The 115343-nt window shown below is 31.2% G+C and carries 106 protein-coding genes and 3 pseudogenes (1 of these 109 running past the window's edge); 19 read left to right on the forward strand and 90 right to left on the reverse strand.

Annotation, left to right across the window (positions count from 1 at the left end; genetic code table 11):
* Positions 1-158: 158 nt before the first annotated feature.
* The 5 genes from AB9Q04_RS00005 to AB9Q04_RS00025 all read right to left on the reverse strand — a co-directional run bounded on the left by AB9Q04_RS00005 (position 159) and on the right by AB9Q04_RS00025 (position 3331).
* Positions 159-404, reverse strand: coding sequence for a hypothetical protein (locus AB9Q04_RS00005; protein ID WP_410023357.1), 246 nt, complete (start codon positions 402-404; stop codon positions 159-161).
* Between the two features lie 77 nt (positions 405-481).
* A complete protein-coding gene (gene pcp, locus AB9Q04_RS00010; RefSeq protein ID WP_410023358.1) occupies positions 482-1126 on the reverse strand; it encodes a pyroglutamyl-peptidase I in 645 nt (214 codons plus the stop codon).
* A 9-nt stretch (positions 1127-1135) separates the two neighbouring features.
* Positions 1136-2083 (reverse strand): 5-oxoproline transporter, DUF979 family subunit, encoded by a 948-nt coding sequence (locus tag AB9Q04_RS00015; protein ID WP_410023359.1) that lies wholly within the window; start codon positions 2081-2083, stop codon positions 1136-1138.
* Positions 2083-2748 (reverse strand): DUF969 domain-containing protein, encoded by a 666-nt coding sequence (locus tag AB9Q04_RS00020; protein ID WP_410023360.1) that lies wholly within the window; start codon positions 2746-2748, stop codon positions 2083-2085. Before AB9Q04_RS00020 ends, AB9Q04_RS00015 begins: the two co-directional genes overlap by 1 nt.
* A gap of 118 nt (positions 2749-2866) precedes the next feature.
* Positions 2867-3331 (reverse strand): hemerythrin domain-containing protein, encoded by a 465-nt coding sequence (locus AB9Q04_RS00025; protein WP_410023361.1) that lies wholly within the window; start codon positions 3329-3331, stop codon positions 2867-2869.
* A gap of 124 nt (positions 3332-3455) precedes the next feature.
* Here AB9Q04_RS00025 and AB9Q04_RS00030 point away from each other — a divergent pair, with 124 nt between their 5' ends.
* A complete protein-coding gene (locus AB9Q04_RS00030; protein ID WP_410023362.1) occupies positions 3456-3599 on the forward strand; it encodes a rhodanese-like domain-containing protein in 144 nt (47 codons plus the stop codon).
* A gap of 150 nt (positions 3600-3749) precedes the next feature.
* Here AB9Q04_RS00030 and AB9Q04_RS00035 read toward each other — a convergent pair whose 3' ends face one another.
* The 7 genes from AB9Q04_RS00035 to AB9Q04_RS00065 form a co-directional block, all read right to left on the reverse strand.
* Complete coding sequence (locus tag AB9Q04_RS00035; protein WP_410023363.1) at positions 3750-4754, reverse strand: alpha/beta fold hydrolase; 1005 nt, start codon at positions 4752-4754, stop codon at positions 3750-3752.
* 2 nt (positions 4755-4756) lie between these two features.
* Positions 4757-4963, reverse strand: a complete 207-nt coding sequence (locus tag AB9Q04_RS00040) for a cold-shock protein (protein ID WP_410023364.1) — start codon at positions 4961-4963, stop codon at positions 4757-4759.
* A complete protein-coding gene (locus AB9Q04_RS00045; RefSeq protein WP_410023365.1) occupies positions 4963-5694 on the reverse strand; it encodes a class I SAM-dependent DNA methyltransferase in 732 nt (243 codons plus the stop codon). Before AB9Q04_RS00045 ends, AB9Q04_RS00040 begins: the two co-directional genes overlap by 1 nt.
* A gap of 11 nt (positions 5695-5705) precedes the next feature.
* Positions 5706-7301, reverse strand: coding sequence for a PhnE/PtxC family ABC transporter permease (locus AB9Q04_RS00050; RefSeq protein WP_410023366.1), 1596 nt, complete (start codon positions 7299-7301; stop codon positions 5706-5708).
* On the reverse strand, positions 7298-8050 hold the full coding sequence (locus AB9Q04_RS00055) for a phosphonate ABC transporter ATP-binding protein (protein WP_410023367.1): 753 nt from the start codon (positions 8048-8050) through the stop codon (positions 7298-7300). The genes AB9Q04_RS00050 and AB9Q04_RS00055 overlap by 4 nt, the downstream gene beginning before the upstream one ends.
* A 3-nt stretch (positions 8051-8053) precedes the next feature.
* Positions 8054-8974, reverse strand: a complete 921-nt coding sequence (locus AB9Q04_RS00060) for a putative selenate ABC transporter substrate-binding protein (RefSeq protein ID WP_410023368.1) — start codon at positions 8972-8974, stop codon at positions 8054-8056.
* 108 nt (positions 8975-9082) lie between these two features.
* Complete coding sequence (locus AB9Q04_RS00065; RefSeq protein ID WP_410023369.1) at positions 9083-11722, reverse strand: valine--tRNA ligase; 2640 nt, start codon at positions 11720-11722, stop codon at positions 9083-9085.
* A 376-nt stretch (positions 11723-12098) separates the two neighbouring features.
* Here AB9Q04_RS00065 and AB9Q04_RS00070 point away from each other — a divergent pair, with 376 nt between their 5' ends.
* Positions 12099-12905 carry a pyruvate, water dikinase regulatory protein gene (locus AB9Q04_RS00070; protein ID WP_410023370.1) on the forward strand — a complete coding sequence of 269 codons (807 nt, stop codon included), beginning with the start codon at positions 12099-12101 and terminating at the stop codon, positions 12903-12905.
* A 13-nt stretch (positions 12906-12918) separates the two neighbouring features.
* Positions 12919-15546, forward strand: a complete 2628-nt coding sequence (gene ppdK, locus AB9Q04_RS00075) for a pyruvate, phosphate dikinase (RefSeq protein ID WP_410023371.1) — start codon at positions 12919-12921, stop codon at positions 15544-15546.
* A 376-nt stretch (positions 15547-15922) separates the two neighbouring features.
* On the opposite strand, the gene AB9Q04_RS00080 is transcribed toward ppdK, so the two are convergent.
* The 7 genes from AB9Q04_RS00080 to AB9Q04_RS00110 all read right to left on the reverse strand — a co-directional run bounded on the left by AB9Q04_RS00080 (position 15923) and on the right by AB9Q04_RS00110 (position 21470).
* Positions 15923-17719, reverse strand: coding sequence for an oleate hydratase (locus AB9Q04_RS00080; protein WP_410023372.1), 1797 nt, complete (start codon positions 17717-17719; stop codon positions 15923-15925).
* 295 nt (positions 17720-18014) lie between these two features.
* Positions 18015-18293 (reverse strand): hypothetical protein, encoded by a 279-nt coding sequence (locus tag AB9Q04_RS00085; protein ID WP_410023373.1) that lies wholly within the window; start codon positions 18291-18293, stop codon positions 18015-18017.
* A complete protein-coding gene (locus AB9Q04_RS00090) occupies positions 18286-18579 on the reverse strand; it encodes a DUF1576 domain-containing protein (RefSeq protein WP_410023560.1) in 294 nt (97 codons plus the stop codon). The genes AB9Q04_RS00085 and AB9Q04_RS00090 overlap by 8 nt, the downstream gene beginning before the upstream one ends.
* Positions 18477-19040 (reverse strand): DUF1576 domain-containing protein, encoded by a 564-nt coding sequence (locus AB9Q04_RS00095; RefSeq protein ID WP_410023374.1) that lies wholly within the window; start codon positions 19038-19040, stop codon positions 18477-18479. The genes AB9Q04_RS00090 and AB9Q04_RS00095 overlap by 103 nt, the downstream gene beginning before the upstream one ends.
* A 1-nt stretch (position 19041) precedes the next feature.
* Positions 19042-19554, reverse strand: coding sequence for a pyridoxamine 5'-phosphate oxidase family protein (locus AB9Q04_RS00100; protein ID WP_410023375.1), 513 nt, complete (start codon positions 19552-19554; stop codon positions 19042-19044).
* A gap of 526 nt (positions 19555-20080) precedes the next feature.
* Positions 20081-20980 carry a DegV family protein gene (locus tag AB9Q04_RS00105; protein ID WP_410023376.1) on the reverse strand — a complete coding sequence of 300 codons (900 nt, stop codon included), beginning with the start codon at positions 20978-20980 and terminating at the stop codon, positions 20081-20083.
* A 97-nt stretch (positions 20981-21077) separates the two neighbouring features.
* Positions 21078-21470, reverse strand: a complete 393-nt coding sequence (locus AB9Q04_RS00110) for a hypothetical protein (RefSeq protein ID WP_410023377.1) — start codon at positions 21468-21470, stop codon at positions 21078-21080.
* Positions 21471-21588: 118 nt separating this feature from the next.
* Here AB9Q04_RS00110 and AB9Q04_RS00115 point away from each other — a divergent pair, with 118 nt between their 5' ends.
* From AB9Q04_RS00115 to AB9Q04_RS00135, 5 genes are all read left to right on the forward strand, one after another.
* Positions 21589-22662 (forward strand): phosphate/phosphite/phosphonate ABC transporter substrate-binding protein, encoded by a 1074-nt coding sequence (locus tag AB9Q04_RS00115; protein WP_410023378.1) that lies wholly within the window; start codon positions 21589-21591, stop codon positions 22660-22662.
* Between the two features lie 78 nt (positions 22663-22740).
* Entirely contained in the window at positions 22741-23499 is a 759-nt protein-coding gene (phnC, locus tag AB9Q04_RS00120) for a phosphonate ABC transporter ATP-binding protein (protein ID WP_410023379.1), read from the forward strand.
* 3 nt (positions 23500-23502) lie between these two features.
* A complete protein-coding gene (gene phnE / locus AB9Q04_RS00125) occupies positions 23503-24315 on the forward strand; it encodes a phosphonate ABC transporter, permease protein PhnE (protein WP_410023380.1) in 813 nt (270 codons plus the stop codon).
* Between the two features lie 9 nt (positions 24316-24324).
* A complete protein-coding gene (gene phnE, locus AB9Q04_RS00130; RefSeq protein ID WP_410023381.1) occupies positions 24325-25137 on the forward strand; it encodes a phosphonate ABC transporter, permease protein PhnE in 813 nt (270 codons plus the stop codon).
* An 8-nt stretch (positions 25138-25145) separates the two neighbouring features.
* The gene (locus AB9Q04_RS00135) at positions 25146-26690 is read left to right on the forward strand and encodes a bifunctional metallophosphatase/5'-nucleotidase (protein WP_410023382.1); all 1545 of its coding nucleotides are present in this window, start codon (positions 25146-25148) and stop codon (positions 26688-26690) included.
* A 38-nt stretch (positions 26691-26728) separates the two neighbouring features.
* Here AB9Q04_RS00135 and aac(6') read toward each other — a convergent pair whose 3' ends face one another.
* The 8 genes from aac(6') to AB9Q04_RS00175 form a co-directional block, all read right to left on the reverse strand.
* A complete protein-coding gene (aac(6'), locus tag AB9Q04_RS00140; protein ID WP_410023383.1) occupies positions 26729-27172 on the reverse strand; it encodes an aminoglycoside 6'-N-acetyltransferase in 444 nt (147 codons plus the stop codon).
* A gap of 22 nt (positions 27173-27194) precedes the next feature.
* Positions 27195-27968 carry a nucleoside phosphorylase gene (locus tag AB9Q04_RS00145; RefSeq protein WP_410023384.1) on the reverse strand — a complete coding sequence of 258 codons (774 nt, stop codon included), beginning with the start codon at positions 27966-27968 and terminating at the stop codon, positions 27195-27197.
* Between the two features lie 122 nt (positions 27969-28090).
* Entirely contained in the window at positions 28091-29128 is a 1038-nt protein-coding gene (locus tag AB9Q04_RS00150) for an enoyl-CoA hydratase/isomerase family protein (RefSeq protein WP_410023385.1), read from the reverse strand.
* Between the two features lie 161 nt (positions 29129-29289).
* Complete coding sequence (locus AB9Q04_RS00155) at positions 29290-30819, reverse strand: ABC transporter permease/substrate-binding protein (RefSeq protein WP_410023386.1); 1530 nt, start codon at positions 30817-30819, stop codon at positions 29290-29292.
* On the reverse strand, positions 30812-31552 hold the full coding sequence (locus AB9Q04_RS00160; RefSeq protein ID WP_410023387.1) for an ABC transporter ATP-binding protein: 741 nt from the start codon (positions 31550-31552) through the stop codon (positions 30812-30814). The genes AB9Q04_RS00155 and AB9Q04_RS00160 overlap by 8 nt, the downstream gene beginning before the upstream one ends.
* 78 nt (positions 31553-31630) lie before the next feature.
* The gene (locus AB9Q04_RS00165; RefSeq protein ID WP_410023388.1) at positions 31631-31945 is read right to left on the reverse strand and encodes a hypothetical protein; all 315 of its coding nucleotides are present in this window, start codon (positions 31943-31945) and stop codon (positions 31631-31633) included.
* Between the two features lie 9 nt (positions 31946-31954).
* Entirely contained in the window at positions 31955-32371 is a 417-nt protein-coding gene (locus AB9Q04_RS00170; RefSeq protein ID WP_410023389.1) for a 2-thiouracil desulfurase family protein, read from the reverse strand.
* Between the two features lie 153 nt (positions 32372-32524).
* Positions 32525-33616 carry a cation diffusion facilitator family transporter gene (locus AB9Q04_RS00175; RefSeq protein ID WP_410023561.1) on the reverse strand — a complete coding sequence of 364 codons (1092 nt, stop codon included), beginning with the start codon at positions 33614-33616 and terminating at the stop codon, positions 32525-32527.
* A 302-nt stretch (positions 33617-33918) separates the two neighbouring features.
* Here AB9Q04_RS00175 and AB9Q04_RS00180 point away from each other — a divergent pair, with 302 nt between their 5' ends.
* Positions 33919-34857 carry an alpha/beta hydrolase gene (locus AB9Q04_RS00180; RefSeq protein WP_410023390.1) on the forward strand — a complete coding sequence of 313 codons (939 nt, stop codon included), beginning with the start codon at positions 33919-33921 and terminating at the stop codon, positions 34855-34857.
* Positions 34858-34929: 72 nt separating this feature from the next.
* On the opposite strand, the gene AB9Q04_RS00185 is transcribed toward AB9Q04_RS00180, so the two are convergent.
* The 19 genes and pseudogenes from AB9Q04_RS00185 to AB9Q04_RS00275 form a co-directional block, all read right to left on the reverse strand.
* A complete protein-coding gene (locus tag AB9Q04_RS00185) occupies positions 34930-35610 on the reverse strand; it encodes a phosphoribosylaminoimidazolesuccinocarboxamide synthase (RefSeq protein WP_410023391.1) in 681 nt (226 codons plus the stop codon).
* Positions 35611-35620: 10 nt separating this feature from the next.
* Positions 35621-36640: a phosphoribosylformylglycinamidine cyclo-ligase gene (purM, locus tag AB9Q04_RS00190; protein ID WP_410023392.1), complete on the reverse strand. Its 1020-nt coding sequence runs from the start codon at positions 36638-36640 to the stop codon at positions 35621-35623.
* Positions 36640-37116, reverse strand: coding sequence for a 5-(carboxyamino)imidazole ribonucleotide mutase (gene purE / locus AB9Q04_RS00195; protein WP_410023393.1), 477 nt, complete (start codon positions 37114-37116; stop codon positions 36640-36642). The genes purM and purE overlap by 1 nt, the downstream gene beginning before the upstream one ends.
* Positions 37117-37124: 8 nt before the next feature.
* A complete protein-coding gene (guaB, locus tag AB9Q04_RS00200) occupies positions 37125-38576 on the reverse strand; it encodes an IMP dehydrogenase (protein WP_410023394.1) in 1452 nt (483 codons plus the stop codon).
* Positions 38576-43468, reverse strand: coding sequence for a phosphoribosylformylglycinamidine synthase (locus AB9Q04_RS00205; RefSeq protein WP_410023395.1), 4893 nt, complete (start codon positions 43466-43468; stop codon positions 38576-38578). The genes guaB and AB9Q04_RS00205 overlap by 1 nt, the downstream gene beginning before the upstream one ends.
* 11 nt (positions 43469-43479) lie before the next feature.
* Positions 43480-44985, reverse strand: a complete 1506-nt coding sequence (gene purH, locus AB9Q04_RS00210; RefSeq protein WP_410023396.1) for a bifunctional phosphoribosylaminoimidazolecarboxamide formyltransferase/IMP cyclohydrolase — start codon at positions 44983-44985, stop codon at positions 43480-43482.
* Positions 44973-45527, reverse strand: a complete 555-nt coding sequence (purN, locus tag AB9Q04_RS00215) for a phosphoribosylglycinamide formyltransferase (RefSeq protein ID WP_410023397.1) — start codon at positions 45525-45527, stop codon at positions 44973-44975. The genes purH and purN overlap by 13 nt, the downstream gene beginning before the upstream one ends.
* Entirely contained in the window at positions 45524-46867 is a 1344-nt protein-coding gene (gene purF / locus AB9Q04_RS00220) for an amidophosphoribosyltransferase (protein WP_410023398.1), read from the reverse strand. The genes purN and purF overlap by 4 nt, the downstream gene beginning before the upstream one ends.
* Before the next feature lie 73 nt (positions 46868-46940).
* Positions 46941-47066 (reverse strand): hypothetical protein, encoded by a 126-nt coding sequence (locus AB9Q04_RS00225; protein ID WP_410023399.1) that lies wholly within the window; start codon positions 47064-47066, stop codon positions 46941-46943.
* A gap of 96 nt (positions 47067-47162) precedes the next feature.
* Positions 47163-48818 (reverse strand): formate--tetrahydrofolate ligase, encoded by a 1656-nt coding sequence (locus AB9Q04_RS00230; RefSeq protein WP_410023400.1) that lies wholly within the window; start codon positions 48816-48818, stop codon positions 47163-47165.
* A gap of 177 nt (positions 48819-48995) precedes the next feature.
* Positions 48996-50291, reverse strand: coding sequence for a phosphomethylpyrimidine synthase ThiC (gene thiC / locus AB9Q04_RS00235; protein WP_410023401.1), 1296 nt, complete (start codon positions 50289-50291; stop codon positions 48996-48998).
* A 327-nt stretch (positions 50292-50618) separates the two neighbouring features.
* Positions 50619-51194, reverse strand: a complete 576-nt coding sequence (locus AB9Q04_RS00240) for a nuclease-related domain-containing protein (RefSeq protein ID WP_410023402.1) — start codon at positions 51192-51194, stop codon at positions 50619-50621.
* A 171-nt stretch (positions 51195-51365) separates the two neighbouring features.
* A complete protein-coding gene (locus tag AB9Q04_RS00245; protein WP_410023403.1) occupies positions 51366-51608 on the reverse strand; it encodes an MgtC/SapB family protein in 243 nt (80 codons plus the stop codon).
* The gene (locus AB9Q04_RS00250; RefSeq protein WP_410023404.1) at positions 51568-51783 is read right to left on the reverse strand and encodes an MgtC/SapB family protein; all 216 of its coding nucleotides are present in this window, start codon (positions 51781-51783) and stop codon (positions 51568-51570) included. The genes AB9Q04_RS00245 and AB9Q04_RS00250 overlap by 41 nt, the downstream gene beginning before the upstream one ends.
* 216 nt (positions 51784-51999) lie before the next feature.
* A complete protein-coding gene (locus AB9Q04_RS00255) occupies positions 52000-52311 on the reverse strand; it encodes a PadR family transcriptional regulator (RefSeq protein ID WP_410023405.1) in 312 nt (103 codons plus the stop codon).
* Between the two features lie 2 nt (positions 52312-52313).
* Positions 52314-53534, reverse strand: coding sequence for a DUF2812 domain-containing protein (locus tag AB9Q04_RS00260; protein WP_410023406.1), 1221 nt, complete (start codon positions 53532-53534; stop codon positions 52314-52316).
* 59 nt (positions 53535-53593) lie between these two features.
* Positions 53594-54838 carry an MFS transporter gene (locus AB9Q04_RS00265; RefSeq protein ID WP_410023407.1) on the reverse strand — a complete coding sequence of 415 codons (1245 nt, stop codon included), beginning with the start codon at positions 54836-54838 and terminating at the stop codon, positions 53594-53596.
* 73 nt (positions 54839-54911) lie between these two features.
* Entirely contained in the window at positions 54912-55340 is a 429-nt protein-coding gene (locus tag AB9Q04_RS00270) for an ArsR/SmtB family transcription factor (protein ID WP_410023408.1), read from the reverse strand.
* A gap of 233 nt (positions 55341-55573) precedes the next feature.
* A pseudogene (locus tag AB9Q04_RS00275) lies at positions 55574-55882 on the reverse strand (PLP-dependent transferase); the annotation flags it as partial.
* A 216-nt stretch (positions 55883-56098) separates the two neighbouring features.
* On the opposite strand from AB9Q04_RS00275, the gene AB9Q04_RS00280 reads away from it, so the two are divergent.
* Entirely contained in the window at positions 56099-57097 is a 999-nt protein-coding gene (locus AB9Q04_RS00280; RefSeq protein ID WP_410023409.1) for a potassium channel family protein, read from the forward strand.
* Positions 57098-57186: 89 nt separating this feature from the next.
* Here AB9Q04_RS00280 and AB9Q04_RS00285 read toward each other — a convergent pair whose 3' ends face one another.
* Complete coding sequence (locus AB9Q04_RS00285) at positions 57187-58479, reverse strand: O-acetylhomoserine aminocarboxypropyltransferase/cysteine synthase family protein (protein WP_410023410.1); 1293 nt, start codon at positions 58477-58479, stop codon at positions 57187-57189.
* Between the two features lie 614 nt (positions 58480-59093).
* Between AB9Q04_RS00285 and AB9Q04_RS00290 the strand changes: the two genes are divergently transcribed.
* The 3 genes from AB9Q04_RS00290 (at position 59094) to larD (ending at position 62733) form a co-directional block, all read left to right on the forward strand.
* On the forward strand, positions 59094-59957 hold the full coding sequence (locus AB9Q04_RS00290; protein WP_410023411.1) for a homoserine O-acetyltransferase/O-succinyltransferase family protein: 864 nt from the start codon (positions 59094-59096) through the stop codon (positions 59955-59957).
* 773 nt (positions 59958-60730) lie between these two features.
* Complete coding sequence (gene larA, locus AB9Q04_RS00295) at positions 60731-62008, forward strand: nickel-dependent lactate racemase (RefSeq protein WP_394011764.1); 1278 nt, start codon at positions 60731-60733, stop codon at positions 62006-62008.
* Positions 62009-62025: 17 nt separating this feature from the next.
* A complete protein-coding gene (gene larD, locus AB9Q04_RS00300) occupies positions 62026-62733 on the forward strand; it encodes a D/L-lactic acid transporter LarD (RefSeq protein ID WP_394011765.1) in 708 nt (235 codons plus the stop codon).
* Between the two features lie 224 nt (positions 62734-62957).
* On the opposite strand, the gene AB9Q04_RS00305 is transcribed toward larD, so the two are convergent.
* The 7 genes from AB9Q04_RS00305 to AB9Q04_RS00335 all read right to left on the reverse strand — a co-directional run bounded on the left by AB9Q04_RS00305 (position 62958) and on the right by AB9Q04_RS00335 (position 69741).
* Complete coding sequence (locus tag AB9Q04_RS00305) at positions 62958-63218, reverse strand: STM3941 family protein (RefSeq protein WP_410023412.1); 261 nt, start codon at positions 63216-63218, stop codon at positions 62958-62960.
* Positions 63219-63711: 493 nt separating this feature from the next.
* On the reverse strand, positions 63712-64317 hold the full coding sequence (locus AB9Q04_RS00310) for a CadD family cadmium resistance transporter (protein WP_410023413.1): 606 nt from the start codon (positions 64315-64317) through the stop codon (positions 63712-63714).
* A 661-nt stretch (positions 64318-64978) separates the two neighbouring features.
* Positions 64979-66007, reverse strand: coding sequence for a S66 family peptidase (locus AB9Q04_RS00315; RefSeq protein ID WP_410023414.1), 1029 nt, complete (start codon positions 66005-66007; stop codon positions 64979-64981).
* Between the two features lie 47 nt (positions 66008-66054).
* Positions 66055-67809, reverse strand: a complete 1755-nt coding sequence (locus AB9Q04_RS00320; protein ID WP_410023415.1) for a recombinase family protein — start codon at positions 67807-67809, stop codon at positions 66055-66057.
* Between the two features lie 55 nt (positions 67810-67864).
* Entirely contained in the window at positions 67865-68002 is a 138-nt protein-coding gene (locus AB9Q04_RS00325; protein WP_162832783.1) for a hypothetical protein, read from the reverse strand.
* Between the two features lie 537 nt (positions 68003-68539).
* A complete protein-coding gene (locus AB9Q04_RS00330; protein ID WP_410023416.1) occupies positions 68540-68950 on the reverse strand; it encodes a sigma factor-like helix-turn-helix DNA-binding protein in 411 nt (136 codons plus the stop codon).
* Positions 68951-69219: 269 nt separating this feature from the next.
* Positions 69220-69741 carry a hypothetical protein gene (locus tag AB9Q04_RS00335; protein ID WP_410023562.1) on the reverse strand — a complete coding sequence of 174 codons (522 nt, stop codon included), beginning with the start codon at positions 69739-69741 and terminating at the stop codon, positions 69220-69222.
* Between the two features lie 188 nt (positions 69742-69929).
* Between AB9Q04_RS00335 and AB9Q04_RS00340 the strand changes: the two genes are divergently transcribed.
* From AB9Q04_RS00340 to AB9Q04_RS00365, 6 genes are all read left to right on the forward strand, one after another.
* Positions 69930-70331: a helix-turn-helix domain-containing protein gene (locus AB9Q04_RS00340; RefSeq protein ID WP_000852880.1), complete on the forward strand. Its 402-nt coding sequence runs from the start codon at positions 69930-69932 to the stop codon at positions 70329-70331.
* Positions 70332-70339: 8 nt separating this feature from the next.
* On the forward strand, positions 70340-70888 hold the full coding sequence (locus AB9Q04_RS00345; RefSeq protein WP_019138702.1) for an ImmA/IrrE family metallo-endopeptidase: 549 nt from the start codon (positions 70340-70342) through the stop codon (positions 70886-70888).
* An 8-nt stretch (positions 70889-70896) separates the two neighbouring features.
* The gene (locus tag AB9Q04_RS00350; RefSeq protein ID WP_410023417.1) at positions 70897-71379 is read left to right on the forward strand and encodes a ligand-gated ion channel; all 483 of its coding nucleotides are present in this window, start codon (positions 70897-70899) and stop codon (positions 71377-71379) included.
* On the forward strand, positions 71372-72454 hold the full coding sequence (locus tag AB9Q04_RS00355) for a virulence RhuM family protein (protein ID WP_410023418.1): 1083 nt from the start codon (positions 71372-71374) through the stop codon (positions 72452-72454). The genes AB9Q04_RS00350 and AB9Q04_RS00355 overlap by 8 nt, the downstream gene beginning before the upstream one ends.
* 168 nt (positions 72455-72622) lie before the next feature.
* Positions 72623-72979 carry a plasmid mobilization protein gene (locus tag AB9Q04_RS00360; RefSeq protein WP_410023419.1) on the forward strand — a complete coding sequence of 119 codons (357 nt, stop codon included), beginning with the start codon at positions 72623-72625 and terminating at the stop codon, positions 72977-72979.
* 1 nt (position 72980) lies between these two features.
* Positions 72981-74312 (forward strand): relaxase/mobilization nuclease domain-containing protein, encoded by a 1332-nt coding sequence (locus AB9Q04_RS00365; protein ID WP_410023420.1) that lies wholly within the window; start codon positions 72981-72983, stop codon positions 74310-74312.
* Positions 74313-74748: 436 nt separating this feature from the next.
* Here AB9Q04_RS00365 and AB9Q04_RS00370 read toward each other — a convergent pair whose 3' ends face one another.
* The 36 genes and pseudogenes from AB9Q04_RS00370 to pyk form a co-directional block, all read right to left on the reverse strand.
* Positions 74749-75372 (reverse strand): ABC-2 transporter permease, encoded by a 624-nt coding sequence (locus tag AB9Q04_RS00370; RefSeq protein WP_410023421.1) that lies wholly within the window; start codon positions 75370-75372, stop codon positions 74749-74751.
* Positions 75373-75385: 13 nt separating this feature from the next.
* Complete coding sequence (locus AB9Q04_RS00375; protein ID WP_410023422.1) at positions 75386-76036, reverse strand: ABC-2 transporter permease; 651 nt, start codon at positions 76034-76036, stop codon at positions 75386-75388.
* On the reverse strand, positions 76033-76899 hold the full coding sequence (locus tag AB9Q04_RS00380; protein WP_410023423.1) for an ABC transporter ATP-binding protein: 867 nt from the start codon (positions 76897-76899) through the stop codon (positions 76033-76035). The genes AB9Q04_RS00375 and AB9Q04_RS00380 overlap by 4 nt, the downstream gene beginning before the upstream one ends.
* Positions 76899-77294: a GntR family transcriptional regulator gene (locus tag AB9Q04_RS00385; RefSeq protein WP_410023424.1), complete on the reverse strand. Its 396-nt coding sequence runs from the start codon at positions 77292-77294 to the stop codon at positions 76899-76901. Before AB9Q04_RS00385 ends, AB9Q04_RS00380 begins: the two co-directional genes overlap by 1 nt.
* 631 nt (positions 77295-77925) lie before the next feature.
* A complete protein-coding gene (locus tag AB9Q04_RS00390) occupies positions 77926-78288 on the reverse strand; it encodes a hypothetical protein (protein WP_410023425.1) in 363 nt (120 codons plus the stop codon).
* Positions 78278-79387 carry a C47 family peptidase gene (locus tag AB9Q04_RS00395; protein ID WP_410023426.1) on the reverse strand — a complete coding sequence of 370 codons (1110 nt, stop codon included), beginning with the start codon at positions 79385-79387 and terminating at the stop codon, positions 78278-78280. Before AB9Q04_RS00395 ends, AB9Q04_RS00390 begins: the two co-directional genes overlap by 11 nt.
* Positions 79388-79590: 203 nt before the next feature.
* A complete protein-coding gene (locus tag AB9Q04_RS00400; protein WP_410023427.1) occupies positions 79591-79824 on the reverse strand; it encodes a helix-turn-helix transcriptional regulator in 234 nt (77 codons plus the stop codon).
* An 88-nt stretch (positions 79825-79912) separates the two neighbouring features.
* A complete protein-coding gene (locus AB9Q04_RS00405; protein ID WP_410023428.1) occupies positions 79913-80077 on the reverse strand; it encodes a hypothetical protein in 165 nt (54 codons plus the stop codon).
* A gap of 356 nt (positions 80078-80433) precedes the next feature.
* Positions 80434-80829 (reverse strand): annotated as a pseudogene (locus AB9Q04_RS00410) (hypothetical protein); the annotation flags it as partial.
* Positions 80830-81732: 903 nt separating this feature from the next.
* Positions 81733-82053 carry a mediterrocin family bacteriocin gene (locus AB9Q04_RS00415; RefSeq protein ID WP_410023429.1) on the reverse strand — a complete coding sequence of 107 codons (321 nt, stop codon included), beginning with the start codon at positions 82051-82053 and terminating at the stop codon, positions 81733-81735.
* Positions 82054-82120: 67 nt separating this feature from the next.
* The gene (locus AB9Q04_RS00420; RefSeq protein ID WP_019191915.1) at positions 82121-82597 is read right to left on the reverse strand and encodes a hypothetical protein; all 477 of its coding nucleotides are present in this window, start codon (positions 82595-82597) and stop codon (positions 82121-82123) included.
* Positions 82587-83204, reverse strand: coding sequence for an ABC transporter ATP-binding protein (locus AB9Q04_RS00425; protein ID WP_463049193.1), 618 nt, complete (start codon positions 83202-83204; stop codon positions 82587-82589). Before AB9Q04_RS00425 ends, AB9Q04_RS00420 begins: the two co-directional genes overlap by 11 nt.
* 2 nt (positions 83205-83206) lie before the next feature.
* A complete protein-coding gene (locus AB9Q04_RS00430; protein WP_410023430.1) occupies positions 83207-85153 on the reverse strand; it encodes a hypothetical protein in 1947 nt (648 codons plus the stop codon).
* Positions 85154-85402: 249 nt separating this feature from the next.
* Positions 85403-86059, reverse strand: coding sequence for a DNA-binding protein (locus AB9Q04_RS00435; protein WP_410023431.1), 657 nt, complete (start codon positions 86057-86059; stop codon positions 85403-85405).
* Positions 86060-86102: 43 nt separating this feature from the next.
* Positions 86103-91940, reverse strand: a pseudogene (locus AB9Q04_RS00440) (helicase-related protein); the annotation flags it as partial.
* 1792 nt (positions 91941-93732) lie between these two features.
* Complete coding sequence (locus AB9Q04_RS00445) at positions 93733-94698, reverse strand: DNA cytosine methyltransferase (RefSeq protein ID WP_410023433.1); 966 nt, start codon at positions 94696-94698, stop codon at positions 93733-93735.
* Positions 94691-96412, reverse strand: a complete 1722-nt coding sequence (locus AB9Q04_RS00450) for a DNA topoisomerase 3 (RefSeq protein WP_410023434.1) — start codon at positions 96410-96412, stop codon at positions 94691-94693. Before AB9Q04_RS00450 ends, AB9Q04_RS00445 begins: the two co-directional genes overlap by 8 nt.
* A 106-nt stretch (positions 96413-96518) precedes the next feature.
* Positions 96519-97949, reverse strand: coding sequence for an ATP-binding protein (locus AB9Q04_RS00455; RefSeq protein ID WP_410023435.1), 1431 nt, complete (start codon positions 97947-97949; stop codon positions 96519-96521).
* 80 nt (positions 97950-98029) lie between these two features.
* On the reverse strand, positions 98030-98899 hold the full coding sequence (locus AB9Q04_RS00460; protein WP_410023436.1) for a CD1107 family mobile element protein: 870 nt from the start codon (positions 98897-98899) through the stop codon (positions 98030-98032).
* Between the two features lie 14 nt (positions 98900-98913).
* Positions 98914-100497 (reverse strand): stalk domain-containing protein, encoded by a 1584-nt coding sequence (locus AB9Q04_RS00465; RefSeq protein ID WP_394020296.1) that lies wholly within the window; start codon positions 100495-100497, stop codon positions 98914-98916.
* On the reverse strand, positions 100484-100723 hold the full coding sequence (locus AB9Q04_RS00470) for a hypothetical protein (RefSeq protein WP_001080402.1): 240 nt from the start codon (positions 100721-100723) through the stop codon (positions 100484-100486). Before AB9Q04_RS00470 ends, AB9Q04_RS00465 begins: the two co-directional genes overlap by 14 nt.
* Positions 100724-100737: 14 nt before the next feature.
* On the reverse strand, positions 100738-103317 hold the full coding sequence (locus tag AB9Q04_RS00475) for a C40 family peptidase (RefSeq protein WP_410023437.1): 2580 nt from the start codon (positions 103315-103317) through the stop codon (positions 100738-100740).
* A gap of 7 nt (positions 103318-103324) precedes the next feature.
* Complete coding sequence (locus AB9Q04_RS00480) at positions 103325-105748, reverse strand: VirB4-like conjugal transfer ATPase, CD1110 family (RefSeq protein WP_410023438.1); 2424 nt, start codon at positions 105746-105748, stop codon at positions 103325-103327.
* A complete protein-coding gene (locus AB9Q04_RS00485) occupies positions 105639-106049 on the reverse strand; it encodes a PrgI family protein (protein WP_410023439.1) in 411 nt (136 codons plus the stop codon). Before AB9Q04_RS00485 ends, AB9Q04_RS00480 begins: the two co-directional genes overlap by 110 nt.
* 1 nt (position 106050) lies before the next feature.
* Entirely contained in the window at positions 106051-106341 is a 291-nt protein-coding gene (locus AB9Q04_RS00490) for a hypothetical protein (protein ID WP_410023440.1), read from the reverse strand.
* Positions 106342-106350: 9 nt separating this feature from the next.
* A complete protein-coding gene (locus AB9Q04_RS00495; protein ID WP_410023441.1) occupies positions 106351-107214 on the reverse strand; it encodes a VirB6/TrbL-like conjugal transfer protein, CD1112 family in 864 nt (287 codons plus the stop codon).
* Between the two features lie 10 nt (positions 107215-107224).
* Positions 107225-107440, reverse strand: coding sequence for a Maff2 family mobile element protein (locus AB9Q04_RS00500; RefSeq protein ID WP_012797151.1), 216 nt, complete (start codon positions 107438-107440; stop codon positions 107225-107227).
* Position 107441: 1 nt separating this feature from the next.
* Positions 107442-107756, reverse strand: coding sequence for a single-stranded DNA-binding protein (locus AB9Q04_RS00505; protein WP_410023442.1), 315 nt, complete (start codon positions 107754-107756; stop codon positions 107442-107444).
* Positions 107757-107946: 190 nt separating this feature from the next.
* Positions 107947-108222: a hypothetical protein gene (locus AB9Q04_RS00510; protein ID WP_410023443.1), complete on the reverse strand. Its 276-nt coding sequence runs from the start codon at positions 108220-108222 to the stop codon at positions 107947-107949.
* Positions 108223-108240: 18 nt separating this feature from the next.
* Positions 108241-110037 (reverse strand): VirD4-like conjugal transfer protein, CD1115 family, encoded by a 1797-nt coding sequence (locus AB9Q04_RS00515; protein WP_410023444.1) that lies wholly within the window; start codon positions 110035-110037, stop codon positions 108241-108243.
* Positions 110030-110764, reverse strand: a complete 735-nt coding sequence (locus AB9Q04_RS00520; protein WP_410023445.1) for a BRO family protein — start codon at positions 110762-110764, stop codon at positions 110030-110032. Before AB9Q04_RS00520 ends, AB9Q04_RS00515 begins: the two co-directional genes overlap by 8 nt.
* Positions 110761-111246 carry a PcfB family protein gene (locus AB9Q04_RS00525; protein WP_410023446.1) on the reverse strand — a complete coding sequence of 162 codons (486 nt, stop codon included), beginning with the start codon at positions 111244-111246 and terminating at the stop codon, positions 110761-110763. The genes AB9Q04_RS00520 and AB9Q04_RS00525 overlap by 4 nt, the downstream gene beginning before the upstream one ends.
* The gene (locus AB9Q04_RS00530; protein ID WP_410023447.1) at positions 111239-112066 is read right to left on the reverse strand and encodes an ATP-binding protein; all 828 of its coding nucleotides are present in this window, start codon (positions 112064-112066) and stop codon (positions 111239-111241) included. The genes AB9Q04_RS00525 and AB9Q04_RS00530 overlap by 8 nt, the downstream gene beginning before the upstream one ends.
* Positions 112063-112836 (reverse strand): replication initiator protein A, encoded by a 774-nt coding sequence (locus AB9Q04_RS00535; RefSeq protein WP_410023448.1) that lies wholly within the window; start codon positions 112834-112836, stop codon positions 112063-112065. Before AB9Q04_RS00535 ends, AB9Q04_RS00530 begins: the two co-directional genes overlap by 4 nt.
* A gap of 229 nt (positions 112837-113065) precedes the next feature.
* Entirely contained in the window at positions 113066-114316 is a 1251-nt protein-coding gene (gene rlmD / locus AB9Q04_RS00540; RefSeq protein ID WP_410023449.1) for a 23S rRNA (uracil(1939)-C(5))-methyltransferase RlmD, read from the reverse strand.
* Positions 114316-115343 carry the 3' portion of a pyruvate kinase gene (pyk, locus tag AB9Q04_RS00545; RefSeq protein ID WP_410023450.1) on the reverse strand. The gene runs 751 nt beyond the window's last position, so 1028 of the gene's 1779 nt are visible here — the last part of the coding sequence; its start codon lies off the right edge, out of view; the stop codon is at positions 114316-114318. The genes rlmD and pyk overlap by 1 nt, the downstream gene beginning before the upstream one ends.

Consider the following 115343-nt stretch of genomic DNA (forward strand, 5'->3'; position numbering starts at 1 on the left):
CGTTCGTTCAACTCACTTAAGTGAACAACTAAAAAAGGCAGGACTTACGTCCTGTCTTTTTATATGTCGTTTTTTTATTTTTCGTAATCAATAGGATAATTTTTATCTTCTCTTTTTTAATTGCCATCCTATAATCATTTGCCAGGCGTAACGCGCTCCTAACGGTTGTCTGGATTTTCGTATCCTTTTTTAACTATTTTTTCACCTTTACAGGTATTGATTCTTTGGCCTTCAAATTCTACGATTCCGCAATTTGCTCCATTACTCATTGGTACATCTTCTACTATTGATTCTTGGTATTGTTTAATTTTTTCTATTTCTTCGTTTGTTTTTTCGTATCCAAATTTATCTTCTTGTTCAAGATCATCTGCTTCATATACTTGTTTTTCTTTATTACTTTCCATAGTATTCTCTCCTTTATCTCTTTAATAGAGTATACCCATTTTTTCGCAATTTAAAAGACCCCTGCGGGTCTTTTATTTTAATGGGTTGCTCCACCTGTTACGCTTAAATCTTCCTTATTATCGTATTTTACAATTGCTCTAATAGCTGCATTTAATCCTTTTACAATATCTTCAAGGCTCATTGAAGCTGTATCTTTTTTATCTACTACTTGTTCTGTTAAATATGGTACGTGGATAAATCCTGCTTTGATGTTTCCATATTTTTCAGCTAAGTATAGGTCTTGGTACATTATGTGGTTACATACAAAGGTACCTGCAGTGTTTGATACGCTTGCTGGTAGATTTTCTTTTTTGATTTCTTCTACCATAGCTTTGATTGGTAGAGTTGAAAAATATGCTGGTGCTCCGTCTTCTCTAATAACTACATCAATTGGTTGGTTGCCCTCGTTATCTTCTATACGAGCGTCATCTTCATTGATTGCAACTCTTTCTACAGTGATACCATATCTACCACCTGCTTGGCCAATTGATAAAACTACATCTGGATTTACTTCTTTGATTTTTTCTTCAACTACATCAGCTGCTTTGTGAAATACTGTTGGTATTTCTAGTTTAATTATTTCAGCACCTTCTATGTTATCATCTATTCTTTTTACTGACTCAATAGCTGGGTTTGTTGGTTCTCCACCAAATGGGTCAAATCCTGTTACTAAAATTTTCATATATTCCTCCTAAAACGCCCAAAATCTCATTAAAAGTATGTGGGCAATTATCATTAATATTGAGAATGGGGCTTGTTCTTTTATTACCCCATTTCTATCCTTCATTTCTAATAATCCTACTGGAAGTACGTTAAAGTTACCAGCCATAGGTGTCATTAATGTACCACAATATCCTGCTGTCATAGCAAGGGCTGCTGCTATTGCAGGATCTGCTCCTTGGGCAATTACAAATGGAACACCAATTCCTGCTGTAATTACAGTAAAGGCTGCAAAAGCATTACCCATAATTGCAGTAAATATTACCATGCCTAGGACATAAGCAATAGATCCTGTCCAAGGGTTTACTGTTGGAATCATACCACCTATAATAGATGCAATAACATCACCAACACCAGCTGCAGCAAAGATTGCTCCTAAAGCTGCTAAAAGTTGTGGCAAGATTGCTACTGCTCCTACCTGTTGGACCATCCTATCAGATTGTTTCATCATAGTACCAAAGCCTGATCTTGTCATAATCATAACTACTATAATTGCAACAATTGCTGTAAAGCCTAGGATAGATGAAGATGAATCTGGGATAAGCTTTGCAAGAATAATTGCAAGAACTGCCATTACTATAACTGGAATAAATATTTTATTACCTAGTCTAGCTGAACCTTCTACTTCTAATCTTTCATCATTTATAATAGCACCCTTTACCATGATACCATTCATAAGTGAAATAAGACCTATGATTACTACAAGGATTCCTGATACCATAGATGGAATTAATTTTCCAAAGGCAAAAAGTGTACCTAAAATTAACCAAAATACTACGGTGGTAAATTTCTTTTCATTATCTTTTGATCTTGCTACTCTAAAGGCTGTATAGAAAAATTGTAGACCTATTAATACATATATAAATTCTAAGAATTTTGGAAAAAAGTCTGCTGTTGGCATTCCAAATATTGTTTGCATTATTTAGCCTCCCTTAATTTTCTATCATCAATGATATTTTTAATAACTCCTAGGGCTAAACAAATTAGAGCTATCGGTAGAGATTTTGCTGCAATATCAGCGTTTGTTACAGGATAACCTAATGATTCCATTTGTCCTGTAATTAAAAGCACCCCACCTGCCCCAATAAAAGTGTTTTGAGCAAAAAAGTTACCGAAGTTTTCCATAGCTGTAGCACGAGCTTTTAACTTTTCGCTTTGTTCTGGTGTGATGTTACCATTTTGTTTTTCGACAGCTGCTTCTGCCATTGGGAATATAATAGGTCTAACAAATTGTACTAGACCATAAATTCTCATGGATAGGAAACCAGCTAATTCTCTAAATAACAAATAAACATTAAATAATGCACCTGGTGATAAGTTTTCACGTTTTTTAACTAATTTTTCTGCTGATTGTTTTAATCCATATTGCTCAGATAAACCTATAACTGGCAAGGTAATGATAAATAGGGTTACTATTCTTTGGTTTACAAAGTTTTCGCCAAGGATGGTTAGAAATTCTGGTATTGAAATACCTGCAACCATGGCTGTTACGAATCCTGATAATATAACTGTAAATACAATATTTAATTTAAAAATAAATCCTAAAACAATTATCAGAATACCTATAAGTTTTAAATATTCCATATAAATCCTCCTTTGAATATTTTTCTAATCGTAAATTAATATCAGGAGAAAGTCAATAAGTATTTTTGAAAGATATTGCCTATAAAATAACAAATAAAAAAGGCTATCATTAGCCTTTTTATTTTTTAAGTTTCTCAAGCCATTCTTTTTGTATAGCTTCCATTTCTTCTTCTAATTTACTACCTAAATCTTCTAGCTCATCATCTGTAAATAATTTTTTAGCTACTTTTGCAAACTCATCTTCTTCCTCATCCATATGATGGGTTCCGATTTCTTCAAACACACTAAATTTTGCATCCCAAGTTTCATTATCCAAAGGAGTGTTATTTAAAACTCCTAGCTGAAACATGATTAATGAGTGTTCTTCTGGCATTTCTAAAATAGTAGCCTTATCCTCTTCGCTCTCACATTTTTCTAAGGCTTTTGGAAATACTATATTTTCCTCTGCCTCATGGTGGCCAGCAAGTTTTGCATAAACTTTATAGAAGGTATTTTCTTTGGTTTTTCCCTTTGATGATTTAACCTTTTCTATTAAATCTTTTACTTCACTGTGGGCTTGTTCATTTAGTTTTAAATAGTTCATAGGCTGTCTCCTTAATTTTATTTACTCCTATATTATATTAAATTAATGAATGTATAGCAATGGTTTAAAAATGGTATTATATAAGAGAGGTTACTATAGAGTATAAGTAATTAGCTGAAAAGATTTGGAAGATAATTTAGAAAATTATTATATAATCGATGCTAGAACAAAAGAAGAATACGATGAAGGCCATGTACCTGGATCTATTAATATTCCTCATGAAGAAGTTTTAAACCATATCAGTAAAATAAAAACTATAAGCCCCTAGTTATTATATTGTAGTTCTACTAGAAGAAGCGAATATGCAGCAGATATTTTAACTCTTGCAGGCTTTAATGAAATAACTATCGCCCCTGGTAATAGATTATATAATTATAAAATGACAAAATAAAAGTTCCTAGTATTTACTAGGAACTTTTTATTTATTTAAAAATTCTAATACATCATCATAGGCTATTTTATTGTCTTTTTCATTTAAGATTTCATGCTGCATATGGTCGTATTCTTTATAAGTGATATTTTTATAGCCTGCTTTTGCTAGAGTATCGATAGAGTTTTTTAATCCATTAGTTGATCCTGTAACTATATCATCAGCACCTGTTGCTGAGTGAATTCTTAGATTTGGATTTTGCAATTTATAGTTGTTTACTTTAGCCATCTTATTGTTTAAATCTATAATCACTACAACAGCTCTTTCTAAAAATTGAAAGACTCTAAAACTATCATTTCTCTTTTCTATAATATTATCCATGTTATAAGATATCCAAGTATCATACCCATCTCCTGGTAAGAGTGGGGTTAAAACTGCTGGTTGATATTCTCCAAAATAAAAGCTAATGATATTTCCTATAAATACTCCAAATGGAGCTATTTTGCTGTGCTCTACTGTACCTATTAAAACTAATTTTTCGATTGTATCATCGTAATTTTGTAAGTACATACGAGCAACCATTGACCCCATAGAGTGGCCTATCATATAAATTGGTAGATCAGGATATTTATCATGGATAAAGGAGTTTATCACATAAGCATCATCAACTAATTCTTCTGAAAGTCTCATATATCCATTAGGATATTTTTCTGAAATACTTTTACCATGACCTCTGTGATCGTGGGCTATTACTATATATCCATCATTAACTAAATAATTAATAAAATCTACATAGTTATAGGAATGTTCTGCCATGCCATGGACTAGTTGGACAATCCCTTTTGGGTTTTCATTTTCATGAAGTCTTACAAATATATCATGACCGTCCGTATTGGTAATATACATTTCTGTATGATCGTCAAAACTTTGTTTTTGTTTTACAAACCACTTTTTCCCAATATTCATCTTTTTGTAATCACTAGTTTTCTTTAGGTAGTGAATTTGAGGCAAGATTAACAAAACAATTATGATAGGAAGTAACCAAGAATCCATAACTAATCCTCCAATTTAATTACATTAATCGCGGAAGGCCCACGTGGTTGGTCTATTATTTCAAAGGAGACTTCATCTCCTTCTGATAATTTTTTATAAGTTTCATCAGAGATTATACTTGAAAAATGCACAAAATAATCTTTATTTTCAGAATTTATAAATCCATATCCCTTTTTATTATCAAAAAATTTTACAATACCCTTTGCCATTACATGCCCTTTACTGCACTAAATAATATCCTTTGGCTATCATCTTTTACCCTGCCAAAGTCATCTTCATCATAAGTTTTTACATCCTTAAAACCTGCTTGTTCAACCATTTTAGTAACTTCATTAGTCCTATAAATTCTTTCTTGCTGGTACTCATAGATTCTATCATAGGATCCATCTTCATTTTCCACAAAGAAATTAAGGTGCATATCTACCAAATCATCTTCATAGAAATTGTCCCAAGTATAGAAAATATCTTCATATTCGTAAACATAGCAATTTGAACCAAAAACTTGCGTCATTTTGTACTCTGAATTGATATCAAAAACCAAAAGACCTTCATCTTTTAAATTTTTATAACAATTATCAAAAAGTTTTTGTAGGTCTTTTGGATCTGTCACATAGTTTATAGAATCAAGCAGGATGACTATTAAGTCGTATTTACCAGGATTCTCAAACTCCACCATGTCATAGTAAATAAGATTGATATTATCATTATCGTATTTATTTGCAAATACATTAAGCATATCTGGTGATATATCTAAGGCATCAATATTTTCAAATTCATCAAAAAAATATTTTGTAAGCATCCCAGATCCTGCGGCAAGTTCTAGCATATTTTCTTTTTTAATTTTATATTCTTTTGCAAGCTTTAAGATATTGTCTGCGTAGCCCTCATAGTCTAAATCAAAACTTAATTTATCATATATATAAGAAAAATCTTCATACATTTTATATACCCCTACTTTCTAATATAGTCCTTGCACTTTTTAGAAATAAAATCTGCAAGGTATACTAATATTAAATAGCATAACATATACAAGGTAATTTCTGAATACTTAAAGAAACTCATAGCAAGCTTAAAGGCCATACCTAGGCCACCTGCTCCTACAAAACCAACAACTATTGTCGTTCTAATAGTAACTTCCCACCTGTATAAAATATAATTTATAAACTTTATACTGGTTTCTGGAAAAATTCCATAGAGTAAAGCTTGAGAGGTGCTAGCTCCGTTTAAACTTAGATTTTTTATAGGTCTTGGATCCATTTCTTCTATAACCTCTGAACAAAGTTTTGCTAAAACACCAAAGTTATGGAGGCCAAGTGCCAAGGCTCCTGCTGGTAAACCTGGTTTAAATATAAATACTAAAATCATAGCCCACATTAGCTCAGGAATAGCTCTTGTTACTAAAAATAAGAATCTTGCAATATAAAACATTATTTTTCCAAAAATATTATTTGATATTAGGCTTTCATTTCTTACATTTCTGGCAGAAAATACTACAAATATAAACATTAATATACTAGCAACACCCATGGCAATTATACTTAAAATGAGGGTATCAAAGCTTAATTTTAGGGCTTCTTTCCACTTAGACGGATCTTTAAAAGCTGGTAATTCTTCGCCTCTTCCTAGCAAACCATTCATAAAGTTTGTAAAATATTCTTTGTTTTTATCACTAAAAAGTTCGCTTATATTTGTATTATTATTTCTAAATAAGCTTATATAGGATAAGATAATCAATACTAAAAGAATGATAGCAGTAAATTTGACCCTATCCTTACTAGAGGAAGTCTTTCTTAAACTATTATTCCAAGCACTTATAATTAAAACTAGGGCTATTAGAAAGTAAATATATATCCAGACCCTAGTAAAATTCATATCTTGGAGGGCAAGTTGAATTTGAAAACCTAATCCACCAAGACCTACGAAACTTAAAACGGATGAGCTTCTTACAGCACATTCTAATCTATAGAGGGTGTAGCTTAGCATTTCTTTAAAAGCTAGGGGGAAATAAACATAAAAAAGCGCCTGCATATTGCTAGCCCCGCTTAGTTTGGCAGCTTCTACTGGTTTTAAATCTACTTCCATTATTAAGTCAGCATAAACTTTACCAAGGGCCCCCGCATACGGGATAGCAATGGCTATTACTGCTCCAAGTGGATTTAAACCAATTGCTGCAACAAATATCCATGCCCAGACTAATTCATGGATGGCTCTTAAAAATCCTAATATACCTCTAGCAATTTTCATCACTATTTTGTTTTTAAAAATAACTCCAGCAGCCAATACTCCTAGGATAAGGCCAAGAATAATTGCAAGAGAAATAGAAATTAAAGCATAGGATAAAGTTAGCCAAGTAGCATCTAAGGCTTTTATCAAAATCGGTCCAGATATATCAGGATGGACCATAGCCTTAAGCATGGATTTTAAAATTGGTATGCCTCCTGCATGGATAATACCTGCCGACCAATCTATGTAGGTTAATGATAATATAAAAATAATTAGTAATATAAATAATAACCTTAAGGGTCTGTTAGTAGATTTACTTCTCATACTAAGTCCTTTTTTATTTGGTAAAGATTTTTATAATCTACTTCCTTAATCTCGCTTACCTTTTTGTCAAAGACTATTTGCCCATCTCTTAAAGCAATAGCCCTATCAAAATATTCTTTTACAAGTTCTACTGAGTGAACACTAGCTAGCAAAGATTGGTTATTATCTTTGGCAAGATTAGTTAAAAGTTCTAATATTTCTTTACTACGGGCTGGGTCTAGGGATGAAACTGGCTCATCTGCTAAAATTAGTTTTGGATTTTGTACCATAAGTCTTGCTATGGCAACTCTTTGTTTTTCTCCACCTGATAGTAAAGAAACTTTTTGATTGGCTTTATCTTTTAAGCCTACCTTGGCTAAAGTTTCTAAAGCAAGGTCTTTTTCTTTTGTGTGAATTAAATTTACAAATGATTTACCAAATCCCCACTCGTTAAACCTACCTATCAAAACATTATTAATTACTGATAAAGAATCCACTAGGTCAAAGCTTTGGCGGATGATACCAACTTTTTTCGCCCTTAGTTTATTATTTTTTATTTGGTTGATATTTGTATTATCAACGATAATTTCACCATTATCTGGGCTTAATACATTAGTAATTAAATTTAAAATAGTAGACTTACCAGCCCCAGAAGGGCCAATAAGTGCTACTATTTCATTTGTTTTTATATTTAAATTTACATTACTAAGAATGACCTGTTCATCAAAACTTTTATTCAAATTTTTTATAGTAAGAATTGAGTTTTCCATTGATTAATTTAACATTCCTAATTGTTCTGCAACTTCTTTAATTAAGTCGTAGTTTTCGTTTTTAGTTTCGATAAATTCTTCTGTTGAAAGTAAGTCCATGATTTTGCTATCTTCTTTTTTCATATTTAAGATAGTATCTTTTACTTTTTGTGATGTTCCTTCACCAAATTTTTGGTCAATATCTTTATTTAAAGTCCAGTTGTAATCATAGAAGTCTGGAGTTCTATAAAACTCTTCTACTTTTGTTTCATCTACTAGACCTTCTTCTAAGGCTTTTTCCCAGTATTGAACATTTACTGCCCCTGTTTGGAAAGCTCCTGATTCTACAAGTTTATAAGTTTTATCATGAGAACCAGAATAATTTGGAGCACCATCAAAATCTTCATCAGGATTGATTCCAGCTTCTGTTAAGAAATATCTTGGCATTAGATGTCCTGATGTTGAGCTTTCTGATCCAAAGGTAAATGTTTTGCCCTTTAAATCTTCAAGACCATTTAGACCTAATCCTTTTTGTTCAATGAATACTGATTTAAATTCTTGGTCAGATGGTCTTTGAGCGAAGGCTTCTGCTTCTGGAACTTTATTTAAGGCTTGAGTTACAGTAAGTCCTCCAAACCAAGCTAGGTCGATCTCTCCCCTATCAAAAGCAGTAACTAATGATGCATAGTCTACTGTTGGAACAAATTCTACTGGTGTACCAATTTCATTTGATAAATACTGAGCAAAATCATCAAAAGCTTCTTCCATTTCAGCTTGGTCAAAGTCAGGAATGGCACCTATTTTAAAAACTTCACCATCAGTTGCTACTGTTTGTTCAGTAGTATCTTCTTCTACTTTAGCTTGCTCATCTGTATTTGCATTGTTTGAACAAGCTGTAAATATTAGAATAAAGCTAGCTAATAAGGGTAACAAATATTTTTTCATAAATATATCCTCCTCCATAATATTTATAATTTAATAATATATTAGGAAGAGGATTTAGTCAAATAAATATCAGTTTATTTTTATAGTTTAATTACTTTAAAAAAAGATTTATTTATCTTTTATTTCGTCTAGAGAAACTTTTGTTTTTCCTAGTAAATCTTCGTAGTTAGTAAGTTTCTCACGTTCTTCATTTACAACTGCTTCTGGAGCCTTGTTTACAAAATTTTCGTTATTTAACTTACCACTTGCTCTTTTGATTTCGCCTTCTAGTCTTTTTATCTCATCTTTTAGACGAGCACGTTCTTTTTCATAGTCCATTAGGTCATCTAAGCTCATTAGAACTGAAAACTCGTTAAATACTAGGTTTACTAAGTTTTCTTTTTCACCTTCAAATTCTTCTTTTAGGTAGATATCTACTTCATTTGAATTTGCTAGGTTTTTAAATTGTCCTTTTAAATTCTCTAATAGATTTTTGTACTCTTCATTTTCCGCAAGGATTATTAGATCTTGTTTGGTTTTTGCACCAACATTTAAGGTAGCTCTTTGGTTTCTAATAGCTGTAATCGCTTCTATTGCTGAGTTTACTGTAGCTTCTTCGCTTATAAATTCAAAGTCCTCATTAAATGTTGGCCATTCTTCTACTATAAGCATATCATCTTTATTTGGTAGAGCTGAATAAATTTCTTCTGTTATAAATGGCATAAATGGATGAAGTAAAGCTATCATTTTGTTTAGTACATAAAGTAGAACTTTTTTAACATCTGCTTTTGCTGCTTCATCATCACTATTTAATCTTAGTTTAGCAAATTCTATATACCAGTCACAGTATTCTTCCCAGATAAAGTCTTCTATTCTACTAGCAGCAAGACCGATTTCATATTTTTCAAGGTTTTTTGTTACTTCTTCTATAACATTATTTAGACGTTTTAAAATCCACTTATCTTCTAGGGCAAGATTTTCTACTTTAGAGAAGTCTAGGTCATCTCCTTGATCGATATTCATTAATACAAAACGAGTTGCATTCCATAATTTATTGGCAAAATTACGGCTAGCTATGATTCTTTTTTCATCATAACGCATATCATTGCCCGGACTATTTCCAGTAATAAGGGTAAATCTTAGAGCATCTGCTCCGTATTCGTTTACAACATCTATTGGATCAACACCATTTCCTAGAGACTTACTCATTTTTCTACCTTGTGGGTCACGGATAAGACCTGTAAATAATACATGATCAAATGGAACTTCTCCTGTTGTATATAAAGAAGCAAATACCATTCTAATAACCCAGAAGAATATAATGTCATATCCTGTTACTAAAATATCTGTTGGGAAGAAGTAATCTAATCTATCATTTTCTATAGGCCAACCAAGTGTTGCAAATGGCCAAAGAGCTGATGAGAACCATGTATCAAGGGTATCTTCTTCTTGGGTAACATGAACTCCATTTAGCATACCATTTTCATCTGGTTCTTCTTCTGAAACTATGATTTCTCCATCATCAGTGTAGAATACTGGGAGTCTATGTCCCCACCAAAGCTGACGGGAAATTGTCCAGTCTCTAATATTATTTAGCCAGTTCATGTAAGTTTTACCTAGAGAATCTGGTATCAATTTTAATTCTCCATTTTCATAAACTTCAGCTGCCATTTTTGCAAGCTCATCCATTTTAACAAACCATTGCTTAGAAACAAGTGGCTCTATAACAACTTTTGTTCTTTCACTGTAGCCTACTGCATGGGTTAAAATTTCAGTTTTTACTAGGTAGCCTTCATCTTCTAATTGTTTAACTAAAAGTTTGCGAGCTTCGTATCTATCAAGGCCAGAATACTTTCCATAATCATCTGTAATATGTCCTTTTGTATCAATTACAATACATTGACCAAGATCGTGGCGTTCTCCAACTTCAAAGTCATTTGGGTCATGGCTTGGTGTTATTTTTACACAACCTGTACCATATTCCATATCTACATAGCTATCTTCAATTAGTGGGATCTTTCTACCTACTATTGGTAAAATTAAATTTTTTCCAATTTTATCTTTAAATCTAGGATCTTCTGGATTTACTGCAACTGCAAGGTCACCAAACATGGTTTCTGGACGGGTTGTTGCTATTGTGATGTACTCGTCACTATCTTCAAAGAAATATTTGATATACCAAAGATTGCCCTCTTTTTCTACGTGGTAAACCTCTGCATCTGAGATTGCTGTTTCAGCTTCTGGATCCCAGTTTACGATTCTATTTCCTTGGTAGATTAAGCCATCATCATACATTTTCTTGAAAACTTTTTTTACTGCACGAGTTAGGTTTTCATCCATAGTAAAGCTATCATAGTCCCAATCGCAAGAAACACCAATAGTTCTTAATTGTCTTTTGATAGTACCGCCGTATTCTTCTGTCCATGCCCAAGCTTCTTCTAAAAACTTTTCGCGGCCTAATTCTTTTTTTGTATGGCCTTCGCTGCGGATTTTGCCAACTACTTTTGCTTCTGTAGAAATAGATGCATGGTCTGTTCCTGGTATCCAGAGCGCTTCAAAACCAGCCATTCTTTTATAACGAATTACTATATCTTGGATAGTGTTATTTAGGGCATGACCTAAGTGTAGTTGTCCAGTAACATTTGGAGGTGGCATCACTATTGTAAATGGTTTTTTATCTTTATTTACATCAGCTTTAAAGTATCCGCCATCTTCCCATTTTTTATAGATTTCTTTTTCAAATCCACTCGGATTATATTTTGTTTCCATTATTTCTCCTTTAAAATTCATTAAAAAAGGTGGCAAGGCCATAGCTCTAGGACGAGTTATCGCGTTACCACCTAAATTCCTTTTGTAATTAAAAGACTCTTATCGTACTTATGCGTACCACATTGAAATATACATAAAAGCAACCTTCAAAAGCTTGTGACTAAAGATTTACACCAACCATCTTCTCTCTTAAAGTACTCACAGTTTACTCCTCTTTTATTATTTCATATTTAATTCTTTTATTATTATATTACCATAAATAATTTTGTCAAAAACATACTTTATAACTAAATTTTGATAAAATTCTTTTGTGAAAATATTTTCATATTTACAATTTAGTGTTATAATATCTTTAGGGTTAAAGGAGGATAATTATATGGATTTATTTGTGTACATTATATCGGATACAGACGGAGTAGGTATGGCAAGGTTGGCTTATAATACTATGGAAAAATTTGAAGTTGAATATAAAGAGAAAACCTTTACCAATGTGAAAACAAAAGATAACCTATCCTCTATATTTGATGTAGTAAAAGAAGATATAGGTTCAAAGATAATTTTCAATTCTCTAAATGACCCAGAGCACAATAAGTTTCTTAATGAACTTAGCAAAAACGAAGATATCTTAACTATCGATTATACCAGCTATTCCTTAAATAAAATTAGTAAATTTTTGGGATTGGAGCCTATGAATGGCTTAGCTGATGATGATTATAAGATAGTTCATCATTATAAGAGACTGGATGCTTTGGATTTTGCTATAAAATATGATGATGGCAGAGATTTTAAGGGACTAAAATATTGTGATATATGTATTATAGGAGTTTCAAGATCTTCCAAAACCCCACTATCAGTGTATCTAGCCAGCATAGGCTATAAGGTTATAAATGTACCAATTTTACTAGAATCTAGAGTTCCACGTGAACTTTTTGAAATTGATTCTAAAAAAATATTTGGTCTCACTTTAGATAAATATAGACTGCAAAAAATTAGGCAAGAGCGACTTAAGTCTATAAATCTGTCATCTGACTCAAATTATTCTGATTTAGACCGTATTGAAAAAGAAATTGCCTATGCCAACGAGCTAATGGAAGACCTAGATTGTCAAATCATAGATGTTACTTATAAATCTATTGAGGAAATATCAGAATACATAATCAGTAGCATTGAAAATGTAAATTAGGAAGGGGAAAAACATGAGCGAAAAATATGTTTATGGTTTTAATGAAGGCAACAAAGAAATGAAAGCCCTTTTAGGTGGTAAAGGTGCAAACCTTGCAGAAATGACAACTATGGGAATTTCTGTTCCTTATGGTTTTACTGTAACCACCGAGGCATGTACAAGATTTTATAAAGAAGACCAAAAGCTATGGGATGATTTAAATAAAGAAGTTTCTGAACATATCAAAGGCCTTGAAGAAGCCAGCGGAAAGACATTTGGTTCTACAGAAGATCCGCTGTTAGTATCAGTTAGATCTGGTGCACCTATATCCATGCCAGGTATGATGGATACTATTTTAAACCTAGGTTTAAATGATGATGCAGTTATAGGTTTAGCTAAAAAAACAGAAAATGAAAGATTTGCCTATGACTCTTACAGAAGATTTATCCAAATGTTTGCAGATGTGGCTATGGGTCTTGATAAAAATAATTTTGAAAGATTACTAACTGCTAAAAAAAATGATAAAGGCGTAGATCTTGATACCGAGCTTAATGCAGAAGACTTAAAAGAATTAGTAGATGAATATAAGGAAAAATACAAAGAATTAAAGGGCGAAGACTTCCCACAAGATCCTCGTGAACAACTTGACCTTGCTATTTCTGCAGTATTTAAATCATGGGGCAATGACCGTGCTATCCTTTATAGAAGGCTAAATGATATTGACGATGCTATGGGAACAGCAGTAAATGTTCAGTCCATGGTTTTTGGTAACATGGGAGATAATTCAGGAACAGGTGTAGCATTTTCAAGAAACCCAGCTACTGGTGAAAATAAACTATTTGGAGAATATCTAATCAATGCTCAAGGTGAAGACGTAGTAGCAGGTGTTAGAACTCCACAAGAAATAGCTACCTTAAAAGAAGCTATGCCAGAAGTTTATGAAGAATTTGCAAGTACAGCAAAAAAATTAGAAGAGCATTACCAAGACATGCAAGATATGGAGTTTACTATCCAAGAAGGAAAATTATTCCTCCTTCAAACAAGAAATGGTAAAAGAACTGCTCATGCTGCCGTAAAAGCTGCAGTAGATATGGTAGAAGAAGGCCTAATTGATAAAAAACAAGCAGTACTTAGAGTAAATCCAAAAGACTTAGACGGCTTACTCCACCCTACCTTTACAGAGAAAGCTAAAAAAGAAAATGAAGCAGTTGCCAAAGGACTTGCAGCTTCTCCAGGAGCAGCTGTTGGTAAAATTGCCTTTACTGCCAAAGATGCAGCACTAAGAGCAACAAATGGTGAAGATATAATCTTAGTTCGTGAAGAGACTTCTCCAGAAGATTTAGAAGGAATGGTAAAAGCAAATGGTATCCTAACTGCCCGTGGTGGAATGACAAGCCATGCTGCAGTAGTTGCTCGTGGTATGGGTAAATGCTGTGTATCTGGTGCAAGCGAAGTCCATGTAGATGAAGATGAAGGAACCATGAGAATTGGCGATAAAGTTTATACAAAAGATGATACAATTTCTTTAAATGGATCTACTGGTGAAATATTTATAGGAACTCTTGAAACTCAATCCCCACAACTAGAAGGAAACTTCGGAACCTTTATGCAATGGGTTGATGAGTTTAGAGATATGAAAATAAGAACAAATGCTGATACACCAAGAGATGTAGAGCAAGCTCTAGAATTTGGTGCAGAAGGAATCGGCCTTTGCCGTACAGAACACATGTTCTTTAAAGAAGATAGAATCTTCCAAGTGCGTAAGATGATTTTAGCAAATGACCTTGAAACAAGAAAATCTGCCCTAGATAAAATCTTACCTATGCAAGAAGATGACTTCTATCAAATCTACTCACTTATGGGTGATAGACCAGTAACTGTTAGACTTCTCGATCCACCACTTCACGAATTTTTACCAAGAGGTGAAGCAGAAATTAAAGATTTAGCTGTGGATCTTGGCATAGAACCAGCAAGAGTAAGAGAAAGAATTACAGAACTAGAAGAAGTAAACCCAATGCTTGGTTTTAGAGGGTTAAGACTTGGTGTAAAATATCCAGAAATTTCTCGCATGCAAGCTAGAGCAATTATCCAAGCTGCTATCCACTGCCATGAAGAAGGCAATGAAGTGGTGCCAGAAATAATGATTCCTTTATCAAGTGATGTAAAAGAATTAAAATATGTAATAGATGAAGTTAATGACGAAATCAAACAAGTATTTAAAGAAAAAGGAAAAGAAATCAAATACTTAGTTGGCACAATGATTGAAATTCCAAGAGCTGCTATTACAGCTGATGAAATTGCTGAAATTACAGATTTCTTTAGCTTTGGTACAAATGACCTTACACAAATGACCTTTGGTTTATCAAGAGATGATGCTGGTAAGTTCTTACCACTCTATCTAGAAAAAGATATATTTGCCAAAGATCCTTTCCAAGTATTAGACCAAAAAGGTGTAGGATTTTTAGTTGAAACAGCTGTAGAAAAAGGAAAATCAGCTAATAATGACTTACACCTAGGTATATGTGGTGAACACGGTGGAGAACCATCAACTGTAAAATACTTATACAATGTAGGTTTAGACTATGCTTCATGCTCACCATTTAGAGTTCCAATTGCAAAACTAGCTGCTGCCCAAGCTGCTATAGAAAAACAAGATAAATAATACAAATTAAAAAGACCTAGGTTTATATCTCTCCTAGGTCTTTTTTGTATTATTTAGATCCCTGTAACTCTTCTTTTGCATGGACTAATTGGGTTATAAAATCATTGTAAGGGGTTAATATATTATGATTTTTCTCTTTTTAACTACAGCTGGTTGTTTCATGACAGTTAATCCAAAATTATTTGCAACTAAAAATTCGGTCATAAGTGGAGTAAAAAATTGAAACACTTGAACAATTCTTAAAAACTCAATTGCAAATGTAGAATCTGAAAATATTTTTAAAATAACTGCTAAAAAAGCGTTTGGTATAAGAGCAATTACTATAATTTGAAAAATTAAAAATAATCCCTAGAATTGCAGTTCTAGGGATTAATTGTTAGATTAAATTATTTTCTTCTAACCAAATTTCTACATCTGTTCCTTTTGCTTTATCTTTTATACCTTTAGCTACTAGTTTTGGAACTGGTAGATTTGGTTTTTCATAATCATTTAAAGCACTTATAGCATTCATTATATATCTAATATCGTATCTTGAAGCGTATACTTCTGGTATTCCTTTTTCTACTCCACATAAGGCATAGACAGCTTCCATAGCAGTTCTACCTGAGTATTCTGTGGTAAAGACTGTATCTCTACCTGGTCTGTCTAAAGTTTCTGCAAATTGTCCTAAGAAGGCAAAGTTTTTAGCTCCTTTTGGAACTACATATGGTCTATCACCAAACTCACGTGGTTCAAAGTGACTTGTGATGTATGGCATCATTACTGGAATTGCAGAACAATCTTGAGCTAGTCTGTCAATTTCTGATATAGGTACCCCTATATGGTATAACCATTCTTTTGTTATTTCTTTACCTGTACAATCTCTCATAGGTTTGTCTATATAGTTACCTTTTTTATCTGAGAATAGTCCATATACCCAAACACATACATCCTCTTCTGGTTGACCTACGTATTGAGGTTGTCTATTTATTGTCCAACTCATTAACCAATTTGAGTCATGAACGGTTACTATACCCCCTGTTACAGTTTTACCTGTATATGGACTTCTTTGGGTAATTTTTTCTATATAATCAATTACTTCTCCACCATGGACTGTGACTGTACATGATTCCCAATTTGTTCTTTCTACATCTGAACAGAATTTATCTGGATGACCAAATTCGTCAGATTTTAAAGCTATATTTCTCCATAATTCCCAACTACCACCAAGATCAGCAGTTAGAGTTGCTGGTGTATTATCATCTCCATAGCTTGTGGATTCTGTCATAGAACCATTAGTAATAAATACTAAATCATTTTCGGATAAATCAATAGATTTATCTTCGCCCTTACTGTTTTCCATTACTAATTTAGTAGCAACTTTTTTCTCATCTGTTATATCAAAATCAACATCTTTTACAGTTACACCATATTCGAATTTTGCACCTTGGTCTTTTAACCATTTTACAATTGGTTTTACTATTGATTCGTATTGGTCATATTGTGTAAATTGTAGAGCTGATAAATCTGGTAGACCTCCAACGTGGTGGATAAATCTGTTTAAGTATAATTTCATTTCTAAAGCAGAGTTCCAGTTTTGGAAGGCAAACATAGATCTCCATAAGGTCCAGAAGTCACTTTTTAAGGTTTCTTCGCTAAATACTTCATCAATTTGTTTATTTACTAATTGATCATCAGCTGTAATAGTTAAATCTATTATTTCTTTTAAAGCTTTATCACTAAGATTGAATTTACCATTGTCATATCTTTGACCATTTTTATGAATGATACGACATTTACTGTAGTTAGGGTCATCTAAGTTTGTATAAAAGAAATGGTCTAGTATTGATTGATCAGGGTCTTCAGCTGATGGAACTGCACTATATAAGTCCCAAAGAATCTCAAAATGGTGACCCATTTCTCTACCACCACGCGCTACATAGCCATGGTACTCATCTTTATAATCACCATCTAAACTACCACCTGGCAGTTCAAGTTGTTCTAAAAATGTAATATTTTCTGGGTTCATATGAGCATCTTTTACTAGAAATCCACCAGCAGATAAGGCAGCAAGGCCTGTTCCTATTATATATGCCTTTTTATCGTCTATATCTTTAGGTTTTCTAGCATTGACAAGAGAATGGTAGTTACCATTTACAAAATGAACTCTATCATCATAACTTTTTTTATTCATTATTACTCTCCTTTATGATAAGACAAATTTTTTAGCTGGTATATTATATCAGTTAAAATATCTAAAATATCTTATATTTTTATATTACCCCCAAAACTATTTACTAATCATTTATATTTTTTTAGCATTATAATAATTTTATAAAAAAATATTTACATAAGTTCATTTATAATTTAATTAATGTTAATTATAATTGATTTTCAGTCAAAAAAACCAGCAGTAACTGCTGGTAATTTTAAATATGCTTTCTTATTAAATTTATAGTTAGCTCATCCTCTACTAGTTTGATATCTGCTTAATCTATTAGATATCCGATTACCTTAAGCTCATCCTCACTATCAGAGTCGAGTAAGTCATCATAATAATCATCGTAGGCAAATATTCTAGGATAATCTAGGTCTTCTTTTAATTTGTTTATATTTATAGATTCAGCATCTACCTTGCCTCTTATGCTTATACTAGTAGCCTTATCGTCAATATTTATACTTGCATTTATATTTTTAAATGTATGGATTACAAAGTACTCTATTAGAACATTTAAAATTTTTCTAGCCTTATCTCTTTCTCTAAACACGTTTTCGCCTTTCCATAAAATCCTTATATAGGGGTACCAAAACTGCAGCTACTATACCACCCGCTAGGCCGTTGTTATATAAATTGATTCCACCATGGATCAAGCCTGTATTTGTAGCTACTGCTTTGTGGGAAAAACCTGCAAAAACACCTGCTAAAAATCCAAATTCACCTGCTATGGGAGCTAGGGTAGTAGAAAATAACCATCGTGAAATTTTACAAAAGATGAAGACACAGGGATAATTGCTAATCCAATTATAATACCAGCTATAAATCCAAGCAATAATCCCACTGGTAAAGAAAAGTCTAAACCAAAGACTAATAAACTAATTAAGGGACTTATACCAGTTACAAAACACATGATATGCATAAAATTTGATATAGGATATTTTTTTATTTTTGTATATAAATAAACCCCTATCATTAAAGGTAAAGAGTTTAAAATATTTTTACCAAAAAAACTAAAACCTATTATGTTAAAAATACCAGCAACCAAGGCCCCGGTCATTAATGCACTACTTTTTTCAGCTAAAAAAAGAGAAATTAAAAGCATAAAGCCAGCATTTACAAAGCTAGCTCCTAGTCCCCCTATTTCCATATAATCTGATACTAGAATACTAGGAGATGTAACTATATTAATAATTCCTCGGTAGATATCAGTTACAGAATCTAGACTTAGGCCAAATATAATGAGGATTAGGCTAAAAATATAAAAGTCTCTATACTTAATCTGACTTAATTTCTTCATTTTATACTTTTACCGCTTTACTTCTTAATTTAAAGTCATCTAGAGATATCTTATATATACTTGTCATATCTAAGCTTCTTTCAATAGGTATATTAAAGTAATCCATCTTATCTGGTGTATATTTTTGGCAGATAGCTCGCATGGCCTCGACCTTTTCTTCATTTTCTAAAACTAATTCAGCATGACCATTTACAATTACAGACTCAAAGCTTGTTGTAAAAACTGTATTTACAAACTTACCGTGTTTATCTGGGTCTGCCACCATTTCTTTTATTTGATCTTTATTATATAAGTCTGGTACCTCTACTTTTCCGACCACGCTGATACTAACCCTAGGATTAGCATTTAAAAATTCAATCTTTTTGCCATTTTTACCTGTATGAAAGTAAAGGTTATTATCTACCCTTGCTATTGACATAGGTATGCCGTAAGCTTCATTGTTTTTTGCCATAGAAACTACACCATATTGGGCCTTGTCAAGTATTTCATAAGCCCTTTCCTTTTTATTTATCATATACTCTCCTAAAAATCTTTGTATACTACAATTATTTATCTAATTATAAATTATAAATAATTTATTGACAATGAAAACGTATTTTTATATTAGCTATTTTACTTGTGGCTTATATTAAATTTTTGTAAAAATACATGAACGGATCGAAAAAATACTGATATGTTTACTGTAGACATAATACTAGTTCTAATTAGTTTAATATTTACCAAAAAGGAGCTGATATGGATAAGGGTGATTTATGTACTTGTCTTGGAGAATGTTTATTTGTTCTATCATCATTTTTGGAAAATAATGTTAATTTTGAAGAAATGAATACTTATAAGTTAGGGTTGCCGTAAGGTAAGATGGAATGGTCGAATATATTCCTTGGACTCCTAAATATAGTAATTATAAAGTAAATGAAAATGATATTAACAAACCTTGTGAGCCTTAGGCTTTATGGAATTATCCTGAGGCTGACTTTATTTATTTTTGCTGGTTATGTAAAATGTTTTTCTTCTAAATAAAAAATAAGTCTACAATAGACTTATTTTTTATTTCCCGCCATTCTCTCTTTACCCCAGTAGAATAAAGCAATAGTTCCTGGTCCTATATGGCTACCAACGGTAGGTCCGATATTAAATATTTCTACTTCCCCATCTATATTTGGGAAGGCTTCTTCTATCATTTCTTTAGCCTCATTGGATAAATCCATATTATCAGCTGTAGAAATAAATACTTTGTCGTTATAGTCTGATCCTCCAATAGCATTTGCCTGCATTTTTTCTAAAATAGTTTTAAGAAGCTTTTTGCGAGTTCTAATCTTACCTGTAACTATCATGTGACCATCATCATTGACTTCTATTAATGGGCAAATGTGAAGTACTCCACCAATACTTGCAGCAGTTTTTGATATCCTACCTCCACGAGCTACATATTCTAGATTTTCGTTACTAGTGTAGTTTATAACGTGAAGTTTATTCTCCTCTGCCCACGTGTAAAGCTCTTCTATACCCATGCCATCTTTTTTAAGGTTAGCAAGTTTTGTGACTAAAAGCCCTACACCCGCTGATGCCATTTTGGAATCTACCGGGTAAATTTTTCTATCTGGATAATCTTCTTTTAAAATATTTATAGCTTCTAATAGTGATTCATACTGACTAGACATACCTGTTGATAGGCAAATGTGTACTACATCATTGCCTTTATCTAGTAATGGTTTTAAATATTCTAAATATTCTCCAGTGTTTATTCTGGAAGTTGAAGGTGCTGCTCCCTGTCTCATATTGTCATAGAAAGTTTTCATATCTAGTGATTGGCCAAAATCATCTAAATAATTTTCACCATTTAATTCATAATTTGCATTTATCACACTAACATCAAGTTGCTTTACGTATTCTACTGATAAGTCCATAGTGGATTCACAGCTTAATATGTAATCAGTCATACATCCCCCTTTTAGGAATTTTTTAATAATATTTATTTTAACATAAATGTATTATAAGTCTATATACATCTCTACCTAATTAGGCTTATACCCTTATTTATAAATTGTTAATAATTTCTGCGCTTACTATATTTTTATTAAATGAAACATTATATAAATCTAATATGAAGTATGGCTCATCAATAGTTACATTAGGATAAAACTTTCCTTTAGAAATAGAGACTCCATCCAAATAAATCGAAAAATCGTCCTTACATTCACCTATTACCACGTATTGAACTATAGGGTAAATAATATTACCCTTATCATTTATATAAGGATATCCTAAATCAAAGGGTTTTTGAATATTAATATTTCTTTCATTAAGATAGTTATAAAGATCCGGATAATTGTTTATTACATTTTGATAATAAAACAAGCACATTTCACAATCGCATAAGTCATTATAGTTTTTATAAAATTCTTTGGTTTTTAAATAATCTATATTCATAATTCTTCCTTAATAATATTAGTCTTATCATCGGTTATATTATCATTTTTATTTAAGCTATTCAATTTTTAAAATAATTAATGTATAATTAATTTATAAGAAACTTTTAGGAGGAATTATGAAATTAAACAAAGTTTTTTCGTTAGGAATGACTCTAGCAACTGCTTTTGCATTTACTGCATGTGGAAACAATGGTGCTGAAGATACAGCTAGCACAAATGATACTGCAAGTACTGAAACTACAGATGCAAATACTTCATTTGATAAACTAACTGTACAGTTTGTACCATCTCGTGACCCAGATGAAATTATTACAGTTACTGAACCTTTAAAAGCTATGTTAAAAGATGAACTAGCAAAAGAAGGTTACGATGTAGAGGATGTAGATATATCTGTGGGTACATCTTATGAAGCCACAGGAGAGGCAATGAGCGCTGGCACTGTTGATGTAGGATTTATCCCTGGTGGAACTTATGTAACTTATGATGATGGTGTAGACGTTATCTTAACAGCTACTCGTGATGGACTTTCTGTAGACTCAGATGATCCTAAAGAATGGAATGATAAAGCTCCAATTGAAAATATAGATGAACAAGTAACATTTTATAGAGCCTTAGTACTAGCTGGCCCTTCTGAAAAAGGAAAAGCATTAGCAGAAAAAGTAAATAACGGCGAAGAATTAACTTGGGAAGAACTTAACGAGTTAAACTGGGCAATTATGGGACCTACTTCATCAGCAGGATACCTTTACCCATCACTTTGGATGAAAGATAAATTTGACCATACTATTTCTGACTTATCAAATGCTGTTCAAGCAGACTCATACGCTTCTTCATTCTCAAGACTTGCAACAGGTCAAGTTGATGCACTTGTAACTTATGCTGATGCAAGACTAGACTATGCTGAACAATGGCAAGGTGAATTTGGTGGAGCAAATGATATTTTCGATGATGTACAAGTAATCGGTGTAACAGATAAAATCATGAACGATACTATTTCTGTTTCAAAATCAAGCGAAAAAATGACACCAGAATTTATTGAAGCTTTACAAAATGCCTTTATTAACATTGGTAAAACCGATGAAGGTAAAGAAGTAATTGCTATTTATACCCACAAAGGTTATGAAAAAGCAAATCCAGCTGACTATGATGCTGAACGTGAAGCTCAAAAATTAGCAAGAGATGCCAACTAATAAATATAAATAAAAGAAAATATAGACCTATGCCCTAAAGGCTTTAGGTCTTATTTTTTAGTAAATAAGGAATTATTAATGATAGAATTTAAAAATGTTTCAAAAACCTATGATGGTGGTTTCCTAGCCCTAAAAGATATCAATCTAACCATTCCTGATGGAGAATTTGTATCTATAATTGGTTCTTCAGGAGCTGGAAAATCGACTCTTATTCGAACTATAAATAAAATGCACGATATATCTAGTGGACAACTGATGGTATATGGGAAGGATGTATCAAAATTAAAGGGGCAAAATCTTAGAGACTACCGCCGTACAATTGGTATGGTTTTTCAAGGTTTTAACCTTGTAGAAAGAACTACAGCTCAAAAAAATGTACTTTCTACATTTGTACCTGACCTAAACTTTTTTCAAAAACTATTTGGTATTTATACTAAAGATATGAAAAGAAAGTCACTAGAAGCTCTAGATAGTGTCGATATCCTAGATAAGGCCTACTCACGTACTGATGCCCTATCTGGTGGACAAAAACAAAGAGTAGCACTTGCTCGTACCATTGTCCAAGATCCAAAAATAATTTTAGCTGATGAACCTATCGCAAGCCTAGACCCTGTTTCTAGCCGCCAAGTTATGAATTACTTTAAAATGCTAAATAAAGAATATGGCATAACAGTAATAATTAATATCCATGATGTAGAAACAGCTTTAGAGTATTCTGATAGAATCCTTGGTATCAAAAAAGGTGAGCTTGCTTTCGATGGTAAACCATCTGAAGTAAATCAAGCTGTAATCAAAAATATCTACGGCCAAGATCCAAAAGATATTGTGGTGGAGTAAAATATGGCTAATATTTTTAAAGCAAAAACTATAACCCTTTCAAACGGAAAAGTAGTTGAAGAGAAAAAATCAAATACTTTATTAATTTCTATATTACTTCTTGCTTTTTTAATCCTAGCTTTAAGGGTAACAGGTTATGATTCAAAAGTACTTGCAAGAAATGGCCATAATTTATTAGTAATTTTAAAAGACTTATTTAATCCTGACTGGGACTACCTACCAAAGGTTATAGGACCAACAATTGATACAATCAAAATGTCTTTATTTGGATCATTTTTAGGGGCTCTCTTATCTCTACCAGCCGCTTTTTTAGCTGCATCAAATATGGTAAATAATAAATTGGTAAACTGGATATTTAAATTATTATTTACTATACTACGAACCCTGCCTACACTAGTAATAGCATTAATTGCAACTTATGTTTTTGGCCTAGGAACCTTAGCTGGTACCTTTGCAATCTTTGTATTTTCCTTTGCCTATGTAGGAAAACTAATGTATGAAGAAATAGAAACTCAAAATCTAGGAGCCTATGAGGCTATGATTTCTTTGGGTTATACAAAAGCTATGGCATTTTTTAAAGGAATTATCCCATCAATTATGCCCACATACCTTTCTACAGCCCTTTTTAACTTTGAAGGAAATGTACGCTATGCATCTATTTTAGGTTATGTGGGAGCTGGTGGCCTTGGCCTTTTAATTAATGAGAACATCGGTTGGCGTGATTATAACAGAGTAGGTACTATCTTATTTGCTCTTGTAATTACTGTTTTTGTTATAGAGCTTATTTCTAGAACAATTAGAAAGAAACTATCTTAGGAGGAAATTATGGATCAAAAAATAGAAAAAGTTTTAAATAGCGAACCAAATTATAGGCTTGTTCGTACTATCCTAACAATTTTAACCATAGCCCTCCTATTTTGGTCATCAGAAGTTATGGACTTTTCAAAAATGGATTCCCAAGGGTCTGGCATTGTAAAATCAATCTTAGGCGGAATTGTTCGTCCAGACATGGCCCTACTAACAGATTTTTCTAAGGGAAGTCTTTGGTATTTGATTTTTGAAACTATTTGTATAGCATTTGTAGGAACATTAATTGGGGCAATAATTTCATTACCCTTAGCATTTTTATCATCTGCTAATATAGTTCCACGACTAATTGCAGAAATATTTAAATTGTTAATTCTTTTAATAAGAACAATTCCTGCTATCGTATATGGTCTTATGTTTATAAGAGTAACTGGCCCTGGACCTTTTGCAGGGGTAATGACTATGACATTTACATCTATTGGTATGCTTACAAAGCTATTTCAAGAAACTATAGCAAATATAGATACAGACATTCTAGAAGCTTTTGAATCACTGGGAATAAATACTTGGGGCAAAATAAGATTTGGAATACTTCCACAATTATTTGCAAGTTTTCTATCAACTATTATCTATAGGTTTGATATGAATATACGTGATGCTACAACCCTAGGTTTAGTAGGTGCTGGTGGTATCGGCGCGCCACTAATTTTTGCAATCAACGCTTATAGGTGGAATGAAGTTGGAGTCATCCTACTTTCACTAATGATTTTAGTTTTAGTGGTAGAGCTTTTATCAACTAGGATTCGTAAGAAACTTGCCTATGGCATTTAGGAGATTTTATGAAAGTTACTATTTTAGAAACAAGCGATATTCACGCTTATATTTCACAAAAATCCTTTAGTAATCCAAACAAAGACGAACTATTTTCCCTATCAAAGGCTAAAACTTATATAGATAAGGTTAGAAATGAAAATGAACATGTAATCTACATTGATAACGGGGATAGCATCCAAGGATCTCCCCTAGCAAGCTTCTATAAAGAAAATAATGATTTAAGTAATCTGGTAAATACTTATAATTTATTAAAAGCAGATGCAATAGTTCTAGGTAACCATGACTTTAACTACGGGCAGGAATATCTAAAGTCATATATAGATAAGTTAAATACTGATGTTTTATCTGCAAATACTATTAGAGAGAATGATTATCTAGATATAAAACCTTATATTACAAAAAATATTGGAAATATAAAAGTAGGTATCTTAGGGCTTACTACCCAATATGTCCCTCACTGGGAAAAACCTAGAAATATTAAAGGTCTAAGCTTTAAATCAGCCTTAGAAACTGCAAAGTATTACCTGCCAATCCTAAGAAATGATGAAAATTGTGACCTCATAATAGTTTCCTACCATGGTGGATTTGCCAAGGATATAGAAATAGGTCGCGACCTTACTCCTCAAACTGGAGAAAATGAAGGATACGAAATACTATTTTCAGGCTTAGATTTTGATATATTTTTAACTGGTCATACTCATAAAGAAATAGCTGGGATATATAATGATATTGCAGTAGCCCAACCAGGTTTTGCTGGAGCAAAAGTTGCAGAAATTACTGTAGATATAGACGAAAATAGTAATATTATCAATAAACAAGTTAATTTAATTGATTTAGCTGAAATTGATGCTGATAAAGATATAGAAAAATTAATCGAAGACGATATGGTTGGTGTAAATAAATACCTTGATCAAAAATGTGGTCAAATATCTCCAGGTGCCCTTATTGATTCTGTAACGATAGCTCAAGTTTCAGGCCATCCTTACATTGATTTAATAAACCAAATTCAAATGCAATATACAGATTGTGATATAGCTGGAGTTGCTATATATTCAAAAGATGCTAAAGGCATTCCAACAAGCGTAACTATGAGAGATATAATTACTAATTATAGGTTTAATAATACCTTAATGAAGGTGGAAGTAACTGGAAAAGAATTTAAGGAAATATTAGAACATAATGCCAATTATTTTATGCTGGATGAAAATTATAAGCTAGTTCAAAACCCAGAGCATTTTATCTATAACTATGATATATATTCAGGAGTAGACTACACCTTTGATTACACTAAGAAAAAAGGAGAGAGACTAGTAAAAGCTATCTATAAAGGTCATGAAATAAGTGATGATGAAAAAATTGTCTTTGCTACCAATAACTACCGAGCTATTGGTGGTGGAGATTTTCCAGTCTTAGACGGATCACAGATAGTTTGGGAATCCTCACAGGAAACTCCACAGCTTATTTTTGATTATATAGCTGATAAGAAAATTGTAGAGATAGAAGATTTTCCGACTATAAATGTAATTGGATATAAGCAATTAAACATTTAAAAAGACTGCATTAATAGCAGTCTTTTATTTTTCTAAATTTATAAATCCTTTTTAAAACAAATTATCCTATTAGCTTCTTCAAAGCCTAAAGCCAAATGGAAGGCTAGACTAATATTATTTCCCAATTCGCAATCACTGGCAAATTCTTTGCATCCTAAATCCTTTGCCCAATTTTCACAAGTCTTTACTAATTCTTTGGCAAAGTTTTGCTTACGGAATCTTTCCTTAACATATATTCCTTCTAAATATCCTACAGGAGAAGTCTCTGTACCCTCAACATAATCATATCTTAAACTTGCATTTGCAAAAGCAATTGGCTTATCGTCTATATACTTTATAAAGCAAACACTGTTAGGATCATCTGCTATATCTATAAATTCATTAGTTAGCTCATCAATAGAATCATTATCCCAAACCTTACTAGCCATCTTTGCTAAGATTATGGAATCTTTTTTATCAGCTTTTTTTATTATACCATTCATATTTTCCTCTATTATGATTTAGCTATGCTTTAATATTTATTAAAGTATCTAAAGCAAGTTTTAGAGCATATTCAATCGAATCCCCTCCAAATCCTCTAGGATCATATTTTTCTACATCTGATAGAGAATCTGCTGTAAATAAGATTTGTCCCCGTAAGGCATCTCTAAATTCTGCAACTGCTGCAAGAGCTGAGCACTCCATTTCTACTACCTTGCATCCTTCATCCACTCTATACCTAACCATATCAGTAGTTTCTCTATAAAAACCATCAGTAGTCCATGTCATAACTTCTTCATATTTTAAGTTATGTTCAGTTAAAGTTTTTTCAATAGCTTCTAAAGCTAGTGGATTTATATTTACAAAACGGGATGGTGGCAGGTAATGATAGCTTGCACCCTCATCTCTTAAAGCTTTATAAGGAACTAAAAAAGTATTTTCAGCTATGTCAACTAGACTGCCACATGATCCTGTTGTTATTATTTGCTTGCAACCATAAGATATTAACCAATCTAAGATTTGGGCAGAAGCTGCTGCACCTACTGGTGCCTGAACTAAACAAACTTCCTCTCCCTTATACTCTATAATATATATAGGATATATTTTAGTTATAGAATTAAATGTAGTTAATATTCTAGCATTATAGTTTTCTGCTAATTTATCCAAAGCTTCACCTAAAAAAGTAAATAAACATTTACTAGGAAGTTCTATTTCAAGATTTGCGTGATTTGGCATAATGATAGACCTTATATTATCATCATATTCTAGTATTGGTATTTCATTTTTAAATATTGCCATAATATCTCCTAATCTAAATAATTTTTATCTAGCAAGGCAACAGTATCTATAGGCAGACAAACTTTCACCCTTAACCATGTGCCTACATGGTATTTATAATCATCCTTAATTTTACTCCATATTTAAGAAAGCAATAGGTCTTTGACTTTATTTATAGAGACTTCATTAAATGAAGAGTGGGGCCACTTTGGATTATTATCCTTATCAATTATTTTCGCCCTTATTCCTTCATGGATAGCTTTTGTTCTAATTGCATATTGAACTATTTTAAAATCAAGGTCTAGAGTTTTTTTATAGGTCAGATCTTTTCCAACAAAGTATTTTTCAAATTGGATAGTTAACATAAAAGGGTCTTTTTTGCTTAAATTTTGATAACACATTAGGGCAAAATCATCATCTAGATTTTCTTTTAAACTATTAACTATTTCCTCCATGCTATCATAAGAAAAGTACTTATTAATCTTTGATAAATTTTTTTGGATAGTAGAATTATTTTGTTTCATTTCAAAATTTTTAGCTTCCCTTTTTATTTTATTTATCAAATCATCCCCACTATAAGAATTTGAGAGTTCAAAAAGTTTTTCTAATAGTGTATGATAATCTTTTGATCTAGTAGCTATATCGGCTAATTTATATTTTACTAAATCAGATGAAGATAAACTTACACCGCAAAGACCTATATATTCGCCCAAAGCTTGAGGAAGTTTTGAAATATATTTTCCTACACCAACATCTGGTACAAATCCTAGACTTGTTTCAGGCATGGCCCAGTTTATATTTTCATCACAAATAATAAAATCAGAGTTTATAGTAAGTCCTACTCCTCCGCCCATAACAATTCCCTGCCAATGAGTAATAATTGGTTTTTTGTAAGAATTAATATACTCGTCTAAGTCATATTCTTTTTTAAAAAGATAGGACTTGTCTTTACAATTATCATTTATTAGATAATCAGTATATATTTCTTTTAAATCTCCTCCAGCAGAAAATCCTCTTTCTACTAAACTATCAAAAAGAATTACTTTAATATTATTATCATTTTCCCATTTTTTTAGAATATTGTATAATTGATTCACCATAGCTAGATTGATGGCATTTAATCTATTAGGTCTATTTAAATAAATAATACCAACCTGATTTATTACTTTTTCTTCTATCATATTAACTCCACTAAAAAACTCCACTAGTAATGAACACCAAGTGAAGTTTTTACTATTTTTTTATAACTTTCTGTATAGTTATTTGAATTTTAAAATTTAAGTTTTAAAATACTATTCCTATCCATAATTTAACTATATATAATTTACTTTAATAGAATAACTTACTTACTATTTTTATCTTCTATTAGGTTTTCTTTTATTAAAAACTCCCTAGCAACTTCATTTGCTGTTTTGCCTTCCACATCTACCATATAGTTCATTTCTGTCATCTGATCAGAAGTGATTTTTCCAGCAAGTTTTGCCAGTATAGCTTCAAGTTCTGGATATTTTTCTAAAGTTTCACTTCTTAATAAAGGTGCAGCTTGGTAGGGTGGAAATAGCATTTTATCATCTTCTAAAACTTTTAGTTTATTAGTTATAATCTGGCTATCTGTAGAATAAACATCCGTTATATCTATAGATCCATTTGCAATGGCCGTATACCTTAATGCAGGCTCCATAGTTTTTACATCTAAATCTAAATTATATAAGGATTTTAATCCGCGATTACCATCTTCCCTATCATTAAATTCTAGAGTAAATCCAGCAATAGCACTATTTTCTACCTTTTTTAAATCAGAAACTTTCTCAATATTATTTTCATTTGCATAATCTTCTCTTATAGCTATTGCATAAGTGTTTTGAAATTCACTAGGTGATAGTAAAGATAATTTATCCTGCTCATAGATTTTATCCCTGGCAAGTTCATAAACTTTCTCTGGATCATTTGAAATTTCCCCAATATCATCATTTAAAAGCGAACTTGTAATTGTACCTGTAAATTCTGGGTAAATATCTATACTGCCAGACTTTAAGGCCTCATATAAAAAACTAGTTTTCCCAAAGTTTGGCTTTAGTTCTACTTTTATATCAGAATTTTCCTCAATTAATTCCTTATACATATTTATAAGTATTTCTGGTTCAGCTCCAAGTTTTCCAGCTGCAACTAATTTTTTAGAATCTTTTTTTCCCAAAGGTGTTAAGCTTAAAAGTGTTATAAGACTTACAACTATAAGAGTTATAAGGATAGTTTTTGGTTTTTTATTTTGTAATAATTTAATCAATACACCAAATAATATTGCCAAAATGGCTGATGAAATGGCCCCGATTAGTATCAAAGAAGAATTATTTCTATCAATACCTAATAAAATAAATGTGCCAAGTCCTCCTGCCCCTACTAAAGCTGCCAAGGTTGCAGTTCCTATAATCATGATGGCAGATGTTCTTACACCTGACATAATAATTGGCATGGCCAAACTTAGTTTAAATTTCTTTAGCTTCTCCCACTTTGTCATACCAAAAGCAGTTGCAGCTTCTTCTAGGGATGGGTCTATTTCAGATAAACCTGTTACAGTTGCTTGATAAATTGGAAAAATAGCATAAATTACAAGGGCTGTAATGGCAGGAATTTTTCCTATGCCCATTAATGGAATAAATAATCCTAGTAAAGCAAGGGATGGTATTGTTTGAAAAATACCTGTTACTTGTAAAATGGCTTCATTTGCTCTTTTCTTATTTGATAAGGCTATAGCAAGAGGAATTGCTATTAAAATAGCTATAATTAAAGAAACTAGAGATATTTGCAAGTGCTCAAATAAAGCTTGTACCCAATCAGCTTTTCTTTCAGCAAAAGTTGCTATTAAATTATTCATGGATTAGCTCACTTTCATTTTCAAAAAATTGGCTAACAAAACTATTAGCCGGCTTATTTATAATATCTCTTGGAGAGCCTATTTGTACAACTTTTCCATCTTTCATAATACAAATCCTATCAGCTAGTTTTATTGCTTCATTCATATCATGAGTTACAAAAACTGTTGTAATTTTATAATCGTTGTGAATTTCTGTAATTAACTCTTGTAACTGTGTCCTACTTATAGGGTCTAGAGCAGAAAATGGTTCATCCATTAAAAGGACATCTGGATTTGCTGCTATAGCTCGTAAGATTCCTATCCTTTGTTTTTCTCCACCAGATAAATCTTTTGGTAATCTATTTCGATAAACTTTTGGGTCCATACCTACTTCATTTAAAAGTCTATTTGTAGTTTCAGTAATAATTTTTTTATCCATTTTCTTCATTTCAGGTATAAGCGCAATATTTTCTGCTACTGTCATATTTGGAAAAAGTGCAATTTGTTGTAAAACGTAGCCCATATTTAACCTTAATTCTCTAAGGGGATAATCTTTTATTTTTTTATTGTTAAATAAAATATCACCCTCACTTTGCTCTATTAATCTATTTATAAGCTTTAACGTAGTTGTCTTTCCACTACCACTCGGGCCAACTATTACAAAAAATTCTCCTCTTTTTATCTCAAAATTTAAATCATCTAGGACCTTACCACTATCAGGATATGCCATAGATACATTTTGATATTTAATCATTATTGTTCCTTTCTTATTTATAAAAAAAGCCTTTTAAGTATTTACCTTAAAAGGCTTTTAAATAAACTAGATAATAATTTAGTATTTAATATTGTGTTTATCCATTCTTTCTTTAAATAAATCGGTAATTATCTTTTGTAACTCTTCACGTTCTTTTTCTGGCAATTCACCCGGTTTTTTGGCAACTTCATATAAGTCTGGATATTCATTAGCAATTTTTTCTACACTCTTAGTTGTAGCATGACCTCTTACAAAAAAGGGAATTTTTTTAATCCACTCTTTAGGTACAAGTGCTAGTATTTTTTTACTAGCTTCTTTATCTGTAAGCTTGGCTGTTGATAAGCCTTTGTTTATTTGATCTTGGTCATCTTTTGTAAAATCTGTTAATTTCATAATCTCCTCCTATAAATCTTCTACATCTATAACTTTAATATTATTTTCCTTTAAAATTTTTGCAAAGACTCCCCTACCTTCTATAAGTTTTCCGGTAAATGAGCCGTCATATATATTATTTACCCCACAAGAGGGGCTTCTTGACTGTAAGATAACTAAATCAACTTTATTTTTCTTTGCTATATCTAAAGCTTCTTTGGCACCTTTTTTAAATTCATCATCTACAGATTTGCCATCTTTTTGCCTTACAACACCATTTACAATCTCAGCTGGCAGCCTTGGTGTAGCTAGGCCTCCTAAAACTTCTGGACACAGGGCTATAACTTCATGGCCTTTTACAAAATCAACTAATTTCTTATTATAATTGTTGCCACCATTATACTTACAATTTTCACCTAATAAACACGCACTAACTGCAATTCTCATTTCTAAATCAACCTCATATTTACATTATCTTCTACTAATACTATAATTCTTTATTTATTAAAATTAAATATAAAATTAATAACAAAAAGTCCTAGGAGATTTTTAAAATGACCTAGGACAAATTTTAAATAATTATTATTTTTTTTATTTTGTCTAAACATCAGCAAAATCCACATCTGGGAAAGCTTCTATCTCATAATCTGGAAAGTTACTTTCTACATCTTTTAAAACTTCATTAAATACTTTTAATCTATCATCAGCATCAAGACTTATAACTACATCAAATCTGATTGTCTTTTTATCCTCATCTACATAAAATCCATGTAATTGTGTAACATATCGGTGAGTGAAAACTATTTCTTTTAATTTTTTGTGCATAGCTATAACTTGAGGATCTTGTGTATTAATTGAATAAACTCCTATAGCTGTTAGAACAATCTGATGTTTAAAATAAACCTCTAGCTGGATATCTCTTATCATTTGATCAAGCTTATCGGCAGTATATGTATCTGGTACTTCAATATGAATTGAGCCATTCCAAGTATCTGGTCCATAGTTATTTAAAACTAAGTCGTAGGCACCTTCTACTCCGGGAAAGTCTTCTACAGTTTTTATAACTTCCCTTGCTAGTTTTGGGTCATTTCTCTCACCTAAAAGTTGAGAAATTGTATTTTTTAACATATCAATTCCTGATTTAATAATTACGATTGATATTATAGCACCCAAATATGCTTCTAAAGATAAATCAAATAATAGAAATATTGCTGCTGCCACTAGAGTAGAAGCAGATACTATTGAATCTAACTTTGCTTCTTCTCCAGAGTTTACTAAAGAATCAGAATTTAACTTCAAACCTACATTTTTTACATAACGTCCAAGTACAATTTTAACCACAACTGCTAACGCTACTATAATTAAAGATGGCGTAGTATATGAAGGCAGATCTGGGTGTATGATTTTTTTAATTGCCTCTACTAAAGATGTAATACCAGCATATAAAACTATGACCGAAATTATCATAGCACTTAAATATTCTACTCTACCATAGCCGAATGGATGTTCCTTATCAGGATCTTTAGAAGCAAGCTTTGTTCCAACTATAGTAATTAAAGATGAGCCTGCATCAGATATATTATTAACAGCATCTAGTAAAATTGCAATAGAATTTGACGCCAAACCCACTATAGCCTTTATTACCGCTAGCACAACATTGGCTATTATACCTACGACACTAGTTTTAATAATCTGCTTCTCTCGTTTTTCTGCATTTTCATCTTGCCTCTTTTAATCTTGTAAGTTTCTCATATCCCAACACTCCTTATAATTTATATTTGAAATTTATAACCATAAAATATAGATTTAAGTTTATTCTTATAATATACCCTTATAACAGGTTCTCCTAACTTTATAAAGTTATTACTACTTTAAAAATCTTATAGTTAACTTAAGGTAAATATATTAAAAACTAATGTAGCATACAACTTGACATAAGAGGATTAAGAGATAAATTCTTATTAAGAAAACATTTTCAGATTTAGGAGCAAACTATGACTAAAAATAAAAAGAAGATAGGTCTAATAGTATTGGCAGTGTTGCTAGCTATATTTATAGGTTTTACATTATTTATAGGGTCACAGGTATTTAACGGCTTTACAAATATGGTTTCTAGGGAAGAAACTTTAAAATATTCGCAAAGTTATGAACAAACATTTGATGATTTTGCTAGGGAAAAAGAGATTCATTACATAGAATTTCCATCAAGTAAATATAAACACAATATCCCAGCTATTATGGTAAATAAAGCTGGAAATAAAAATATGGCTGTCCTAGTCCACGGCATGGGTGGAACGGGTAAATCTTTAACTCACATTATGGATATGTTTTTAAATCTAGGCTATGATGTACTTGCCATTGACCAAAGAAATTCAGGAAATAACCAAGCCCCTTACAACACCTTTGGAGTGCTTGAATCATATGATGTTTTAGATGCTGTTGATATCGCAAAAAGTAAAATGAGTGATGATGGCAAAATAGTTTTATGGGGAGAATCATATGGTGGAGCAAGTTCAGCAATTGCAGCAGGTAGAAATGATAAAAACATTGATTATCTTATTTTGGAATCTCCATTAGCTGATTCAAATGTTTTTTTGGATAAAGAATTAAATGAAATAGAAGAAAAACAAGGCTTGCCAGCCTCATATATGAAATTTGCAGGAAATATTTATACGACTTTAAAGTTACACTTTTCATTTAAGGACATAGATGCTAGTCAATATATTAAAAATGTTAGCAAACCAGTTCTTATCACAAATTCAGATGAAGATATAGTAACACCGCCTTACATGGGTGAAAATCTTTATGAAGCTATTAGGCATGATAATAAAGAGATTTTTACTGCAAAAGGATTTAAGCACGCAGAATTTCCTAGAAAAGAAAATGACGATTACAAGAACATAGTTGCTAATTTCCTTAATGAATACAAATAAAAAATAAAAGGCCATTATCCAGTTAGATACTGGGACTTAATGGCCTTTTAAGTTTAGTTTATATATTCTTTCTTAGCCTAACATTATTTTTTCAAGCTCAAGTGGTTCAATATATTGATCACCTTTGTAAGCTCTCATATTTCCACCAGAAATCTCATCAATTAGAGCAACTTTTCCACCCTCAATTCTACCAAATTCAAATTTGATATCGTATAGGTCAAGGTCTTTTTTTGCTAACTCTTCTCTTACTATTTCTCCAATATTTAAAGCTAAGTCTTTTAACTCTTCATATTCATCTTCTGTCATAATATTTAGTAATACTAATGCATCTTTGGTAATTAGTGGATCTTCTCTATCGTCATCTTTTAAAGTTATTTCTACATATGGATCAATTTTTGTTCCACTTTCTATATATTTTCCATATCTTCTGATAAATGATCCTACTGCATAGTATCTAACTATTACTTCAACTCCTTCGCCAAAAACATCCGCTTTTTTAACTACTGCTTCGTTTTTGTCTAAGTCAGCTGATACAAAGTGAGTTGTTAGTCCCTTATTATTTAATATCTCATAAAAGTATTTGGTCATTGCAACTGCTTGGTGGCCTGCACCTTCCATAGTAAGACCTACTGCATTTGCACCCGGATCAAATACCCCATCTGCACCTGTTACATCATCTTTAAATTTTAATAAATATTCTTCATCATTTAATTTATAAACGTCTTTAGTTTTTCCTGTATATACTTTTTCCATAATTATCCTCTTATAAATTTACTTTTATATCTTTACTACCTTTTACAACTTTTCCAATGGTTTTAGAATTTTCTCCTAGAATTTCTAAAGCTTTTTCTTCATCTGATGGGTCTACGAAAACTACCATGCCTATGCCCATATTAAAGGTATGATACATTTCTTCTGTATCAATATTTCCCCATTCTTGGATTTTTTCAAATATAGGATCCTTGTCCAATTTACTTAAATCGAAATTTACTGACAAATCATCAGCTAATACCCTAGGAATATTTTCATATAAGCCCCCACCAGTGATGTGGGAAATTGCTTTTATTTCTACATTTTCTTTTAATTTTTCAATATCTTTTACATATATTTTTGTAGGGGTTAATAGCTTTTCACCTATTGTTTGACTTTCATCAAATTTATCTTCTAGTGAAACACCTGCTTGATCCATAGCAGCCCTAACTAGAGAAAATCCGTTGCTGTGAACTCCAGATGAAGCTAAACCTATAGCTATGTCCCCTTCTTTTAGATTTTGACCAGTAATTATTTTTTCTTTATCAGCAATTCCTACTGCAAATCCTGCTAGGTCATAATCTTCTTCTTTGTAGATGCCTGGCATTTCAGCAGTTTCTCCCCCTATTAGGGCAGCATCAGAATCTTTACATCCATCAGCTATGCCACTAACAAGGTCTGCCATTTTTTTTGGATCTAGTTTTCCTGTTGCAATATAGTCTAGAAAAAATAATGGTCTTGCTCCTTGGCAGATAATGTCATTGACACACATGGCAACACAATCTATACCTACTGTGTCATGCTTATCCATATCCATGGCAAGTTTTATTTTTGTACCAACTCCATCTGTACCACTAATTAGTACAGGATTTTTAATACCATCTAGGTTTGGAGCAAAGGCTCCAGCAAAACCACCGATATCTGCTAATACTTCACTACCATGAGTTTTCTTTACTATTTGTTTTATAAGCTCTACTTCTTCATAGCCTTTTTCTTTATCAACACCGGCATCTTTATAAGTGAGTTTTGCCATTATATTTCCTCAAGATTTTGATCATCTTCAATAACTTTATCTAGCATTTCTTTTTTATGATTTTTTAGTTTCTGTGCTAAGTTTTCATCTGATAGAGCTAGGATTTGAATTGCTAAAAGAGCAGCATTATCTCCACCATTAATAGCAACTGTTGCAACTGGTACTCCCTTTGGCATTTGTACCATTGATAAAAGTGCATCAAGTCCTGCAGTATTTGAACCTCCAACTGGAATGCCTATGACAGGTTTTATTGTCATACCTGCCATAACTCCTGCTAGGTGGGCCGCCATACCAGCAATGCCTATATAAACTTTCGCATCATCTTTTGCCATTGTTTCTTCTAATACATCTAAGGCGCGATGGGCAGAAATTACTGAAACTTCATAATCTATTTCAAATTGTTTTAAAATTTTTGTAACTTTTTTTGCTATCTCTACATCTGAAGCAGAGCCCATTATAACTCGAATGTCTGTCATTTTATCTCCTATCTTTTCGTATAGTTTGGTGATTCTCTTGTAATTGTAATATCGTGTGGGTGGTTTTCGATTAAAGAAGCTGGGGAAATTTTAACGAATTTTGCTTTTTCATAAAGTTCGTTTAAGTCCTTGCTCCCTACATAACCCATACCAGATTTTAAACCACCTAGTAATTGGTAGACTACTTCGCCAACTGGTCCTTTGTAGTCTACTCTACCTTCTACACCTTCTGGAACATATTTTTTAGTGTTTGTTTGGAAATATCTATCACCTGAACCATCTTTCATAGCTGCAAGAGATCCCATACCGCGGTATTCTTTATATTGTCTACCTTCAAAAAGAATAGTTTCTCCTGGTGATTCTTCAGTACCTGCAAATAGGGAACCTGCCATTATTACAGAAGCACCACAAGCTAGGGCTTTTGTGATATCACCTGAATATTTAATACCACCGTCTGCTATCACTGGTATATCATGTTTTTTAGCTTCTTCAACACAATTAATAATTGCAGTTATTTGTGGAACACCAATACCTGTTACAACACGTGTTGTACAAATTGATCCTGGGCCAATTCCTACTTTTATAGCATCTGCACCAGCTTCTATTAAATCTTTGGCAGCTTCAGCTGTAGCAATATTTCCTGCTATTATTTGTAGGTCTGGATATTTTTCTTTGATATCTTTTATTGCAGCAACTACGTTTTTAGAATGACCGTGGGCTGTATCTACTGTAATTAAATCAACATTTGCTTTTACTAAAGCCTCTACTCTATCAAACATATCATTTGTGATACCTACTGCAGCTCCTACTAATAGTCTATTATTTTCATCTCTAGCTGAGTTTGGATATTGTTTTGACTTTTCGATATCTTTTATAGTTATAAGGCCCTTTAGCTTATTATCGCCATCTACTATTGGAAGTTTTTCTACTTTGGCAGATTCCATTAATTTTATGGCTTCTTGCATTTTGATACCTTCATAACCTAGAGTAAGATTTTCCTTGGTCATGATGTCATCAATTTTTACATTTAGGTCATCTTGAAATCTTACATCTCTATTTGTAAGAATACCTTTTAAGTACATATCTTTATCTACAATAGGTACACCAGATATTCTGTAGTTGTTCATAATATCTAGAGCATCTTGTAAGATGTTTTCTGGATGTAGATAGAAAGGATCAGTTATTACTCCATGTTCTGATCTTTTTACTACATCTACTTGTCTGGCTTGTTCTTCTATCGGCATATTTTTGTGAATAATTCCTATACCACCTTGTCTTGCCATAGCTATAGCCATTTGTGATTCGGTAACTGTATCCATACCAGCAGACATCATTGGTATATTTAATTTAATTTTTTTAGTTAGATAAGTAGTTGTATCTACTTGGTTTGGTAAAACTTCTGATGGTCCTGGTATTAATAACACATCATCAAAAGTTAGTGCATCTCCTAAAAATTGCATTATACATCCTTTCTAAAATATTCAACGGCATTTTCAAATATATTTTCTCTATTTACATCGTATACGTTTTTAAATAGATTTTCATCTATTCTTTCAGCATGGCCCATTCTTCCTAAAATTTTACCATCTTTTGATATAATTCCTTCTATATTATAGTTTGAGCCATTTGGAGAAGTTTCATAAACTGAAAATACTTGGTCATTTTCTAATAATTCTTGTAATTTTTCTTCATTTACTATAAATCTTCCCTCACCGTGAGATATTGGAATTCTATGAGTTTTTTCTAAATCTACTCCCCTTGTCCATGGACTGTTATTTGTAAGAGTTTTTGTATTTACAAATGTTGCTATATGGCGGGAGCTGGTATTATTTGTAAGGGTTGGGTCATTATCATTTGGTACAAGAACTTCTCCATAAGGAAGCAATCCTGTTTTTACCAAGGCTTGGAAGCCATTGCAAATACCTAAAATTAATCCATCATTTCTATTTAATAGGTAATCTATAGCTTGGGCAATCTTTTCATTTCTTAATATATTTGCTAAAAACTTAGCTGACCCATCTGGTTCATCTCCTAGGGAGAAACCACCTGGAATTACAAAGATTTGAGATTTTCTAATCTCTTTATCCAGTCTATCTATAGATTCTTCTATATCTTTTTCATTTTGGTTTTTAAAGACTAAAATTTCTGTATCAGCCCCAGCTTTTCTAAAGGCATCTTGGGTATCCCATTCACAGTTTGTTCCTGGGGCAGCAAGTATAATTGCTCTTGGCTTATCTACTGGTTTGTCTGATTTTAATTTTCTATTAACTTTTTCGGTTTCTAGTTGTTGATATTCTACTTCTTCATAGCCAGGGAAAACTTCATCTAGACTGTGAATATATGAATAAGATAAATTATCTTCATCCAATTTCTCACCATTTACAATAATATCGTCAGAAAAGCTTCCAATATTTTCTATAAAGTCACGGTCATCTTTGTATTCTACAACAAAGGATCCATACATAGGATTATAAAGATTATCATAATCTAAAGTAAATCCAGTATTTCCAATAGCCTGTTCATAAATATTTGATAAAAGTCCTTTTCTGTCTAAAGCTATAGCTGAGATAACATTGCCATCTCTGATATCTTTTATTAGATTTTGGTAATTATTTTCTAATTCTTTTAAATCAAGAGTTCCATCTTTTTTATAAAATGTTTTTATAAGCCCAAGCTTACCTTCACCCTTTAAATCATTAGAAATAATATTTTCTACATCTTCAGTAGTAACTGCAAAGGATATAAGTGTTGGTGGTACTTTTATATCTTCAAATGTCCCACTCATACTATCCTTACCTCCTATTGGTGGCATGGAGAAGTGATTTGTTACTTCAAAAGCACCTAATAGTGATTTTAACGGCTTAGACCAGGCTTCTTTACTATCCATTTTTTCATAAAACTCTTGGAAAGTTAGTCTTATTTGTTTTAAGTCTGATCCAATAGCTACTAGTTTTGATATAGATTCAACTACTGCATAGTAGCCACCTAAGTATTGACTTTCAGATGATAAATATGGGTCAAATCCATAGGTCATTATAGAAGCAGTATTTGAAACTCCTTCATCAACTGGAAGTCTTGCTGCCATAACTTGAGATGGATTTAATAATTTTTTTCCACCTAATGGATTAAGCACTGTATTTTTTCCGACTGATGAATCAAACATTTCTATCAGGTTTTTCTTAGATGCTACATCTAGTGATTCTACTTTTTCATAGAATTTGCTTGGATCATTATCTTTATCAGTTAATATAGTTGGGATATCTTCGCTTACTACTTTTACATCAGCATATCTATCAGCACCATTTGTATTTATAAAATCATAAGAAATTTTAGCTATAACTTCATCTTTATAGTACATGGTCATAGTATTATTGTCAGTTATAGTCGCTACTTCTGTCGCTTCTAAGTTTTCTTCACAGGCTAAGTTCATAAAGTTTTCTTTATCATCTTTTGAAATTACTACAGCCATTCTTTCTTGTGATTCTGATAAGGCTATTTCAAATGGTTTTAATCCCTTATATTTTAGTGGAACTCTATCAAGATAAATATCAATTCCATCAGCAAGTTCACCAATAGCAACAGCTACTCCACCTGCTCCAAAGTCATTACATTTTTTAATAAGCTTGGCAGCCTCTGGATTTCTAAACAGTCTTTGGATTTTACGTTCTTCTGGTGCATTTCCCTTTTGTACCTGAGCTGATTCTGTTTCAATAGAGCTTATATTATGAGATTTTGATGAACCTGTTGCTCCACCTACTCCATCACGGCCAGTTTTTCCTCCAAGAAGGATTACTTTATCTCCTGGAGCAGAATCAATTCTTTTTACATTTTCTGCTGGAGCTGCAGCCATAACTGCTCCACACTCCATGCGTTTGGCTTTATAGCCTTCGTGGTAAAACTCATCTACAAGGCCTGTAGCAAGTCCTATTTGGTTACCATAAGAAGAATAACCTTGAGCTGCTTCATAGGTGATTTTTGCTTGGGGAAGTTTACCTTCTAAAGTTTCGCTATAATCTTCTTTTATATTTGCAGCTCCTGATAATCTCATAGATTGGTAAACATAAGCCCTACCAGAAAGTGGATCACGGATAGCCCCACCTAAGCAAGTTGATGCTCCTCCAAAAGGTTCGATTTCTGTTGGATGGTTATGGGTTTCGTTTTTAAACATTAAAAGATAATCTTCTAGACTTTCTTTACCATCTTTTAAAACTCTAACCTTCGTATAAATAGAACAAGCATTTATTTCACTTGATACTTCTAGGTCATCAAAGTTATCATTAGCCCTCATATACTTAGCAAGAATTGTACCAAAACTCATTAGATTTATAGGTTTTTTGATATCTAATACTCTTCTCATTTGTAAATATTTTTCAAAAGAATCTCTAATAGCCTCATCTAAAAGAGTAGCTGTATCAAATTCAATATCTAAATATGTATTAAAGGTTGTATGTCTACAGTGATCTGACCAATAGGTATCTAAGATTTTTATTTCAGTTTCGTTTGGATCACGATTTTCTTCAACAAAGTAATCCCTAACCATCCTGATATCATCTAGGCTCATAGCCATTGCATTTTCTTCTAAGAATAGGCTTAGGTCTTTGTCATCATAATCTCTAAAACCATCATAGGTTTCATTTTCTAGATTTTTATCATGGTCAGTTTTTAAAGTTGTTGGTATGCCAATAAGGCTTACTTGTTGAGAATCAACTGGATTTATTAAAAATTCTTCTATTTTTACTAAATCAGCTTCGCTTACCTTTGATATTTCATAAACTGTAGATGCTTTTACTTCTAAGTTTTCATCATTAATTATAAGAGATGCAGTATCTATCACACCTTTTTCCCTAGGATTAAATTGGCCTGGTAGATATTGGCTAGCAATTACGTTTTTAAATGAAGCTTGTAAATTCATCGCATCTTCAAAGGCATATACTTCATCTATAGGTGCTTCTGCTAAAACCTGATATAATATTTTTTCTAGATTTTCATCACTTGTTTCAATATCATATCTTTTAAAGATTTTTAAATCGTCTAGGTCTATGTCTAAGGTGTTGTTTATCTTGGTCTTTAGATTTTGTGATTCAAAGTCAAAAGAATCTTTTCTTCTAACATATACTCTTTTTACGGATGGACCTATATCTTTTCTATAGTATTTACCGTCAAAATCTATTTTTTTAGCATCTTTATATATATCTTCTATTGCTTTATCAAAACTATCAGCTGTGGCAACTATATTTAAAACTCTGCCGCCAGCAGTTAAAACTTTTCCGTTTTCTACCTTTGTTCCTGCATGGTAAATGGTTGATTTAATATCTTCGCCAAAACTTATTTCTTTATTTTTTTCATAAGTTCCTGGGTATCCTTCTGACGCTAGGACTAAGCAAGTAGCTTTTTTATCATTTATTTTTAAATTTACTTCATTTAATTTTGCATCAGATGTATCCATTAATAATTCTAAGATATCATTATCTATCAATTCTAAAACAACTTGAGTTTCTGGATCCCCGAATCTTACATTAAATTCTAAAACATAGATTCCAGATTCATTTATCATAAATCCTATGAATAAAACTCCCCTGTAGTCAATATTTTCTTGGTTAAATCCTTCTACAATTTTTGGTAAAATATCTGCCGCGATTTTTTCTTTATAGGCTTCTGCTTCTACATTTGGAGCATAAGTTCCCATGCCTCCAGTATTTGGACCTAAATCTTTATCATAAATTCTTTTGTGGTCTTTGCTTGTTGGCAATGGAATTATTTCTTTAGAGTCAGTCAGGCAAAGTAGGCTCATCTCAAAGCCATCTATATATTCCTCTATAACTATTTCTTTATCCTTTGAAAAAATATTAGTTATAGTTTTTTCTAGTTCTTCTTTATCTTCTATAATATAAACACCTTTGCCAGCAGCTAGGCCATCTCTTTTTAAAACAACTATGCCTTTAGTTTCCAATAAATTTTTAGCATACTGGATAGCTTCATCTTTACTTTCAGTTCTAAGATAAGCAGCTGTTTTTATTCCATACTTTTCTAAAAATTCTTTGGTATAGCCCTTGCTTGCCTCAAATTTGGCAGCATTTTTATTTACTCCAAATATCTGCAAGTTATTTTTTTCAAATTCATCTACAATACCCAGAGATAAAGGTAGCTCTGGGCCCACTACGGTGTAGTCGATACTATTTTCTTTTGCAAACTCCACTAATTTATCAATTTCATCTACATTTATATCTATATTTTTACCGAGCTCAGCTGTGCCTCCATTGCCCGGTGCAAAAAATAAATTTCTATCTTCTTTTGATATTTTTTTGCCCAGAGCGTGCTCTCTACCACCTGAACCAATAATTAATATGTTCACTAAATTTCTCCTTAATGTTTAAAGTGACGTGACTTACCAAATACCATGGACATGCTGTATTCATTACACTTATCTATAGAATCTTGGTCTTTGATAGATCCACCTGGTTGGATAATTGAGCTAATGCCCATTTTATGAGCAAGCTCTACAGTATCTGGGAATGGGAAAAATGCATCTGATCCCATAACAGCTCCAGTAAAGTCTCTATCTTTAAAGTGATCTTTTATAGATTCCAAAGCCCAAATTCTAGATTGTTGACCTGCTCCACATCCTAAAGTTTGCATATCTTTTGCAACTACGATTGCATTAGATTTTACATATTTTACAACTTTTTGAGCAAATAATAGGTCTTTGATTTCAGCTTCTGTTGGCTTTTTATCTGTTACTATTTCTAACTCATCTTTACCAAAGTCTTTGCCTTGGATAAGAACTTTTCCGTTTAGGTATCTGATTTCTTCTTTTACAGTTTCATTATCAAAGTTTACTTTTACTAATCTTACATTTTTCTTTTGAGTTAATACTTCTAAGGCTTCATCTGTAAAGTCTGTTGCTGCAACAATTTCAAGGAAGATTTTGTTCATCTCTTCTGCTGTTTTTTCATCCACTATGCCATTTACTGCAACAATTCCACCAAAAATTGATTGACTATCACATTCGTAGGCTTTAATGTATGATTCGTAAATTGATTCTCTTTGAGCAACCCCACATGGTGATTGGTGTTTAAGTGCTACTACTGCATTTCCCCCCAACTCTTGGGCAAGTTCTAAAGCTGGATTTAAGTCGTTGTAGTTGTTATAGCTCATTTCTTTACCATGGATAACTTCCATATTATCCATTAGACCTTTTACAAATGGGTCATTGTAAAGAGCTGCTTTTTGGCCAGGATTTTCTCCGTATCTTAAATCACTTTCTTTTTCAAAACCATAAGTCTTGTATTTTCCTTCTTCACCAGTTAATTCTGAGAAGTATCTTGCTATTACTGAGTCATAAAAAGCTGTTAGGTTATAAGCTTTCATAGCTAGTTTTTGTCTGTATGATAAGTCTACATCATCATTTTCAATTCTTTCTAAAAGCTCATTATAGTCAGATGGATCAGTTACTATTAAAACATCTTTGTGATTTTTTGCAGCTGATCTTACCATTGAAGGTCCACCAATGTCGATATTTTCTATAATTTCATCTGGGTTTCCTTTTTCTAAAGCTTTTTGAAATTCATAAAGATTTACCACAACTATATCTATAGGCTTGATATTATGTTCTTTTACTGTTTTTACATGACTATCTTCATCTCTTTTATAAAGAATACCACCATGTACGTATGGAGAAAGTGTTTTTACTCTACCTTCTAAGATTTCTGGGAAATTTGTAATCTCATCTATCTCAATAGCTTCTACACAACTCTCCTTTATTTTTTTGTATGTACCGCCTGTAGATACAATTTCTACGCCTAAATCACTTAAACCTTTTGCAAGGTCTTCGATGCCTGTCTTATCTGTTACTGAAATTAATGCTCGCACTCATCTTCCTCCAATTTTTTTATTACTTCTTTTAATGTCTGATGTTCTATCTTTAAAACTTCTTTACTTATTTCTTCTGCACTTTGGCATTTACTTATATCTACTTCTTTTTGTAAGATGACATCACCCTCATCTAGGTTTTCATTTACAAAATGTACTGTAACTCCACTTATCTTTTCTTTATTTTCGAAAACTGCATTGTGAACATTCATTCCATAAAATCCCTTGCCCCCATATTTTGGCAATAAGGATGGGTGGATATTGATAACTGTAAATTCATCTAGAATTTTTTTACTAATTTTTACCAGATAACCTGCTAGTACTATTAGGTCAATATCATACTCTTTTAGATTTTTTATTATCTCATCTTCATCTTTGCTTATTAAATAATCTATATTATTATCTCTGGCATATCTTAGACCGGCTGCATCTTTATTAGCTACGACATAATTTATTTTACTATCAAAAAACCCAGAATTTTGAGCATCTATAAGTGCTTTAAAATTGCTCCCGCCTCCTGATATAAAAACTGCTAGATTCATATTTCATCCTTTTTTACTGGATAATCTCCTGTAAAGCAAGCTTTGCAGTAATTATCTTTGTTTTCTAAAAGGTTTAGCATACTGTCTAGGTCTATAAATTCTAAACTATCCGCCCCTATTTGCTTTCTAATTTCTTCCTTACTTAAATTTGCTGCTATAAGATTTTTTCTATCTGGCGTATCTACCCCATAATAACAAGGATACATAAATGGTGGTGATGTTACTCTAAAGTGCACTTCTTTGGCTCCAGCTTTCCTCATTCGTTGAATAAGCTTTGCACTAGTTGTACCACGCACTATAGAATCATCTACTAAAACTATACTCTTGCCATCAACTACAGACTTTTGGGGGCTAAGTTTTAATTTTACTGCTAAATCTCTTTCTTTTTGACTAGGTTTTATAAATGTCCTACCCATGTACCTATTTTTTACTAAGCCTTCTGCAAATGGTATACCAGATTCTTGGGCAAACCCTATAGCAGATGGTGTACCAGAATCTGGCACCGGACAAACCAAATCAGCCTTTACTGGAGCTTGCCTGTATAAAACTTCACCGCATCTTCTTCTAAACATATAAGAGTTTACATTTTCGACATTTGCATCCGGTCTTGCTATATAAACACTTTCAAAAACACAGTGTTTTTTAGATATTTCTTTTTCTGCTGGATAGGAATGTACCCCCTCATCATCTATTACAATAATTTCTCCAGGCTCAAAATCCCTATAATCTTCAATATCAAGTATTTCTATTGCTGCATTTTCACTAGAAACTACTACATTATCACTATTCATTCCTAGCATCAAGGGTCTAAATCCATGATAATCTCTAAAAGCAATTATTTTATCAGGCATAGTTACAACACAAGAGTAGGCGCCCTTTATAACTTCCATAGTTTTTCTAATAGCTTTTATAATATCGCCTTCAAAATACCTAGCTAGTAAAAGCAAGATTAGTTCACTATCAGTTTGAGTGTGAAAGGAGATCCCCTCATCTTCTAATGCTTGCTTTAACAAATCATAATTACTTAGATTACCATCATGGGCTAGTCCAAATTCTTGATTTTTACTAAAACTTACTAAAGGTTCTATGTTGTAATCCTTGTTGCAACCAGAAGGAGAGCTTCTCACATGACCTATCCCTATTTTGTAATTATCCTTTTCTAAGCTAGTTTCTCTAAAGACCTCATTAACAAGGCCCATTCCCTTTATACGATTTAAACTAAATCCATCAGAGAGAATAATTCCTGTAGAATCTTGGCCCCTATGTTGGATAGAGCTTAATGAGTATAAAAGTTTTTGAAATATACTATCATCTGTTTTTATTGCTACTACACCGCTCATAACTAAATTCTATCAACCTCCTTAGTCTATTAAAAACAATAAAGAAAAAGAGAACCCTTTTGTGGGTTCTCTTTTAGGCATAGCAAACTAATGCTATTGTAAATCTTAATTTTTTGATGTAGGCAAAGATAGAGTATGATACACAAGAAAAAACACTTTCTGCCGCAAATGTATTGTTGATGATACATTTATTATCCATAATACCCCTCCATCTATCCCTTAAAATTTTATATAAGACTATTATAAATAATTTTAGAAATATTTCAAGTGGAAATATTAAAAAAATTTTACAAAGTTAGAATAATCCTACAATCTCGCCATTTTCATCTAGGTCAATTTGATATGCATTTGGTATTTTTGGAAGGCCTGGCATAGTTAGTACGTTGTCTGTATAAACCACTAAAAAGCCTGCACCAGCATTTACCCTTACATCTCTTACTGTTATCTCATAATCATCTACAGTTATATTTTTATTTGGATCATCAGATAAGGAATAAGGAGTTTTTGCTACACATATAGGTAAATTGTCATAGCCCATACTTTCAATTTTTGCAATAGCCTTATCAGCCTTTGTTGTGTATACTACACCTTTAGCTCTATATATTTCTTTAGCTATGGTTTCTATTTTTTCTTTAGTTGGTAGTTTTTCATCATATAAATATTTAAATTCATTATCATTTTGGCAAAGCTCTACTAAATTACTAGCTAGTTCTACTCCACCTTTTGATCCATCAGCAAATACAGTTGTTTCTATAGCTTTTACACCTAATTTTTCGGTAAGTTCTTGCACTAAAGCAATTTCTTTATCTGTATCAGTTGCAAATTTATTTATCGCTACTAGGATGTTGTTACCAAATTTTTTCATGTTTTCAATATGAGTTTTTAGATTTTTAAAGCCTTTTTCTAAATATTCTAAGTTTTCAGCTGCTAACTCATCCAAAGGCATACCTGCATGGTATTTTAAAGATCTAACTGAAGTAACAATTACTGTTGCATCAGGCGCTAATCCACCTAACCTACATTTGATATCATTAAACTTCTCAGCACCTAGGTCAGCACCAAATCCTGCTTCAGTTACAACATAATCAGCTATACCAAGGGCAGTTTTCGTAGCTATCAGAGAGTTACAACCGTGCGCAATATTTGCAAATGGACCTCCGTGGATGATAGCTGGTGTATTTTCTGTTGTTTGTACCAAATTTGCTTTTAAAGCATCTTTCATAATTACTGCAACTGAGCCAGTAGCTTTGATATCATCAACCGTAACAGGATTGTTTGCATAATCATAAGCTACGATCATCTTGCTAACTTTTTCTTTAAAATCTTGCATACTTGTTGCAAGACAAAGTACTGCCATCATTTCTGTAGCAACTGTTATATCAAATTTATCTTCACGGGTTACCCCATCAGTTCTATTACCTAAGCCTATTACTATATTACGAAGCGCCCTATCATTAAGATCTACACATCTTCTCCAAACTATTTGATTTGGATTAATGTTTTTTTCATTGCCTTGGTAGATGTGGTTGTCTAAAATAGCAGCAACAAGGTTTACTGCAGATGTTATAGCATGAAAATCTCCTGTAAAGTGCAGGTTTATCTCATCCATTGGTAAAACTTGGCTATAACCACCACCTGCTGCTCCACCTTTTCTACCAAAAGATGGTCCTAGGGAAGGCTCTCTTAAAACTGAAATAGCACTTTTGCCAATATTATTTAATGCCATTGATAAACCAATGTTCATAGTGGTTTTTCCTTCACCACTTGGTGTAGGGTTTGTCGCTGTTACTAAAATTAATTTTGATCCTTCTTTTTTCTTATCTGCATATTCTAGGTCTAGCTTTGCCTTGTATTTTCCGTATTTATCGTAGTTTTTTACACCCAGTTTTTGGCAAAGCTCATCAATCTCTTCTAGTTCAATCTCTCTTGCAATTTCAATATCTGTTTTCATAACTCAACCTTTCATAAAAAATAATGTAACATTATCTTATTTTTAAAGATAAATAAATTTTAACTTTAAGTATATTATCTAATAATAAAATTAATAATCAATATTTTATATAAATAAAAAAACCCAAGTCTGCATTTTCGAAAAACTTGGGTTTATATTTTGGGTAATATTCTTCTATTATATAGTTATATCTTTACCTTCAAGGATAAGGTTCATATTTCTCATAGAGCACATTGACCCACACATAGTACATGTATCTTCCTCTTCAGGTGCTGATGCTGCTCTATATGCTCTACATTTTTCAGGATCCATAGCAAGTTCAAACATACCTTCCCAATCAATTTTTTGTCTTCTCTTACTCATTTCAAGATCCCAGTCAGCTGCATCTTTTAATTTTGCTATATCACCTGCATGAGCTGCAATTTTTGTTGCAACTATACCTTCTTTTACATCATCTACATCTGGTAGTCTTAAGTGTTCTGCTGGAGTTACATAGCATAAGAAATCTGCCCCATGACTTGCTGCAATAGCTCCACCGATAGCACTTGTTATATGGTCATAGCCTGGAGCAATATCAGTAACTAGAGGTCCTAGAACATAGAAAGGTGCATTGTGACATAATTTTTTTTGTAATTTTATATTTGTTTCAATATCATTTATTGGAACGTGACCTGGTCCTTCAATAATAACTTGGACATCTTTTTCCCATGCTCTTTTTGTAAGCTCACCTAAAGTTATAAGTTCAGCAATTTGAGCAGGGTCAGTAGCATCGTGGATACCACCTGGTCTTAGTGAATCACCAAGTGATAAGGTCACATCATATTCTCTTAAAATATCTAATAATTCATCATAGTATTCGTAGAATGGGTTTTCTCTATCATTCATCATCATCCAGCCAAATAATAAAGATCCACCACGAGATACAATTTCATTTACTCTTCTGTTTCTTAAAAAGATTTCAGCATTGGCTCTGTTGATACCACAGTGGATTGTTACAAAGTCTACACCATTTTCAGCATGATTTCTAACTACATCTAGAAATTCTTCAGCCTTAATGTGGCTTAGACCCTTATCTAAAAATCCGATTGCATCATACATAGGAACAGTTCCTATCATTGCAGTAGATTTTTCGATTAATCTTTCTCTAAATTCTTGAGTTTTTCCATAGTTTGAAAGGTCCATGATTGATTCTGCTCCCATTTTAAGAGCCATGTCAACTTTTTCCATCTCAAGATCTAGGTCGTTAATATCTTTAGAAATACCAAGATTAACGTTTATCTTAGTCCTAAGACCTGTACCAATTCCTTCTGGAGAAATTGAATTGTGATTGATATTTCTAGGAATAGCAATCTCACCTTTGGCAATTTTTTCAACTAAGTACTCTTCGCTAACATTTTCTTTTTTTGCAACTATCTTCATTTCTTCAGTTACAAAACCATGCTTAGCTGCTTCCATCTGTGTCTTATATTTCATAAATTAAAAAAACCTCCTAAAAATTACTTATAGGAGTATAAATATGCTCCATTCCCGTGCAGGCATTATCCTGATTGGTTTAATGGTCGAAGTCAAAACTTCCTCTCAGCACAAAGCTCCCATAGGTTGATAATTTACATTTATTATTATAAGGGAGTTTTTATAATTTGTAAACTAAATTTAAAAATAATAGGCTTTAAAAAAGCCCTATAGTCTTTAAATTAAGGGCTTAGATAAATTTTATTTTTATACTGGGTTTATCTTAGTAGTATTAGCCATTTCTAATAGCTTTTTTTATCTCTCTTTTGTGCCTTCTTTTTGATAAATCTATTGGGCAATTTCAAGTTTTTCTTTTATATATAAAATATCTTCATAAGATAATATTTCATCATAGGCTTGAGACTTTATAATTTTTGATACTTTGGATATCTTGCAAATACTTGCTCTACTTGTATCTACATTTACCTTGGCTTCATTTGAGAAAGCAATTATGGAATAATAAGGCAAGTTTTTATATTCTTTTCCTATAGCATTTTTTATAGCTTTTATATGTGCATAGTTTTGATTTATAGGGTTCATAAATTTATATTTATTTCCATAAATATTATAGGTCCATTTTTTACTATTTTCAGACCCATATATAATTCCTTTATAATTTTTAGTTTCGATAACATAGATTCCATAGATTGAGATGACTACATGATCTATTTGAGTAGCACTTGTATTACCCCCATAATTTCTTAGGGTAAGGTTATTTAAAACTAAATATTTCTTTTTATTTAGTTTTCTAAGCTTTCTTTTTACAGCTAACTCTCCTACATCACCCTTAAACCTATTTTCTAAAAATTTTAAAATGAGTAGAAATAAAATAAATAATACTAAATATATATAAGCTTTTTTCATCAACACTCCAAACTACCAAGCATTTTTTACTAAATTCTTCTAATCTTCTTCATTGCTCTTTTTTACAAATTTTAAAGAAAATTTTGATTTTAATTTTTTAAAAAACATACTAATATTATAATTTTTTTGAAAACATAAAGTTGATTCAATAACTGATATATCATCTACTTTTTAATCTATGATTTCTAATTTCCTCACTTCAACACCCTCTTTTGAAGTAAAATTTAAGAAATTAACCTGATCAAAATTATAAGCGTCAAAAACCATCGTGTAAGATTTTATCACCCTTTTATTAATAAAATCACTAAAACCTTTAAGTGAAACTAGGGTAATTAGACAAATTATAGTTGCAATTAAAGCTCCTTCATAGTATTCAATCCCTACAGCAAGCCCAAATGCTGCAGATAGCCACAATGTAGCGGCTGTAGTAAGTCCTGAGACTGCATTCTTTTTTTTGTAAAATAGTGCCAGCTCCTAAAAATCCTATTCCACTTACAACTTGTCCAGCCAGTCTTGATGCATCCCATCCCTTGCTATATAATCCTTCAAATCCATTTACTCCAATAAGCATAATAAGACAAGAACCCACACTAACAATGATATGAGTCCTAAAGCCTACTGCCCTTTTTTTATCTCTCGCTCTATTCCAATTATAGCTCCTAAAAAAGCAGCTAAAAGTAACCTAGCTGCAACTATAAATATATCCATACTCTTCCTCTATAGACTAATAATAACTATAATTAAATTTTATGTTAATATTATAATTATATAATATATAAATTTAATTTTAAATGTTAACTTTATTTTATTTATTAAAATAATTATCATAATTATTAATTAAAAATCTTAATCTTTTAACTTCTGAAGATAACAACTCTTTTCCCTCATCAGTAAGAATATAATACTTGCCTTTCTTATCAGTTTGAATCCTCATTATTAAATCATTTTCTAAAAACTGGGCTAATAAAGCATACAAAGTGCCAGGTGCTAATTTTATTCTGCCCTTTGTAATTTCATTAACCCAGGAGGTTATTTCTGCTCCATTTCTAACTTCTCCTAGGGCTAAGAGAGTAAAATACATCGGCTCAGTTAGTGTTTGAAATTGATCTCTAGCCATCTCTAATCTCCTAAGAGCTCTTTTAAAGCTACCTGTATTTTTTTATTATTAATATCACCCATTACCTTTAAGACTGTTTGATTATCTAATATTATATAGGCATTTTCATATGCTAGGCTGTAGGTCTTTTCGTAAGGAAGATTACTACTTATATCTTTAATTAAGTCTGAATTATATGGATGGTTTCTGGCATTTTTTACCTCTCTATCAAATAAAGTATTTGCTAAATTACTATTTTTAACTACAGTTTTCTCCACCTGTAAATCTAAATCATCATTATTATAAATTGTGTGACTTTTTGCCAGCAAGCTTTTATTAAGTGGAACTTGTTCAGATGTATCAATACTTTTATAGCTATCCGGTATAAAAGATAGGCTATTAACAGTAATGAAGGCTGAGATTATAGTTATAAAAGCTACTAATAGAATCATTATTATCTTTTTATTTTTTGTCTTAAAATTTGTTTGCTTTATCTTTTTTATCGAAATAAAAATAATTAAAGCAAGTAAAATTGGCAACAAACCTATTAGGAGAAATCTATTATTTAATGAACTAGATATTAAATTACTAACAATTCCAATAATCAGTAAAGTAAATCCTAAGATTAATATTGCAAGATAAGATTTTGAATAAGAAATTTTTGAAAATTTAATATCTCGCATATATTTCACATTTTTATTCTTATTTCTAAAGGAAATATTATCTATTATTGATAATCCAGCAAAAACTAAAAATAATATGCTTGCAGGATACAAAAATAGGATTAAGTTAGAATAAAATATATCAGAAGAATGAAAACTTGCACTCATAAAAAAGAAATTAAGTAATAAAACAAGTCCTGTCAAAATAAGCGTAATTATCTCACCCTTTATTCCCTTATTTAGAATTTTTAATTCTTCCACATCATCATTATAAAGAGATTCAGCTGCGTCTTTTTCTAATTTATATAGGTTCATATTAAAAGATCTATCTACTAACTTCCAACCAAATTCTTCAGACATATTATCAAAATCATCAAGCTCACTTTTAGTAAAGGATGAAAAATAACTTTCATTTTGAGCTAAAGATATCTTATAGTCTATATTCTCTGCTTTAGACTTCTTAAACTTATGAATAAAAGGAAGAGGTATTTTCTCTATTTGCCAACCCTTTTTGGCCATATCTTCATACCATTTCTCTATTAAGCCAAAGTCTGAGTAAGTTAAATATCTAAATTTTAGCATTCAATTACCTCCTTTTAATATCGAGTATCGATATTAATATTATATATCGATATTCGATATTATTCAAACTTTTTAGAAATTTCGTGAAAATTATTTATAGCTGGAAGTTTTCTGATATTTTTATTTAAAGCCCAGTATATAGCAACTAGAAGTATGATTATACTTGCTATAAAAATAGTTTTAGCACTTGATAAATACTCTCCTAAATAACCACCTAATAAAGCTCCTAGCGGTGCCATAAAGGTTGATATACCTACCATAGCTCCCATAGCAGATCCTATTTTTTCACTAGAAACTATCATCTGTACCATAGTTTGAGCATATACATTAACTATTCCTACTACAAGCCAACCAAGAGCATATAATCCGACTGCTATCTTTATATTTGTAGAAAAGTAAGAAACTCCAATCCATGCTAAGGCTACAGCAATCATTCCAAATACATAAAGTCTTCCCAAAGCTATATTTTTAAACTTTGGAATACCAGCAAATAAAGAACCAAGCAAAACTCCACCTCCCATTCCTGCAAGCATTAAGCTATAAAAGATTTCATCATTCGCAAAGGCTGGTAAAACAGCACTTATAGATGTGGCAGAGAAATTTATAAAGACAACTCCAAGCACAAGAGCAAAAATTCTAGAATCCTTAAACAAAGCAAGACCTTCTTTAAGACCTTCAAAGTGATTTTTTATTATAGATTCATCTGATATTTTTATTCTCTGTTTAGTTTGACCAAGCTTTTTTGATAAAATACAAAATAAAAGTCCTGTTAAAATAAAACTCACACTATCAGCATAAAATGCAGTCATAAAGCCAAATATAGATATAATGAAACCTGCTAGGGTGTCAAATATTGCGTTTGATCCTTGATAGGCCATGGTCATTAAAGAGTTTCCTGTAACAAGTTCTTCTTTAGAAAGAATTTTAGGCAAAAGAGAAATCTGGCCAGGATAAACTAGTTGGTTTATCAAGGAAATTATTGGCATTAGAATCATAATGTGGTAAATATTTAATTTTTCCAAGTAATGCAAGACTGGAATAATTAATATTAAGATAGCTTGTATAAGTTGGGATAAAATCAAAAATTTCTTCATATTAATCTTATCCAAAATAGGACTTAAAAGTAATTGAACAATGGCTGTTGATGAGGTTAGAAATAGGGTTATACCTGAATATACAGTAGATCCACTCATCTGATATACTAAGAGAGTCGAAGCAATTGCATAAAGACTATCTCCAAAATTTGTAATAAGTCTTCCTAAAAATAGTATATAAAAGTCTTTGTTTCTAATCATTTTTAACATTCTCCTTATATTTAACGTTTTGTTTTATTTGACAGTTAGATATTTTTTTACCAGTAAGCATTACTTACTGGTTTTAAGATAATTTATAAATTTGTACTTGGTAGGTTCCACTAGCTTCATCAGGTTCACTATAACTTTTTATCAATTCATTTAATTTTTTTTCAAATGAATCATAGGATTTACTAGGAATTTTGAAAGTGAATTGTTTTTCTTCTAAATTTTTATTAAATATTTCACTATTTGGTATAAAAGCTTTGGCTACTGGTAGGAAATATTTTTGGGTAATCCCATTTATTAGCCCCGTATCCACGACCTCTATAATTCCATTTTGTTCTAATATTTTAAGGTGATAATGGATTTTTGATCTACTCACTCCTAAAGCATCTGATAAATCTTGGGCAGTTTTAGGTTTAGTTCCTAGTTTCATAATGATTTTAAGTCTTGTGGGGTCACTAACTATATTCACTTCTTCTAGTGAATCTAATATATGAACTTCTTTCAAAATATTACCTCCATTTTTAATATTAAATATATCATATCTTATTTTAAAAATCTGTCAAATATTTTTTAACGTTAAGTTTATATATCAAATCTAACTATTCATTCAATTATTTTTTAATAAATTCTTATAAATAATCTAAATATGGCTTCTAAGAATTCACTATAAATTCTTAAAAGCCATTTATTAAAATCCAAATTGAGAAATTTAATTGTACAAATCTTAAGCTTTATTCCTTAAATAGCATCAAAGGCTTGTTCTATATCTGCTATAATATCATTAATATGTTCTGTTCCTATTGATAGACGTACTGTTGCTTTTCCTATACCTTGGCTTTCTAATTCTTCATCATTTAATTGGGAGTGAGTAGTTGTTGCTGGGTGAATTACTAAGTTTTTTACGTCAGCTACATTTGCTAGGTTTGAAAATATTTTTAGCTTATCTATAAAGGCACGAGCATCTTCTTCGCCACCTTTTACATCAAAGGTAAAGATACTTCCTGCTCCATTTGGGAAATATTCTTTATAACGTTCATGGTCAGGATGGTTTTTTAATGATGATGGTCGAAGTCAAAACTTCCTCTCAGCACAAAGCTCCCATAGGTTGATAATTTACAATTACTATTATAAAGGTGTTTTTAGAATTTATAAAATATTATTAAAATTAAATAGTATAAAACTAAATAAAAGCAAAAAATAATTGAAATCCGTATGGTTCAAATCTGATATTTATATTATAATCTATATAATAAGGAGAAGTTTATGGAAGAGAAGAAAAAACTAAAATTTATTTTTATTGCATTTATCCTTTTAATCAGTTTTGGAATCCTAGGTTATATGTATTTATTAGACCTTAATTTTGTAGATGCACTATACATGACCGTGATAACTGTATCTACCGTAGGTTTTGGTGAAGTTGGAATTTCTAGTGACCAGTCTGAACTATTTTCCGTACTGATGATATTTTTAGGAGTTGGCATAGTTGGATATGCTTTTACTACATTTGTAGCAATGCTTGTAGAGGGTAAACTAGTAGATTTATGGAAGGGAAGCAAGATGGATAGGAAAATTTCAGCTTTAAATAATCACTATATAATATGCGGTTCTGGAGAAATAGCAGAGGTAATTATAGATAATTTTTTAGAAAACAATTTGGATTTTGTTGTAATAACTAATAAGACTAGAGATTTGGATGAATACAGTCATGATAATATTTTAGTAATAGAAGGCCAATCTACAGAGGAAAGTGTACTAGAACATGCTGGTATTAATAAAGCTAAGGGACTAATCTCAACCCTAGATACGGAGGTAGATAATATTGTAACCGTTCTTACAGCTAGAAATATTAATAGGGAACTATATATTATTGCCAATGCTATAAGTAAAGCTGGTAGCAAAAAATTATTAAAAGTAGGGGCTAACAAAACTTTATCAGCCGCTGAAATAAGTGGAAATAGAATGGCTTCACTAATGATAAAACCAAATATAATTTCTTTTTTGGATGTAGTTACCAGAATCGGTGATGTAGAATTAGACCTAGAAGAAGTTGTAGTTAAAAAAGGATCATATCTTGAAAATATAAGCCTAGTTGAAGCCCAGATTCCAAATAAAACAGGTCTTATAGTGCTTGCAATAAAAGAAAATACAAACGGCCAAATGATTTTCAATCCTCCCGTTGATTATATATTTAAAATAGGAGATATTTTAATAGTGTTAGGAAAAGAAGAACAGATTGAAAAGTTAAAATACCTAAGCGAATAAGCTTCTTAAATCTTTATTAGAGATTAATTGTGAGCAAAACTTATTTATATAAAAGCATCTATCATATTTGATAGATGCTTTTTTAATTTTTAAATAGAATTTAGAGCTTGTTCTATATCCGCTATAATATCATCAATATGTTCTGTTCCTATTGATAGACGTACTGTTGCTTTTCCTATACCTTGGCTTTCTAATTCTTCATCATTCAATTGGGAGTGAGTAGTTGTTGCTGGATGTATTACTAGACTTTTTACATCGGCTACATTGGCAAGGTTTGAAAATATTTCTAGATTATCTATAAAGGCACGAGCATCTTCTTCGCCACCTTTTACATCAAAGGTAAAGATACTTCCTGCTCCATTTGGGAAATACTCTTTATAAAGTTCATGGTCAGGATGGTTTTTTAATGATGGATGGTTTACCTTTGTCACTTTTTCGTGATTATTTAAATATTCGACTACTTTTAGGGCATTTTCTACATGGCGCTCTACTCTTAATGAAAGTGTTTCTACCCCTTGTAATAATAAGAATGCATTAAATGGTGATATAGATGCTCCTGTATCTCTAAGTAAGATTGCTCGTATATACGTTGTTAGTGGTCCTTGAGCTGCTGCTTTAGTAAAGGATACACCATGGTAGGATTCATTAGGCTCTGATAAATTTTTAAATTTACCAGAAGACGCATAATCAAAAGTACCATTTTCTACTATGATGCCACCTAGGGTAGTTCCGTGACCTCCAATAAATTTTGTAGCAGAATGAATTACTACATCTGCTCCATGATCTATTGGTCGAATTAAGTATGGGGTAGCAAAAGTGCTATCTATCACTAGTGGAATGTTATGTTTGTGGGCTAGAGCAGCTACTTCATCAATGTTAATAATATTGCTATTTGGATTACCTAAAGTTTCGATAAATATTAGTTTTGTATTTTCTTTGATAGCTGCTTCAAAGTTTTCTACTTTAGATGGGTCTACAAATGTAATATCCACCCCATAATCAGGAAAAGTGTGGCGTAAATAGTTGTAGGTTCCTCCATAAATAGTCTCTGCAGATACAATATGATCCCCTTTTTGAGCTAGAGCTTGGAAAACGTACGCTGTAGCAGCTGCACCACTTGCAACAGCTAAAGCTGAACTACCACCCTCTAGGGCTGCAAGACGTTTTTCTAAAACATCTTCAGTTGGATTTGTTAATCTACCATATATATTTCCAGCGTCTGTTAGGGCAAATCTACCTTGAGCTTGGTCTGTATCCTTAAATACATATGAAGTTGTTTGATATATAGGAACAGCACGGGCTCCTGTAGCTGGATCTGGCTCTTCTTGTCCAACATGTAGGGCTAGGGTTTCAAATTTTGCTTGGTTAAGTTCTTTGGTCATGATAATTTTCTCCTTAATTTTTGTTTTTTATATTTACTAATAACGTGTACTTATTTTAATCATTTTTAAACAGTTTTAAATTATAAGGAGATACATTCGTTCATCCCAAAGGGTGGACCTGAAGCTCCTTATATTTTCTTGGTATATCATAGTAAGCTCCATTCCATAAAAAAAGAGGAGCCGCTAGGCTCCTCGTAGTCTAATCCCAAATTTATCGCTAACGATTTTTGGGTACAAGAAAGCCTGCCCATGAATTCATCATGTGCATCATACCCATCATCATATTTTTGTTTGAATGAATGCAGTACATATTAGCCTCCTTGTTTTTATATTTGCGATTATTCTATACCAGTTTTTTACTATTGTCAAGTATTAACCAATTAAATTTTATCCGGCTTTGACAAGTTTTAGTTTTTGTGATATTTTTATTAAAATCAAATCAAGAGAATAGTATCTAGTCTATTGGATTTATAAAAAGCTTTTTATTTTAGTGGAAGAAATGAAGTGAGACTATTAGAACATATTAATAGTGAATTAAGGTGGTAACGTGAGTCTTTGCCCTTATGGGTGAAGGCTTTTTTTTAAAAAATATTTAAAATAAAGGAAATAATATCATGCCAATTATTCTAGAAGATGGACTGATTACAAAAGAAAATATTCTAACAATAGATATTGAAAACTCGAAAGAGCGAAATGAAAAAGATATAAAAATTGCCATTGTAAACCTCATGCCCAACAAGGAAGAAACAGAAATTAATTTATTAAAGCTCCTTTCTAGTGAATATCAAATAGAAGTAGATTTTATTAGAACTCAAAGCTATGTAAGCAAAAACTCCGATCAACAAAGGTTAGATAAATACTATAAGACCATAAATGATATAAAAAACAATAAATATGATGGTTTAATAGTAACTGGAGCACCAGTAGAAGATAGACCCTATAGTGATATTGCTTATTGGAAAGAATTAACAGAGATTTTTGATTTTGCAAAAACCAATGTTAGATCTACCCTATTTCTCTGCTGGGCAGCTGTTGCAAGTTTAGAATATATTTACAATATAAAGTCCACCTTTGTAGAAGATAAGATTTTTGGAATATATGAATATGAAAAGAATGTAGATTCTAAACTACTGACAGGACTTGATAACCGTTTTATTATCCCCCAATCTCGCTACAAAAAGCTAGATAAAAATAATATTTCTACTGATGAATTAAAAATCTTAGCCGAAAATAAAGAAACTGGAGTAAGTCTTATAGAATCAGCTGATAGCAAATTTATCTTTAACCTAGGCCATCTAGAGTATTCAAAAGAAACCTTGCATAATGAATACGTAAGAGATATTAGTAAAGGACTAGCTACAAAAATACCCAGAAATTATTATATAAATTCTACAGCTAGTATAGGAAATGTAAATTATAGTTGGAAATCTACAGCAAAAAGTCTTTTTAAAAATTGGATTAATTATTATATCTTTTAGAAAGACTATATGAAAATTTAGAAGATAAATATGTAATAATTGAATATTAACTGGCAATCGAAATGTAAATATAAGGGGCTACCACCAACATTCCCCTATTATAACTATGGTTATTCACCACTTGTACTACTAGCCCATTCATTAATAAAGTTCTTCTTACTGTGTATCAGATGATTTTTCTTTAATTTCATTCGCTCGACCCACTTAAAAAGCACCTATCAATTTTGATAGTTGCTTTCTTATTCTTTTAAAAACGTTATCTGTAATTTCATCCTATATTATTTCGAACTAAAATCTCTATTTTCATAAACCTAAAAACCATAATTTTATTATATTTATAGCCTTTTGCGATTGATATAAAATTGCATATTCCTAATATTTATTAATAAATATTTATATATATTCTTCTATGTTTATAATATTTTAATATTTTTAAAAAATGCTAAATCTTTCTATAACAAAATAATAACAATCTATTTTAGATCAAATCAGAAACATATAAATATGTTTACCAACCTACGTTATTCATTAAATATTAATATTCTCTACCAAAGATTTGTACTTTACTCATTTCTTTACTTTTTATAAATAGCATATATAAGTTAAAGCTAAGCTTAAGTTATAGATAATTATAGCTAAAAATAGGAAAACCTTTCAAAGTTTTATATTTTAGAAAAATATAAATATAACTAACTTTGTTTTGACACTGCTACAAATTAACGTATAATTATTCTCGTTAAAGATTTAATAACATATGATTAGGAGATGTAAAAATGTTTAAAATCAATGTACCTTACGATGACACAACTATGGAAGTTGCACTAGAAGATGAAAACTTTGCAGGTAAATTAGAAGGAAAACAAACTAATTATATACCTGAAAAGCCTCAAGACCAAATAGTAGAAGACTCTTTAGATAATCCAATTGGACAAAAGAGTTTAGAAGAACTTGTAGTAGGTAAAAAGGATATAGTTATTATCAGTTCAGACCATACCCGTCCAGTTCCTTCAAAAATAATTACACCTATTTTATTAAGAAGAATACGCTCAGCTAATCCAGATGCTCGCATACGTATTCTGGTAGCTACAGGATTCCATCGTCCATCAACTAGAGAAGAATTAATAAGTAAATATGGACAAGAAATTGTAGATAACGAAGAAATTGTAATGCATGTATCAACTGATGATAGTTCAATGAAACAAATTGGAACTTTACCAAGCGGTGGAGCTTGCATAATTAACAAAATTGCTGCGGAATGTGATCTTTTAATTGCTGAAGGTTTTATAGAAGCTCACTTTTTTGCAGGATTTTCTGGTGGAAGAAAATCTGTTTTACCAGGTATTGCTTCTTATAAAACTATCATGGCTAACCATAGTGGTGAATTTATAGAAGATAAAAATTCAAGACCTGGAAATTTAAGCCATAATTTAATCCATGAAGATATGGTTTACGCAGCAAGGACTGCAAAACTTGCATTTATAGTTAATGTTGTATTGAATGGAAAACATGAAATTATCGGTTCATTTGCTGGTGATATGGAACAAGCTCATAAGGTAGGTTGTGATTTTGTTCGAGAACTAGCTAGCGTTAAAAAAATTGACTGTGATATTGCTATTACAACAAATGGTGGTGCTCCTCTTGATCAAAATATATACCAAGCTGTAAAAGGTATGACTGCTGCAGAAGCAACAGTAAAAGAAGGTGGAGTTATTATCTGTTGTTGCGCATGTGGTGATGGTCATGGTGGTGAAGGTTTCTACCACAATATTGCTGATGTAAAAGATCCTAGAGAATTTGAAGAATTAGCCGCTAACACTCCAAGACTAGAAACTTTACCAGATCAATGGACTGCTCAAATTTTTGCACGTATTCTTTCACACTATCATGTAATAATGGTATCTGACCAAGTAGATGAAAAGCTTGTAACTGACATGCACATGCAACTTGCAAGAACCATGGATGAAGGAATAGAAAAAGCTTATGAAATCATGGGTAAAGATGCAAAAGTTGTTGTTATTCCAGATGGTTTAGGCGTAGTAGTTGAAAAGTAAATATATAAGGAGATAAGATGTTTTCAAAATTAATAGCAGAATTTCTAGGAACTGCCCTTATGATAATTTTTGGGGTGGGCGTTCATTGTGACGAAGTACTTAATAAAACCAAATACCAAGGTTCAGGACACTTATTTGCCATAACTACATGGGGATTTGGTATAACTATAGTACTTTCAGTATTTGGAGATGTATGTATAAACCCAGCTATGGCGTTAACACAATCAATTATTGGTCTTATTCCTTGGTCTTACTTTATTCCTTATGTTATAGCTGAACTTCTAGGGGCGTGTGTAGGAGCTCTTATTTGTTATGTATTATATAAAGATCAATTTGATGCTTCTCTAGATATAGATCCAGTAAAAATAAGAAATATATTTTCTACAAATCCTATCCATAGAAGCATCCCTAGAAACTTTTTTGTAGAGTTTTTTGCAACCTTTATCTTTCTATCATCTATTTTAGGTCTTGTAAAAAATCAACCAGACTTTGTACCAATAGGTGTTGGATTGTTAGTATGGGCTATTGGTATGGGTCTAGGTGGTCCAACAGGATTTGCAATGAATCCAGCTAGGGACCTAGGTCCAAGACTTGCTTATAGCTTATTACCAATCAAAAACAAAACAGATAATGATTGGAAATATGGACTAACAGTACCAGGAATTGCACCTTATCTAGGTGCCGTTGCAGCAGCATTGTTTGCTATATTTTATTTAGGATTTTAAAATATATATTATTAGACTAATCAGCATAAAGATTTTAACCTTTATGCTGATATTTTTTTTATAAGTTTACAAATAAAATAATTTTACATATTTTATTTGAGGTATCTGATAAAAACCTATCTTTTTATCTATCAAGTCACTTAGCCATAATAGGTAAAAATATTTCTATTAATAGAATATAACTTTATAAGCGCTATATCTTCCTAATTTTTTAGTTAAGATTTTTAGTTATGGTGTATATTTAGATATTCGATCATAGTTTCAGCCAGTTTTATACCATTCATATTCTGGATTTGATTCATATTAATTGTTATTTCTCCATATCCCATTGCAAGGTTTATTTTGGTCAAAGACTTTTTTAATAATGATAACTTATCCAAATACATTTTCTCATCTTTCAAAAATATTGATATCATCCCTTGGTTCATTAAAGGCATATACTCTATCCTATCAACTGAGTTCCAATTAATTAAAGAATTTTTCAAAGATAATATACTTGATTGTCATAAAATCCATCGTTTTCTAGAATTAAGATTGGTTTATTTATTAAAATATTTTTAATGTAAAAGAATGTTGTCACACAAAAAAATATAATTCCAAATAAAGCAATAATTGTTATAAGCATAGTAAATAAAATATTACCTATAGAAAATCCAAATAATAATATAAACATTGACAAGACTGTCATGAAAATGCCCATTAAACTCAACTTTATACTTTTAAACTTATCGCTAAATATTTCTACTCTGTTATTCATGGTTCTTCCGAACAAATTTTAATGCTAAATATTAATAAACTTTTAGACATAATTAAAATATTTTGTCTTGTTTTATTATTATAACCTATTTTATTAGTTCTAATCACTTTTTAGCTTGACAAAATTTAATAACTTTTATCGGTCATTATAGAGAATTTTAAGTAAACAAAAAGACCTACTAAAGATTTCCTTTAATAGGTCTGAAATATACAAATAGATTATTAACTTGTGATTAGGGATATGAAATGATTAATCGTTCCATTTTCAATCAATATATAAAGACCGAGTCCAATAAACACGACTGGTACAATTATTTTTTCGTACTTTTCTACGACCTCTCTGATAGTAGAAATTGAGGCGAGACTTTGAGATAATTTGCATAGAATCAAAATCCCTAACGCAAATATTACTAAACTTATACTAATCTCAATCAAACTCTTTCCTGTAAAATAGGGAATATAAATTCCTAAATTATCCCCACCCATTGCCACTGTTAAACCTGTAAATGCTAAGATTTTTGATCCATCTCCGGTAATTTTTCCCTCGATGTCTTCTTCATCAATATCTTCATCCACAAAAATTGCTCTTATACCAAGACCTAGTGGAATTAGACCAAGGAGTCCGATAATCCAATCTTGTGGAATAAAATTTAAAAAGTAAGCGGCAATAAGACTAACCAGGACAAGCAGTCCTGTACCTAAATACTGTCCTGCATAAATTGATTTCAAGCCTTTCTTGCCTTGACTGGCGAATAAAATAGTCAAAACAACTAAATAGTCAATTGATGTAGAGACAAAAACTAGTAATGCGGATACTATTGTTTCCATTATTTCTCCTTTCAAAATGTTTAATTTTTATAACTAATCAAAAATTGACTGCATACACATTTTGCCTTGGCAGTTGCCAAAGGAGACATTTGAAGAAATAATTTCACAATTTTCTCACCTTTTCTTTTAATATTAGCTAAAGTTTACTAAAATAGTCGGATTTTGTCAAGTATATGGTTCTTGTTTAACATGCTTCTGCTTCTAGGTTAATCTTGTACAGTATCTCCAAAGGTTTGATTTTTTCCTCTGTTCTTCCAAGCAATTCTCCTGTAAATATCCTTTTTAGAGCAATAGGCAATACTTGAAAGTGTGTATTTTTTTTAATAAATTCTTCTATTACCTTTGCCGTTCACCATATTATCCCATCATTACATTTCTTATCCAACTATATTGAAGATTTATTTATGCAATATAAAAAAATTGCTTCTAACTTTATCTTAAAAATCCAAAAATCCGTTATTTTAAAAATCTTATAGCCTGTTATCTTATTTTCTTGACATCAATATCACCGTCTCCACATGGCTTGAGAAGTCAGTATGGATAAAATTTAATTTTTTTCAAAATCCTCGTATTTGGGAATACGCCAATCAATAAACATCTTATAATTTACTAAATCATTCTAAAGTAGGAAAATACAGCTCATGGTTTAGCTCAATTTTGTTTAATAATTAAAGGATATAGTTTGTTTACGTACATTTACTTCTGCTTCTACCCCAAAAGGAATTATACATCTTGGAGTTGAGTGTCCAATATTTATATTATAGACAATAGGTAAATCTTTATTGGTAATTTCTTCTAATAAAATAGATTTATACTCCTCATAATAGATTTCATTTTGAGGTTTTCCTACTAGTATTCCTGATAATTTATCAAATATTCCGTAGTCTTTTAGAGAAAGTATCATTTTCCTATATAAATCTGGTTTTGGTTTTTCTTCGCTTGATTCTATAAGTAAAATCTTATTCTCCCATGCCTCAAGGCTTGGAAATAACTCATATTTGCTACAAATTTCTACTGTATCTTCAAATCTAGAATTATCGAACATATCATATATTGATTCTATGCATCCGCCTAAAATTTTTCCACTAAATATAGGATTTCCTCTTAAAAGCTCAAAACCAGTATTACTATGGCTTTTCATTTCTATTCCAATAGCTTTCTCGCTAAAATCTTCCCTTGCCTCATACCAAACTTCACTAGGATGTATCACATTTATTTTCCCTGTTTTTATAAGTTCTAAAAAGTATTTTTCTGTATAAGCTAACATACTAGCAGATAGTTCGCACACATCTGGCAAGAAAGCCTGACCATAAAATGTTTTTATCCCAAGCTTATTTAGCATAAAGTGATTTATTGTTGAGTCAGAAAAGCCTAAAAAAAGTTTTTGTTTAACAATATTTTTTAATCTATCCCCTTCGAACAGATAAGGTGCTAATCTATAAGTATCTTCTCCACCAATAGTACATAAAATCATATCAATAGTGTCATCTTCAAAAGCAAGTATCAAATCATCTGCCCTAGCTTCCGGATGATTCTTTAAAAAATCAATACCTTTCAAAGAATTAGGTAAAAACTCTATTTCTACTCCTAGCTTATTTAATCTATCTAATCCTATTTTTATTTCATGCTCAATAAAACTTTCCCCCAAAACACCATTAGATAAACTAACAATTCCTATTTTTTTTATCATTTTTCCTCCTTGTAGATACTTATTTTCTTGTCATCAATACCACAGTCTCAACATGCGTTGTCTTTTGATTGGGGACATAATTTTTTATCCTCGTCATTCTTGTAGGAACACAATTTATTAATGTCATTGTCTTTTGCATTTTTTCTTTTATCTTTAAAGTTATTAGAATCTTGACTATCTTTATCTCCTGTTTTGAAATAGAATGTTAAGTCATAAGGATGAACTGTTCCGTCTTTGTCAATTCTTCCCACCACGACTTTATCAACTATGCTTTCAAATACTGTTCTGTTAAATTCCTCTATAATTTCTTTGTTTTCTAAGACCTTTTTAAATTGCTTTAATCTTTCTTTAATAGAGTTTTCATCTTTGATAGTTAGCTCTAGTGTTTTCTTTTCATCAAGTAATTCTTCTTTTTGTTTTGTAAGTTTTTTATACTTTTTAGCATAAACTTCTTCGTCTATACTATCTTCTAAATGAAGATCGACTAACTTTCTTTCTTGACTAATGATTCTATTTAATTGGTTTTCTATATTCTTCAAATCTTTGACTAAAGTATTATCATTTATTTCTTCTTCTACAATTTTTAAAAAGTCATCTATTACTGTTGAATCTGCATGGCATAATTGCCTATAGCTTTCAACAAATGCTTTTTCTATTGCTGTTTCTTGTATTCCCTTTGAATGAGGACAATATTTTTTACCTTTTTTTGTTGATTTTACACATTGCCAGTTAATTTTTTTGTAAATTGAACTTGTGTGCCAAGTTCTTCTTGAAAGTATTTCGCCACAAAATCCACATTCCAGCATACTTGAAAAAGCATATTGCCTTGATAGTTTTTCTCTTTTTCTATCCTTATTAGCAATAGTGTTTCTATTTTGTGCTCTCCTGAGTCTAATCTCCTGTGCCTTTTCAAAGTCTTCTCTTGATATAATTGGCTCGTGGTGATTTTCAATGTGATATTTATCAGATTCACCAAAGTTTGCTAATCTTCTTTTTGTTATGGGATCAACTGTGAAGGTCTTTCCCATTAGTATATCGCCAATATACTTTTCATTTTTAATTATTCCTAACACTGTAGTATCAGACCATTTTGTTTTACCTCTAGGGGTGAGATATCCTTGTTCTTCTAGTTCCCTACCAATGACCGAACCACCATTGCCTTCTAAATATCTTTTAAAGATATATCTAACAATTTTGGCTTCTTCTTCATTTATAGAGATGCTTTTTGTTATAGGGTCATAATCATATCCAAGGCAACCTTGAAAGCCAATAAGCTCCCCTTTTTCCATTTTCATTTTCAGTCCTTTTTTTACATGGGCTGAGGTATTTTCTACTTCTTGTTGAGCTACTGAACTTAATATTGTTAATAATAGCTCTCCATCCATTGTCAAAGTATCTATATTTTCTTCTTCAAATACTACACCAACGTTATTTTCCTTGAGTAGTCTTACATATTTTAAGGTATCTAATGTATTTCTAGCAAATCTTGATATAGATTTAGTAATTATCATGTCTATATCTCCATTTTGGCAATCGCTAATTAGTCTCATGAAATCTGCTCTTTTAGTAGCAGTTGTCCCTGTTGTCGCTTCATCTGCATATATACCAGCCAGAGTCCAGTTCTTATTATTTTTTATTAGATTTGTGTAATAATCAACTTGCGATTTATATGATTCAAGTTGGTCTTTACTATCAGTGCTAACTCGACAATATGCTGCAACTCGTTTTAAATCTAAATGTAGTGCATTTCTATTTCTAGCTCCTGTATTTGAAGCTTTTATTAATTTTACTTTAGTATTCATTTTACCTCCTTCCCATTTTGTATCTTTCTACAGTGTTATTATATCACAAGATTAACTACTTTCTATCTCTCTTCTTATAATCATTTTCTATTCTATTTTTTATTTTTGTATATTCCTTATCATTAATTAATTTAAGATCATAAAGTCTACATAACATAGCAACTCTCATGCTATAAACTTTTATTGCTTTCATAATAACCTCCTATGTAAATTTAAGTTTTTTGACATTGACAAGTGCCTTGGATTAGCAACATAGGAATCTCACCTCCGCCTCTGTTCAGGATGAGCCGGCTTCAACCTTAGAAGTATCATTATCCTCATTTTCTTCATAGCGAATAGGGTATCCCTCCCTATATTCAAACTCTTACTTATCGCTCCCTTTCTTCTTCCCTTGCTTTTAGCTTAGCAGTACTTGTTTTACCGAATTATTCAGCAGAAAGATCTTGGCGGATAGGTTATTACGCTCCAAAAATGATTAACGTCTTGTCTTGGTCTATTCAATTGTTAAGGTTCAAAATTTATCGAGAGTTATTAATCTTTTTAAAATTTGACCATCAGAAAATACTTATCTTGATGAAACAAAATTGTTTAAAATTACCCTCTTATACTTAACAGTGAAAAGAAGTCTTTCTTGGTAACCAATTTTCAAAAATAAATTTGGTTAAATAAAAAGGTCTAATTCCCACTGCATAAGTAACAGTGAAAATTAGACCCTCTTGCTAAATGTCATCTAAAAGTTTCCCAACATTTCCTTTAGTTTTTCTAAGACTTTATTACGCCTTTTAATAACGGCTGGATGAGAAATATTCAGTTTAGTAGCTACTTCTCTAATTGTTTCTTCTTTATAAAAAAGACTTTCTACCAAATCCCTTTCAACAGGGTTGAGTTTAGAAATAGCTCTTCTTACTTCTTCAATCATTTCCTTTGTTTCGATAATTTTTTCAACATCAAATTCCAGATCTTCTAAATTTTCTTCGAAGTTTCCATCATGATCATAGGAACAAAAAAAGAAACAGTTATTTAACCTGTCTCTTCTTATTTGATATTTCTCTTTATTCAATTCACTATGATAGGCAAGATATACTTCCTTGCTAACAACTATTTTCTTTCCTTCTACAAATAAATAATATTCTTTGTCCATTAATTTTTCCTCCTTGTTGACATGAATTTCTTTTGTTTGAAAATAAAATTCACACAAGGAGGGCTTCTAATTCTATGCATATATTCTCCTGGGCATAAAAAAAGACCGAAAGAAAATAAATTCTTTCAGCCAATAAATGCCAATATTAAATTTAGGTGCAAATCACCCATCATGGATATTATATATGCACTTAAGTACACATAAAATTCGTATATGGTACTTTTTTCATTCGGAAATAGTACGCAATCAGTTCGTCATAAATTAATTTCTTAGATGTTCATTATTTCTTCAATGCTACGACCGTCTTCAAGTTGGCTAATAGCAGTCGGTAAAGTATATCCCCAAATTATTACACCAACCAATGCAATTGCTTCCTTTTTTCTTTGGTAATAAACAGTTCTCTCTAAAGATACACTTCTCATACAAGCTTCATCAGTAATCTTTTTTTCAGCAATGTAGTATTTATAAATAATCTTATGATAGATTTCTCCATATTCTGGATAAACTTTTAGCCTAACACAGGCATCATAAATTATTAAAAGCATAAGCTTACTATCCATTACATTGGAAACTCTATTATTAAACTTTTCTTCAACTTTTTCTGGAGCAAATGTAGAAAGATACAAGTAAGCAGATTCTGAAGTTGATCCATAGTTTTCTTTACTCTCAAACATCATAAAATTTGCCCTACTATCTACTGCCCAGGTAACTTGTCTATATAAACTTAAAATAAGTTTTGCAGCTGAACTAATTTCTTCAAATTTCAAGTTACTATCTGTATACATGTTCATTATATTCTTTAAAGTTTTACTTATTCTCAATCTAATCACCCCAATACAACTTATTTGCAAAATTGAATGTTTGTGCTATAATATGAATATAAGTTCAGTTTGTATTATATCTCAAATTGAAAAATAATTCAAGTACTATTGTTCGTATTAAAATTTATAAATGCACATTAGTACAGGAGGTTAAAATTATGGCTTTTGCGGATAGATTAAAGGATTTTCGTGAAAAAGAAAAGTTAAGTCAAGCAGATTTTGCAAAAATGATAGGAATAAGTACAAGAACTCTTGTACATTATGAAGACGGAGAAAGATACCCAAGAGATGTCGAGGTTTACAAAAAAATAGCTGAAGTTATGGACTGTGATTACAATTATCTTCTAGAAGAAAGTGACGAGTTTTTAAATAGAGTTTATAACATGGGTGGCAAAAGAGAATTAGAAAAAGCTAGAGCATTAACAGAAGGTCTAAGCTCTTTATTTGCTGGTGGAGAAATTTCTGACGAAGATAAAGATGCTGCTTTTGAAGCTATTACTCGTGCTTATTGGGAGGCTAAAAGAGAAAACAAGAAATACGGTCGTAAGAAAAAAGATTAGGTGATTTTATGAGCATGAATCGCTATATATATGATAAGGTTAATCGACTTATAAAAAAATATAAGACACGAGATCCTATCGAATTAATAGAAGCTTTGAATATTAACCTGGTATATCTACCTGAAACAAAAATACTTTTAGGAATGTACCATTATATTCAAAGGAACAGATTTATTTTTATCAGTAGCAACACAAATTTTAATAGAAAGACCATATTAGCACACGAATTAGGTCACGATCAACTTCACAGAGATTATTGTATGAGTGGCGGAGCTTTTCATGACCAAACAGTACTAAACCCTACAAATAAATTTGAAACTGAAGCTAATATTTTTGCAGCTCATTTATTAATTAGTGATGAGGACGTCCTAGATAATATCAATGATCAAGTTTGTGATTATGAAATTGCTGGGCAATTAGGTGTAGATATAAATTTACTAAATCTAAAAATTTCTGAGTTAGCAAAAATGGGCAAGTTTAATAAACCAGTTAATGTTAATATACCTCAGGGAGATTTTCTTAAAAACTATCGCCCTGAACATGATGATTATTATTAGGAGACTCTATGGGAATTTTTATTACAGGATATTTTCTATTAATCCTTTCTGGAATAGTTTTCTACTATCTCATCTCTACCTACTCTGTAAAAATCTCAGCATTTTTGATTGATTTTATAGTTGTCGGTTTAGGATTTTATATATCCATAAAAGATAAACTAGATAACAAATTAGCTATTCCCCTTTCAATTACAGTAGTAATAATTTATGGAATATTGCTAGTTTTAATAAATCAAAAGCTACCAAGGATTAGTAAACTTTTAAACTATATAATTGCTTTTATAGGATCATCAGTTGCTTTATGGTTGGCACTTGATTTTATTACAAGCACACTAAGTGCTTTTAGAATAGTAGGTCAAACTTATCATCAATTACCAATAACAAAAAGTATGATGATAAATTCCTTTATACATTATGTAATTGTGTTCTTGATTAGTATTCCAGTGTTTAAAGGTAGAATGAAATTTATACTTGGAGGAAATTATGAGTAAAGAAATGAATAAAAACAAAGACGAAAATCAAGAAAAAAATGAACTTCAAATTAGATCATCTGCTGCTGAATACTTGACTTTTATTGCAGCTAATGGTGATGATCAAGAAGCTATAGAAATTAGATATGAAGATGAGAATATTTGGCTAACTCAAAAGATGATGGCAGCTCTTTATGATGTTAGTGTCGCAACAATAAATGAACATCTTAAAAAAATCTATGCCGATAGTGAATTACAAGAAGAAGCAACTATTAGGAATTTCCTAATAGTTCAAAAAGAAGGTTCTAGAAATGTTTCAAGAGAAACAAAACACTACAACCTACAAGCAATTATTGCAGTAGGCTTTAAAGTAAATAACGAACGTGCCGTCCAATTTAGAAAGTGGGCAAACCAAATTGTAAAAGATTTTACAATTAAAGGTTGGGCAATGGATGATGAAAGACTCAAAAATTCTGGCACAAAACTTACCAAGGATTATTTCGAAAAATTACTTATAAAAATTCGTGAGATTCGATTATCTGAAAGAAGATTCTATCAAAAAATCACAGATATTTATGCTACTTCTTTAGACTATGATCCATCTGCAAAAGCAACAAAAAGATTTTTTGCCGCTATTCAAAACAAATTACACTATGCCATTCATGGAAAAACTGCAGCTGAATTAATTGTAGATAGAGCCAATCACAAAACTAAAAATATGGGACTTACTACTTGGGAAGGATCCCCAGATTCAAAAATTCATAAATATGATGTAGTTGTTGCAAAAAATTATCTAAACGAAGAAGAATTAAATCAAATGCAAAGAATTGTTTCATCATATTTGGACATGGCAGAACTGCAAGCAGAAAGACATATCCCTATGACTATGGAAGATTGGGAAAAAAGATTAAATGGATTTTTGCAATTATGGGATAAAGAAATCTTAAACGATGCAGGAAAAGTATCCGCAGCCCTTGCTAAAAAACACGCAGAGAGTGAATTTGAAAAATACAGAATTATACAAGATAGACTCTACAAAAGTGATTTTGATAAATTCTTGGAATTAGAAGATGATACTAAAAAATTAGAAGAATAACTTAATATACGCTTAACGCTTATAACTTTAATAGCAAGCACAGTAAGTGTACGGACACTTACGAAAAAATTAATGGAGCAAACCTTTACGGAATGCTCCATTTTTTTAATTTTTACCTTGTTAGGTAGAACCCTAAGACCCCGAAATATATTTATAAAGGAGAATAAAATGGCAAATAGATTTAGAAATGAAAGAATAGAAATAAAATTAACTAAGGAAGAAAAGGAAGTTTTTGAAAAGAAAATGAAACTTGCTAATTGCAAAACTATGTCCCACTTTCTTAGGAAATGTGTAATAGAAAAAGAAATTTATGTTGTGGATTTAGAACCATTTAGAAACTTACAATGGCTACTTTCAAATGCAACAAATAATATAAACCAGATCGCCAAGGCTACTAATACAACTGGTGTTATTTACAAAAATGAAATTGAAGAAATAAATAAACAGATAGAAAAATTATCAAGAGAAATATGGCAGATCCATTCCCTACTTCTAAATAAATCAAAAGAAAGTTCTGGTGATTAGTATGGCAATTACAAAAATACATCCTATAAAATCAACTCTAAATTTGGCAATAGACTATATAACTAAGAGTGGAAAAACTGATGAAAAAATCTTGGTATCTTCCTTCAAATGCCATCCATCTACTGCCCATATTCAATTTATGAAAACACGAGAAGACAATGATACTAAAGGTACAGTTTTGGCTAGACATTTGATCCAATCTTTTCTACCAGGAGAGGTTGATCCTATAAAAGCTCACGAAATTGGAATGGAATTATGTAAGAAAATTTTAAAAGAAGATTATGAATTTGTTCTTGCAACTCATATAGATAGAGGTCATATTCATAACCATATTATTTTTAATAATGTTAATTACAAGACTGGTAAATGCTACCAGTCTAACAAAAAAACTTACCATAAAATCAGGTTTCAAAGTGACGAATTATGTAAAGAAAATAAGCTCTCAGTCATTGATGAATATTATGAAGCTTACAAAAGAAAATATAAAACTGCTGGTAAGTCTTGGTACGAATATGACCAAAACAAGAAAGGAAATTCTTGGAAGTCTAAACTGCAATTTGATATAGATAGAATGATTAATAAGTCTAAATCTTGGGAAGAATTTTTAGATAATATGAAATCTATTGATTATGAAATTAAGTTTGGCAAACACATTGCTTTTCGTCATAAAGATAAAAAAAGATTTACAAGAGCTAAGACTATCGGAGAAGATTATACCGAAGAAAAAATCAAAGAAAGAATAGATTTAGCCATTAAAAATAAAGCTAATCCTATTAAAAAACGTGTAGGAAATGTTATTGATATCTCTACTAATGAAAAAGCAAAATCCTCTAAAGGTTACGAAGTCTGGGCAAGAAAACACAATATCAAAACAATGGCTGATTCAATAATTAAACTTAGAGAACAAGGAATTAATTCAATTACTCAACTCGATGACCTGATCAAAAAATCTGCTGATGATAGACAAGGCTTATTAGATAAAATAAAGAAAATTGAAACTGAAATGAAGAGTTTATCCCAAGATATGGAAAATATAAATACTATAAATAAGTATCGTGAAATCTACAAATACCACAAGAAAAATCCTGAAGATAAGCAATTTGCAGAGGAGTACTATAGCGAACTTTCCGTATATAAAATAGCCGCAAAAGAAATTTTAGAAAACTATAAAAAACTACCAAATACAAAAGAAATACTATCAAATCTCGATAAATTGCAAGAAAAAAAGAACACCCTTATGCAAGAGTATTCTTTGAATAAAGAGCAATTTTCTGACCTTGTTCAGTATAGGAAAAACTATGAAAATTATTATGGAAAGGAAGTAGAGAGGTAAAATAAAATGAAACTCTAAACAATTTAACATACAAAACAAAATTCTAATTATTATGGGATAAAGATATTTGTTAGATATATAAATAGGATAAAAAACCATTATCAAAGATATTAAAATGAGCAAAACTCCATGGACAGCAATAATAAATTTTTTTCGTGAATCAATTTTCATAAATACCTCTTTAAATAATAAGCTGCTGCAAAACTATGATTGTATCGTATCATCACTAGAATCACAACATGAAATTTTCAGTCCCGTTTGATAACTTATTGAAATTTTTGTATGTGGTCTTTAGTTGAAATCTACAAATTTTTGATTCTGCAACAGCCCTTGTGTTTTTACTATGCTTTCTTAATTATTCTAATTTTCACAACATTTTTTGTAGAAATACTACTAATACATAAAATACAAATTATGGTATTTTATATTTTTTTAATTACTTATAATAATTCTTATATAACCTATACGATAGAGGTAAAGATATTAATATATATAGTATAGTTACAATAATATTATATAATTCCATATTCTGTTGTGAAAAGAAATTAATTTTATCATATATATTTAAGACTGCTACTTTATCTTTAAATGTAATTAATGCTTGAAGAGCTGGTATTCCATAAGCAAATATTTTATACATTTTTTTCTTAATTAACGAACTAATTAATATCGATATATTTAGATTGATTGAAAACAACATTATTAACTTAATATTAGTTATTTGTTCGTTAAAATTTAGGTTGACATCCATTTTCTTTAAAATTAGCAAATAAAGTAATGACATTAAGCACCCAAGTAACGAATAAAGAAGAATAACTAAATACTGAGTTGTCATTATTTTTCTAGCATTAACAGGGACCAATCTTTCAAATACAAACTTTTTGTATTTTTGATCATAGCTATAGGCAAGTAACATGGTAGGTAAAAAGCCTAAATACAATAATACCAACTCATGAGCAGATTCAAATATACTGATTAAAATTACTATTATTAGTAAAGACATAAATAAGAGAAATCTTCTTTTAGAAAGATTAATGTAATATGAAAACAATCCTCTCATGTATCTTCCTTATTTAATATTCTTTCTTCATAAAAATTAGTATAGACACTAAATACGATATTAGGAAAAATACTATAGAAAAACCTATAAAAGCTAATATTATATTGGTGTAGTTATAAAAATCAAAAACATTTGTTAATCCGAGAACTTTTTTTACTATTTCCATAAATAGTCTTACAGGAATTAAGGTAAATATGAAAGCTGCAATCCCTATTTCCTTAATACGATCTTGTCCGACTACAAACATCATACATAGTACTAAACCACCATAAATAAGAGTCATTCCAATACCTGTTGCTAATAAATTTATTTGATGACTTTCGAGTTGAGTTTTATCAAATACCTGTTTTATATACACCATTGAATATATTAATGTAATGCACATTAAAGATATAATAAAATATTCCAGAAATCTAGCTCTTACTATTGTTCTTTTTCTTATAGGAAAAAGAATTTCAGTTTTGTAATCATCATTTTCCATATAATTCGATATACTTAAAAAGAAAATAAGAGGAGCAAACAACATTAAGCCATAGGAAATAAGCGGGATATATTCTCTAGTTATTTCAAGATAGAACAATCCTATAATAAGCATTAAAAATACAAAGATATGCTTTAACTTAAGTCCAGAAACAATTAAATCTTTTTTTATTAGTCCCATCATAGTACAATACCTTTAGAATATATATTCATAATTTCTTCAAGAGTCGGATTTTCTATTATACTATTATCAATAGATTTGTCTAAGTCATCTCTAGATTTTAATAAAACGACTACTTGGTTATTTTTTTGTAAATAAGCTATTATGCTTGATTTATCAAGTTTATTGAAACTTTCGGAAGTACACCTAGCAATACAATTTTCATACAAGAGCTCAATTGTAGGACTTGCGAATATTAAGTTCCCCTTGTTTATAAAAACTACATAGTCACAAATATGTTCTATATCGGTTGTAATATGACTAGAAAAAACTATTGAACAATCTCCATTTTCTATAAATTCTTGAAATTTTTCTAATACTTCACTTCTTTTTACAGGGTCGAGTGAACTTGTGGGTTCATCTAAGATTAATAATTCAGGTGAATGTGACATAGCGATTACTATGGATAACATTTTTTGCATCCCTTTTGAATAATCTCCAATTTTTTTCCCATTATCAATTCCAAAATTACTTATACTACTAAAAAAAAATTTTTCATCCCATCCATGATATATACTTTTATATATTTTTGAAATTTCTTTAGCATTTAGATTAGATGGCAGGTATATTTCGTCAAAAGATACACCGATTTTTTCTTTTATATCTACATCATCTATATTAAATTCTCTACCAAATATTTTGACAGTCCCACCATCTTTGGATTTTAATCCCAAAATTAAATTCAAAGTAGTAGTTTTCCCAGAGCCGTTTTCTCCTATGATTCCTACTATAGATCCCTTTGGGACATCAAAGTTTATTTTATTTAATTTAAATCCATCATTTGGATATGTTTTTTCTATATTTTTAACTTCTAATATATTCTCCATTATTTCTCCTTTCTCATATCATCAAAACTCTTAACTTGTAAATTTACCAAGTCTAAGAACTCATCAGAATTAAAACCATTAATATAAGCAAATTTAATTGTTTCATCGATTTTTGTAATAAGATTTTCTTTTTGGTTAATTTTTAAATCGTGAATCTCAGGCTTCTCTACAAAAGTACCTTTTCCTACAACTGTGTTTAAAAAACCTTCATCTCGTAAGATTTCATATGCTTTTTGAACAGTTATAACACTGACATTTAAATCTTTAGCCAAAGTTCTCATTGCAGGAATACTATCTCCAGGTTTTATTTTTCCGTCTAATACAAGTTTTTTAATTTGCGATACTATTTGAATATATATAGGGTTTTTAGACTGATAACTTATAAGTATTTCCAAACTCTACCTCCGTCTAAATAAAAAATTAGAGATGCATACATTTATTAAGTTTAATACTCTTATAAATTAATGATCTTTTCATATGGAATTACCTTTCTAATTTTATTTTAATTGTTTTCAAGCAATAACTTGTTGAAATGACACATCGCAAATGTACATAATGTACTTATTGTACAAGTACATTTTACACTATTAGAAATATTTAATCAATACCTTAAATACATATAATGCAATAAGCAACCAATATATAATGAAAAAATATTAAAGTTTAAAAATATAAATCCAAAAAATAAAGGCAGTCCGAAGACTGCCGATATTTATCTCTCTGCACCTTTGCTATGGTCTTTCTTGTTTGACTTAGCTTTGTCATCTGTCTTAAAGCTTTTTATTTGCCCTAATATGGACTTTTTATCCTTGTCTTGACTCTTTGTCATTTATCCTAAAAGTAGACATGAAAAAGGCACCTAGATTTTTTCTAGATGCCTTCATTTGTTGGTTACTAACTTCACTACTAATTCCACAAAACATGGCTTCTGTGTTCACGCTATTCTATATAAACAATCTTGATTTTTTAATTTTTATTAGGTATCAAATTTTAAAATTTTGTTGTTTGTAGTCCCATAGAAAAAAGTTATTTTCCTTCAACACATAGGCTGACTCCACTATTGGTCTCAACAATAATACTAGTTTTATCATAAAGATAAAGTTTCGACCCTGTAGGAAATACATTACTTGAGTAATTTTCACTTCCTTCATCTACTGACTTGGATCCAGAATTATATGATTTTTTTACTTCTCCTATCAAGGTAAAATCTTTTAGACTAATATCCTCTAGATCTTTGGACCAATAATAAATTTTGTCTTCTACTTTTACCATAGGTTTATAATTAGCATCAATATCATCTTTACTTGTATTCTTTGCTATATATATTCCTCCTATTACAGTAATTAGTAATAATATAGAAGCAAAGATTTTTTTATATCTACCATCCATAAATTGTCGAACTCCATACAAACTTGCCACCATTTACAGATATACTCTTACTTGATATGGACATACTGACATAACTAGCATTCCAAGGATTCCATACAGAATACGTGTTGCTTCTTGTGTTGTAACCTCTTAAGACAAGGGCATGATTTGCTTTTTTGTATGTCCCTGTCCCATAACAACTGAGATATATTGATTTGTTAGAATTAATTTGCTTCTTTACTGAATCTAGACTTAAAGTTCCTGTACTTTCTGATGGATATGACTTTTTATTATTAGCATATTTAATTAGTTGCTTATGTGAAATAGATTTTTTCTTTAAATCGGCATAACTAACATTTGGATAGAAATATCTCATTATATTGATTGCATAAATCTTTCCTTTTCCTCTTTGTCTTAAAATTTGAGCACCAGCAAAAGCCGAACACCAAGATTGATCCCCTTGAGTTTCTGCTAGATCTAAATCAATATATTTACTACTTGAAGACCTTGGTGCATAAACCATATTATCTAGTCTATAGCTATCCTCTAAGTTTTCGATTTCCATTATATTTACTGCATTTTTTGAAGGAATTTCAGTCTCATTATATAATTTTGAATCACTAGATACTTCCAGTTCAGGATAAAAAGTCAACTGTATTTCTTTACCCGAAATAGTTGCAAAGACATTTCCCTTCACTGTATATAAAAAAGCAGGTGATTCGAGACTTGTAAGTTCAGAAATTTGATTTAAGCCATCAGAAAAATCCTTTGACAGAGTCCATCCTAATTCTCCTTCGAAATCCGATACAGCCATCAATGCTACTATTTTATTATCTATTATGATTGGTATATATGTTGATTCGTTTAAATTAAATGGTTTCCCAAATGAAATCATGTCTTCCAAAACAAATCCATCTAGAGATATTACATCTTTTAAAGCCATTAGCACGTTCTCTTTTTCGCTATTAGCATATGTAATATGATTCTCATTAACCTTATCGGAAACTAAATATAATTCTTTTACATCCGGTTGCTCACCTTCATTAGCTGCAATAGACCTCGACGATAAAACTGGTAGCATCATTACTAATGCTATCACTAATGTTAACAACCTCTTCATCCTAGAACCTCCTTTATTCATTTGTTTTTTGTAATTGATGCTTTCATCCTTCTTTTTCTAATCTCCTAGATTACGCTATTTAGTACTATTTCTACCTTATAGAATTTAGATACTTCATGTTTTAACTACCAATCTTAATCTAAAACCAAAATATCATCTTCTCAATCACCATTCTTATACCTTTGTGGATTTAAATATACCATTTAATTTCCTCCTGCACCTTCATGACACTGCTCACACTCAAACTTATCAAAACCAAATAATGTATAAACACATGTGTCTAGTTTGTTTGCAATTTCTATTCCTACTGAAATTGTGGCTTGAGCCTCTCCACGTTCCAAAAGACTAATAAATTGTCTTGTTACACTAAGCCCATCAGCTAATTGTTCTTGGGTTAATTCTTTTTCTTTCCTAATTTTTCTTATACTATTTTCCAAAGTATTTTGAACCTACCTATCTAACATTCTTAATTTAACTCTATTATAATATATTTCTTTTTATATTGCAAATATATTTGCATTGTTATTAAAACTTATCAAAGTCTTCTTGTGTAGCCACTTCCTTATATTTATAATCATCGTTATTCTTTTCTGTGAACATATCATTTACAAGTCCAATTGTTAGTAGGAATAAATCAGAAACAGAAAGACCTAATTCTACAGCCCTTAATAGAAACAAGGGTGTAGTCATTGGTCTTTCTGTTGGTCTTACTTTTTTTAGGAACTTCTTCTGACTTTATGTTTAGCCCCCATAATTCAATTATTTGAGGCAGAATTTTAAGACTCATTTAGAACTTTGTTGGAATCCGATTTTTCCATCAAAACATTAGTTCTAAAAGTTCTGGAATAAGAGCGATTTCTAAGTCTCCGTCATATCCCATGTTTTTCTCAGTTAAGGCTGTTTCAATTTTACCGAGTGCAATCCTACTTTTATAATCTGTTATGTTATTATCTATACATCAATACTACAATCTCCACATATAGCACCATTATACAATCTATTTACATATGACAAAAAAATAAAGGCAGTCCGAAGACTGCCGATATTTACCTCTCTGTACCCTTGCTATGGTCTTTCTTATTTGACTTCACTTTGTCATCTGTCTTAAAGCTTTTTATTTGCCCTAATATGGACTTTTTATCCTTGTCTTGACTCTTTACTTGTTCTTTCGCTTTTAAGAGCTTAGAAGATAAAATACGGACATTCTTATGTTCCTTTCCGTTGTTGTCAATGCTTGTTTTTACTTGACCAAATATTTTAACAAAATCTCCTTGTTTTAGGTTCTCTAAATCTTTTGTCTTATCTCCATAGGCTGAACAATTGGTATAAATTTTATTCCCATCGTCATCTTTTGAAACAAGAGAAAAATTACTTACTTTAAATTTTTCTCCCTTTGCATTTTCTCTTTCAAGATTTTCTAATTTTCCAGCTATATTTCCCAATTTCCTTCTTGTACTAAATAAGGAGAGCCTTTCGCCCTCCTCTACCTCTCTTGTCCTTTTCATTTTTTTCTTAGTTTTTTTAGTTTCCTTAATCTTTCTACTGTGTCTTCTATTTTATCTTAAATTCCTTTTGACTCTTGTCTTATTTGTTCTAATTTTTTCATATATAACCCCTTTCTTTAAAATAAAAAAGAGATAACCTCCTTGTTATCTCTGTATACAAAGCTTGATTAATACTAGCCCTATGATTTATCGATTATATTACCTATTCTTTTTATTTATGTGAATATCAATAATACATAACAAATAGTATATGAATAGAGCTATTCCTACAGGTGTCTCTATCCCTGTTTTGGAATAATTTTCTGATAACACGAATAAATAGATGGGAACATCCCTATCACTCCACCAATTATTAGTCTCTTTGACAATAAGAATCCTGCAAACACAAATAATATTTCCACTAATATTACAGACATCTCTAAAGATTTTGTCCCTAGAAAAATAGATGCCCATATCAAAAAAATAGGAATATCAAAGCTAGGAAAAAATATATACCTTTTCTTATTTTCATAACAACCATCCTTTTTAATGATACTATCCACCTATGGCTCAAACTATTAATTTAAGTATTTTTAGTTTTTACGCAAAAAGCTTAACTACGAAACATGTAGAACCTGATTTTTTATAGTTTAAATCTGTAACAATAGCTAAAGCTTAGAATATTTTTCTTGTCTCAAATACACATTATCTATTATCACTTTTAATAAAAAAGAATAGTTATCTATATAAGGAGGCTTTAATAACTTAGAATCTAATTCTAAGTTTTGCTTAATTCTTTGGAATTAAAAGGCTCTTATTCTTTAGCTTAGCTAAAGAATAAGAGCCCTTTTCCTGCGACAATTAATACTCACATGAGTATGTCACTGATGATCCTGAATGAGTAACCTCTTGATTAGACCATGTTCCAGCTGGCTTTGAAGGTCCAACATGTACTCCATTGCCATTCCTAATCTTAGCATAATGATTAGCACCACTATGATTAGCATAACAAGTATCTTCTTTTATTAAGAATGTGTTAAACCCGTATTCTAGAGTAGCATTCCCATATTTTGCAGTCTTTGACCAATCATTAACAAATTGACCTGAGTATGTTCTAGACAAACTACCTGCCATTACTGGAGATGCTGTTAGCACACCTAAGATAACCGTTAATGCTAGCATATGGATAAATCCTTTAGCTTTTTTATTCATTTTCTTCCCTCCTTTCTATAATATTTTATACTAGGTCTTAATTAGATTCTATTTCCTCTAACAAGACCGTCATATACTCTTTTAATTTACTCTCTTTCTTTTCTAACAACTTCAAAGCTATTTCTTCTTCAAGTTCATCAAGAGTACTTTTATCTGCTAGATATCTAAATTGGTCATCTACATAAAATAAGTAATTGGTATTATTCTCCTTATTGTATAATATTATACCGATTTCAGATTCATTTTTCAATAGTGTTTTAGGCCAAAAAACTATTTGAACATCTTCTTCATAGTCGCTTATGGCATAGTTCCCAATAAAGCTTGGATATTGGGGAGGATGATAAGAGATAATATACTCCTCAAATTCTTTATAGTAATTTTTAACACCCTGTTCATAACCGCTTACTTTTGGAAACTTTGAGTAATTTATATACCATAAGAGATGAAATACCAAAACTATAATTAAGATAGTTGAAATAAATTTAGATAAAACTTTTCTATCTTTAAATTTCATTGAGATTCACTCTTTTCTCTACTTTACTCTTAAAATATTCGTCGTGTGTTACAATGATAATTGTCTTTCCGATATCATTTAACTGCTTTAAAATCTCAAATATCTTTTCCGCATTTTTTCTATCTAGAGACCCAGTTGGCTCGTCTGCAAGTATGTATTTGCATTTCTTTAAATACAACCTAGCCATAGCGACCCTCTGTTGTTCACCACCAGATAAAGTATATACCTTACTGTTTTTTTTATCATCTAGACCTACCATTTTTAATGCAGAATCTATACTTACATCCGTACGATCTTCTTTTCTTATAAGCTTTAGATTTTCTTCCACTGTTTTGCTTTCTACTAACACGAAATTCTGAAAGATAAACCCAAGTTTTTTCCTGAATAAATCGAGTTTATCCTTTTTAGTTTCAATTGGTTTTCCTTCAAATAGGATTTCTCCTTCTTGATATGGCTCTAGTTGACCGATCATATTTAATAAGGTAGTTTTCCCTGTCCCGCTATCACCAGTGATACAAAGGAAATCCCCATCATTAATTATTAAATTGAAGTTTTTGAACAATACATGCTCATCAAAGTTCTTACATAAATTCTTTATCTCTATCACTTTTATTGACCTCCTTTTATTATATGAGCAAGAAGTATCTCTTCATTACTCTTTACTTGTATCATAGTATACATTATTTCCAATGCTATCAATACTATCGCAAGAATCATAAACACTTCCAAGCTAAAAACAGATAGACGTATATAAATAAGGCAACTGATCAATAAGCTGATAAGTACAGTCAATGCTTGAGTTGATAAAAATATTTTATTTTTTTCAAAAATGCTATAGCCAAGAATTGTTTTTAATACAAATTCTTTACGACGCAAAAAGTACTGCATTCTTATTATAAAAGCTAAAATCAAAAAGTTTAAGCCTAAAAATAGCAGGTTCATAAATAATAACATTGCCGTATTACGTCGTATATTATTCAACTCAAATGTAAACACTTCATATATGTTTGTTCGTTTTGCTATTTGATTTTCTAACTGAAACTTCTCAATTAGTTCTTCATATTCTTTCCCACTTAAATCATAGGGTGTTGAATAGGCATAATAGAGCCTAGCATCCGCATTTTTGATTGAAATCCCCATGTTTCTTGTTTCTAAAATTACTAGAGGAGACTCTAATAGAACACTTCGGAGCAAACTGTTGGTATCATTGATTGCTATAATTTCTATCTTGTCCTTATATTGTACGTAATCAATTTTACTATTGGAGGGATAGTATAGCTCTAGAACTCTTTCTATCTCCTCCTTTGTATAATCAGATAAATCCGATTGGTAAAAAACAGCTAAGTCTGTTCCTTCTTTTAAGTCATGGAGAGGTAGCTGAATCTCTTGCTCCTCTAATGCTTTTTTATTTACTAATATGGATTCCAGCCCACCTAAATTTCTTGAAAAATTAAACATCAACATTGAACGTTCATAATATTTGTCGTTTAAGTATTTATGAAGGAGGGCTGTATCGTCGGTATTATCTATATCTTTACCCAAGGAATTATCAAGTCGGTAATTTAATTGATAGTAGGAATATTCTTTATGATTTTCAAAAAAAGGTTTCTGTTTAGCATAGTCTAACCCATCTTTTATAATCAATCCATTGCTGTACATTAACTGTATTAAAATCAATAGGACAAGAACTCGTACTCCGTATGAAATCTTTACTACAGTATCATTGTTTTCTGCACGAATCCCAGTTTTTTCAATTTTATTTGCTGTTCTTATATAGAGTAGCAAGGCCAGCAATAACTGTAAACTATATGCAACAGCTAAATAGTATCTTATGTATTCTAAGTAATAGAATCTCTTTATAAAAAGGTATAGGATAGCTGTAATCATACCCAAAATTAGCTGATCTTTTAAAAATAATTTCAAATTGCTTTTTACTATATCCACACCTTGTATAAGCTTTATATAGTTTTCTTTTTTGCTAATTTGTAGTTCGAATGTAGTTATAAAAATGAGGACAAGATAAACAATTGACAGCACGAGAAGAGTTGTGTTTCTCAATGTATTGGATTTTCCATAGTAATTTGGGAATCCTCCCCCGTATTGATCGATAAGTTCTTTTTTAAACTCTCTTATTTGGGTTAAATCTTCGACATCATTGGTGAAGAACAATACTTTTAAGGAATCTACATTCTCTAGTTCTTTCCAGTCATGGAATATAACCTCTGCTTCACCTGCTACTAGGCTATTATAAGCACCTTTTTTATTAAATGTTTTTTGAAGTTTTTTAAGCCCAATTTCATTACCATAGATATGATACTCTTTTCGTTTTTCTTTAGGTAACTTGTTTTCTAAAGAAAAAATTCCTAAATTATATTTTTCTGCTGTGTCTACAAAATCTTTTTTTGCAACACTTAAATCCTCTACTTGATTAACAGCAAAAGTACAGTTAATATAATCCTCAGAAAAGCTATCTAAATTATAAACATATAATTCTCCTAAAATCATGAAAGAAATGATTACGCATAAGCTATATACTATAATTTTTATTTTTCTCATGACATCGACTCCCCTTTTAATTTAATCCTTTATTATATTATACTCTGTTTTCTGAGAATAATCACTCCTTTCTTCATTCTTATAATTGTATTCAAGTTTCTATAATCTAATTACTTATATTATTTAACTATGGTATTTTTTATTTCCTCTTTAATTTAATTACAACATTAACTATAAGTTATTTTCTATTACTTGATATATCACTTTAAATGAGCAAAAAAATAAAGGCAGTCCGAAGACTGCCGATATTTATCTCTCTGCACCTTTGCTATGGTCTTTCTTGTTTGATTTAGCTTTGTCATCTGTCTTAAAGCTTTTTATTTGCCCTATTATGGACTTTTTATCTTTATCTTGACTCTTTACTTGTTCTTTTGCTTTTAAGAGCTTAGAAGACAAAATACGGACATTTTTATGTTCCTTCCCGTTGTTATCAATGCTTGTTTTTACTTGACCAAATATTTTAACAAAATCACCTTGTTTAAGGTTCTCTAAATCTTTTGTCTTATCTCCATAGGCTGAACAATTCGTATAAATTTTATTTCCATCGTCATCTTTTGAAACAATTGAAAAGTTACTTACCTTGAACTTTTCTCCATTAGCATTTTCTCGTTCAAGATTTTCTACTTTGCCAGCTATATTACCCACGAGATTTATGAGGTCGTCTTTTTCTTCAAGTTCATTGGTATTTTCAACAATCTTACCTTGTTCTTTCATATCATCAATCATATAGTCAAAGTCATCGCTTAGTAGACCTGTTGTGTCATTGTTCATATATAAAACATAGACTTCTTCAAGTGCCTTTTCATCATTAAGACCCTTTTCTATACTCACAAGTGCTTTTATAAAGTCCTTGTAGTTATCATTCATCATTTCTTCTAAGTTTTCTCTAATATCTTTGTATTCCATAATTTCCTCCTTGTACTAAATAAGGAGAGCCTTTCGCTCTCCTCTATCTTTCTTGTCCTTTTTCACTTTTTTCTTGATTTTTATCTTTTTCTTCTTCCGATTTGAATTTTGATATTTGTCCCAATATTGATGGTTTCTCTTCCCTCGCCTGAAGATTATCCTCTACATCATAAGTTGATTCAAAGTAATCACTATCTTTAAAATCATTGTCATACCTATCTGGTATTCCGTCATTATCAAGATCTTTTGCTATTGGGTCATAGAAGTTTCCGTCATCATCTATTTCTAGTCCTAGAGCTTGTTTTAAATCTTCTTCATCTACTGATACCAGATCATCAAAACTTGACATTTTTATGGCTTCAGTCATATCTTTGATGGCTTGTGAATTAGATATATCTTCCTCTACAAAAGATTCTGTTCTAATAGCTACATTATCTACATACTGAGTCCATGTTTTTTCTTCCAAATTTACCTCATATTGAATAGAATGCTTGCCATCAGGTGTTTCTGTATAGGCAAGTCCTATATGACTTAAATCAGGGTATAGTTTGTCGAAGTCTTCATAGCTATTAGATTCTGAAAACTCATAATTAGAATAATCAACTATCGCCCTCTTTAAATCTTCTAATAATGGCGATTGGTTTTCTAATTCTTCTACTTCTCCCATATCTAAAAGTTTATTAATCTCAGCTAGTCTTAGTGTCTTATCCCTTAACTCATCTGCTTTTTCAAATGGTTTAGTTAATTCTAATTTGGCATTTTCTAAAGATTCTTTATAGTTTTCAAGATTTTGATTTAACCTCTCAAGTCTTGAAGGCATTTTTTCAATGGCATTATCAAGCCTTGTTATATTTCCATCAGTAGAGTTTGAAAACTCTCCAAAGTATTCTGCTTTTCCTAGGAGTTTAAAAGTGTGAGTATTAGTCATAAAGTTATATGAAACTTGTAAGTCTAAATTTCTATATTTACCAATGACCTTACTATCATTTATCTTTACCTTTTTTATTTCTTCTAATAGCTTCTCTCCAGCTTCTTTCTTATCTAAAATTTTATTTGTCCCTAGACTGATTGAAGTAAATTTGCTATCTCCTTCTCCTAATTTCTCAACATTTGCAATATCTTCTTTAACTGCTTGTATTTCCATTTCAGTTTTTAAAATACTTTGAGGATAAATTTTATTTACCTTGTCTTCAAGCTTATATTTATTAGACTTGTAGTTTGCTTCAAGCATTTTTAGTTTTGTAACTTCGTTATCTAAATCCATTTTTTCTTTAATTAGAGGATTGCCAGTAGCCAAAGCCTTAATCTCTGAATAAGATAGACTTGCTTCATCAACATCTTCAGCAACACGCACAGGTGTCTTGTTTGTCATAATTTGGGAGATGAATTTCTGCTTATTCTCTATCGTCTGCCACAAATAGGCGTCAAAGGTATTTTCTGTTACATATCTAAAGATATTAACTCTATCATTTTCATTACCTTGACGAACAATTCTACCACTTCTTTGCTCCAAATCAGACGGTCTCCAAGGGACATCTAAATCGTGTAAGGCTATTAATTTATTTTGTACATTTGTACCTGCTCCCATTTTTTGAGTAGAGCCTAATAATACTCTTACTTCTCCTCTTCTTACCTTAGAGAACAATTCATCTTTTTGTTTGTCTGTATCTGCTTCGTGGATAAAGGCTATTTCTTCTTTTGGTATTCCCATATTTACTAGCTTATTTCTAATATCATCATAGATATTAAATTCTCCATCTCCTTTTGGTGTAGACATATCCGAAAATACTAATTGGGTCGATGAATTTTCTTTTGTCTTATCCCAGATCGAAAAGATATTTTTCACACATACATTTACCTTTGAATTAGGATCATCTGGAAGTAGTGGATTTATTAATCTTTGGTCAAGGGCAAGTTTTTTACCATCATTTGTAATCTTTAACATATTATCTTCTGTTGGCTCGACTTGGTTATTTCTAACTGCATCAGCTCTTTCTGAAATAGCTTCTAATATTTCTTTTTGTTCCTCAGTAGGTTTTGTTTTAATAACTTCAAAATTTGCTTCTGGAACTGGCAAATTTAACATATCTGAAGTCTTTATATCTGCTACTTCTTTGAACATAGACATCAATTCTGGCAAGTTATAAAACTTTGAAAATCTTGTCTTTTGCCTATATCCAGTACCTTCTGGAGATAATTCAAAGGTGTTTTCTGTTTCTCCAAAAGTAGAAGCCCAAGCGTCAAAATGTTCTAATCCTCTTGCCTTTAAATCATCATACTGAAGGTATCTTTGCATGGTATAAAGCTCTGTCATTGAATTTGATATTGGTGTACCAGTAGCAAATACAACTCCTTTTCCATCTGTCATTTCGTCCATATACCTACATTTCATATACATATCTGAAGACTTAAAGGCTTCACTCTGACCGATACCCGCAACATTTCTCATCTTGGTATGCAAGAATAAGTTTTTGTAATTATGAGCTTCGTCTATAAATAACTTATCTACTCCTAGTTCTTCAAAGGTTATTACATCATCTTTTTTAAAATCATCATTTAGTTTTTCAAGTCTTACTAAGAGTTTCTTCTTTGTCTTTTCTAGTTGTTTAACTGTGAAATTTTCTCCTCTATTTCTTTTATTCTCGTCAATAAAGGAAACTATATCATCTATTTGGTCCTGTATATGTCTTACCTGATATTCCTTGGACATTGGTATTTTTTCAAATTGAGAGTGTCCTATGATGACTGCATCATATTCTCCCGTTGCAATCCTACCAATAAATCTTTTTCTATTTTTAGGTTGGAAGTCTTTTTTATCGGCCACCATAATGTTTGCTGATGGATATAATTGCATAAACTCTCTACCAATTTGAGTGGTTAAATGGTTAGGAACTACAAATAATGACTTACTTGCAAGTCCTAACTTTTTAGATTCCATAGCAGAAGCTACCATTTCAAAAGTTTTTCCTGCTCCCACTACATGGGCAAGTAGTGTATTTCCACCATAAAGAGTCCTTGCTATGGCATTTTTTTGATGTTCTCGTAGTCTGATTCTAGTATTCATTCCATCAAAAGTTAAGTTAGAACCATCAAATTCTCTATTTCTAATTGAATTGAATTTTTCATTATAAATCTTTTCTAGCCTATATCTTCTATCAGGATCTTCAAATATCCAATTCTTAAATTCTTCTTTAATCAGTTCTTGCTTTTGACTTGCAAGCATAGTTTCTTTTTTATTCAATACAGAAGTCTTAGAACCATCATCGTTTATTACTTGGTCAAATACCTTCGTATCTTTTAGATTAAGAGCATTTTCAATTAGCTTATAGGCATTGACTCTACTTGTACCATAAGTCATGTTAGCAAGGTCATTAGTTGAGTCAACACTTTTACCTTCAATATTCCATTCACTTGTATGTGGTGAGAACCTAACATTTATATTCCACCTATCATAACCTGGTGTTTTTAAAAGATTAAAAGTAAAGTCTTCTATATCTTTTTGAGGTATCCAAGTTGCTCCTAACCTTACATTTATATCAGAAGCACTGAGTTCTTCAGGCATAACTTCCTGTAATTTTTCTCTTTGATATTTGAGCTTGCCTAACTCATTTAATAGTGTGTCTTTCTTTTCAGAAGGTGCTAAATCTATTACATTTTCAATTTCTCCGATATATGAATTGAGATAACCAATCTTTTCTCTGATATTACCACTTAAATATTCATCAGCCGATACATATGAAAAATGAAATGGATCGTCATTATTAAAGTTTTCAAAGGGCATTCTGTTATTTATTAGGTCTGTGTCCTTAATGTCTAAAAATATTTCGCCTTCAAGTTCACCAATTAAGGTGTCCCTATCTTTATTAGTGATAAATTCCATATATTCAAAATCTACATATCCTTTTTGTGAAACAGATAAGACTAAAGCTTCAAGGGAAGTATCTACATGGTCTACTACCCTTGCCTTTGTTATTGTTCTTTTTGAGAATATATCACTCTTAGCTTTGAAATTATCCTCATCATCAAGTATTTCTATTGATGATACCAAAGGAAAGTTTGAGTCTTCCTTTAAGGCTCTAGTGTTTGATAAGGAGTTAATAAAGCCATGTTTCTTTGAAAAGTTATCATAGACTTCATTTAACTTTGCTTGTGATTCTTTTATTTCTTCATCAGAAAAATCGTCCTTTTGTTTTTCTATTACATCTTTTAAAGCATTCATTACATCAAGATAATCTTTTATTTTTTCTTTATTTTTATCTGATATATTCTGCTTAATTAAGACTGAGTTTTCTCTTAGGTAGACCTCTTCATCAATAATAGTGTAGGAAAAATTCTTAACATCGTCTGTTGCTGGAAGACTTAATTCTTCATCTTCCAATAGTTCGACCTCTTCATATTTTGAATTTAAAGATATTTCCTTACTTGCAAAATCCATTAAGTCTTTTAACTTCTCATCTTCTCTTTCATCACAAGTTATAGTATTTCCAAATCTACCAGATACTTCTTTCATATCCCCTAATACCATCTGAGGATTATCTACAAAGTATTTATTGTAGGTCAAACCCTTTTTATCAGTTGTTAGGTGTATCCAATCGTCATCTCTTTCTATAACTGAATCTCTCTTTTTTAAGAAAATAATATCTGAAGTAACTTCTGTACCAGCAAGTCCTTTAAATGTTGTATTAGGTAGCCTCATAGCTCCTAAAAACTCACATCTTGCATTAATATATTTTCTAACAGATTCATCTTTTTTATCCATAGTTCCAGATGAAGTTATGAAGGCAATAATTCCTCCATTTCTAACCTTATCTATTGACTTTGCAAAAAAATAATCGTGAATCAGAAAATTATTTCTGTTATATTCACGATCGTTAACTTTAAAATCTCCAAAGGGAACATTTCCTATTACCAAATCAAAGAAATTATTTGAGAAGTTTGTTTCTTCAAAGCCTTTAATTTGAATATTAGCTTCAGGATAAAGTTCCCTTGCTATTCTTCCGCTAAGACTATCTTTTTCTATTCCATAGACTTTAGAGTTTCGTATTTCACTTGGCATATTACCAATGAAGTTACCGACTCCTGCAGATGGTTCAAGGATATTCCCAGTCTTAAATCCCATATCTGTTAGGGTCTTATATATTCCATCCATTACTTCTCTAGGTGTATAAAAGGATGTTAAAGTAGACTCTTTAGCATTCAAATACTCATCATTTGTTAAATTTTCTTTTAAAATATTTCTTGCTTCAAGCCATTGTCCTCCCTTTTCTTCATCAAAGACATCGGCAAGACCACCCCAACCTAGATAATCAGCAAGATAGGCTTGTTCATACTCTCTTGGACTCCTATTTTCATTTTCAAGTCTTTTTAGCATTTTAATAGCTTTGATATTTTTATCTAGTCTTTCTGATGGTGTTAGGTATTCTGAGTAGATATGATTTTTCAAGTCATAATTTCTAGCAAAACTTAGCCTTTCCTTATTAGGTTCATAGCCTAGATTCTTTAAATCTTCTTTTCCCCTCAATAAGTTTTCGGCTGCTTGTCTTGGCACATTGTATCTATCCATCATTTGGTCAATTTCAGGATTGTGGTTATCAATAAAGCTTTCTTGCTCTACTTGTATTTCAATTTGTTTTTCATGCTCAGATAACTTGTATATCTCATAGTTTCCACTATCTAAAAGGTCATCAATCTTTCTACTATCTTCAAATGTTTCACCCTTATATAAAGGAAATTCTTCACCATTAACTTCTACTTTAGTTCCAGTTTCAATCAAGTTAATTCCATCAAAGATCTTCTCATCTTCGAAAATAAATTCCTTACCAACCTTTACTGCTAGTTTTTCTGATGTTTGACTTAGATTTTCAAAGATTTCTTCAAGGTATGAATCGTTTCTATATGGAATTACTTCCGAACCCCTAATCATACCTCCCATATATTCCGTATTATCTCTAATGGTTACAGTTTTAAGTCCTCCACTTAGTTCATCAAAATCTGTAATAGTAAAGTCCTTATCTTTATATCTAACCTGATCGCCTATCTTAAATTTAGGCTCTATATTTTCCTTAGCTTCTTCTTGTAAAGATTTTTCCTCACTTAGTGCAACTTGTTCTTCTAAATATGAAAATTCACGCTCATTTACTTCTTGACCATCACCAAGGTCAATCCTATAATGCTCGACAACTTCTCCGTCTACATAGTGGTCAAAATAGAATTTGAAATATCCGATATAATCATCAGTCATTTCTCCAAATTCATTTTCTCCCAGAGTTTGATTATGGTCTTTAACATCAATATCCTTTTGTTTTAAGACATTAATTAAGTCTTTAGTTACTATCTGCCCACTATAATCGGGAACTAATTCATGGTTTTCATTAAATTCTACAATCCAATAGTCTTTTCTTTTTTCAATGTTGTTGCCATCAAAAAAAGAAGCTTCATCAGCTTCCTTTTCTTGGCTTATTTCATTTTCTAAGCTTCCACGTATTCCTTGATTGCCATTCTCTTCACTTTTGCCATCAAGTTGTTCATCTGTCCTTGGTATTCCTCTGGATTCTCTCTCATCATCTTCTCTGTCAATCCTTGTGCTTTCATCATCTTGACTTTCTCTCTCTTGATAAAGTCCACTGCTTGATTCTGAATTTCCTTCAGGTGGTTCAAAAGTGTTTTCTCCTCGTACATTTTCTGAAGTTTCTTCCAGTTCTCCATGTCCTCGCTCCCTACCAGGTAAGACAGTCTTAGAACTGCGTAAGTCGGATTCGGAAATCTCTCCATAAATTCTAGATCCTTCTCCATCATATCCAGGGTTTTCTCTTCGATCTTCATCGCTATTTCTTCTGTCGCTTCCATCTGTGAAAACTCGTCCATCTCTACTTCTTGACCTATCATCTCGTCTATATAAATCATTTTGACCTCCTTTATCTTCGTTTATATTTTCTATATCTCTATTATAGTCGCCACCAGCCCTTTCTGTCAGCAGCCTAGCTCGATCCATTTCCTTAGTTTTTTCTATTGTTCTATCTATAATATCTTCGCTAACCCTTGATATTACAAGACCTATCTGTTCTAAAGAAATTGTATTAATCCTCGAAAAATTATTTTTTAAATTTTCCATATCCATAGGATAGACTGTATTAAACCTATTAGCTACTGCATAGGATATTGAGTCTCTCATAAACTTTTCAAAACTAAGTCTATCCTCTATATCTATTCTCAAATCAGCAAGAGCCAGGTTAATATATTCATCTCCATAAATTCGACTCAAAGAAAATATATTTTCATTGAGTGAATCACTAGCTTCGAATGAAGAATCTCTTATTATTTCTTTTAAAGCATCGTTATGGTTTTCGTGGTCAAACTGCCATAAGCTAACCTCATTGATATTCCTATCCATTGATGTGGTTTGACTAATATCGAAAATGTATGAAACTTTTTTGTTTACATCACTTCCAACTAAAATTGGAATACCCTTTTGACCTCTCATAACAACTCTGCCAAAATATTTCTTCCACATATCAAAGGTTGCACAAGCTCTAGCTTCAGGTTCTTTGTTGTATATACTTAGTTGGCTAGAAAAATCATATTTCTGATTATTACCTATAACTTTTAAGAGTTTTAAATATTCTTTTTCGTCTTGTAACACTTCATACTTTATAGATTCTTGTATATTCTTAAAATCATTTACTTGCATTTCCTACCTCCATTCTATGAATTTCTTTTATAATAGCCATTAAAATATTGACCACAATAGAATTACCAGCCTGTTTATATAGTTTACTTGAGGTACAATTTTTTCTTCTTGGATATACTTCATCTAATTTGTCTACATCACTATCATCAAAACCCATGAGTCTTAGGCATTCTCTTTCTGTTAAATACCTATACTGACCATTTCCAATATCTATTATTCCAGAATTTGGTACTCTCATCTGTTTTGTAGAAATAGTATAAGAAAAATCTTTAATCACTTTTAGTCGCCCTCTAAAACTGTTATCTATGCTTTTATTTAAAAATTTCAGCATATAAGGTTGAGTCATTGTGTAAAGTTCACTTACATCCTTTTCTAAAAATTCACTTAGTGGTCTTGTTTCTTTCCTCTCCAATTTATTAAAAGAAAATTTATTTGCTCCAAGACATGAAACAACAAATATCCTTTCTCTTTTTTGAGGTATTCCAAAGTCCATTGCATTTAAGATTTCATATTTGCTTTCATATCCAAGGTTTTCTAGCTCCTTTAGATAAATAAAAAAGGAGTCCCTCATATTTCTATCAAGGACTCCCTTTACATTTTCCCAAATTATCCATTTAGGTTTATCTTTCATTTCTTTTATTATTCTAATTGTTTCAAATAGTAGGCTTGATCTAGTTCCAGAATTTTTAACTCCTCCCTGCTTTTTTCCAATTCTTGAAAAGTCTTGGCAAGGACTCCCATGCATAATTAAGTCTATCTTCTCATTAGGAGCTTTATATCCTACTACTGATTTTGGCTTATAATCTTCTCCATAAAGTTCGTTGTATGATTTAACACAAGCCTTATCTATTTCTACATAATCAACAACTTCATAAGGTATCTTTAAATTAATAAAAGCCTTTCTAATAGCACCTATGCCACCGAAAAGCTCTAATATTTTTACCTTATTCATTTAGATTATTCTTGTACCTATCTACAAGCTCCCTTATACTATCTTCAATTTCTCTTAAAAAGTCTTCTTTATCTACCTCACCAGAGCTAATCTTTGCAAGTTTCATCTCCCATTCAGATGTTGTTTCTGCCGATTTAAACTTATCCTCTACAATCGATACAAGCCTATTGCCTTTTTCTGTTACAAGTAAATTTTTCTTATCTCTTCTTATAAGGTCCTTATGGATAAGATTTTCAATAATTCCTGCTCTTGTAGCTGGTGTTCCTAAGCCTTTTCTTTCTACTTCTATGTCTTTATCCAAGGATTCTACTCCTGCATTCTCCATAGACTTTAAAAGTGTATCTTCATTATAATGACTTGGAGCTTTTGTAAATTTCTCAGATATATTTTTAGAAGTTAGCTTAATTTTATCTCCAGTCTTTACATCTGGTAATTCATTTTCTTGACTTTCCTTTCCATAGCTCTTTAGATACTTGGTATAACCTTCATCGATTACAGTCTTGCCACTTGCATTAAAGTTAAACTTGTCATATTCATATCTGATTTTTCTACTAGATTCCTTTAAGTTATCCGAACATGAAGCAAGTAATTTATTCTTAATTAGATTATAGATTTTGATTTCTTTATCAGATATATCTTTTGCTTTTCCAATACCTGATATAGTAGGAATAATTGCATAGTGGTCTGTAACCTTAGATGAATTAAAAATAGACTTAAAGTTTGATTCGTTGATTTTAAAATCTTCTTCAAGTCCTTCTAATAGTTCTTTCATAGTATTAACCATGTCATCGGTTAAATACCTACTATCTGTTCTTGGATATGTGATTAACTTTTTTTCATACAAACCTTGTGCCAGATTTAAAGTGTCATTTGCTGAATATCCAAAATATTTATTTGCTTCTCTTTGTAAGGTAGTGAGATCATAAGGCTTATCTGGTTTTGTGCTTATATCTTTATCTTCTACCTCTGTAATAACTATTTCATCTTCTAGTAGATTTAATAGTTGCTCTGCCACTTCAATTTTATCAATCCTATCTGATACAAGTTTCAATCCTCCATAAGATAGGTCAACTGTATAATATTTTTGCTTCTTAAATAGGTTTATTTCACTATCCCTTTTAGCTATTAAATATAGAGTTGGTGTTTGTACTCTACCAACTGAATATGTTTCCTTGTAAATGCAAGAATAAAGCCTACTTAAATTCATTCCCACTAACCAATCCGCAATTGCTCTTGCACTCGCTGATCTATATAAATCTTCAAAGTTTTCTCCGTCTTTAAGATTTCTAAAGCCATCTTCAATAGCTTTGTTTTCCATTGAAGATATCCAAAGCCTTTGAATCTTCTTCTTACATTTAGCTTGATTATATACAAGCCTAAAAATAAGTTCTCCCTCTCTTCCAGCATCACAAGCATTTATAACTGTGTCGATGTTCTTATCGTTTAAAAGTTTCTTTAAAACTCCATATTGTTTCTTTGTGCTTTTAGATACTTCATAAATATATTCCTCTGGGATTATAGGAAGATTGTCTATTGTCCATTTCTTCCATTTTTCGTCTATCTTATCGGGACTTGCCATTTGAATTAAATGACCGACACACCAAGAAACAATGTATCCATTCCCCTCATAATATCCGTTTTTTCTTGTTCTTGCCCCAATTACTTTTGCAATTGTAACTGCTACACTTGGCTTTTCTGCTATTACTAACTTCATTCATACCTCCATAAATAAAAAAAGAGCGAAAGATTTCTCTCTCGCTCAAAGTATTTCTCCCGAATATCGTATTATTTTCGAAAGAATTCTATTTTCTTTTTTAACTTTATTTGTTTACTTTCCAATATCCATCTTTAGCACTACCTATATACTCGATTGTTTTTTCATCTGTGAGAATTTTTAAATCTCTTTCTATCGTGCTTACAGACACCAATAATATATGAGATAATTCAATTGTTGTTATGTTTGAATTTTCTTTCATAAGTTTCACTATCTTATTTCGTCTATCTTTTGGTTTTAACTTTTTACCGTCATTTTGACCTTCATTTTCCCCCTCATTTTGTCCCTCACTTTGACCGTCATTTTGAGTGACATTTTGGGTGTCATAATTTAAATTCTTTAAAATTGTAGTAAATGAAGATTCTGTTGACTTAAACTCTGGTTTTAATTCTTCATTATAATTTTCTTCTGCTTGATAAGCTTCTATGATTTTTCTAAGTCCAGATCCTCTCCTTTCCATTAAATCCATCCTAGCAAATACATCCGCTATAATTGGGTTTCTTCTTGTGGAAGATACGTTTAATGGATTTAGATCCTGCACGAATGTTCCGTCATACATACCTCCAGGAGAATATATCTCCAGTCTGTCATCATAGATATCTACATGAACTTCACTTCCTATCACAGAATAATCTCTATGAATTAATGCATTTACTAAGGCTTCCTGTACTGCCCTTTCAGGATATTCTGGATATTCTATTCTGTAGACTGGACCCTTTTTCCACATCTTTTTTGAATTTCTTTTCACAAAGTCCAAACTTGCTTTTAAAAGGTAAATTATATTACCTTCAAATTCAGCATCATCCAAGGCATCTATTCGACCATTAGCTTTAGTAAGCCCATTCCACCTAGTACAAAATACCCTTGACTGATAAACTTGATAGTTATCTGTAAATAAATCTCCTGCTATGGTTAGATTTCCATCATCATTTACAAGTCCGAAAGATTTCAAATCTTTTTCTTCAAAATCTTTTCCCGTTCTTTCTTTGTACTCGATTTTAAGTTCCTTAAAGCTTACATATTCTATTTTTTTCTTTGACTGAAGTGAATCGTAACTTATATGTTCTCCCTTTAAAGACAAATTAAAAAGATCAATTCGACTTGCAGGGACACTTTGATTTCCTATTCTTTTGTAGGCTGTTCTCGTTCCGCCATCAACTACAAAATATGGTGTATTCTTCCCAGCAAATACACTTAAAATCAATATAACTTTTCCATCAATTTCCTTTATTTCCATATCAAATTCTGGATTAGGATCCATTTTAGTTTTTATGATTTCAGAAATATTTTCAGAAACTTCTTGATAGTCACTAAGTCCAAGAATTGTGTTATCTTCTTTTACTCCAAATATTAGCTTCCCACCTCTACCATTAGCAAAGGCTGACACAGATTTTAACCAAGACTTTGGTTTGTTCCTTTCTAATTTTTCTTTTTTGTCATATAGATTTGTTTCTCCAAGATAGTCTTTTAAGTCCAAAGTATCCCTCCTCTCTGGCAAATATTATACTTAATTATACCATATTTTTGAATTATTTATTCGATGATGAAAATTGAGATTTATAATAGTTCATCATCTTCATCGTCTTCATCTAAAGATTCTTCATGACTTTCTTCATTGTCAGATTCATCTTCTGACTCACTAATATAATCCTCATCATCTTCTTCAAAGTCTTCCAACATTCTATCTTCTTTTGCTTTGACTACCTTAAAATAATATCCTGCTCCTACAACTCCTCCAATTACAAGTGCAACAATTAGAAATGAACCTATCCCGCTTTTCTTTTCTTCTTTTACTGGAACAACTGTAGGCTCTTCTTTTTTCACTTCTTCTTTCTTAGGTTCTTCAACCTTTATAGTATTTTTATCTTCTGATTCAATCATATTAAGTAGATCTTGCTCTCCTACCTCTGTTAATAATCTTACATTATCTTGATTTGATGAGTGATCCACTATTAGGTGCATAGTTTTTCCACTTTTAGTTTGAAATGTTAAAAATTGTCTTACATCTACTGGATTTTCTTTATCTTTTTCTGTATCTCCGCTTGGTGTAATATCTTTTCCATTCCTATCTACATTTTCAATTACTGAACCTCTTGACTTATTTTCTTGTGTCGCAAGATTATTTACTGCCTTAGTATTACCACCTTTTACAAGTGGTGTTTTCTTTGGAGGATTAGTTGAAGGCTTGTTAGCTTCACTTGTATTTCCTGGTATTCTTGGAACATCTTGATAAGGAATTTCTTCTTTTGATGGTGTAAAAACATCATCTTTCAACATTTTTTCAAATTCTTCTTTTTGTGGTTCATAGATTGATTCGTTTTGACTTTCTATTTGCCCTTCATTTGTCATTGCAAATGTAGTTGCTGGTATTGTAAATGTAAAAAGGAGTAACGCTATGGCTACTCCTCGTTTAATGCTCATATTCATTTTTCTATCCTTTCTTATTTTACATTTTTAAATACATAGACTGCTTTTCTAGCATTGTCCCATTCTATTGTTTGGTTTTTACCATCTTTAATATCTCCATGACTTGCTCCAAAAGCTTTAGCAATATTTGAAATTGAAGCATGAATTCTTCCATTTATAATCACTGGCTTAACATCTGAATTGTAGACCTTTCCATCTGAATCTTTCATAACACCAGTATCAATATTTAGTCTTAATGTCTTTTTAGCTAGGATATTATTCTCTTTATTTGAGAAAATAGCTTCACGAGTAGAGTTGTCATACTCAACATTAAAACCTAGAGTATAAGCAATATATCTTACTGGAATCATAGTTCTTCCTTGATCCACATAAGTTTTTACATCCATATAGACTGTTGTCTTACCATCTTTGTTGATAATGTTATAGAAGTTTTTGTCTACTTGGAAAACTGCAAATTCTTTTTCGTCTTTAACTTGTTTTTCGCCTTGTTGTTCCTCTTGCTTTTTCATCTTGTTAAGATCAAATTGATTTAGAATATTCTTGTCATCAGCTTTTAAAAGTTCGTCCCACTTTTTATCTTGAGATTTCTCATCTTCTTTCTTCTCTTTATTTTCTTTTTGGAGTTTAAGAAGTTCATCTAATTTTTTAGTTAAGTCTTGGTTTAGATTTTTATCTTTTTCATCTTTAGCTTGCTGATCAAGTTCTTCTTTTGCTTTTTTATTTGCTTCCTCGATTAACTTCTTTGCTTCTTCAATTTTCTTATCTAACTCTTCTTTTAGCTTTTTAATTTCTTCTTCAGAAGCTTTTTGTTTTTCTTCTAGTCCTTTAATCTTATCTTCTAATTCTTTTTTTGTATTTTCAGAAGATTCTTTTAAACTATCAATAGCCTTTTGAAGCTCCTCAATTTTCTTAAAGCATTCTGACTTAGAATTTTCTGTCTCTTTCTTTTTAGACTCTAAGTCTTTTATCTTAGTATCTTTTTTATCAAGGGCTTTTTCTAAGTCCTTAATTTTATTATCTTTATCCTCTATTTCTTTAGTCATCTTTGCAAGTTCCTCTTCTAAAGACTCGAGCTTTTCTTGCATTTTTTTGATTTTATTTTCGTTTTTATCGGTCTTTTCTTTCTCAGATTCTAACTCCCATTTTGTAGATGAATAATTTTCTTTAAGTTTTTCATTTTCATCTTGTAATCTTTTTAATTCATCTTTAAGCTGAGTAATTTCTGCTATTAGTTCATCATTATTGGAGTTTTTAAGATCCTCACTTTCTTTATTCAATTGAGCAATCTTATTGTCTTTATCTCTAATTTCTTCTTCTAGCTTAGCTTTTTCTTGTTTTAGTTTCTCTCCATTATCTTTGCAAGCTTCTAACTTTTCCTTTAATTCATCTATCTTTGATTGGTCTTCTTGTTTCTTATCATTTAAGTCTTTGATTTGATCTTCTAAATCATTAATATTACTTATAGAACTTTCTATCACTTTTTTACTACCATCTGTATCATCAGATTTAGCTAGTACATTAGTAGTTGAAGTTGATGTTAAAACTAATAAAAGAGCCATAAAAAAGGCTCTTAGTCTGTTCGTGTTAAATTTCTTCATTATGAATGTTCTCCTTTTCTTTTAATTTTTCTTCTCTTTTTCTATCATTGATTTTCTCCATTAATTCTTCCAAGCTAATATTGTTCCTCCTAAGAGTTACAATTATTTCTTCATTTTCAACTTGTATTTCTTCATCGCAAATTTCCTTGTATTTTGCATTTAAATCTTTTAATTTCTCTTCTATTTTTTTCTTTTTGTTTCTAATACTTATAAGCTTCCTGTTCACATAATATCTCCCTTCTATCTAGGTCTTCCAAAACCATAAAAGTGTGATTTCCAATATTTTGAATTTATTGATGTGTATTGAATTGGATCTCCTGCGTGAATCATCATTCCGTTACCTGCGTATATTCCTACGTGAGATATTGGAGTTCCACTGTTATATGTTGAGTGGAAAAATATAATATCTCCAGGTTGAGCTTCACTTGGACTTACTGGATTACAATAGTCTTTGTATATTCTCCATGCAGTTGTTCTTGGCATACTCTTTACACCAGACTTTGTAAATGACCAACATACAAATCCTGAGCAGTCAAAGTTAGATGGTCCACTTGCTCCAAACACATATCTTTTGCCTATATGTTTTTCTGCTTCATTAAATAAGGCTTTGGCAGTAGCTGAATCAAAAGCAAGACCAGGATTTCCAAAGTTTGGATTATCTACTATTTCTCCTAAGTCCCCATTACCTGATCCAAAGACATCACCCATATTCCCCTTAGCTTCAAGAAGAGCTTCATAATGAACTACATTGTCTGGATAATCTTTAAATATTTCCTTAACAACTTCATCCATTTCTTTTTTCTTTAAAGTTACAATTAACTTTTTATATTCGTACTCTTCTTTTTCATAGCTAGTATAAGGATTTCCACGACTATCATATCTAGTTCTTGCTACTGTTCTTGTTCTAATTTCAATTTCTTCTTTAAAATCAAGCTTATACATCTTATCGAAAAGCTCTTTTAAAATTCCTTTTACTTCAGATGCTGATTTTACTTCTCCACATCTTGAAGTTATATAGGATAAAAGTTCGTGGGTATTATGACCAATTTCTCCTTCTTTGTTTATGATATATTCGTCATATCCAGGATGACTTGTTTTTACACTTTCTATTTGTGATTGTAGGTCATATTCCATTGATGAAAATTCTTGATTTACTTCACTTAGAACTGTGTCTTGTGATAGGTATGTTGTTGTCATTACTGAGTTTACTGAATTGCTTAGTCCACTCATACCAACACTTCCACCACCAATCATGATTGAGATCATAAGACCTAGTCCTATTACTAGAAATAGAACCATCTTACTTTTTCTTACGATTAGCTCTTTAGAAGCCTTACCTAAACTTAAAATAGCTTTTTTAACTCTATCTACAAGTCTTGTTTCGTGCTTTTTAGCTATCATGCTCTTCATTTGCTTCCTCTGGTAAAACTTCTTAAATCTATTTTTCTTTATATAAGCATCTGACTTTTTTAAATCTTCCAAGCCACTTTTAAACTCCAGCTTGCTTTTTCTATTTCTTATTTTCTTATCAAGTTTAGATAACTTTTTTAAGGACTTTTTCTTTTTGTCTAGCTTATACTTCCTTATTCCATGCTGGAGTTTAGAGCTTACATTAGCGACCTTTTCTCCAGATTCTACACCAGTATTATCAGATCCTGAACTTAAATAATCTCTCACTAACTCTGAAGATTTTGCTCCAGATAATAAAACTCCAGAAGATAGACTTCCTTTAGTTTTATTCTTTAAAATATTATCCTTTAGCTTGCTTTTAGACTTTTCAAGCTCTCCAATCTTTTTATCTGAGATAAAGTCTTTAACATCTTGTGCTTTCTTAGAATCTTTCGTTGTAACTTTCTTAGATTCATTTTTTAAGTCATCAATTTTCTTTCGAGTGAATTTATCACTTTCATAATTTTTTCTCTTATAGTAAGTCTTCTTCTTGTTAACTTTCTTTTGTTCTGAAGGTTTAAGGCTTGTTTCCTTTTCATCTTTTATAAATTCTTGATTATTTTCTTTAACCTTCGAATTATCAAAAGTTTTTTCTGTATCAACTTTGCTTAGCTTATTTTCTTTATCTATCTCTTTAGAAATTTTTTCCTTATCTCTAAACTTCTTTTCTTGATAAAGTTTCTGCTTTTGCTTTTTATTGATATTAGAATTACTGTCGTTCTTGCTTACTTCATCTTTAACAAGCTTATCTTTTTTATATACTCTCTTGCTTTTTTTTGCTTCAATAGGTTTTTCTTCACTTGTGTGGATTCGCTTAGACTCTTTTTCGTTGATTTTGTCTTGGAATTTATCCTTACTATGAATAAGTTTATCCTCATAATTTTTAAGAACTTGTCTTTTACTTGATACCTTCTTATTGTTTATTGGTTTAGACTTAGCTGAAATATCATCTGTTGTTAATTTATTAGAATTAATATTTCTACTGTTTACACTATCAAAATTTACCTTTTTGAAGTCTACATCTAAGTCTTCATCAAGTTTAAAGCTTTCATCTGTCTTTATTTCAAGATTAGCTTGTTTTGTTTCTCCAGCCTTATCCTTATTATCTAAAACTTCTTTTCTAATTCTTTCCTTGTTTTTAGCCTTCTGAAAGTCTTTTAGTTTATCTTGTTTTTGATCTTTAGATAATACATTCTCATGAATTAGTTTAGATTCTTTTTCTGAAATTTTATTTCCGAACCTATCCTTAGTCTTAATAATCTTATTAGTATAATCATCTGAATGAACAAGTTTACTTTCAAGATTCTTTTCAGGAGCGTCCCTATTTCGTATAATTTTCTTTTGAAAATCTTTTTTTAATTCTTTATCCATATCACACCTACTTAGCTTCTTCTGGTTTTGTTGTCATCAGCTTATATAGCATGGTATCTTTAGGGAATTTATCAATAAATGGAACAATAGTATTTCCAAAGAATAAGAGTCCCTCACCTGCATTTGAATTAGTAATATAGTTTAACTGATAAGGCGATATTTTTAATTTCTTAGCAAGAATATCCCTATCTCCAGATGCTTGATTTAACATTAGAACAAAGTCTGTATTATCAAAGATGTTTTCAATTTCCTGACTTGTTAAAAGGTCTTTTACGTTTTGAGTTATACCTGTTGGAATACCGCCCCATTTTCTAAATCTTTTCCAGATTTCTACTGAATATGAAGCAGTTTGTGGGTCTTTTAATAAAAGGTGGAACTCATCTATATAGTATCTTGTAGACTTGCTTCCTCTATTTAGGGAAACCTTGTTCCAAACCTGGTCTTGAATTACAAGCATACCTATTTTTTTAAGTTGTGTTCCTAGCTCTTTTATATCAAAACAGAGCAGTTGCCTATTTAAGTCAACATTTGACCTATTATTAAATACATTAAGACTTCCCTTAACATAAATTTCCATTTCTGTTGCGAGCTTCCTACCAACTCCCTCTTCTTGAGATAGGAGCATATCGTATAAATCTCCTAATATAGGCATATTTTCTGGTTTTGGGTCTTCAAAATATTTTTGATATATCTTTGGTAAGCACCTATCTATAACAGATTTTTCTGCAGCAGTAAGACCAGATCCTCCTACCACAAGTTCAAGCATAGACATTATGAAGTTTGCCTTATCCTTTAAAGGTGCGTCCCCATCTCCATAGTTCATATTTATATCTAGTGGATTAAGGTAGTCCTTTGACTTTGCTGATACTTTAATAACTTCTCCATTAAATTGTTTTACAAGGTTTGAATACTCGCCTTCTGGATCACAAATAATTACATCATCATCTGTGACAAGAATTGCATTTGCCATCTCTCTCTTTGCTGAGAAAGATTTACCAGAACCTGGTGTTCCTAATATTAGTCCGTTAGGGTTCTTGAGTTTCTTCCTATCTGCCATAATCAAGTTTTGGCTAAGGGCATTTAAGCCATAGTACAAAGAATTTGCCGAATCAATAAATAGCTCTTCTGTTGTAAAAGGCATAAAAACTGCAGTTGATGATGAAGTTAAAAATCTTTTTATTTCGACTTGATTAACTCCTAGAGGTAAGGCAGAAACAAGTCCTTGCTCTTGTTGATGAGATAATCTTTTTACCTGACAATTATGTCTGTTTGCAATTGATGATATTTGAGCAATAGTGTTTTCTAATTTTTGATTACTCCTAGCAAAATTCATCATTACTATGGTAACTACAAAGAGCCTTTCATCTCTATTTTGTAAGTCAGATAACATGGACTTAACATCAGCTCCAAAGGTATTTATATCTGAAGGAATAATATCCATATCATATCCTGCACGAATTGCTTTCTTTTGTTCTTCAATTTTCATTCTGTCTAGGTCTGTGTTCTTTCTCTTAATGAGTTTAATAGCTTCTGCTTGTTCAACTACATCTATATGAAAAGCTACATAAATATTGTCATCAATATCTAAAAACTCAGATAACATTCTGTCTGATAACTCACTTGCAAGTATTTGAAAATGGCTTACTGCTCCAATGAATTTCCCAAATTTAAAATTATTTGCTGGTGTAAAATTAAAGATATTGGGAGTTATATGTGACTTTGTAGACTCTTTCTTCTTCAAATCCTTATATGAAAAATCAAAGTTTTTGTCTGGATTTAACATATCGTGAACAAGTCTTAGTCTTTCTTCTCCATCAAGGCTTTCTGCTCTTACTCCCATAGATTTAAAGTTAGATAAAATATCTAATTCAAGTCTATTTAACTTTGTCCTTGCTTGCTCTAGGTTATCGGCTTCTGTTGTAAAGGTTATATACTTCATCTTTTTAAGTCCGTTATTGCCCTTTGCAAGTTGAAGCTTTAACATCTCCCTAAACTCTTTTCTTACATCGTCATAGAAGTCTCCCTTATCAGCAATTTTAATTGCATCTTGTAGGTCTTTACTTCTTCCTAATTGATTTACATACGAAAGTTCAACGTGGACACTTGGATCAAAAGAATTTAAAAAGTTGGCAAATTGGTTAAAGATTAAATCTCTATCTTCTTCCAATGCCAACTGATAATTTATATCTTGAAATGAAATTGTCTTTGAATAATTTTTTTCATCTAACTGGCAAATGCCCTCTGGTAACATTCTTATATAGGGAATTGTGTCCTCAACAGTAAATCTCTTTTTCTCTTTATTTAAAAGTACACTTAGAAGACTATTTGTTGGATCTTTCTCTGTTTTTAGCCTTCTTACTTCCTTTCTGTCTTTTTTTAATTGTTTTTCCCTTAGATTTAAGTCGCTGATTTGCTTTTTTCTTTGCTTCAAGGTATGCCTCCTTTCTTATTCTCTTAGCTGGTTGATAAAATTTATGAAGATAGAAAAATTTAAAATACTTTTCAAAAGTTAAGGTGTCTTTTTCATATAAGGTTATAAAAAAGATTGGCAGGGTTACTATTAGCATTACAATGATAGAAACATCATTAGGTAGATATTTCTTCATAAATAGATAGGTTGGTATGCCAATTAGTCCTGCCACAGAAAAACCTATAAGTTGTCTTTTGGTTAAGTTAAAAGCAACCTTTGTTTTAATCTTGTCCAAATCTTTTGGTATTGGTACATACGCCATTTTAATCTCCCTCTACTTCTTCTTTGGAAAGTTCAAGTATATGGTCATAATTAGATGTTGTTTCCTCTTCTAGGTAGCTAATTCTTTCTTCTAATTCTTCTTGTTTTTCTTCATTTCTGTCATTGTATTCTCCTTGATACATAACAAATTCATTGTGACATCTTCCGAGTCTGTTTATTCTTTTCTTTAAGCTTCTAATCTCTTCATTTCTTTTTTTCTCTTTTAAGATTTTATAAGTTCCTCCCAATGAAATTCCAAGTCCCAATAAAGCACAATTTTTCTTTTTTAACATTTATTCCTCCTAGTGCGTATTCATAATACTTTTTGCAACTGTTCCACTCTTAAACATCATAAGTCCAAGTAGTAGAGCATATCCTAATATACTAAACAAGCTTGCGTGAATATCTGTAATCTGTACCGTTCTTATTAAAACTGTGTAGATACCTAAACATATCATCAAAAACAAACCTTGTAGTCCCAAGGCAAAAAGTCCCTTGATATAATTTGTTCCAATCTGACCCCATTCTTTATTTCCCATAGTCGAAAATGGTATGGATGATACTGATGAGTAGACATATATTTCAAACATACGCCCATATACTATTAAGGTAATAGTTAAAGATATACATTGAATTGCAATCCTTACTAGGCTTGTTTCAACTAATATCATCATTAATGCACCAACATCTTTTTCTTTTAATGTATCAACCATTGCAACTATCTGATCTCCTGAAACAGTGGCAGAAGTAGTGATTACCCCTGCCGCTTTGTTTACAAGATTTTGTGCCACATCAAAGACTGCCATTGAAAATTCAAAGGCATGGCTTGCAAGGTAGACTGCTATAAACATCTTTATAATGTATTTAAAAAACTCAAAAGTATCTGTATCGTGCATATTATTCTTTTGCATAACCATATTTATGAGTTCAATACATAAAACTGCTGTTATAATAAGACCTGCTATTGGAATAATCACATTATCATTAATGTTTTTTATGAAGTTATATACTTCTCCATTCCAACCCATTGGTGTCTTTCCAACATCAGTTGCAATAACTCCTACCTTGTCATTTATATCTAAGAACATGGACTCAAGATTTGCTTTGATACCTCCGAGTAGCATATCCTTAAAAAATTCAGTTAGCTTGTCAAAGATACCAAACATAGACTTTCTCCTAATTTAAAACATTTGCAAGTAGTGGAATTAATTTAATACCGATTAGTACAATTCCCCCACCAGCCATAAGCTGCTTAATACCTTGAGATTTAGCACCAGGGTTATCATTACCATAACCTTCCATTAAGTTAATAACTCCCCATGCTCCTAAACCTGCACCAATTGCAGTTACAAGTGTCTTTAAAACTCCTACTCCAGCTGTAAAAAATTCCATATTATTCCTCCTCGTTTTCTTTCTCTTTATTTTCTATTTTGTTTAGTGATTTAACTATAAAATTCTTGTAGACCTTATCTCCTTTTTTGTTTTCTTTGAAATACCCAAAGACATGGATCAGATCTCCTTTTTCAAATTCTTTTGCAATTTCTACCTTTTCTCCATATACTGAGCAATTTGTATATTCTTTGCCCTTTCCATATTTTTTAACAAGAGCAAAATTTGCTACTTGAACATTTTCTCCATCTTTTTCAAATTCTGAAAATTCAGCTTCCTTAACTAAATTTGCATTAATATTTATCATTTCTCTATCCATTAATTTCTTCTCCTCAATCTAAAAATTTCAATTAAAAAAGCGACTGAACTTATAATTCAATCGCTAAATATCTTATATATTAAATTGTTTTAAGTGGGACTTCTTATCCTTACCATCTTAACCTCCTAATTTTGAGTATAAAAAAAGACGATAGAGTTTTTAATTTCTATCGCCTGTTAACACCTTATTTCTAGTCTTCTAAAATGGATACTTCAAGGTCTATCGCTTTAAATGTAACATTTATTCCTACTTCGTCCTCTACTGTTTTTTCAAATAGCTCAGCTATATCATATAGGGACATATCATATATATCTTCATACCATTCATTACTTTCATCGTACATTGTCCCACATATTGCTTCAATATAATTTTTCTTATCCCTTGTGAGCTCTGTATCACTTTCTAAAATAAACTGCTCACCGTTTATATTTAATATAATTAAAGATGATTTTCTATTTTCACACATTTTGCTTTCTCCATAAACTCAAATGTTTAACCTATTTATTTTATAACTTGATTTTAACTTTACCTTATCTCTATTTGTTAGATACTCCTCCACATCAAACAAGTTCTTCTTATCATAATCTTCCAACAACTTGTAATTCTTATGCTTTGTAATATCAAATTTATCAGATAAGAAAGGTCTTACTCCTCTTAGCTGGTAAATACACTTACCACCATCCATTACAGTTATTTCATCTTGGCTCATAAGTTCCTTACCAGTCTTTTGGTAATTTAGACCAAAAGATTTTTGGTTGGATCTTGTTTCTGATGTGTTATATAAGTCTATGGTTTCTTTTCCTAAGGTTTCTGATAATTCTTTTACTGTTGTTTTTTCTTTTCCTCCTAAAAAGAGTGTAGAGTCGCAGTTACCAACTATTGTATCTGCATGGTCTTTGTAAATTGCTTTTAATTGAGATTGTGCTTGCAGTATTATACTTGCTGATATTTCTCTTGAACGAATTGTCGCTATTAGTTTTTCAAATTTAGGAATCAAACCGATATTTGCAAACTCATCAAGTAGACACCTAACATGAACTGGAAGTCTTCCGCCATACACATCATCTGCCTTATCACATAGTAGATTAAATAATTGAGAATACATTATTGAAACTACAAAGTTAAAGGTATCATCAGTATCTGATATTATTACGAATAGTGCAGTTTTCCTATCTCCAATTTTATCAAGCTCTAGTTCGTCTTCACTCATTAGTTCTCTAAGCTCTCTTATATCAAAAGGTGCTAGTCTTGCTCCACATGATATTAGAATTGACTTGGCAGTTTTTCCTGCTGCAAGCTTATATTTCTTATATTGCTTGACTGCAAAATGACTTGGATCTTTCTTTTCAAGAGCTTCAAAGAGCCTATCAATTGGGTTCATATAGGTTTCGTCATCTTCTCTAACCTCACTTGCGTCAATCATATCTAAAAGTGTCTTAAAGTTCTTTTCTTCTTCAGGTGCTTCATAATAGATATAACCGATGAGAGCAGTGTAATATAGCTTTTCAGCCTTTACCCAAAAATCTTCTCCTGCCTTTTCTCCATCTCCCTTGGTGTTGGCTATAATTGTTTGGACAAGTTTTAAAATATCTTTTTCACTTCTCAAATATGCAAAGGGATTGTATTTCATAGACTTTTTAAAGTTTATTGTGTTTAATATCTTTATGTCATATCCATTTTCGTAGAGCATTTTCCCGCACTCTAACACAAGTGTGCCTTTAGGGTCTGTTACTACATAGGAAGAGTGCATTTGCATTAGGTTTGGCTTTACATAAAATCTCGTTTTACCTGATCCAGAACCTCCTATTACCAATACATTTTTATTTCTAGCATATTTAGGATTTTTAGGTCTTGAGTTCATTGTTAGTCTTTCAGTATTAGTTATTAGTACATTGTTTTCAAACTTAGGGTCAATGTATGGAGCAATATCCTTACTTTCTCCCCATCTTGCAGATCCATACTCTTTACCTTGCCTATATTTCTTTTTGTTTTTACCTTTACTATAAACAATTAGCTTAACAAGAGCAGCAACTGAAATACCCACTAACAAGTCCCTTGGATTAATACTTGGTATATAAGATAAAGTTCCTATATCAGAAATTCCCACCATTATTCTATCAATAATATCTCCTCCTACATAAGAATTGATGTGCTTAGAAAAGATATTTCCAATGTAAAAGAATGATAGATAAGGAATGTTTGATAATATAAATTTCTTTGGGTTGTCTATTTTAATTAAGTTTTTAATATCAGAAAGAATGGCTTCTAATATCTTATTCATCGTAGAAACCTTCACTATCTAATAGAATTAGTAGGTAGTGCCTTCCTTTTGGTGTTATAAATGTTTGTATGCCTACAAGTGTACCTAGTGGATCAACCCATTCTTTAACTTCAAAATATCCATTGTTCTTATCTGCATAAGGTAGAAGTTTCTTTTTCTTATCTCTATAAATTAATCCCTTATCCATTAAAAAGCTTATAAATTGATTTTGTGGTATTCCTAACTCCTTGGCAGTATTTCTAAAGTTTGTAAGTAGGTTATAATCTACTAATTTGTCATAATAGTCTGCCTTTGGTCTTAATTCTTCAATTTCTTCTTCTCTTTCAGCAATAATTCTATTGGCTACAAGAATTGCATCTGCAAGTAGCTCTTCATTCGTTTTCTTTTCTTGCCCTATTATATATCCTCCGTTTTTTCTAATACTTGGTAAGACTTCTCTCGTTACCCAAGCTTTGAATATTTTTGCTTGTGGTAGTTTTGATGAAAGGATAAGTGAATACAATCCTGATTCGTTAATTATTGAAATATTCTGTATTCCTCCAGGGGTGTTCCATTTCGTTACACCCTTATCTTCCTCATCTACATGGTCATAAATAGCTTTTCTTGGATTGACATATCCTAACATCGTTGCTACTTCATTAGCTATAAAGAAAAACTCACCGTCTTTTTCTATAACAGTGAGTTTCCCAAAATTCTTATTTTCAAATGTTTTTAAATTACTTATCATAAGCTTTGCTCCTTATGTTTATTTTTAACTTTATCTTTGCTGATGGTGTCCTTAGCCATATCTTTAAACTTATTTATAGACTTCGTTATTGAATCTTTTCTATCGGCCTTTCTTTCAGATTCCTTAACTGCTTTTTTAAAGGCATGTTCCATTACCTTTATATCCTTAGATTGAAAAAACACAGAGTGGTTGCCAGTTTCCTTATCTTTCATAACAGAAAACTTCACTCCGTGTTTATTTAAAATTTTCTTTAGTTCTTTTAACTCAGGATCCTTTAGATTAATTTCTTCTAACTGTCCCTTTTTAACCATATCTTTTAGTTTTACTTCTTCTCCATTATTTTTTATTACATTTTTCAAGCCTCCTTGTTCTTCTATTTGCTTGTGTACTTTCTTTAAGGCATCAAGAATTGCTTTACTTGTTGCTTTTGCAACTCTTACTTCAAGATTAAGACTTGACCTAGATACTTCTTCATTAATCATCTATTCCACCTCCATATAAAAGTAATTCTTTGTATTTTCTTAACTTCTCTTGATGGATTTTTCTTCTAAAATCTTCTCCCGTAACTTTAACTGGTATTGTCATTTCAAGTATTCTTGAATATATTCTCTGATACTCAAGGTCAATGTTTGGATTTTGAATAATTTCCAATGATAAGTTTGTAGTAAAAATTGTCGGCCTACCCTTTAAGTATCTTGAGTTTATAATGTTATATACTTGTTCTCTTGCGTAAGATGTGTCCCTTTCAATTCCAAGGTCATCTAAGATTAACAATGGAATATTAGAGAGGTTACTTATAATTTCATTTGAATCTAGCTTAAATGCTGATTTTTGTATTTGGTTTATAACCTGAGATAAATTCATAATCTTAACTTTAACTTGTTTTCTTTCGATTAATTCATTTGCAATTGAACAAGCAAGATAAGTCTTTCCGCTACCAACATCTCCATAAAATAAAAGTCCTACATTATCTTTTTTCATTTGCTCAAAACTTTTGGCATAATTATAGGCAACCTTATAGGCTTGGCCCTTTTCATTTAAGAAATTCTCAAAAGTATACTGGTATTGGATTGGCGATGAGAAGCAATCTCTTTTCAGTGATGATATTTTCATCAGTCTTTCTCTTTCTTCATTTTCCTTATCTCTTTTCATTTCACATTCACATTTAATTCTGGGAATAAACTTTGTAAATCCAAGGTCAACTAATTCTCCATCGACTCTTTTACCACATACCTTACAATAAATATGTCCATTTCTTTCAACATCATTTTTTCTTAATACAAAATCTTTTAAGTTCTTCATAAACTCTCTCCTATATCGTAATTCATTTTTCTTGTTGAATTGTCATTAATGTTTTTCGCTTGATCATTAAGATACCAATTGATTATCGTTGCCTTGTGATCTTGATAAACTCTGTTATTTGCTTTCATATATGACGAGAGCCTATCAATGTAGTCACTAATTCTGCTCCCCAACTCATTCGTTAAGTCTTTGTATTCTTCATCAGTCAAAAATATATTTTTATATATTCCATAAGGCTTTTGCCCCTTACTAAAATCATTCTTTCTTAACTCATTATTACTAATATTGTTATAGTTACCTTCCGATTTTCGAAAATCTTGACTTTCGATATTCGAATCTCTTGAATTTCGATTATCGAAAGTCTGGAATTTTGTTTTTCGAACTTCTTGATTTTTTAATTCCATATTATTAAATATGCTCATAAAGTCTTTAACATAAATTCTATTAGGCTTTCCCAGTCCTTGTCTTTTCTTTTCAATCAGTCCTATTCCTGATTTAATATCAAGTTCAGATATTAATTTATTTGCTTTTTCACTCGCACAATTAAATTGATCTTTTATACTTTCTATTGTGTAGTAAATAAAAACTTTTCCATCTTCATCTATCCATCCATTTTTATATGAAAGACCCATTCGATTAAGCATATATGAATACAACACTTTAGCTTCAATAGAAATGCTCTCAAAAATTTTATCTTCCATTAATACCATAGGTAACCTAATGAAGTTATACATCTCAGAATGCCTATTATAAAAATAATCAAAATTCATTCCTACCTCCTCTCTTTAAAATAAAAAAGAGCAGCCTTATTTAAGCTACTCTTATAGAAAGTATAAAATGGGTTTTTTCTTATTATATTTTTCTTTGTGTCTCCTCATACCAGTTGCAAAACTACTCTTACGTCCATATAGTTTTTTTGAGTCTTTTTGACGTATCCTTCTTCATCTTTATCGAAGACAAAATGCTTATAAAACTGCTTAAAATGCAGGATTTCTATATTTACATCTTTTGTATCAACGCTATAGTCTCCACATGCATAGTCTGAGGAAACATATCTACTGCCTTAATCTTTTCTAGCTCATAGCCCCTATCCATAAATCTTTTTATATCACGGGCTAGGGTTTGTGGGTTGCAGGATATGTAGACTATTTTTTCTATGCCGGCATTTGCTATTGTTTTTACAACTTCTTTATCAAGGCCGGCCCTCGGTGGGTCTACTGTTACTGCGTCTATTTTTTCTTTTTTTATGAAATTACTATCTATAAATTTGGCGTTTTTTGCTATAAATTTATAGTCTTTTAGCTTATTTCTTTCTGCATTTTCTTTGGCATCTTTGATTGCATTTTTATTTATCTCTACCCCTACTATATGGTCATCATTTATTGACATGGAGCTTGTAGCTGATCCGCAGTATAAATCTAAGAGCTTTTGATTTTTACCTAAAAATTCTCTGGCTATCCCATATAAATTTTCTATCTGATAGTCATTTACTTGGTAGAAATCATTGGCACTTATTTTAAATTCTTTTTGTCCAATTTTATAGTCTATATATCCTTCTCCACTTATGGTAATTAAATCTCTACCATTTAATAGATTAATATTATAATTGCTATTTGAATATTTTTCTTTTATGTAAGCAATAGACTTATTATCAAAGTTTCCTCGTAGGTTTAATAGTATATTATTTTCACTTGCTCTAATTGATATTTCTTCAATGATTGATGCAAACTTTTGATTTATATCCCTACTTATGTCTTCGATTTTAGATAAATTTTTAGATATTTTTTTATTGGCTATAAGGCAGTCTTCTATTTTTACCATTTTTTTAGAATAAGTTTCTAGATAATTTAATCCGCCAGCATCATCCACTTGTAGGCGTATTTTGTTTCTATATCTAAACTCTGGGCTTTTTATAATTTCTATATCTTCTAAAACTATGTCAGCTGATTTTTTTATAGCATTTTTTATTAGGTTCTTTTTTAAATCAATTTGGGTTTCATAATTGATATCCATTATAGAACAACCTCCACATTCATAAAAATATGGACATGGAGGTTTTCTTTGATAATCACTTTTTATTTTTGTATTTATTTTTCTAGCTTCTAAGAAATTTTTCTTTTCTGCTATTATTTTAGCATCCAGAGTTTCACCGTAAACTGCATTTTCAACAAATACAATTTTTCCATCTGTACGGGCTACTCCCCTGCCATCTTGGAGGATATCAATTATCTTAATGTCTTTTATAATCATTAGATAACTTTTGCTTCTCCCTTATAAATTACTCCACCGATTGGATCTACTGTTATGGTATCTCCATCTTTTACAAGATTACGAATGTTAAAGGCTCCTACTACGGCTGGTAGGTTAAAGTGAACTGCTGCAATTGCAGTGTGGCTTGTTAGCCCACCTTCTTCAGTAACAATTGCACTTGCTTTTTGGATGTATTGGGTAATATCTGCATCGGTAAATTTGGCAACTATGATGTCACCATCTTCAAATTTTTCTTCAAGTTCTTTTTGAGTGGATGCTAGGCATACTTTTCCTGAAACTGATTTTGTTCCAATACCAGTACCGCTTGTAATAATATCACCTATAATATGAACTTTTATTAGGTTAGAATTTCCAGATATACCTAGTGGAATACCTGCTGTTACTACTGTAAGGTCTCCTTCTGAAACAAATCCTTCATTAATCGCTCCAAAGATTGCACGATCGATAAGTTCATCTGTCTCTTGCGCCTCTTGGATTACAATTGGATATACTCCCCAAACTACTGATAATTGGCGAGCTACTCTTTCTGTTGTAGTGGCTGCAATTGAGTTTGTTTTTGGTTTAAATTTAGAGATTACTCTTGATGTATTACCACTTGCTGTACATGAAATGATTGCTTTTGCATCTAGAGTTTCTGCAAGGTCACAGGTATTTTTTGCAATAGCATTTGTCGTTGTAAATGATGATGAAATATTTGTTTGATATATGTTTTCTATAAAGTCATCGGATAATTCTGTTGTGATACAAATATTTCTCATGGTACGAACTGCTTCTACTGGGTATTTACCACCCGCAGTTTCTCCTGAAAGCATTACACAGTCTGTACCATCGATGATGGCATTAGCAACGTCTGTTGTTTCAGCTCTAGTTGGTCTTGGGTTTCTAATCATAGAATCAAGCATTTGAGTTGCTGTTATAACTGGTTTTGCAGCCTTATTTGCTTTTCTAATAATTTCTTTTTGAACTATTGGGATAAGTTCTGTTCTAATTTCTACACCAAGATCAC

Origin of the sequence: Anaerococcus groningensis (genome assembly GCF_046365465.1) — a bacterium.
GTDB classification, from domain to species: Bacteria; Bacillota; Clostridia; order Tissierellales; family Peptoniphilaceae; genus Anaerococcus; species Anaerococcus groningensis.

What these genes read in the sequence shown, in the direction of transcription:
- AB9Q04_RS00005 (WP_410023357.1), bottom strand. Translation starts at nt 404, where the DNA reads ATGGAAAGTAATAAAGAAAAACAAGTATATGAAGCAGATGATCTTGAA.
- pcp (WP_410023358.1), bottom strand. Translation starts at nt 1,126, where the DNA reads ATGAAAATTTTAGTAACAGGATTTGACCCATTTGGTGGAGAACCAACA.
- AB9Q04_RS00015 (WP_410023359.1), bottom strand. Translation starts at nt 2,083, where the DNA reads ATGCAAACAATATTTGGAATGCCAACAGCAGACTTTTTTCCAAAATTC.
- AB9Q04_RS00020 (WP_410023360.1), bottom strand. Translation starts at nt 2,748, where the DNA reads ATGGAATATTTAAAACTTATAGGTATTCTGATAATTGTTTTAGGATTT.
- AB9Q04_RS00025 (WP_410023361.1), bottom strand. Translation starts at nt 3,331, where the DNA reads ATGAACTATTTAAAACTAAATGAACAAGCCCACAGTGAAGTAAAAGAT.
- AB9Q04_RS00035 (WP_410023363.1), bottom strand. Translation starts at nt 4,754, where the DNA reads ATGGATTCTTGGTTACTTCCTATCATAATTGTTTTGTTAATCTTGCCT.
- AB9Q04_RS00040 (WP_410023364.1), bottom strand. Translation starts at nt 4,963, where the DNA reads ATGGCAAAGGGTATTGTAAAATTTTTTGATAATAAAAAGGGATATGGA.
- AB9Q04_RS00045 (WP_410023365.1), bottom strand. Translation starts at nt 5,694, where the DNA reads ATGTATGAAGATTTTTCTTATATATATGATAAATTAAGTTTTGATTTA.
- AB9Q04_RS00050 (WP_410023366.1), bottom strand. Translation starts at nt 7,301, where the DNA reads ATGAGAAGTAAATCTACTAACAGACCCTTAAGGTTATTATTTATATTA.
- AB9Q04_RS00055 (WP_410023367.1), bottom strand. Translation starts at nt 8,050, where the DNA reads ATGGAAAACTCAATTCTTACTATAAAAAATTTGAATAAAAGTTTTGAT.
- AB9Q04_RS00060 (WP_410023368.1), bottom strand. Translation starts at nt 8,974, where the DNA reads ATGAAAAAATATTTGTTACCCTTATTAGCTAGCTTTATTCTAATATTT.
- AB9Q04_RS00065 (WP_410023369.1), bottom strand. Translation starts at nt 11,722, where the DNA reads ATGGAAACAAAATATAATCCGAGTGGATTTGAAAAAGAAATCTATAAA.
- AB9Q04_RS00070 (WP_410023370.1), top strand. Translation starts at nt 12,099, where the DNA reads ATGGATTTATTTGTGTACATTATATCGGATACAGACGGAGTAGGTATG.
- ppdK (WP_410023371.1), top strand. Translation starts at nt 12,919, where the DNA reads ATGAGCGAAAAATATGTTTATGGTTTTAATGAAGGCAACAAAGAAATG.
- AB9Q04_RS00080 (WP_410023372.1), bottom strand. Translation starts at nt 17,719, where the DNA reads ATGAATAAAAAAAGTTATGATGATAGAGTTCATTTTGTAAATGGTAAC.
- AB9Q04_RS00095 (WP_410023374.1), bottom strand. Translation starts at nt 19,040, where the DNA reads ATGAAGAAATTAAGTCAGATTAAGTATAGAGACTTTTATATTTTTAGC.
- AB9Q04_RS00100 (WP_410023375.1), bottom strand. Translation starts at nt 19,554, where the DNA reads ATGATAAATAAAAAGGAAAGGGCTTATGAAATACTTGACAAGGCCCAA.
- AB9Q04_RS00105 (WP_410023376.1), bottom strand. Translation starts at nt 20,980, where the DNA reads ATGACTGATTACATATTAAGCTGTGAATCCACTATGGACTTATCAGTA.
- AB9Q04_RS00110 (WP_410023377.1), bottom strand. Translation starts at nt 21,470, where the DNA reads ATGAATATAGATTATTTAAAAACCAAAGAATTTTATAAAAACTATAAT.
- AB9Q04_RS00115 (WP_410023378.1), top strand. Translation starts at nt 21,589, where the DNA reads ATGAAATTAAACAAAGTTTTTTCGTTAGGAATGACTCTAGCAACTGCT.
- phnC (WP_410023379.1), top strand. Translation starts at nt 22,741, where the DNA reads ATGATAGAATTTAAAAATGTTTCAAAAACCTATGATGGTGGTTTCCTA.
- phnE (WP_410023380.1), top strand. Translation starts at nt 23,503, where the DNA reads ATGGCTAATATTTTTAAAGCAAAAACTATAACCCTTTCAAACGGAAAA.
- phnE (WP_410023381.1), top strand. Translation starts at nt 24,325, where the DNA reads ATGGATCAAAAAATAGAAAAAGTTTTAAATAGCGAACCAAATTATAGG.
- AB9Q04_RS00135 (WP_410023382.1), top strand. Translation starts at nt 25,146, where the DNA reads ATGAAAGTTACTATTTTAGAAACAAGCGATATTCACGCTTATATTTCA.
- AB9Q04_RS00145 (WP_410023384.1), bottom strand. Translation starts at nt 27,968, where the DNA reads ATGGCAATATTTAAAAATGAAATACCAATACTAGAATATGATGATAAT.
- AB9Q04_RS00150 (WP_410023385.1), bottom strand. Translation starts at nt 29,128, where the DNA reads ATGATAGAAGAAAAAGTAATAAATCAGGTTGGTATTATTTATTTAAAT.
- AB9Q04_RS00155 (WP_410023386.1), bottom strand. Translation starts at nt 30,819, where the DNA reads ATGAATAATTTAATAGCAACTTTTGCTGAAAGAAAAGCTGATTGGGTA.
- AB9Q04_RS00160 (WP_410023387.1), bottom strand. Translation starts at nt 31,552, where the DNA reads ATGATTAAATATCAAAATGTATCTATGGCATATCCTGATAGTGGTAAG.
- AB9Q04_RS00165 (WP_410023388.1), bottom strand. Translation starts at nt 31,945, where the DNA reads ATGAAATTAACAGATTTTACAAAAGATGACCAAGATCAAATAAACAAA.
- AB9Q04_RS00170 (WP_410023389.1), bottom strand. Translation starts at nt 32,371, where the DNA reads ATGAGAATTGCAGTTAGTGCGTGTTTATTAGGTGAAAATTGTAAGTAT.
- AB9Q04_RS00180 (WP_410023390.1), top strand. Translation starts at nt 33,919, where the DNA reads ATGACTAAAAATAAAAAGAAGATAGGTCTAATAGTATTGGCAGTGTTG.
- AB9Q04_RS00185 (WP_410023391.1), bottom strand. Translation starts at nt 35,610, where the DNA reads ATGGAAAAAGTATATACAGGAAAAACTAAAGACGTTTATAAATTAAAT.
- purM (WP_410023392.1), bottom strand. Translation starts at nt 36,640, where the DNA reads ATGGCAAAACTCACTTATAAAGATGCCGGTGTTGATAAAGAAAAAGGC.
- purE (WP_410023393.1), bottom strand. Translation starts at nt 37,116, where the DNA reads ATGACAGACATTCGAGTTATAATGGGCTCTGCTTCAGATGTAGAGATA.
- guaB (WP_410023394.1), bottom strand. Translation starts at nt 38,576, where the DNA reads ATGCAATTTTTAGGAGATGCACTAACTTTTGATGATGTGTTATTAATA.
- purN (WP_410023397.1), bottom strand. Translation starts at nt 45,527, where the DNA reads ATGAATCTAGCAGTTTTTATATCAGGAGGCGGGAGCAATTTTAAAGCA.
- purF (WP_410023398.1), bottom strand. Translation starts at nt 46,867, where the DNA reads ATGAGCGGTGTAGTAGCAATAAAAACAGATGATAGTATATTTCAAAAA.
- AB9Q04_RS00225 (WP_410023399.1), bottom strand. Translation starts at nt 47,066, where the DNA reads ATGGATAATAAATGTATCATCAACAATACATTTGCGGCAGAAAGTGTT.
- AB9Q04_RS00230 (WP_410023400.1), bottom strand. Translation starts at nt 48,818, where the DNA reads ATGAAAACAGATATTGAAATTGCAAGAGAGATTGAACTAGAAGAGATT.
- thiC (WP_410023401.1), bottom strand. Translation starts at nt 50,291, where the DNA reads ATGAAATATAAGACACAGATGGAAGCAGCTAAGCATGGTTTTGTAACT.
- AB9Q04_RS00240 (WP_410023402.1), bottom strand. Translation starts at nt 51,194, where the DNA reads ATGAAAAAAGCTTATATATATTTAGTATTATTTATTTTATTTCTACTC.
- AB9Q04_RS00255 (WP_410023405.1), bottom strand. Translation starts at nt 52,311, where the DNA reads ATGGCTAGAGATCAATTTCAAACACTAACTGAGCCGATGTATTTTACT.
- AB9Q04_RS00260 (WP_410023406.1), bottom strand. Translation starts at nt 53,534, where the DNA reads ATGCTAAAATTTAGATATTTAACTTACTCAGACTTTGGCTTAATAGAG.
- AB9Q04_RS00265 (WP_410023407.1), bottom strand. Translation starts at nt 54,838, where the DNA reads ATGTTAAAAATGATTAGAAACAAAGACTTTTATATACTATTTTTAGGA.
- AB9Q04_RS00280 (WP_410023409.1), top strand. Translation starts at nt 56,099, where the DNA reads ATGGAAGAGAAGAAAAAACTAAAATTTATTTTTATTGCATTTATCCTT.
- AB9Q04_RS00285 (WP_410023410.1), bottom strand. Translation starts at nt 58,479, where the DNA reads ATGACCAAAGAACTTAACCAAGCAAAATTTGAAACCCTAGCCCTACAT.
- AB9Q04_RS00290 (WP_410023411.1), top strand. Translation starts at nt 59,094, where the DNA reads ATGCCAATTATTCTAGAAGATGGACTGATTACAAAAGAAAATATTCTA.
- larA (WP_394011764.1), top strand. Translation starts at nt 60,731, where the DNA reads ATGTTTAAAATCAATGTACCTTACGATGACACAACTATGGAAGTTGCA.
- larD (WP_394011765.1), top strand. Translation starts at nt 62,026, where the DNA reads ATGTTTTCAAAATTAATAGCAGAATTTCTAGGAACTGCCCTTATGATA.
- AB9Q04_RS00310 (WP_410023413.1), bottom strand. Translation starts at nt 64,317, where the DNA reads ATGGAAACAATAGTATCCGCATTACTAGTTTTTGTCTCTACATCAATT.
- AB9Q04_RS00315 (WP_410023414.1), bottom strand. Translation starts at nt 66,007, where the DNA reads ATGATAAAAAAAATAGGAATTGTTAGTTTATCTAATGGTGTTTTGGGG.
- AB9Q04_RS00320 (WP_410023415.1), bottom strand. Translation starts at nt 67,809, where the DNA reads ATGAATACTAAAGTAAAATTAATAAAAGCTTCAAATACAGGAGCTAGA.
- AB9Q04_RS00325 (WP_162832783.1), bottom strand. Translation starts at nt 68,002, where the DNA reads ATGAAAGCAATAAAAGTTTATAGCATGAGAGTTGCTATGTTATGTAGA.
- AB9Q04_RS00330 (WP_410023416.1), bottom strand. Translation starts at nt 68,950, where the DNA reads ATGGACAAAGAATATTATTTATTTGTAGAAGGAAAGAAAATAGTTGTT.
- AB9Q04_RS00335 (WP_410023562.1), bottom strand. Translation starts at nt 69,741, where the DNA reads ATGAACATGTATACAGATAGTAACTTGAAATTTGAAGAAATTAGTTCA.
- AB9Q04_RS00340 (WP_000852880.1), top strand. Translation starts at nt 69,930, where the DNA reads ATGGCTTTTGCGGATAGATTAAAGGATTTTCGTGAAAAAGAAAAGTTA.
- AB9Q04_RS00345 (WP_019138702.1), top strand. Translation starts at nt 70,340, where the DNA reads ATGAGCATGAATCGCTATATATATGATAAGGTTAATCGACTTATAAAA.
- AB9Q04_RS00350 (WP_410023417.1), top strand. Translation starts at nt 70,897, where the DNA reads ATGGGAATTTTTATTACAGGATATTTTCTATTAATCCTTTCTGGAATA.
- AB9Q04_RS00355 (WP_410023418.1), top strand. Translation starts at nt 71,372, where the DNA reads ATGAGTAAAGAAATGAATAAAAACAAAGACGAAAATCAAGAAAAAAAT.
- AB9Q04_RS00360 (WP_410023419.1), top strand. Translation starts at nt 72,623, where the DNA reads ATGGCAAATAGATTTAGAAATGAAAGAATAGAAATAAAATTAACTAAG.
- AB9Q04_RS00365 (WP_410023420.1), top strand. Translation starts at nt 72,981, where the DNA reads ATGGCAATTACAAAAATACATCCTATAAAATCAACTCTAAATTTGGCA.
- AB9Q04_RS00370 (WP_410023421.1), bottom strand. Translation starts at nt 75,372, where the DNA reads ATGAGAGGATTGTTTTCATATTACATTAATCTTTCTAAAAGAAGATTT.
- AB9Q04_RS00375 (WP_410023422.1), bottom strand. Translation starts at nt 76,036, where the DNA reads ATGATGGGACTAATAAAAAAAGATTTAATTGTTTCTGGACTTAAGTTA.
- AB9Q04_RS00380 (WP_410023423.1), bottom strand. Translation starts at nt 76,899, where the DNA reads ATGGAGAATATATTAGAAGTTAAAAATATAGAAAAAACATATCCAAAT.
- AB9Q04_RS00390 (WP_410023425.1), bottom strand. Translation starts at nt 78,288, where the DNA reads ATGGATGGTAGATATAAAAAAATCTTTGCTTCTATATTATTACTAATT.
- AB9Q04_RS00395 (WP_410023426.1), bottom strand. Translation starts at nt 79,387, where the DNA reads ATGAAGAGGTTGTTAACATTAGTGATAGCATTAGTAATGATGCTACCA.
- AB9Q04_RS00405 (WP_410023428.1), bottom strand. Translation starts at nt 80,077, where the DNA reads ATGACTACACCCTTGTTTCTATTAAGGGCTGTAGAATTAGGTCTTTCT.
- AB9Q04_RS00415 (WP_410023429.1), bottom strand. Translation starts at nt 82,053, where the DNA reads ATGCTAGCATTAACGGTTATCTTAGGTGTGCTAACAGCATCTCCAGTA.
- AB9Q04_RS00420 (WP_019191915.1), bottom strand. Translation starts at nt 82,597, where the DNA reads ATGAAATTTAAAGATAGAAAAGTTTTATCTAAATTTATTTCAACTATC.
- AB9Q04_RS00430 (WP_410023430.1), bottom strand. Translation starts at nt 85,153, where the DNA reads ATGAGAAAAATAAAAATTATAGTATATAGCTTATGCGTAATCATTTCT.
- AB9Q04_RS00435 (WP_410023431.1), bottom strand. Translation starts at nt 86,059, where the DNA reads ATGGAATACAAAGATATTAGAGAAAACTTAGAAGAAATGATGAATGAT.
- AB9Q04_RS00445 (WP_410023433.1), bottom strand. Translation starts at nt 94,698, where the DNA reads ATGAATAAGGTAAAAATATTAGAGCTTTTCGGTGGCATAGGTGCTATT.
- AB9Q04_RS00450 (WP_410023434.1), bottom strand. Translation starts at nt 96,412, where the DNA reads ATGAAGTTAGTAATAGCAGAAAAGCCAAGTGTAGCAGTTACAATTGCA.
- AB9Q04_RS00460 (WP_410023436.1), bottom strand. Translation starts at nt 98,899, where the DNA reads ATGAATATGAGCATTAAACGAGGAGTAGCCATAGCGTTACTCCTTTTT.
- AB9Q04_RS00465 (WP_394020296.1), bottom strand. Translation starts at nt 100,497, where the DNA reads ATGAAGAAATTTAACACGAACAGACTAAGAGCCTTTTTTATGGCTCTT.
- AB9Q04_RS00475 (WP_410023437.1), bottom strand. Translation starts at nt 103,317, where the DNA reads ATGGATAAAGAATTAAAAAAAGATTTTCAAAAGAAAATTATACGAAAT.
- AB9Q04_RS00485 (WP_410023439.1), bottom strand. Translation starts at nt 106,049, where the DNA reads ATGGCGTATGTACCAATACCAAAAGATTTGGACAAGATTAAAACAAAG.
- AB9Q04_RS00490 (WP_410023440.1), bottom strand. Translation starts at nt 106,341, where the DNA reads ATGTTAAAAAAGAAAAATTGTGCTTTATTGGGACTTGGAATTTCATTG.
- AB9Q04_RS00495 (WP_410023441.1), bottom strand. Translation starts at nt 107,214, where the DNA reads ATGTTTGGTATCTTTGACAAGCTAACTGAATTTTTTAAGGATATGCTA.
- AB9Q04_RS00500 (WP_012797151.1), bottom strand. Translation starts at nt 107,440, where the DNA reads ATGGAATTTTTTACAGCTGGAGTAGGAGTTTTAAAGACACTTGTAACT.
- AB9Q04_RS00505 (WP_410023442.1), bottom strand. Translation starts at nt 107,756, where the DNA reads ATGGATAGAGAAATGATAAATATTAATGCAAATTTAGTTAAGGAAGCT.
- AB9Q04_RS00510 (WP_410023443.1), bottom strand. Translation starts at nt 108,222, where the DNA reads ATGTGTGAAAATAGAAAATCATCTTTAATTATATTAAATATAAACGGT.
- AB9Q04_RS00515 (WP_410023444.1), bottom strand. Translation starts at nt 110,037, where the DNA reads ATGAATAAGATATTAGAAGCCATTCTTTCTGATATTAAAAACTTAATT.
- AB9Q04_RS00520 (WP_410023445.1), bottom strand. Translation starts at nt 110,764, where the DNA reads ATGATAAGTAATTTAAAAACATTTGAAAATAAGAATTTTGGGAAACTC.
- AB9Q04_RS00525 (WP_410023446.1), bottom strand. Translation starts at nt 111,246, where the DNA reads ATGATTAATGAAGAAGTATCTAGGTCAAGTCTTAATCTTGAAGTAAGA.
- AB9Q04_RS00530 (WP_410023447.1), bottom strand. Translation starts at nt 112,066, where the DNA reads ATGAAGAACTTAAAAGATTTTGTATTAAGAAAAAATGATGTTGAAAGA.
- AB9Q04_RS00535 (WP_410023448.1), bottom strand. Translation starts at nt 112,836, where the DNA reads ATGAATTTTGATTATTTTTATAATAGGCATTCTGAGATGTATAACTTC.
- rlmD (WP_410023449.1), bottom strand. Translation starts at nt 114,316, where the DNA reads ATGATTATAAAAGACATTAAGATAATTGATATCCTCCAAGATGGCAGG.